General features: G+C 57.4%; 101 protein-coding genes and 2 pseudogenes (1 of these 103 running past the window's edge). 54 read left to right on the top strand and 49 right to left on the bottom strand.

The window, feature by feature from the left end; translation table 11 throughout:
* Nucleotides 1–744, top strand: the 3' portion of a protein-coding gene (locus tag PSJ8397_RS16505; RefSeq protein ID WP_085865748.1) for a mannitol dehydrogenase family protein. It extends 711 nt beyond the left edge of the window; 744 of the gene's 1,455 nt are visible here — the last part of the coding sequence; its start codon lies beyond the left edge, outside the window; its stop codon occupies nt 742–744.
* A gap of 5 nt (nt 745–749) precedes the next feature.
* Here the strand turns inward: PSJ8397_RS16505 and PSJ8397_RS16500 are convergent, their stop codons facing one another.
* Together PSJ8397_RS16500 and PSJ8397_RS16495 are read right to left on the bottom strand one after the other, a co-directional pair.
* Nucleotides 750–1,265 carry a redoxin domain-containing protein gene (locus PSJ8397_RS16500; RefSeq protein WP_085865747.1) on the bottom strand — a complete coding sequence of 172 codons (516 nt, stop codon included), beginning with the start codon at nt 1,263–1,265 and terminating at the stop codon, nt 750–752.
* 36 nt (nt 1,266–1,301) lie between these two features.
* Nucleotides 1,302–1,982 carry a GntR family transcriptional regulator gene (locus PSJ8397_RS16495; RefSeq protein WP_085865746.1) on the bottom strand — a complete coding sequence of 227 codons (681 nt, stop codon included), beginning with the start codon at nt 1,980–1,982 and terminating at the stop codon, nt 1,302–1,304.
* A 320-nt stretch (nt 1,983–2,302) separates the two neighbouring features.
* Here PSJ8397_RS16495 and PSJ8397_RS16490 point away from each other — a divergent pair, with 320 nt between their 5' ends.
* The 3 genes from PSJ8397_RS16490 (at nt 2,303) to PSJ8397_RS16480 (ending at nt 5,186) form a co-directional block, all read left to right on the top strand.
* Nucleotides 2,303–3,286: a TRAP transporter substrate-binding protein gene (locus PSJ8397_RS16490; RefSeq protein ID WP_085865745.1), complete on the top strand. Its 984-nt coding sequence runs from the start codon at nt 2,303–2,305 to the stop codon at nt 3,284–3,286.
* 71 nt (nt 3,287–3,357) lie between these two features.
* Nucleotides 3,358–3,885, top strand: coding sequence for a TRAP transporter small permease (locus PSJ8397_RS16485; protein WP_085865744.1), 528 nt, complete (start codon nt 3,358–3,360; stop codon nt 3,883–3,885).
* A gap of 11 nt (nt 3,886–3,896) precedes the next feature.
* Complete coding sequence (locus PSJ8397_RS16480) at nt 3,897–5,186, top strand: TRAP transporter large permease (protein ID WP_085865743.1); 1,290 nt, start codon at nt 3,897–3,899, stop codon at nt 5,184–5,186.
* 1 nt (nt 5,187) lies between these two features.
* Here the strand turns inward: PSJ8397_RS16480 and uxuA are convergent, their stop codons facing one another.
* The 10 genes from uxuA to PSJ8397_RS16430 all read right to left on the bottom strand — a co-directional run bounded on the left by uxuA (nt 5,188) and on the right by PSJ8397_RS16430 (nt 16,235).
* Nucleotides 5,188–6,324, bottom strand: a complete 1,137-nt coding sequence (gene uxuA / locus PSJ8397_RS16475) for a mannonate dehydratase (RefSeq protein WP_085865742.1) — start codon at nt 6,322–6,324, stop codon at nt 5,188–5,190.
* A 15-nt stretch (nt 6,325–6,339) separates the two neighbouring features.
* Nucleotides 6,340–7,239 (bottom strand): sugar kinase, encoded by a 900-nt coding sequence (locus tag PSJ8397_RS16470; RefSeq protein ID WP_085865741.1) that lies wholly within the window; start codon nt 7,237–7,239, stop codon nt 6,340–6,342.
* Between the two features lie 11 nt (nt 7,240–7,250).
* A complete protein-coding gene (locus tag PSJ8397_RS16465) occupies nt 7,251–7,997 on the bottom strand; it encodes an SDR family NAD(P)-dependent oxidoreductase (protein ID WP_085865740.1) in 747 nt (248 codons plus the stop codon).
* Between the two features lie 8 nt (nt 7,998–8,005).
* Complete coding sequence (locus PSJ8397_RS16460; protein ID WP_085865739.1) at nt 8,006–8,887, bottom strand: NAD(P)-dependent oxidoreductase; 882 nt, start codon at nt 8,885–8,887, stop codon at nt 8,006–8,008.
* A gap of 24 nt (nt 8,888–8,911) precedes the next feature.
* On the bottom strand, nt 8,912–9,244 hold the full coding sequence (locus PSJ8397_RS16455) for a cupin domain-containing protein (RefSeq protein ID WP_085865738.1): 333 nt from the start codon (nt 9,242–9,244) through the stop codon (nt 8,912–8,914).
* A 14-nt stretch (nt 9,245–9,258) separates the two neighbouring features.
* Nucleotides 9,259–11,580 (bottom strand): heparinase II/III domain-containing protein, encoded by a 2,322-nt coding sequence (locus PSJ8397_RS16450; protein WP_085865737.1) that lies wholly within the window; start codon nt 11,578–11,580, stop codon nt 9,259–9,261.
* Between the two features lie 79 nt (nt 11,581–11,659).
* A complete protein-coding gene (locus PSJ8397_RS16445; RefSeq protein WP_085865736.1) occupies nt 11,660–13,222 on the bottom strand; it encodes a type 2 periplasmic-binding domain-containing protein in 1,563 nt (520 codons plus the stop codon).
* Nucleotides 13,223–13,246: 24 nt separating this feature from the next.
* Nucleotides 13,247–14,128, bottom strand: coding sequence for a carbohydrate ABC transporter permease (locus PSJ8397_RS16440; RefSeq protein ID WP_085865735.1), 882 nt, complete (start codon nt 14,126–14,128; stop codon nt 13,247–13,249).
* A 12-nt stretch (nt 14,129–14,140) separates the two neighbouring features.
* Nucleotides 14,141–15,154, bottom strand: coding sequence for an ABC transporter permease (locus PSJ8397_RS16435; RefSeq protein ID WP_085865734.1), 1,014 nt, complete (start codon nt 15,152–15,154; stop codon nt 14,141–14,143).
* A 4-nt stretch (nt 15,155–15,158) separates the two neighbouring features.
* Nucleotides 15,159–16,235 carry an ABC transporter ATP-binding protein gene (locus PSJ8397_RS16430; protein WP_085865733.1) on the bottom strand — a complete coding sequence of 359 codons (1,077 nt, stop codon included), beginning with the start codon at nt 16,233–16,235 and terminating at the stop codon, nt 15,159–15,161.
* A gap of 154 nt (nt 16,236–16,389) precedes the next feature.
* On the opposite strand from PSJ8397_RS16430, the gene PSJ8397_RS16425 reads away from it, so the two are divergent.
* From PSJ8397_RS16425 to PSJ8397_RS16405, 5 genes and pseudogenes are all read left to right on the top strand, one after another.
* Nucleotides 16,390–17,082: a GntR family transcriptional regulator gene (locus PSJ8397_RS16425; RefSeq protein ID WP_085865732.1), complete on the top strand. Its 693-nt coding sequence runs from the start codon at nt 16,390–16,392 to the stop codon at nt 17,080–17,082.
* A 47-nt stretch (nt 17,083–17,129) separates the two neighbouring features.
* A complete protein-coding gene (locus PSJ8397_RS16420; RefSeq protein WP_085865731.1) occupies nt 17,130–18,503 on the top strand; it encodes an MATE family efflux transporter in 1,374 nt (457 codons plus the stop codon).
* A 39-nt stretch (nt 18,504–18,542) separates the two neighbouring features.
* Nucleotides 18,543–19,370, top strand: coding sequence for a 5-dehydro-4-deoxy-D-glucuronate isomerase (gene kduI / locus PSJ8397_RS16415; RefSeq protein ID WP_085865730.1), 828 nt, complete (start codon nt 18,543–18,545; stop codon nt 19,368–19,370).
* Entirely contained in the window at nt 19,367–20,122 is a 756-nt protein-coding gene (kduD, locus tag PSJ8397_RS16410) for a 2-dehydro-3-deoxy-D-gluconate 5-dehydrogenase KduD (protein ID WP_085865729.1), read from the top strand. The genes kduI and kduD overlap by 4 nt, the downstream gene beginning before the upstream one ends.
* Nucleotides 20,123–20,344: 222 nt before the next feature.
* Nucleotides 20,345–21,223: pseudogene (locus PSJ8397_RS16405) on the top strand (IS30 family transposase).
* 261 nt (nt 21,224–21,484) lie between these two features.
* Here the strand turns inward: PSJ8397_RS16405 and PSJ8397_RS16395 are convergent.
* Nucleotides 21,485–21,943, bottom strand: a complete 459-nt coding sequence (locus PSJ8397_RS16395) for a caspase family protein (RefSeq protein WP_159453167.1) — start codon at nt 21,941–21,943, stop codon at nt 21,485–21,487.
* Between the two features lie 377 nt (nt 21,944–22,320).
* Here PSJ8397_RS16395 and PSJ8397_RS16390 point away from each other — a divergent pair, with 377 nt between their 5' ends.
* From PSJ8397_RS16390 to PSJ8397_RS16380, 3 genes are read left to right on the top strand one after another with little or no spacing between them, the layout of a single operon-like run.
* A complete protein-coding gene (locus PSJ8397_RS16390) occupies nt 22,321–23,385 on the top strand; it encodes a type III polyketide synthase (protein ID WP_085865762.1) in 1,065 nt (354 codons plus the stop codon).
* Nucleotides 23,385–23,882 (top strand): isoprenylcysteine carboxyl methyltransferase family protein, encoded by a 498-nt coding sequence (locus PSJ8397_RS16385; RefSeq protein WP_085865726.1) that lies wholly within the window; start codon nt 23,385–23,387, stop codon nt 23,880–23,882. The genes PSJ8397_RS16390 and PSJ8397_RS16385 overlap by 1 nt, the downstream gene beginning before the upstream one ends.
* 2 nt (nt 23,883–23,884) lie before the next feature.
* Nucleotides 23,885–26,056 (top strand): efflux RND transporter permease subunit, encoded by a 2,172-nt coding sequence (locus tag PSJ8397_RS16380; protein ID WP_235000812.1) that lies wholly within the window; start codon nt 23,885–23,887, stop codon nt 26,054–26,056.
* A gap of 68 nt (nt 26,057–26,124) precedes the next feature.
* Here the strand turns inward: PSJ8397_RS16380 and PSJ8397_RS16375 are convergent, their stop codons facing one another.
* Both PSJ8397_RS16375 and PSJ8397_RS16370 read right to left on the bottom strand, forming a co-directional pair.
* Nucleotides 26,125–27,117: an aldose epimerase family protein gene (locus PSJ8397_RS16375; protein WP_085865725.1), complete on the bottom strand. Its 993-nt coding sequence runs from the start codon at nt 27,115–27,117 to the stop codon at nt 26,125–26,127.
* Nucleotides 27,117–27,845: a GntR family transcriptional regulator gene (locus PSJ8397_RS16370; RefSeq protein WP_085865724.1), complete on the bottom strand. Its 729-nt coding sequence runs from the start codon at nt 27,843–27,845 to the stop codon at nt 27,117–27,119. The genes PSJ8397_RS16375 and PSJ8397_RS16370 overlap by 1 nt, the downstream gene beginning before the upstream one ends.
* 134 nt (nt 27,846–27,979) lie before the next feature.
* Here PSJ8397_RS16370 and PSJ8397_RS16365 point away from each other — a divergent pair, with 134 nt between their 5' ends.
* From PSJ8397_RS16365 to PSJ8397_RS16330, 8 genes are all read left to right on the top strand, one after another.
* Nucleotides 27,980–28,762 carry an SDR family NAD(P)-dependent oxidoreductase gene (locus PSJ8397_RS16365; protein WP_235000810.1) on the top strand — a complete coding sequence of 261 codons (783 nt, stop codon included), beginning with the start codon at nt 27,980–27,982 and terminating at the stop codon, nt 28,760–28,762.
* Nucleotides 28,759–30,003, top strand: coding sequence for an enolase C-terminal domain-like protein (locus PSJ8397_RS16360; protein ID WP_085865722.1), 1,245 nt, complete (start codon nt 28,759–28,761; stop codon nt 30,001–30,003). The genes PSJ8397_RS16365 and PSJ8397_RS16360 overlap by 4 nt, the downstream gene beginning before the upstream one ends.
* A complete protein-coding gene (locus tag PSJ8397_RS16355) occupies nt 30,003–31,118 on the top strand; it encodes an ABC transporter ATP-binding protein (RefSeq protein WP_085865721.1) in 1,116 nt (371 codons plus the stop codon). The genes PSJ8397_RS16360 and PSJ8397_RS16355 overlap by 1 nt, the downstream gene beginning before the upstream one ends.
* Before the next feature lie 13 nt (nt 31,119–31,131).
* The gene (locus PSJ8397_RS16350; RefSeq protein ID WP_085865720.1) at nt 31,132–32,361 is read left to right on the top strand and encodes an ABC transporter substrate-binding protein; all 1,230 of its coding nucleotides are present in this window, start codon (nt 31,132–31,134) and stop codon (nt 32,359–32,361) included.
* A 70-nt stretch (nt 32,362–32,431) separates the two neighbouring features.
* A complete protein-coding gene (locus tag PSJ8397_RS16345) occupies nt 32,432–33,382 on the top strand; it encodes a carbohydrate ABC transporter permease (protein ID WP_085865719.1) in 951 nt (316 codons plus the stop codon).
* A gap of 8 nt (nt 33,383–33,390) precedes the next feature.
* Nucleotides 33,391–34,275, top strand: coding sequence for a carbohydrate ABC transporter permease (locus PSJ8397_RS16340; protein WP_085865718.1), 885 nt, complete (start codon nt 33,391–33,393; stop codon nt 34,273–34,275).
* Complete coding sequence (locus tag PSJ8397_RS16335) at nt 34,265–35,191, top strand: SMP-30/gluconolactonase/LRE family protein (protein WP_159453166.1); 927 nt, start codon at nt 34,265–34,267, stop codon at nt 35,189–35,191. The genes PSJ8397_RS16340 and PSJ8397_RS16335 overlap by 11 nt, the downstream gene beginning before the upstream one ends.
* A gap of 1 nt (nt 35,192) precedes the next feature.
* The gene (locus PSJ8397_RS16330; protein WP_085865716.1) at nt 35,193–36,179 is read left to right on the top strand and encodes a sterol desaturase family protein; all 987 of its coding nucleotides are present in this window, start codon (nt 35,193–35,195) and stop codon (nt 36,177–36,179) included.
* Nucleotides 36,180–36,360: 181 nt separating this feature from the next.
* Here the strand turns inward: PSJ8397_RS16330 and PSJ8397_RS16325 are convergent, their stop codons facing one another.
* Nucleotides 36,361–36,810: a MarR family winged helix-turn-helix transcriptional regulator gene (locus tag PSJ8397_RS16325; RefSeq protein ID WP_085865715.1), complete on the bottom strand. Its 450-nt coding sequence runs from the start codon at nt 36,808–36,810 to the stop codon at nt 36,361–36,363.
* A 72-nt stretch (nt 36,811–36,882) separates the two neighbouring features.
* On the opposite strand from PSJ8397_RS16325, the gene hmgA reads away from it, so the two are divergent.
* From hmgA to PSJ8397_RS16295, 6 genes are read left to right on the top strand one after another with little or no spacing between them, the layout of a single operon-like run.
* Nucleotides 36,883–38,244 (top strand): homogentisate 1,2-dioxygenase, encoded by a 1,362-nt coding sequence (gene hmgA, locus PSJ8397_RS16320; RefSeq protein WP_085865714.1) that lies wholly within the window; start codon nt 36,883–36,885, stop codon nt 38,242–38,244.
* On the top strand, nt 38,241–38,879 hold the full coding sequence (maiA, locus tag PSJ8397_RS16315; RefSeq protein ID WP_085865713.1) for a maleylacetoacetate isomerase: 639 nt from the start codon (nt 38,241–38,243) through the stop codon (nt 38,877–38,879). Before hmgA ends, maiA begins: the two co-directional genes overlap by 4 nt.
* On the top strand, nt 38,880–40,121 hold the full coding sequence (gene fahA / locus PSJ8397_RS16310; protein WP_085865712.1) for a fumarylacetoacetase: 1,242 nt from the start codon (nt 38,880–38,882) through the stop codon (nt 40,119–40,121). It begins immediately after the preceding gene.
* 4 nt (nt 40,122–40,125) lie between these two features.
* Nucleotides 40,126–41,076: an MBL fold metallo-hydrolase gene (locus PSJ8397_RS16305; protein WP_085865711.1), complete on the top strand. Its 951-nt coding sequence runs from the start codon at nt 40,126–40,128 to the stop codon at nt 41,074–41,076.
* Between the two features lie 3 nt (nt 41,077–41,079).
* A complete protein-coding gene (locus PSJ8397_RS16300) occupies nt 41,080–42,684 on the top strand; it encodes an FAD-dependent oxidoreductase (protein WP_085865710.1) in 1,605 nt (534 codons plus the stop codon).
* A gap of 11 nt (nt 42,685–42,695) precedes the next feature.
* Nucleotides 42,696–42,878, top strand: coding sequence for a DUF2783 domain-containing protein (locus tag PSJ8397_RS16295; protein WP_085865709.1), 183 nt, complete (start codon nt 42,696–42,698; stop codon nt 42,876–42,878).
* A 63-nt stretch (nt 42,879–42,941) separates the two neighbouring features.
* Here the strand turns inward: PSJ8397_RS16295 and PSJ8397_RS16290 are convergent, their stop codons facing one another.
* From PSJ8397_RS16290 to PSJ8397_RS16260, 7 genes are all read right to left on the bottom strand, one after another.
* Nucleotides 42,942–44,849 carry a hypothetical protein gene (locus PSJ8397_RS16290; RefSeq protein WP_085865708.1) on the bottom strand — a complete coding sequence of 636 codons (1,908 nt, stop codon included), beginning with the start codon at nt 44,847–44,849 and terminating at the stop codon, nt 42,942–42,944.
* 99 nt (nt 44,850–44,948) lie between these two features.
* On the bottom strand, nt 44,949–46,193 hold the full coding sequence (locus PSJ8397_RS16285; RefSeq protein WP_085865707.1) for a hypothetical protein: 1,245 nt from the start codon (nt 46,191–46,193) through the stop codon (nt 44,949–44,951).
* Nucleotides 46,194–46,880: 687 nt separating this feature from the next.
* Nucleotides 46,881–47,549: a tlde1 domain-containing protein gene (locus tag PSJ8397_RS16280; RefSeq protein WP_085865706.1), complete on the bottom strand. Its 669-nt coding sequence runs from the start codon at nt 47,547–47,549 to the stop codon at nt 46,881–46,883.
* The gene (locus PSJ8397_RS16275; RefSeq protein WP_085865705.1) at nt 47,542–50,256 is read right to left on the bottom strand and encodes a hypothetical protein; all 2,715 of its coding nucleotides are present in this window, start codon (nt 50,254–50,256) and stop codon (nt 47,542–47,544) included. The genes PSJ8397_RS16280 and PSJ8397_RS16275 overlap by 8 nt, the downstream gene beginning before the upstream one ends.
* Before the next feature lie 21 nt (nt 50,257–50,277).
* Nucleotides 50,278–50,727, bottom strand: coding sequence for a hypothetical protein (locus PSJ8397_RS16270; protein ID WP_085865704.1), 450 nt, complete (start codon nt 50,725–50,727; stop codon nt 50,278–50,280).
* Nucleotides 50,728–50,762: 35 nt separating this feature from the next.
* A complete protein-coding gene (locus tag PSJ8397_RS16265; protein WP_085865703.1) occupies nt 50,763–51,080 on the bottom strand; it encodes a hypothetical protein in 318 nt (105 codons plus the stop codon).
* 12 nt (nt 51,081–51,092) lie between these two features.
* Complete coding sequence (locus PSJ8397_RS16260; protein ID WP_143515519.1) at nt 51,093–51,905, bottom strand: hypothetical protein; 813 nt, start codon at nt 51,903–51,905, stop codon at nt 51,093–51,095.
* Nucleotides 51,906–52,117: 212 nt separating this feature from the next.
* Between PSJ8397_RS16260 and PSJ8397_RS16255 the strand changes: the two genes are divergently transcribed.
* Genes PSJ8397_RS16255 through PSJ8397_RS16245 form a run of 3 tightly spaced genes read left to right on the top strand, consistent with a single transcriptional unit; the run spans nt 52,118 to nt 55,157 of the window.
* Nucleotides 52,118–52,990, top strand: coding sequence for a YcaO-like family protein (locus PSJ8397_RS16255; RefSeq protein WP_085865701.1), 873 nt, complete (start codon nt 52,118–52,120; stop codon nt 52,988–52,990).
* A gap of 15 nt (nt 52,991–53,005) precedes the next feature.
* A complete protein-coding gene (locus PSJ8397_RS16250; protein WP_085865700.1) occupies nt 53,006–54,457 on the top strand; it encodes a peroxidase family protein in 1,452 nt (483 codons plus the stop codon).
* Complete coding sequence (locus PSJ8397_RS16245; RefSeq protein ID WP_085865699.1) at nt 54,450–55,157, top strand: hypothetical protein; 708 nt, start codon at nt 54,450–54,452, stop codon at nt 55,155–55,157. Before PSJ8397_RS16250 ends, PSJ8397_RS16245 begins: the two co-directional genes overlap by 8 nt.
* A 53-nt stretch (nt 55,158–55,210) precedes the next feature.
* Here PSJ8397_RS16245 and PSJ8397_RS16240 read toward each other — a convergent pair whose 3' ends face one another.
* A complete protein-coding gene (locus PSJ8397_RS16240; RefSeq protein ID WP_085865698.1) occupies nt 55,211–57,082 on the bottom strand; it encodes a BTAD domain-containing putative transcriptional regulator in 1,872 nt (623 codons plus the stop codon).
* 217 nt (nt 57,083–57,299) lie between these two features.
* Here PSJ8397_RS16240 and PSJ8397_RS16235 point away from each other — a divergent pair, with 217 nt between their 5' ends.
* Genes PSJ8397_RS16235 through kdsA form a run of 3 tightly spaced genes read left to right on the top strand, consistent with a single transcriptional unit; the run spans nt 57,300 to nt 60,130 of the window.
* Nucleotides 57,300–58,487: a GSCFA domain-containing protein gene (locus PSJ8397_RS16235; protein WP_159453165.1), complete on the top strand. Its 1,188-nt coding sequence runs from the start codon at nt 57,300–57,302 to the stop codon at nt 58,485–58,487.
* A gap of 21 nt (nt 58,488–58,508) precedes the next feature.
* Nucleotides 58,509–59,303 carry a 3-deoxy-manno-octulosonate cytidylyltransferase gene (locus PSJ8397_RS16230; protein ID WP_085865696.1) on the top strand — a complete coding sequence of 265 codons (795 nt, stop codon included), beginning with the start codon at nt 58,509–58,511 and terminating at the stop codon, nt 59,301–59,303.
* A complete protein-coding gene (kdsA, locus tag PSJ8397_RS16225; protein WP_085865695.1) occupies nt 59,300–60,130 on the top strand; it encodes a 3-deoxy-8-phosphooctulonate synthase in 831 nt (276 codons plus the stop codon). The genes PSJ8397_RS16230 and kdsA overlap by 4 nt, the downstream gene beginning before the upstream one ends.
* 10 nt (nt 60,131–60,140) lie before the next feature.
* Here the strand turns inward: kdsA and PSJ8397_RS16220 are convergent, their stop codons facing one another.
* The 6 genes from PSJ8397_RS16220 to PSJ8397_RS16195 all read right to left on the bottom strand — a co-directional run bounded on the left by PSJ8397_RS16220 (nt 60,141) and on the right by PSJ8397_RS16195 (nt 66,310).
* Nucleotides 60,141–60,830: a sulfotransferase family protein gene (locus PSJ8397_RS16220; protein WP_159453164.1), complete on the bottom strand. Its 690-nt coding sequence runs from the start codon at nt 60,828–60,830 to the stop codon at nt 60,141–60,143.
* A 106-nt stretch (nt 60,831–60,936) separates the two neighbouring features.
* The gene (locus PSJ8397_RS16215) at nt 60,937–61,686 is read right to left on the bottom strand and encodes a sulfotransferase family protein (protein ID WP_085865693.1); all 750 of its coding nucleotides are present in this window, start codon (nt 61,684–61,686) and stop codon (nt 60,937–60,939) included.
* A 138-nt stretch (nt 61,687–61,824) separates the two neighbouring features.
* Nucleotides 61,825–62,676: a hypothetical protein gene (locus PSJ8397_RS16210; RefSeq protein WP_085865692.1), complete on the bottom strand. Its 852-nt coding sequence runs from the start codon at nt 62,674–62,676 to the stop codon at nt 61,825–61,827.
* Between the two features lie 69 nt (nt 62,677–62,745).
* Entirely contained in the window at nt 62,746–63,522 is a 777-nt protein-coding gene (locus PSJ8397_RS16205; protein ID WP_085865691.1) for an FkbM family methyltransferase, read from the bottom strand.
* 24 nt (nt 63,523–63,546) lie between these two features.
* Entirely contained in the window at nt 63,547–65,124 is a 1,578-nt protein-coding gene (locus tag PSJ8397_RS16200) for a glycosyltransferase family protein (protein WP_143515517.1), read from the bottom strand.
* 40 nt (nt 65,125–65,164) lie between these two features.
* Complete coding sequence (locus PSJ8397_RS16195; protein ID WP_085865689.1) at nt 65,165–66,310, bottom strand: glycosyltransferase family 4 protein; 1,146 nt, start codon at nt 66,308–66,310, stop codon at nt 65,165–65,167.
* A 291-nt stretch (nt 66,311–66,601) separates the two neighbouring features.
* Between PSJ8397_RS16195 and gmd the strand changes: the two genes are divergently transcribed.
* The 5 genes from gmd (at nt 66,602) to PSJ8397_RS16170 (ending at nt 73,194) form a co-directional block, all read left to right on the top strand.
* Entirely contained in the window at nt 66,602–67,615 is a 1,014-nt protein-coding gene (gene gmd / locus PSJ8397_RS16190) for a GDP-mannose 4,6-dehydratase (RefSeq protein WP_085865688.1), read from the top strand.
* Nucleotides 67,602–68,429 carry a hypothetical protein gene (locus PSJ8397_RS16185; RefSeq protein WP_085865687.1) on the top strand — a complete coding sequence of 276 codons (828 nt, stop codon included), beginning with the start codon at nt 67,602–67,604 and terminating at the stop codon, nt 68,427–68,429. Before gmd ends, PSJ8397_RS16185 begins: the two co-directional genes overlap by 14 nt.
* Before the next feature lie 36 nt (nt 68,430–68,465).
* Nucleotides 68,466–70,151 carry a glycosyltransferase gene (locus PSJ8397_RS16180; protein ID WP_085865686.1) on the top strand — a complete coding sequence of 562 codons (1,686 nt, stop codon included), beginning with the start codon at nt 68,466–68,468 and terminating at the stop codon, nt 70,149–70,151.
* Complete coding sequence (locus PSJ8397_RS16175) at nt 70,152–71,672, top strand: hypothetical protein (protein ID WP_085865685.1); 1,521 nt, start codon at nt 70,152–70,154, stop codon at nt 71,670–71,672. It begins immediately after the preceding gene.
* 109 nt (nt 71,673–71,781) lie between these two features.
* Nucleotides 71,782–73,194: a mannose-1-phosphate guanylyltransferase/mannose-6-phosphate isomerase gene (locus PSJ8397_RS16170; RefSeq protein ID WP_085865684.1), complete on the top strand. Its 1,413-nt coding sequence runs from the start codon at nt 71,782–71,784 to the stop codon at nt 73,192–73,194.
* Here the strand turns inward: PSJ8397_RS16170 and PSJ8397_RS16165 are convergent, their stop codons facing one another.
* From PSJ8397_RS16165 to PSJ8397_RS16140, 6 genes are all read right to left on the bottom strand, one after another.
* Complete coding sequence (locus PSJ8397_RS16165; protein WP_085865683.1) at nt 73,195–73,506, bottom strand: hypothetical protein; 312 nt, start codon at nt 73,504–73,506, stop codon at nt 73,195–73,197.
* A gap of 9 nt (nt 73,507–73,515) precedes the next feature.
* Nucleotides 73,516–74,589, bottom strand: a complete 1,074-nt coding sequence (locus tag PSJ8397_RS16160; RefSeq protein WP_085865682.1) for a DUF2793 domain-containing protein — start codon at nt 74,587–74,589, stop codon at nt 73,516–73,518.
* A 103-nt stretch (nt 74,590–74,692) separates the two neighbouring features.
* Nucleotides 74,693–75,706, bottom strand: a complete 1,014-nt coding sequence (gene rfbB / locus PSJ8397_RS16155; RefSeq protein ID WP_085865681.1) for a dTDP-glucose 4,6-dehydratase — start codon at nt 75,704–75,706, stop codon at nt 74,693–74,695.
* Complete coding sequence (rfbC, locus tag PSJ8397_RS16150; RefSeq protein ID WP_085865680.1) at nt 75,703–76,269, bottom strand: dTDP-4-dehydrorhamnose 3,5-epimerase; 567 nt, start codon at nt 76,267–76,269, stop codon at nt 75,703–75,705. The genes rfbB and rfbC overlap by 4 nt, the downstream gene beginning before the upstream one ends.
* A 112-nt stretch (nt 76,270–76,381) precedes the next feature.
* Nucleotides 76,382–79,234 carry a DUF4214 domain-containing protein gene (locus PSJ8397_RS16145; protein WP_159453163.1) on the bottom strand — a complete coding sequence of 951 codons (2,853 nt, stop codon included), beginning with the start codon at nt 79,232–79,234 and terminating at the stop codon, nt 76,382–76,384.
* Between the two features lie 150 nt (nt 79,235–79,384).
* Nucleotides 79,385–82,000: a DUF4214 domain-containing protein gene (locus PSJ8397_RS16140; protein ID WP_085865678.1), complete on the bottom strand. Its 2,616-nt coding sequence runs from the start codon at nt 81,998–82,000 to the stop codon at nt 79,385–79,387.
* A 163-nt stretch (nt 82,001–82,163) separates the two neighbouring features.
* Between PSJ8397_RS16140 and PSJ8397_RS16135 the strand changes: the two genes are divergently transcribed.
* Complete coding sequence (locus PSJ8397_RS16135; protein ID WP_085865677.1) at nt 82,164–83,075, top strand: glycosyltransferase; 912 nt, start codon at nt 82,164–82,166, stop codon at nt 83,073–83,075.
* A gap of 5 nt (nt 83,076–83,080) precedes the next feature.
* On the opposite strand, the gene PSJ8397_RS16130 is transcribed toward PSJ8397_RS16135, so the two are convergent.
* Nucleotides 83,081–84,190 (bottom strand): polysaccharide biosynthesis/export family protein, encoded by a 1,110-nt coding sequence (locus PSJ8397_RS16130; protein ID WP_085865676.1) that lies wholly within the window; start codon nt 84,188–84,190, stop codon nt 83,081–83,083.
* Between the two features lie 205 nt (nt 84,191–84,395).
* Here PSJ8397_RS16130 and PSJ8397_RS16125 point away from each other — a divergent pair, with 205 nt between their 5' ends.
* Entirely contained in the window at nt 84,396–85,793 is a 1,398-nt protein-coding gene (locus tag PSJ8397_RS16125) for a phosphomannomutase (RefSeq protein WP_085865675.1), read from the top strand.
* A gap of 80 nt (nt 85,794–85,873) precedes the next feature.
* On the opposite strand, the gene PSJ8397_RS16120 is transcribed toward PSJ8397_RS16125, so the two are convergent.
* Nucleotides 85,874–86,992 carry a ParB/RepB/Spo0J family partition protein gene (locus PSJ8397_RS16120; RefSeq protein ID WP_085865674.1) on the bottom strand — a complete coding sequence of 373 codons (1,119 nt, stop codon included), beginning with the start codon at nt 86,990–86,992 and terminating at the stop codon, nt 85,874–85,876.
* Complete coding sequence (locus tag PSJ8397_RS16115) at nt 86,989–88,341, bottom strand: AAA family ATPase (protein WP_085865673.1); 1,353 nt, start codon at nt 88,339–88,341, stop codon at nt 86,989–86,991. Before PSJ8397_RS16115 ends, PSJ8397_RS16120 begins: the two co-directional genes overlap by 4 nt.
* A gap of 677 nt (nt 88,342–89,018) precedes the next feature.
* Here PSJ8397_RS16115 and PSJ8397_RS16110 point away from each other — a divergent pair.
* From PSJ8397_RS16110 to PSJ8397_RS16100, 3 genes are all read left to right on the top strand, one after another.
* Nucleotides 89,019–89,558: a DnaA N-terminal domain-containing protein gene (locus tag PSJ8397_RS16110; protein WP_159453162.1), complete on the top strand. Its 540-nt coding sequence runs from the start codon at nt 89,019–89,021 to the stop codon at nt 89,556–89,558.
* Between the two features lie 145 nt (nt 89,559–89,703).
* Nucleotides 89,704–91,806 carry a glycosyltransferase gene (locus PSJ8397_RS16105; RefSeq protein ID WP_143515515.1) on the top strand — a complete coding sequence of 701 codons (2,103 nt, stop codon included), beginning with the start codon at nt 89,704–89,706 and terminating at the stop codon, nt 91,804–91,806.
* On the top strand, nt 91,803–93,032 hold the full coding sequence (locus PSJ8397_RS16100) for a hypothetical protein (RefSeq protein ID WP_085865670.1): 1,230 nt from the start codon (nt 91,803–91,805) through the stop codon (nt 93,030–93,032). The genes PSJ8397_RS16105 and PSJ8397_RS16100 overlap by 4 nt, the downstream gene beginning before the upstream one ends.
* Here PSJ8397_RS16100 and PSJ8397_RS16095 read toward each other — a convergent pair.
* Nucleotides 92,979–93,707 carry an ABC transporter permease gene (locus PSJ8397_RS16095; RefSeq protein ID WP_235000807.1) on the bottom strand — a complete coding sequence of 243 codons (729 nt, stop codon included), beginning with the start codon at nt 93,705–93,707 and terminating at the stop codon, nt 92,979–92,981. The two genes, PSJ8397_RS16100 and PSJ8397_RS16095, sit on opposite strands and share 54 nt — an antisense overlap.
* A 464-nt stretch (nt 93,708–94,171) precedes the next feature.
* On the opposite strand from PSJ8397_RS16095, the gene PSJ8397_RS16090 reads away from it, so the two are divergent.
* Nucleotides 94,172–95,266, top strand: coding sequence for a hypothetical protein (locus PSJ8397_RS16090; protein ID WP_085865668.1), 1,095 nt, complete (start codon nt 94,172–94,174; stop codon nt 95,264–95,266).
* Nucleotides 95,267–95,280: 14 nt separating this feature from the next.
* Nucleotides 95,281–95,946: an ABC transporter ATP-binding protein gene (locus tag PSJ8397_RS16085; RefSeq protein WP_085865667.1), complete on the top strand. Its 666-nt coding sequence runs from the start codon at nt 95,281–95,283 to the stop codon at nt 95,944–95,946.
* Nucleotides 95,947–95,966: 20 nt separating this feature from the next.
* Here PSJ8397_RS16085 and rfbA read toward each other — a convergent pair whose 3' ends face one another.
* From rfbA to PSJ8397_RS16070, 3 genes are read right to left on the bottom strand one after another with little or no spacing between them, the layout of a single operon-like run.
* Nucleotides 95,967–96,857 (bottom strand): glucose-1-phosphate thymidylyltransferase RfbA, encoded by an 891-nt coding sequence (gene rfbA, locus PSJ8397_RS16080; protein ID WP_085865666.1) that lies wholly within the window; start codon nt 96,855–96,857, stop codon nt 95,967–95,969.
* The gene (gene rfbD / locus PSJ8397_RS16075) at nt 96,854–97,726 is read right to left on the bottom strand and encodes a dTDP-4-dehydrorhamnose reductase (protein WP_085865665.1); all 873 of its coding nucleotides are present in this window, start codon (nt 97,724–97,726) and stop codon (nt 96,854–96,856) included. The genes rfbA and rfbD overlap by 4 nt, the downstream gene beginning before the upstream one ends.
* On the bottom strand, nt 97,726–99,708 hold the full coding sequence (locus tag PSJ8397_RS16070) for a polysaccharide biosynthesis protein (protein ID WP_085865664.1): 1,983 nt from the start codon (nt 99,706–99,708) through the stop codon (nt 97,726–97,728). The genes rfbD and PSJ8397_RS16070 overlap by 1 nt, the downstream gene beginning before the upstream one ends.
* Nucleotides 99,709–99,929: 221 nt before the next feature.
* Between PSJ8397_RS16070 and PSJ8397_RS16060 the strand changes: the two genes are divergently transcribed.
* Nucleotides 99,930–100,760: a sulfite exporter TauE/SafE family protein gene (locus PSJ8397_RS16060; protein WP_085865662.1), complete on the top strand. Its 831-nt coding sequence runs from the start codon at nt 99,930–99,932 to the stop codon at nt 100,758–100,760.
* Between the two features lie 15 nt (nt 100,761–100,775).
* On the opposite strand, the gene PSJ8397_RS16055 is transcribed toward PSJ8397_RS16060, so the two are convergent.
* The 4 genes from PSJ8397_RS16055 to PSJ8397_RS16040 all read right to left on the bottom strand — a co-directional run bounded on the left by PSJ8397_RS16055 (nt 100,776) and on the right by PSJ8397_RS16040 (nt 105,802).
* Nucleotides 100,776–101,507 carry a sulfotransferase family protein gene (locus PSJ8397_RS16055; protein ID WP_085865661.1) on the bottom strand — a complete coding sequence of 244 codons (732 nt, stop codon included), beginning with the start codon at nt 101,505–101,507 and terminating at the stop codon, nt 100,776–100,778.
* A 169-nt stretch (nt 101,508–101,676) separates the two neighbouring features.
* A complete protein-coding gene (locus tag PSJ8397_RS16050) occupies nt 101,677–102,639 on the bottom strand; it encodes a C1 family peptidase (RefSeq protein ID WP_085865660.1) in 963 nt (320 codons plus the stop codon).
* 5 nt (nt 102,640–102,644) lie between these two features.
* Nucleotides 102,645–103,685, bottom strand: coding sequence for a phosphatase PAP2 family protein (locus PSJ8397_RS16045; protein ID WP_085865659.1), 1,041 nt, complete (start codon nt 103,683–103,685; stop codon nt 102,645–102,647).
* A 113-nt stretch (nt 103,686–103,798) separates the two neighbouring features.
* Entirely contained in the window at nt 103,799–105,802 is a 2,004-nt protein-coding gene (locus tag PSJ8397_RS16040) for a BTAD domain-containing putative transcriptional regulator (protein ID WP_085865658.1), read from the bottom strand.
* Between the two features lie 246 nt (nt 105,803–106,048).
* Here PSJ8397_RS16040 and PSJ8397_RS16035 point away from each other — a divergent pair, with 246 nt between their 5' ends.
* Together PSJ8397_RS16035 and PSJ8397_RS16030 are read left to right on the top strand one after the other, a co-directional pair.
* Nucleotides 106,049–106,573 (top strand): hypothetical protein, encoded by a 525-nt coding sequence (locus tag PSJ8397_RS16035; protein ID WP_085865657.1) that lies wholly within the window; start codon nt 106,049–106,051, stop codon nt 106,571–106,573.
* 69 nt (nt 106,574–106,642) lie between these two features.
* Nucleotides 106,643–107,719, top strand: a complete 1,077-nt coding sequence (locus PSJ8397_RS16030) for a trypsin-like serine peptidase (protein ID WP_085865656.1) — start codon at nt 106,643–106,645, stop codon at nt 107,717–107,719.
* A 259-nt stretch (nt 107,720–107,978) separates the two neighbouring features.
* Here PSJ8397_RS16030 and katG read toward each other — a convergent pair whose 3' ends face one another.
* Nucleotides 107,979–110,156: a catalase/peroxidase HPI gene (katG, locus tag PSJ8397_RS16025; protein ID WP_085865655.1), complete on the bottom strand. Its 2,178-nt coding sequence runs from the start codon at nt 110,154–110,156 to the stop codon at nt 107,979–107,981.
* A gap of 118 nt (nt 110,157–110,274) precedes the next feature.
* Between katG and PSJ8397_RS16020 the strand changes: the two genes are divergently transcribed.
* On the top strand, nt 110,275–111,213 hold the full coding sequence (locus PSJ8397_RS16020; protein ID WP_085865654.1) for a hydrogen peroxide-inducible genes activator: 939 nt from the start codon (nt 110,275–110,277) through the stop codon (nt 111,211–111,213).
* A gap of 123 nt (nt 111,214–111,336) precedes the next feature.
* Here PSJ8397_RS16020 and PSJ8397_RS16015 read toward each other — a convergent pair whose 3' ends face one another.
* A complete protein-coding gene (locus tag PSJ8397_RS16015; protein ID WP_085865653.1) occupies nt 111,337–111,978 on the bottom strand; it encodes a rhodanese-like domain-containing protein in 642 nt (213 codons plus the stop codon).
* 159 nt (nt 111,979–112,137) lie between these two features.
* Between PSJ8397_RS16015 and PSJ8397_RS16010 the strand changes: the two genes are divergently transcribed.
* From PSJ8397_RS16010 to PSJ8397_RS17295, 6 genes and pseudogenes are all read left to right on the top strand, one after another.
* Nucleotides 112,138–112,392, top strand: a complete 255-nt coding sequence (locus PSJ8397_RS16010) for a helix-turn-helix domain-containing protein (protein WP_085865652.1) — start codon at nt 112,138–112,140, stop codon at nt 112,390–112,392.
* Nucleotides 112,393–112,472: 80 nt separating this feature from the next.
* A complete protein-coding gene (locus tag PSJ8397_RS16005; RefSeq protein WP_085865651.1) occupies nt 112,473–112,931 on the top strand; it encodes a BLUF domain-containing protein in 459 nt (152 codons plus the stop codon).
* A 116-nt stretch (nt 112,932–113,047) separates the two neighbouring features.
* Nucleotides 113,048–113,602 carry a carboxymuconolactone decarboxylase family protein gene (locus tag PSJ8397_RS16000; RefSeq protein WP_085865650.1) on the top strand — a complete coding sequence of 185 codons (555 nt, stop codon included), beginning with the start codon at nt 113,048–113,050 and terminating at the stop codon, nt 113,600–113,602.
* A gap of 18 nt (nt 113,603–113,620) precedes the next feature.
* A complete protein-coding gene (locus PSJ8397_RS15995; RefSeq protein WP_085865649.1) occupies nt 113,621–114,097 on the top strand; it encodes a nuclear transport factor 2 family protein in 477 nt (158 codons plus the stop codon).
* 24 nt (nt 114,098–114,121) lie between these two features.
* A complete protein-coding gene (locus PSJ8397_RS15990) occupies nt 114,122–114,748 on the top strand; it encodes a glutathione S-transferase family protein (RefSeq protein WP_085865648.1) in 627 nt (208 codons plus the stop codon).
* Between the two features lie 328 nt (nt 114,749–115,076).
* Nucleotides 115,077–115,343, top strand: a pseudogene (locus PSJ8397_RS17295) (pyridoxamine 5'-phosphate oxidase family protein); the annotation flags it as partial.

Genomic DNA, 115,343 nt, shown 5'->3' with positions numbered 1-115,343 from the left:
CTCGATGCCCGCGATGAGGCCTGCGTTTTTCATGAGGCGTTCAGACAATGGGTGATCGAGGATGATTTTCCCACAGGCAGACCGGCGTGGGACATGGCGGGCGCGCAACTGGTGACTTCGGTTGCGGACCATGAGGAAATGAAGCTGCGCTGCCTCAATGGCACTCATTCCATGCTGGCCTATCTTGGGTATCTGGCGGGGTATGAAACCATCGCCGACACAGTGGCCGATCCGAATTTCGCCCAGCTGTGCCGCATGGCATGGGACGAAGAAATCATCCCGACACTGACCCAACCGGATGGTGAGGATTTACCCGCCTATCGTGATGCCCTGTTGCGTCGTTATCTGGATCGCGCGTTGAAACATCGCACTTGGCAGATTGCGATGGATGGCAGTCAAAAACTGCCGCAGCGGATTTTGGCGACGGTCGCGGACAGTTTGGGGCAGGGGCGTCAGCCCCGTGCCCTCGCCCTCGCCGTAGCGGGTTGGATGCGCTACGTGGGCGGCGTCGATGAGACAGGCGCTCCGATTGATGTGCGCGACCCGATGGCCGACCTTTTGCGCCGGACCTGTGACGGGGCATCGGATGACCAGGGCCGTGTGCGCGCGCTGTTGGCCCTGGACGAGATTTTCCCGCCTGATTTGGCGGCCAACCCCAACTTTGAACAGCTGGTGCAGGACGCCTATGCGTCCCTTGTCAGTCGCGGGGCGAAAGGGGCCGTTGCGGATTTGGTTAGCGGTTGACCCGCTTAGGCCGTGCCGCGCACGGGACGGTCATTGGTGATGTTAAAGATCATTCCGTCCAGCAGTTCTTCAAGGTCGGGGCGCGCGGCGGGCCCGTTTGAGATATCGACCAACATCAGTGTTCCATCAGGCTTAATCCCGAAGGCGCCAGGTTCCGCGAAATTGGCTGTTGTCTCGGCCTCTGACAGCGGGGCAGAGACATAAAGGCCCAGATCGCGCATTTGCGCCTCTTGCAGGCCGTAGCACAGATCAAACCGCCAACCGAATTCCGCCAGATCGGCTTCCGCTTTATCGCGCGTGTCGGCCGAGGCCACGATGACATTCATTTGCGCGGACCACTGGTGCAACACCGCATCCAGTTTGTTCAGAAACCGTTTGCAACGCGGACAGTGTTTGCCGCGATAAATAAAGACCATCGTCCAACGATCGGATGGCCCCCCAATGGTGCGGGTGCCGCCGCTGACACACTTCAGATCAAAAGGCGCAATTGCACCGCCAACGTTGGGTCGTTTGTGGGTCATCTCGTGCTCCTGCTTGGGGTTCGGACTGACGCGACCCTATTGGAAATAGTCGCTGTGTGCGTGATGAATTTCAGAAATCACCTTGTCGATGCGCGACACGTGGTGGCGCAAAAGGGCTCGGGCGCGCGGCACATCGTGGGCCGACAGCGCATCAAGAAGTTCCAGATGATCCGCCAAGACACGGTCCCGTTCTTCGTCATGGGACATGCTGAGAACACACAAACGGTCAACGCTGCGTTTACACGATTGGATCGTGTCGAAGGCCAAGGGTTTGCCGGACGCCTGACAAATCAGGAGATGAAATTCATAGTCTAAGTCATGGAAGGTGGCCGTGTCGTGTTGGGCAAGGGCTGCCTTTTGCGCGTCTATGTTTTCGCGCAACATATCCGTGCAGGTCTGATCCCAGATCGCGCAGGCGGCCTCGATCACCTCAAGCTCCACCGCGAGACGCAGGAAACGGGCGTTCTCAATCTCTTGCATGGAAAAGCGGCGGACAACCGTGGCTCGTTGGGGACGGATGTTGAGAAGATTAAGGTCCCCAAGCCTGCGAAAGGCGTCGCGGATCGGTTGCCGCGAGACGCCGAATCGACGGGCGACCTCGGCTTCGGATATCTTGGTGCCGGGCAAAAGGTGAAGCGAAGCGATCTCTTCATAGAGCTGGTCAAAGACGACATCAGCGGTCGATCGCGTGTCGCGTTCTGTGCTGCGGTCTGGCATCGTCGTTCCTTTTTCTACAGGGCGGGCAGGACCCTGATGATTTAATCGCGCTGATACTTAGCGGCCTTTTGTCGCAAGTGTAGTCAAAATTTGACAAAAGCAGAGAACAACTGTCTTGACAATTCTGGGATACTAGTCACCACTTAGCACAAGGTCGATGCTTTTGAAACACTGCATTGGCTGTCCTTGATGCGGTCCCCCGGTGGAGGAGTGGGCGATTGTGTCAGGCGAGCTTGGACGAAAAGGCACGGATTTTCGCGCACCGCGCGCATCCCCCCGACCGTCCGGCCCGCGCCACTTGAACAAACAGGGAGAGAAGAATGTACAAGACAATAACAAAAACACTGCCAGCCGTCGCAACCGCGCTTGCGCTGTGTGCCACGGCAGCATCCGCCGAGAACATGCGCGCGTGGAACATCCACGTGGATGGCCACCCCAACACAGCCGCAATGGATAAGTTCGCCGAACTGGTCGCCGAAAAAACTGGCGGTGACGTCACGATCGAGGTCTTCCACGGCGGCGTTCTGGGCAGCCAGCCCGATGCGCTCGAGCAGGTGCAGCTGGGTGCGATTGACATCGGCAACTTCAACCTTGGCCCCATCGGTCCGATCGTGAAAGAAGCCAACCTTGTGTCGCTTCCATTCATCTTCCGCGATGTGGACCACATGTTCCGCGTTCTGGACGGCCCTGCCGGTGACACAATGGCCGACGCCATGGCTGAAGCTGGCATTCAGCCCATCGCTTGGTTTGATGCGGGCGCTCGGTCTTTCTACAACAATTCCGGCCCCATCAATTCGCCAGCTGACGTTGAAGGCATGAAAATCCGCGTGATGAACAACGATCTGTTCACCGGCATGGTCAACGCCATGGGCGGCAACGGTACACCGATGGCCTTCTCCGAGGTGTATCAGTCGCTGAGCACAGGCGTCGTGGACGGGGCAGAAAACAACCTGCCATCCTTCCAGTCGGTCGGTCACTTTGAGGTCGCAGGCTTCTATTCCCTGTCCGAACATCTGATCATTCCTGAATGCATCTGTGTGAACACCGCCAAGTTCAACGGCCTGTCCGAAGACATGCAGAACGCACTGGTCGCAGCGGCCCAAGAAGCCGCCGAATTCCAACGTGTGCTGTGGAACGAACAGACGGCTGCCGCCCGTGAGGCCGTGGAAGCGGCTGGTGTCCAGATCAACATGATCGAAGACAAGACGCCGTTCCAGGATGCCATGGCCCCTGTCTATGCGGATTACCTCGCTGCAAACCCAGACATGACCGCGCTGGTCGAGCTGGCACAAGCGACCGAGTAATCGGCACCTTTAAATCTGAAGACGTCCGGCTCTAGGTGGCTGGGCGTCTTCTTTCACGGCAGGCAGGGCACATGAGCAATAATCCAGACCATCAAACCGGCCTCGGTCCGGTCGACGCGCTTTTTCGCGGGATCGTTTATCTGTGTCGCGTGATCACCGGTGTGGCACTTGTCTCCCTGACGGTGTTGTTGGGATATCAGGTGTTTGGTCGATATGTTCTGAACGATACGCCCACTTGGGTTGATCCTTTGTCCTTGCTGCTGATCATGCTGATTGCTTTTCTTGGTGCAGGCATTGGCGTCTACGAACACACGCACCTGTCCGTTGTGATGATGCGCCAAGCGGTCACCGCGCGGATCAGGACAGCGATGGTCCTGTTGACCGACCTTATGATGGCGGGATTTGGCGGATTGATGATGTGGTATGGCTGGCAGCTGACCGCATTCAAATGGAAAAACGATATCCCCCTGATTGGATTGCCCGAAGGGTTGCGATCGTTGCCGCTGACAATTTGTGGTGGGATGATTTTGGTGTTTGCCCTGGGCCATCTGGTTCGGGTTTTGCTAGGGCGTGATACCCGCGCCGATAGCGTCGAATAAGGACGGCCAAGATGGGTCTTGCACTTTTACTGGGCGTCTTTGCTCTCTGCGTCATCCTGGGCACACCTGTGGCCTTTGCCCTTGGGATCTCAGCCATCGCCGCCTTCTGGTTCGAAGGTCTGCCGCTGATGGTGGGATTCCAACGGATCATATCGGGCATCAACGTCTTTTCGCTGCTGGCCATCCCGTTCTTTATCTTCGCCGGAGAGCTGATGTTCCACGGGGGCATCGCCATCCGTCTGGTAAAATTCGCCCAAGCGGCCGTCGGGGCTGTGCGCGGTGGCCTTGGCATCGTCAACGTGTTGTCGTCGATGTTGTTCGGCGGGATTTCAGGGTCTGCCATTGCGGATATTTCGGCATTGGGGTCGATCCTTATTCCGGTGATGAAAGACAAGGGGTACGATGCAGATTACGCGGTGAACGTCACCGTCACGTCGTCCATCGCGGGCATCATCATACCGCCGAGCCACAACATGATTATCTATGCCATCGCCGTGGGCGCGGGCAGTGGCATGTCCATTTCCAGCCTGTTTTTGGCCGGCGTGGTTCCCGGTATCCTGATGTGTCTCTGTCTGGCCGCCGCGGCCTATCTGGTGGCCGTCAAACGCGGTTACAGCGCTGAACGGTTCCCGGGGTGGGAGGCGCTGATGTTTGCCTTCTTTGGTGCAATTCCGGGCTTGCTGACGGCTGTCATCATTGTGGGCGGGGTGCTGTCTGGTGTGTTCACGGTGACGGAATCCGGCGCCTTCGGGGTGATCTATGCCTTTTTGGTGACTTTGATTGTCTACCGGTCGCTCACCTGGACGAATTTCAAGATCGCAGTGAACCAGTCGGTCAAGACTACGGCAATGGTCATGATCCTGATCGCCTGTGCTGCGGCCTTTGCCTATATGCTGACGTTCTACCGCGTGCCGACGATGATGGTGGGCTTCATGATGGGGCTGACGGAAAACCCAATTCTGATCTTGCTGATGATCAATGCGGTGCTGTTGTTGCTGGGCATGATCATGGACATGGCCGCGCTGATCCTGATTTGCACACCGATCTTTTTGCCCGTGGCTATGGCCCTTGGCATGGATCCGATCCAATTCGGGATGGTGTTGTTGGTCAACCTTGGGCTTGGGCTGTGTACGCCCCCTGTGGGGTCGTGCCTGTTCGTGGGCTGTGCCGTTGGCAAGTTGCCGATGGAAAAGGCAGTGCGGACGATCTGGCCGTTCTATCTGGCGATTTTCGTGGCCTTGATGTTGATCACCTTCGTGCCAGCCATTTCCATGACCCTGCCGAATTTGCTGAACGGGTAGGTTAGCGGAGGGCGGCGATGATCCCGCGCAGTTCGGCCAGTCCGCGCAGGCGCCCGATCAGGGTATAGCCCGGCTGCACATCCCGCCCGATGTCATCCAGCAGGGCATGGCCGTGATCGGCACGGAAGGGTAGGGGCGCGCCGGCGTCCAACAGTGCACGGATCACGGCGACCATGTCTACATCACCGGCCAGATGGGCGCTTTCATAGAAGGATCCATCAGGCTGTTTGGCGACATTGCGCAAGTGGACGAAATGGGACCGTCCGCCGAAGGCCCGCGCAATCGCAGGTACGTCGTTGTCAGGGTGAGAGCCGAGAGATCCGGTGCACAGCGTCAGCCCATTTGCGGGTGCATCGACGGCGTTCAGGATCCAGTCGATATCGTCACGTGTGGACACGATCCGTGGCAGGCCCAGAATGTCGCGGGGGGGATCATCGGGATGGATGCACATGTTGATGCCCAGCTCCGTGGCGGTCGGAATGACCTCCTCAAGGAACCGTTTCAGGTTGGCGCGCAGATCAGTGTGGGTCAGGCCCTGATAGGTCTCCAACACGGCGCGAAGGCCTGCGATGTCGTAGGTATCGACGGCGCCAGGCAGACCCGCCATGATGGTGTGCAACAGCCCTGCCTGATCTTCGGCGGTGCTGTTTTGATACCATTGATCACCGGCCTGAAGGGCCTCAGATGCGTAATCATCACGGGCCGCGTCGCGGCCTAACATGTGCACTTCGAACGCGGCCATCTTGGTAGCGTCAAACGCAAGGCCCGTACCACCGCCGGGCATAGGCGCGGCGAGGTCTGTGCGCGTCCAATCGAGGATCGGCATGAAGTTGTAGCAGACGGTGGTAATGCCTTCGGCGGCCAAATTGGCAAGGCTCTGGCGGTACGTGGCAAACAGCGCGCCAATATCGCCGGTGCCGCGTTTGATGTCCTCATGCACCGGCAGGCTTTCGACCACGTCCCATGTCAGGCCTGCGGCCTCAATCTCAGCTTTGCGGGCGGCAATGGCATCGCGGGGCCAGACGTGGCCATAAGGAATGGCATGCAGGGCACTGACGATACCCACGGCACCGGTCTGCCGGACCTCGGCCAGTGTAATAGGGTCAAATTCACCGAACCAACGCCAAGTCTCACGCATCAAACTGTTCCTTCTCTATGTCGCGTCAACGGGCACCAAAGCGCCCTTGTGTCCGATCACCTGACGGGACAACGTGCAAGCGGTGTGGATGCCCTTGTCCAAGGGTTGCCCTGTGACGATGGCAGCGAAAACACCGGCGTTGAAACTGTCACCTGCCGCGGTGGTGTCGATGACAATATCAAGGGCCGCGACGGTGACAGTGCCCCATTGGCCCTGATCGACATAAAGCACATCTGCCGCGCCGTTTTTCACCACGACGCTGGGGCACCCCGCGCCGAGATAGCGGTTGGCGGTGGCCTGTGGATCGGCATCGCCAAACCAATCGGCCTCATCCTCAAAGGACGGCAGGGCGATGTCGCTGACCGCCGCACCACGCATGATTTGGGCCGTCATCTCCTCACCGTTTGCCCAGAGTTTGGGTCGTAGGTTCGGATCAAAGGCGATCGTTTTGCCGTTGGCGCGGGCGTTGGCGAGGGCCTCCAGCAGGGTGTCACGGCCTGCAGGGTCAAGGATGCCCAGCGTGATGCCTGAGAAATAGATCACATCGGCACGGTCCATCGCGTTTGCCAACGCTGCGGGATCGTCGGCCAGCGTGCGGGCGGCGGATTGGCCACGCCAGTAGGAAAAGCTGCGCTCGCCATCTTTCAAGGCGATCATGTACAGCCCGACGGTGCGTCCTGCGCGGGTCTGCACATCCGTATCATCGATATCGCCTGCGCGGATGAACGTCCGCATGTCGTTCGAAATGGCATCGTCGCCCACAGCCGAAAAATAAGCCACGTCCGCTTGCGGGGCCAAGCGCGCCAGATACCACGCGGTGTTGAACGTATCGCCCGCAAAGCCCAGCCGGAAATCGCCCGCCACATCAGAGGGGGCGAGTTCCGCCATACATTCGCCAATGCAAAGAACGCGCATGGCGGCCTCCTTTAGGAAAAGATCATACCACCGTTTATGTCGATGTTTGTGCCGGTCATAAAGGCGCTGTCAGCGCAGGCCAGAAACAGGATTAGGTTGGCGGTATCCTGGATGGTACCTTGGCGTTTCAGGGGGGCGTTCGCCTCAAACCCGCGACGGCCTGCGTCGGGGGTGTGAATGTTGTGGAAATCCGTGTCGATCATTCCGGGACACAGCGCGTTGACGCGGATGTCGGGGCCGACTTCTTTGGCCAGCCCGCGTGTCATAGTCATCACGGCGCCCTTGGAGGACGCATAGGCCACTGATCCCGGCCCGCCGCCGTCACGTGCCGCTTGGCTGGCGATGTTGACGATGGCGCTACCGGGTTTCATGTGCTCAAGGCAGGCTTTGGTCATCATGAAGGTGCTGGTGACGTTCAATGTCATGACCTGTTCCCAGAACGCCACATCCATCTCCGCAAAGGTTTTGCGCGCCACAAGGCCGCCTGCGTTGTTGACCAGAACATCAACGCCGCCGAAGGCATCGAGCGTGGCGCCCACAAGCGCGTCAACACCCGCTTGTGTGTTCAGATCCGCCTGCACCGCGATGGCCTTGCCGCCTGCTTTTTCGATATCAGCGACGACCGTATCCGCACCGGCAGAGCTTTCGAAATAGCTGATCGCAACATTGGCCCCTTCGGCCGCCAGAGTGCGGGCAGCGGCGGCCCCGATATCGCGACCGCCACCTGTGATCATCGCTGTTTTGCCGGCAAGTTTCATCTGCTGTCCTATCGTTCAAGGGTCAAGAAGTGATCGAAAATCTCAGGCACATTGCCGTCACCCATGCCCGCTGCAACACCGGCTTGCAAAGCCTCTGACGTGCCTTCGGCAATCGCGGAGGCCGTGCCCATATCTGCCACCATCTGCAGGAAATACGCGATGTCCTTGTTGGCATTGTTGATGCTGAAGCCAAGGTTGCTGACACCATCCACGGCGTAAGCCTTGCAAAAGCCCATAAAGGGTGAATTGGAGGGGCCCGCCGACATGATGTCATAAAGCTGGGCGCGGTCGATGCCCGCGCGGTCTGCAACGGCAAAGGCTTGGCTCATGGCCGCAACAGTGGTCATGCCCATGAAGTTGTTGATCAGCTTGGTGACATGGCCCGCGCCGAGCGCACCGAGGTAGAAGACATTCTCGCCTTGATCATCGAGGACCGGTTTGACCTGATCAAAGGTCGCGCGGTCGCCCGCAGCCATGATGTTGAGCAATCCGTCTTTGGCGTGGGCGGGCGTCCGGCCCAGCGGCGCGTCGATCATACCCGCACCTTTGCCAGCCAGATCAGCCCCGATCTTGCGGGTGCTGTCGGGAATTGAGGTTCCAAAGTCGATGACGACAGCGCCTTTCTTGATACCTGCTAAAATGCCATCGTCGCCGTAGATCAGACCCTCAACCACCTCAGATGTGGTCACGCACAGCATGATGATATCGCAGGCTTCGGCCATTTCTTTGGGCGTTGCCACTTGGGTCGCGTTGCCCCGCGCCAGAACCGCATCGGCGGCGGCCTGTTTACGGGCCATGACGAAGAGGTCATAGCCCCGCGTTTGCAGGTTTTCGACCATGTTGCTGCCCATCAGCCCAAGGCCGATGAAGCCGATCACGGGTTTGGTCATGTCGCGGCCTCCGTTATTTTGAGCTTACAGGAAATCTTCGCGGTGCGGGGTAAAGACATCCAGCAGAGTGCCGGATTCAAGGCAGGTCGCGCCGTGTTCGATGTTGGGTTCTTTGTAAAGAGAATCCCCCGCGCCGACGACGTATTTCTTGTCACCTACGGTAAATTCGAACTTGCCCGACATCACATAGGTGATCTGTTCGTGGCGGTGGTGGTGCATGGGGGCGGTCACGCCGGCCTCAAAATGGACCTCGACCACCATCAGGTTGTCGTTGAAGGCGCCAATTTTGCGTGCAAGCCCAGTGTCGACAGGTTCAAGCGTGCCTTCGGAAGCAGGGAAGTAGTTTTTGACGGTCATGTGGTGTGTGCCCTTTACGTGTTGGCAAGTTTCTTCATGACGACCTTGAACGTGTTCTCGTCCGGGTCGGTGAAATAGAGGTCGGCGTCATAGCCTTGGTCATCCATGAAATTAAAGATCCGCTTTGGTGCGTCCAGTCGATAGGGCACCAGCAGGGTCGCCACGCGGTGGCGGGTGGCGGCGGGGTAGGCGGCGGTCAGGCAGGTGCTGACGGGCAGGTCACCGTAATCGGCAGGATCCACGTCGGTGAAGTCTGCCTTTTGACTGATCACGGGTTTGCCCGCCTCGGACCAGACGACCTGACCATAGAACCCAGCCCTTTGGCCGATGTTGCGAAAGGATGTCTTGCCGAGTTCATAGGAATTATTCGCATGCAGCAACCATTCCATCGTCACGGGTTCAGACGCGTCCACCTTATCAACGATCACGAAGTAGCTGTTGCGGACGAAGTAAATCTCACGCTCGGCCAATGTGACCTCGGGTGAGAGGCTTTGATACGCCGCCGTTGCATCGCCGCGAATATAGATGTGGTCGTCGTGTTCTTCGGCCGCCAGAATGCGGCCGTTGGCGGCCAGCGCGCGGGCCTTGTCCTTTTCGGCGTATTGGCCTTTGCCGTTGATCAGGATTGCGTTCTTTGATCGTGTCTGCCTGCGCCATTGCCGGTGCATCGACGAATTGAAGGCCACGTAATAGCCCGACTGGATCGCCAGATCTTCGCCATAGGCGGCCAGACAAAAGGCGTTCTGGTCCCCGTGACTGTGGCTGATCGAGCCGTAGGGAGAGGATTTGAACACGAACTGAATGTGTTCATCCGGATTGGCCATCTGGTGTTGGACTGCAACCCAGCCCACCCCCTCGAAATGGCGCATGCCGCCGGGGGGGTCTGTCGCCTCAACCATGGGCCAGCCAGTGCGAAAGGCCATTTCGTCAAAACGCGTATCCCACCAGCCCCAGTTGTAAAAATCGCCCTCGGTGCCGGGGTTCAGCCGCTGGCTTTCGTCGCAGTACCACTGATAGGCGCCATTGCCCGTGACGCCGCCGAATTGACGCAGGTTCATGCCGATCTTGATGCAGGACAGATCGCCCTGCGTGGCATCATCGCCAAAGGTCGCGCGGCGGGTGTTGGGCGCCTTGGTGAACAGGGGGAAGTCGCCTGTGTTCTGGAAAAACGGGCGGTCATAGACGTTCAGGCCGGTGTAGACCTTCAGCCAATTGGCGGCATCCAGCAGGTAGGAAATGCCGGTCATCCAGTAATGTGGCCCCTCGGCCCAGCCGCCCTGCGCGTCGCCCCAAGGCGAATAGACGGTGTAAAGGAATTCGATGGAATAGTTCAGCCATTCTTCGGCCTGACCTGTCTCATCATCATGCAGCAGCGCAATGCAGGCGGGGATGATGCAGGAGGACACGGACCGCACGGCGTGGCTATCATAGGGGAACAGATGGATCTTGGCGTTATCAATCGCGTGTTCCGCCAGATCGCGGGTGCGTTCCAGAAGGGCCGCGCGGACGGTGGTGCGTTCGTCCTGAGACAGATCATCATACAGCCAGTCATAGCCCCAGGCCAAAGCGTTACACACGCGGTAGGCCCATTCGTCCGTATAGGCGCGAGAGGTGACGCCCATGGGGTCCCAGCTTGCGGCCTCAAGCAGCCAGTCCTTGGCGCGGGCGGTCATTGCCGCGTTGCCGGTGACCTTGCCGCCGATGGCCAGATTGCGGATGGCGTACCAGACCTCTTGCAAGTCGATATAGGTCTGCCGCCAGACGGGCGCTGTGCGTTGGTGGTTGGGGTAGCCCGCCGGTTCGCGGGTAATCTCGCGGTCCATCCACATCAGGACCGAGTGTTCATAAAAGCTCGACCAGGTGGCGTGGTCTGCGTCCTTGGCGATGGCGGCCTTGAAGTCCTCCAGCTTGTCGGACGTCAGCCACAGCCGCGGGTGGTCGGTGGCCACGCCAGCCAGCCGTGTGGCGCGGGCGGGCAGGGGGGTTTGGGCCAGATCGGGGGCAAGTGTGAAACTGCGCGTCGTGCTCCATTCGCAAGTGGGTGCACCGGTGTCTGCTTCGCAGGTGGCATACGACCAATGATAGGTGTCGGGATCCAGCGGCGCATCAGGCGTGAAAAAATTATAGGGCAGGCCCGTGAAGGTCTGCGTTTTGGCGGCAGAGAATTTTGGATCTGTCGAGATGCGCAAAACATAAGTTGCGCCTTCGTCAATCACAGGCAGCCAAGTGAAACGGGGCGGGTTTTCAACGATGTCTGTGCCCTCGGTCGGGCCATATTGAATGGTCAAGCGGCCTGCGTTGGGTTCATCAAGGGGCGGCAGGGTGTCTTTGGGCATCGGTCTAAAATCCGCGAGTCTATTTGGGGAAAATGGCCGGGGGCGACGGGATACGCCGCCCCCAAACCGAGAGGAAAATTTAGCCGCCGTACTGACGGTCATAGGCGGTTTGCATCACCACCAGCAGTTCCTGCATGCCCATTTCGTCCAGCTGGGCGATATAGGCATCCCAGTCTTCCATGACGTCGCCGTTGCCAAGGATCCAGCCTTGCTGACGTTCCAGCATATAGTCACGGATCGACCCCCATGTGCGGTCATAGATCGCCTGTTCTTCGGGCGTGAACGCCACGCCGAGGAAGTCGGGGATCAACAGATCAGGCATCGTGTCATAAAGCGCGATACCCTCAAGGGCGAATTCGTTGCTCCACTGGGCTTCATACGCGTAGTCTTGGAAATAACCACGACCCTGCAGTTGTGCGCCGACCTGATAGAGGGACCGGTTCACCGGACCTTGGTCAAGGAACTCCTGCTTGAAGATCGGCTCACCGTCGACCATGTCGTACTGCTGGCCTTCCACGCCGAAGTTGGCCAAACGACGACCTTCCTCGGAGAACCAGAAGTCGAAGTATTTGATCGTCTCGACGACATGCTCGTTCTCAAAGCCGATGGCCCAACCGTCCGGTTTCACCAGAATACGGCGGTGCTCTTCGATGCGGCGACCCGACGGGGACGCTGGCGGCAAGAACGCCTCAAACGCGAAGCCGTCAATCTCAGACGACAGGCGGTTGTAACCGGATGTGGAGGCGAACCAATCGTGGGTCGACCCGCCGAGGTTTTCCGACAACAGGAAGTCACGCGCGGATGAGCCACGGGTGAACACTTCGGCGTCGATCAGGCCTTCTTCGTACCAGCGCGCCAGATTGGCGATACCGTCACGATAGCCTTCACCGATGTAGCCGTGGTCGATTTTGCCGTCTTCGATCAGGAAGTCGTGATAGGTGTCGGACCCGTGGGCGCGACCGTCCCAAAGCGTCACGAGACGGATCAGTTCAGGCCACTGGCGGGCAAAGAACGGCACTTCGTCGGCCAGACCATTGCCGTTGGGGTCTTGGGTTTTGAAGGCGCGCAGGACGTTCTCATATTCCTCAACCGTCTGCGGCACTTCGAGGTCCAGCGCCTCAAGCCAGTCGGTGCGGATCCAGTAGCCACGGCCATATTTGCCGTCGGGCAGATAGGGGATGTAATACATCTGACCGTCAGACGCCTTGACAGCGGCTTCGATGTCGGGACGCGTTGCGTAGTAGGCCGCGATATTTGGCGCGTGCTCTTCGATCAGGTCGTTGAGAGGCACAAACGCGCCTTCGGGGCCGAACTGATTGACGAAATCGCGGATCCGGCTGGAGCCGACGATGTCAGGGATACTGCCCGAGGCCAGCATCAGGTTCAGGGCCTCGGTCCGGCCTGTGTTTTCGTCCGAACGCATGTTCGCACCCACAGTGTCGTTGATCAGGTGGATGCCGGTGAGTTCACGGGCGACCTGTTCGACGGGCCATTCCTCATCATAGATGGGATAGGCGCGATGGTTCATTTGGATGGTCAACTCAATCGGTTCCTCCGAGATCCGAAGATGACCATCGGCAAAGGCCGGTGTTGTGATGGCACTGCCTGCAAGCAGGGTTGCCGCTATGGTTAGTTTACGCATTTGATTTCCTCCCATTTGCGTTTTTTATTCCTTCACTCCTCCGAGAAGGATGCCTTTTTCAAAGTACTTTTGAATGAACGGATAGACGATCAGCACGGGGATGATCGAACAGACGATAATCGCAGCCGTCACCGTTTCGGCGCTAAAGGCCGCGTCGGTCTGGACGATGGCGAATTCATCATCGTCAGACAGTTGTGCGATAGTGTGGCGCAAGAAGACCTGCAGCGGGATTTTGTCTTCGGATTGCAACAGGACCATCGCCCAGAAAAACCCGTTCCAGCGCGACACGATACAGAACAATGTAATCGTGGCGATGGCCGGTTTGCTGAGTGGCACGAACACTTTCCAGAGAACCTGAAAATCATTTGCGCCATCCATCCGCGCGGCTTCCTCAAAGCTTTGCGGGATCGCCTCAAAGAAGTTGCGCAGCAGGATGATGTTGAAGGCATTGACCGCAAAGGCCAGGATGATGCCGAACATGCTGTCCAAAAGGTTCAGATCGCGCATGTTCAAAAAGAACGGGATCAGGCCTGCGTTGAACCACATGGTGAAGGCGATAAACAGGTTGAAGAAACGCCGCCCCTTGAGCTGAGGCCGCGACAAGGCATAGGCCGCCGGGATGATGAACAGCAGCGACATCAGCGTGCCACCGATCGTGTAGATGAACGTGTTGCGGTAACTCATCCAGAATTTCGGATCCTTGATGATATAGCCGTAAGCCTCAAGCGTGGCATCGATGGGCGTCAGCACCACTTTGCCCGCCTGCGCCGCAAAGCCCGAGCTGAACGAGACCGCCGCGATGTAGATAAACGGGTACAGCGTCGCGACGGTGAACATGCCGATCAGGACAGACACCACAATCGCGAAGACTTTGTCGCCGCCGGAGTAAAGGTTCCATCTTTGCATCTGACTATCCCCTTACCAAAGCGATGTGCGCGAAAAGCGGCGCGACAGTGTGTTGGCGGTCATCACCAAAGTGAAAGCGACGACAGCGTTGAACAGACCCGCAGCGGCGGCGAGGTCATATTGACCTGATTGCAGACCCTGACGGTACACCCACGTGTTCACGACGTCCGCCGTCTCATAGGTGGCGGGCTGATAGAGAAGGATCACCAACTCAAACGACACTTCCATGACGTTGCCAATGCGGATGATCAGCATGATCAAGATCGTGGGCAGGATGGATGGAATGGTGATTTTCCACATCATCTGCCAGCGGTTTGCCCCATCCACCACCGCACTTTCGTATAGCGACGGGTTCACCCCTGCGATGGCCGCAAGGAAAACGATGGAGCCAAACCCAGCCTCTTGCCAGATGCCGGTGCCCACAAAGATCGGGCGGAACCATTCTGGCTGAGTCAGGAAGTAAATCGGATCAAGGCCAAACCAGCCCATGATCGTATTGATGACGCCCACGGTGGGGGAAAACGCGGTGATCACGATACCGGCGATGATCACCGAAGAAATGAAGTGCGGCAGGTAAACGATGGTCTGTGCCGTGCGTTTGTAGGTCGCGTGCAGAACCTCGTTGAACATCAGCGCCAGAATGATGGGCGCGGGAAAGCCAAACAGCAGGTTATAAAAGCTGATGGTGATTGTGTTTTTGACCGCACGAATGAACTGGTCATTGTTGAACAACGTCTCAAAATGCTCAAATCCGATCCACGGGCTGCCAGCGGCGCCACGGAAGATCGAATAATCCTTGAACGCGATCTGCAGGCCGTACATCGGTTTATAGAGGAAGACGAGGAACCAGATGATCGTCGGAAGCAGCATCGCATAGATCTGCCATTCACGCCGGAAATGATCGAAGGTCCTGACCCAGGTGCTGTCAGGGGTCCGGGTCTGCTTGTCTTTGCGTACGGCCTCGCTGGCCTCAACCACGACCTCTTCGATGGGAATACCGCCAACATCGGAATTACGGTCTGACATCGGATCAGGCCCCCATGCTCAGGGCGCGGCCTGTCTCTGCATCGAACACTTTCACCAGATGTGATGGCACATGCACGGCATCTACGCCGGACAAATGGTTGATGTCACCATTCGTGTCTGCCTTGAACACCAGATTGTCGTCACCGTGACGGGCATGCAGCAGGGCCTCGGATCCCAGCGGCTCGACCAGATCAAGGTTGATCGGCAAGGTCGAGGTCGTCTCATCCGCGCCTAAAGTCACATGTTCGGGTCGAATGCCGACGATCACATCACGGCCCACGTGATCTGCGGTCTGGCCGTCAATTTTGATTTCCGCATCACCGATCCGTGCGCCGCCGTCTGTTATGACGCCCTTCATCTGGTTCATCGGTGGAGAGCCAAGAAAGCCTGCGACAAATGTATTTGCGGGGTTGTTGAACAGCTCCATCGGGGTGCCGACCTGTTCAATCCGGCCATCATTCATCACGACAATCCGGTCCGCCAATGTCATGGCTTCCACCTGGTCGTGGGTCACGTAAATCGAGGTCACGCCAAGACGATTGTGCAAACGTTTGATCTCGGCCCGCATCTGCGTGCGCAGTTTGGCATCAAGGTTGGACAGCGGTTCATCAAACAGAAAGACCTTGGGGTGACGCACAATCGCACGGCCCATGGCAACCCGCTGGCGCTGGCCCCCCGACAGATCTGCAGGGCGGCGGTCAAGGTAGGGGGTCAGGCCCAAAATCTCGGCCACATCATCAATCGTCGTCTTGATCTCTGCTTTCGGCATTTTGCGGATGCGCAATCCGAAAGCCATGTTGTCGGCGACATTCAGATGCGGATAAAGTGCGTAGTTCTGAAACACCATCGCCACGTCGCGATCCTTGGGGGCCACGCGGTTCATGCGGCGCCCGTCGATCGTTAAATCCCCGTCGGTGATTTCCTCCAACCCCGCAACCATGCGCAAAGTTGTCGATTTTCCGCAGCCGGATGGACCAACCAGAACCACAAATTCCTTTTCGGCAACATTCAGGTCGATCCCATGGACAACCTGAAGTGCACCGTAAGCCTTTACGATTCCATCAAGATTTACACCTGACATGCCGACTCCCTATTTGGCTATGCAGATTCGCCCCTCCCAGAGCGAATCAGTTCTCTCATCTGGTATACTAGTCAAAAAACTAGAATGCCAGTCTAGTATACTAGTTTGAAAGCTGATAGATCACTGACAAATTCTGCTCGGGAGGAGAGGATTCATGCCGAATTCAATGGTCATCACGGAACGCCGGACCAGCGTTGACGATGTGTTTGATTATCTGCACGAACAGATCGCAACGCTTGAGTTGAAGCCCGGCGACCGCATTTCTGAGGCGGAGATTGCGGCGCATTTTGGCGTGTCCCGTCAGCCTGTGCGCGACGCATTTAGCCGATTGGCCAACCTCGACCTGTTGTTGATCCGACCGCAACGCGCCACCGAAGTGCGCCGGTTTTCCATGCGCAACATCGAAAAAGCACGGTTTATTCGTGCGGCGATTGAGCGGGAGGTTCTACGCCGCGCCGCTGCATATTGCGATGAGGAGGCCGAGTCTCTGTTATGGGAGAGCCTGACAGCTCAGGACGTTGTCACGCACAGGGGTGACTATGACGCGTTCGGAACACTCGATTATGACTTTCACAAATTGCTGTGCCACATCGCGCGGGCAGATTACGCCTTTGACGTCATTGTTGAAAATAAAGCCAAGGTCGATCGGATGTGCATGCTGGGACATGACAAGGAGCAACGACTGCCAGATTTGGTGGCGGATCACCATGCCATTGCGAATGCCGTGATCGCCCATGACCCGCAAGCGGCGATTGAGGCCGGCATGATCCATCTGGGCCGACTTGATGAAACCATCAGTCGGATTGAGGCCACCAACGCCAGCTACTTTGAAAAGCCGGACACGTAGCCCCGTGCGCGCGCCGTTTCATCGCCTCGATTGTGATCGCAACTGATATGACACCTTACCTGCACACGAAGGCGGCAGCCCGCGCCCCTGGATCGCGGGATATCTTTGCTTTGGCATGGCCGATGACGTTGAAGGCTATTTTTCTGCACGGCACGGTGGTGATCGACGGTTTGCTGGTTTCACCATTGGGGGAGGAAGCCCTTGCAGCGATGGGGCTGGCTGCAGCCTTGGCCGGGCTGGTCATCGGCGTGTTGTTTGCTTTTTCGAATGCGACGCAGATCCGCACCGCGCAGGCGTTCGGCACGGGTGATCCAATCTTTCTGAAATCGGTTATCGCGTCCAGTTTGACGGTTACAGTTACGTTGGGGCTGGTTGGGGTGGTGCTGATCAGCTTGATCGCCCCAGGCGTCATCGATCAACTGGCCGTGAATGAGGCCGTGGCCGCCCAAGCACAGACGTATCTTACGATTTTCATGGTGGTGATCATTGCGGAATCCATCGGTCAGTCCATCGCCAGTTTCTTTAACGGATGTAGCCAGACGAAACTGCCGCTTTATGGGTACGTGCTGTCTGTGCCCGTTAATGTTGTGGTGTCGGTCGGCCTGATCCATGGGCTTTGGGGCTTGCCAGAGATGGGCGTAGCAGGGGCCGCGACAGGCAGCGCCATAGCGATCAGTTTGCAGTCCGCCTTCTGGGTGCTTTTGCTGGTGCGCAAACACGGGTCTTTGCGGCGTGTCGCAGGTTGGCACAAAGGCGCATTTTCCCCGACACTGCGCCGCCATATCACCTTTTCCCTACCAATTGCGGCCACCTTTATCAGTGCCACAATGGCCGCGCATTTGTGTTCCTTGATTTACGCCAAGATGGCGCTGAACGGGTTTGCGGCCATAACGCTTATTGCGCCTTGGAACATGTTGGTGGGCCAGATTGCCATGCAATGGGCACAGGCGACGGGAATTCTGGTGGCGCAACTTCTGGGCCAAGGCGCATCGGAGGATGTGTTGGACACGTTCTTGTCGCGCGCATGGCGCGGGGCGTTCATCGCGGCGGCCATTGTCGCTTGTGTATTTCTGGCGATGTGCCTGTCCATCGACTGGATTTACGCAGATCTGGAGCCTGAGACCCGCGCAATCCTGTTCGGTTTCCTGCCTATTTTGCTGCTGATCCAGTTCCCCCGCGCCACCAATGCCATCTGCGGCAACACCCTGCGCGCCGCAGGCGACACCGTGTATGTCATGCACATTTTCATCTGGTCGCAATGGGCGTTCCGCGTCCCTGCGACTGCTTTTTTCATCCTCTACCTCGACTTATCCGCCTTTTGGGTCCTGTCGCTGTTTTTCTGGGAAGAGGTCGTCAAATTCACTCCATTCCACCGCCGCTTGTGGCGCGGGGAGTGGAAACATTCACAGGTCGCGGCCTAAGCCCCGCGCGCCTTAGCAAAGATCAACAAGGAGACACCGATGATCAAAACACAACTGCGCCGCGCCATTGATCCGCGCCACGCCAAAACCTTTGACACCACGCAACTGCGTGAGGAATTTCTTGTCGACAACCTCTGGATCGAAGACGATGTCAGCCTGACATATACCCAATACGACCGCATGATTGTGGGCGGGGCATGGCCGAAATCCGGGCCGCTGACCATTGATGCCGTTGATCAAACCGGCACCGACGGATGGTTGGACCGGCGAGAGGCTGTGCTGGTGAACCTGGGCACTTCCGGCACGGTGGAGGCCAAGGGCGAGACGTATGAGCTGGGCAGGTGTGATATGCTCTATCTTGGGATGGGGTCCGGTGCCGTTACGGTGTCGGGGTCTGACGCCAAGTTCTACATCATCTCCGCGCCCGCACACCGTGAAATTCCCGCACAACTGGCCACCATCGATCAGGCCAACCAGGTCCCCCTTGGCAGCCGCGACAGCTGCAACGAAAGGGTGATTTACCAGTTCGTGCATCCTGCCGGGATCGAAAGCTGTCAGATCGTCATGGGTATGACCAAGTTTAGCGCAGGGTCGATCTGGAACACGATGCCCGCCCATATCCACGAGCGCCGGTCGGAGATCTACATCTACATCGACCTGCCGGATGATCAGAATATCATTCATCTGATGGGCGAACCCGACGAAACGCGCCACCTTGTGGTGCGCAACGAACAGGCCGTCTTGTCACCACCTTGGTCGATCCATTCAGGCGCGGGAACTGCGGCTTATTCGTTCATCTGGGCCATGGCCGGTGATAACATGGCATTCACCGATATGGATATGGTCCCCATGGAGGATTTGCGGTGAGCCGGTTTTCCCTAAACGGCACCCGTGCGCTGGTGACCGGTGCCAACACAGGCATCGGTCAGGCGATTGCTGTCGATCTGGCCGCTGCCGGTGCCCATGTCCTTGCCGTTGGCCGGTCATCTATGGACGACACGCTGGCGCAAATCGCGCAGGCGGGCGGCTCCGCAGATGCCATCAAGGCAGATCTGTCCACGGTCAAAGCGGCGCAAGACATGTTCGCCGAGGCCGAGGCGGCCCACGGCCCAATCGAAACCCTGGTCAACAACGCGGGCATCATCCGTCGTGCGGACAGCGTCGAGTTCTCGGAAGAGGACTGGGATGCGGTGATGGATATCAATCTCAAGGTTGTCTTCTTCCTGTCGCAGGCCTTTGCCAAGGCCCGTTTGGCGGCGGGCGGCGGGGGCAGTGTGATCAATATCGCGTCCTTGTTGTCGTTTCAGGGCGGCATCCGCGTGCCGTCCTATACGGCGTCCAAAAGCGGTGTAGCGGGCCTGACGCAGACCTTGTCCAACGAATGGTCCGCGCAAGGCATCACTGTGAATGCCGTGGCCCCCGGTTACGTGATCAGCAACAACACCACGGATTTGCGCAATGATCCTGATCGCAATCAGGCAATCCTTGATCGCATTCCGATGGGCCGATGGGCTGATCCTGCCGATATTGCGGGGGCGGTGACCTATCTCGCGTCTCCTGCTGCGCGTTATGTGACAGGCATCACGTTGCCTGTCGACGGTGGCTGGCTGGGCCGTTGATTTATGGGCTGGGCTGAGGGCACGGCTTTGACGTGCAACGGCCCAGCCGACCCAGACTTGAAACATCACGCGACTTCTGGGTCATCACACCATTTGGCATAACGCGTGAAATAAATTTAACATAACATTGATTACGCGATCATTTAAGTCCTGCGGGTGCACGCTACCTCCAACTGCGACTCTTGTTAGAAAACAATATGTTATCTGACGAGAGGAAACGCTATGGGATCCGGTTATACGCAATTGAGTATCACAGAACGCCGCAGAATAGAACGCTGGAGGCATGCAAAGGGCGCTGTTGATGAGATGGCGCGGGTCTTGAAGCCCTGTCGTTCGACAATTTTCCGAGAACCAAGACGTAATCAATTCCGCGATGAGAGTATGTCCAAATGTGATGGCTATTTTGGTGCTGCCGCCCAGATGATGGCGTCAGATCGGCATGCCCGGCAGCGTAAGCTGATTAAGTATCCGAACCTCGTTAAACGCGTGGTCGAACGCCTACCGAATGGTTGGACACCTGAACAGATCAGCAACCGCATGATCCATGAAAGAGCTGTACCCAGAGTTCGTTAGGAAACGATCTATCGCTACATTTATTCTGAAGAAGGCCAGCGCGATGACTTGTGGTTGTACTTGCCCACGCATCGTGTCGCCCGCAGGCCGCGTCGCACCAGGCGGCGCAGAGAGCCGAAGTTCCACCGTGATGTCAGCAGGTTTACGGTCATCTTGACGAACCCGAACAAGCGCACGAAGCCAGTCATGGGAAAGATCATTGATGCGATCCGTGACCTGCCCCTTACAGCGCGCAAATCAATTACCTTTGATCGTGGGACCGAGTTCGTCAGCTGGCCGCACCTGCAGGCCGAGATCGGCACCCAGTCGTGGTTCTGTGATCCGTCTTCGCCCTGGCTAAAAGGAACCGTCGAAAACACAAACCGACGGTTTCGGAGGTGGCTACCCCGCAAGCGGGACATCCGCCGATGCACAGATCACGATATGAAGGTGATCTGCGATCGCCTCAACAACACTCCGCGCAAATGCCTTGGATGGAAAACTCCAGCCGAAGTTTTCCGTGAAAAGTTGATGGAGGAATTGCACTAAGACCCCTACCCTGACCTCAACAAGAGTCGCAGTTCAAGTATCGCTCACAGGCTTTGATCTTCCCGCGTGGAAAGTTGGACTAACCATGAATCATTGCGCATTAGATCAGTGACGTCTCGGTAAGGGTTTGCCCGCAAGGCGTCGTGCCAGGCCTGTGCATAGGGGCCGTTGCCCCCTGCCATCGTTGGCGGCGTGCCCAGGCGCGCTGGCGAAGCCCAAAACAACGGTGTCTGGCACAGCAACAGCACCGTCTAGGCCTGTTTATATACCCCGCAACCCGCTATCGCGTTCAATCTGTTGGCTCCATGGATTGGTGCGACAGGCGTTAAACAGCACCATTCCGAAATACGATGCCTTTGCCAAGATCGACAGCAGGCGGGAGATGGGCACCGCGGTGTCTCGGACGTCCTGTTCTGATCCGACGGCCCCGACAACAGGGATTAGACAGTTCTGCCCATCAGCAGCCATGCCGTGGCCTGTATAATAAATCACCGCGATGTCCGCGCGGATTGCCGCCTCTTCGAGGGCCTGCAAAGGGTCTGATCCAGTGCGGGCTATCAGATCCTGGACAAAGTAGGTCTTGAACCCCAGATCCGCAAAAACGCTTTCCATCAGGGACGCATCGGATGCGGCATTGGGCAAGGCCGCCTCACCAGAGTAGTCTGAATTTCCGATCAGCAGGGCAATGCGGGCGGCCTCGGCCTTGGCGGAACGAGGCAATCCAGAAAAAACATGATCATCAAGATCAACGAAAATATGATCCGTCCAATGATGCCCATTTCCCCCCCTTTACCACAGGCATTGACCAGCCTCGTGCGGGTGGAAGTGCATACGAAATTGATGGTGAGAGAAGCCTTAAAATTCAGGTACAAGTCCGCGCGATGGCGTCGCCGGTAAGGACGCTTTGCCCTGCGATCGTCGTCGTCCTGACCGCTTGTTTCCTGAATGGACGGCGGTGCTGGGGGCAGACGGACATATGCCCTGCCAGTCACGAGATGTCATCCTTTTGTGAATTGAACTCGCGCCAGAAGGGTGCAGGTGATCAGCACGACAGAACATCAAAAATGAAATTTAAATTTTACAAAAAGGGGTCGGTCATGTCCGTCTATCTTCACGGTTTATCCACGGCTTTACCGCCACATTGTTTGTCTCAATCAGAGGTGCAGGACCGCGCTGCGCTGATTTTCGGCGATACCTATCCGCAGTTTGATCGCCTGTCCAAAACCTTTGAAACAGCGGGCATCGACAAACGGTACTCTGTCGTTCCGATCGATTGGTTTTCGCAAGATCACGGCTGGGCGGACCGCAGCGCGGCCTTCTTGACGGGCGCGAAGGCGATGTTTATCGATGCGGCAGAGCGTGCGCTTACCGATGCAGGCTGGACCGGTGCAGATGTCGACACGGTTGTTACCGTCACCTCAACCGGGATCGCGACACCGTCCCTCGAAGCGCAGGTCTTTTCCGAAATGGGCTTTCGGGATGATATCATGCGAGTGCCGGTGTTTGGGCTGGGCTGTGCCGGGGGTGTTTCAGGGCTGTCGACAGCGCAAGCCATTGCAGCGGGCAAGCCAGGATCGAAGGTGCTTTTGGTTGTGGTTGAAGCCTGTTCGGTCTCATTCCGGTCAGATCGACTGCAAAAGGCGGATATCATCGCGACGGTCCTGTTCGGAGACGGGGCCGCAGCCGCATGCCTGAGCACGGCCCCCAAAGCCACCGGCAATGTCATTACGCTCAGCACTGGTCACCAGCAGATGTGGCCCGATACCCTGGATATCATGGGCTGGGATGTGGACGAGACCGGCTTCGGCGTGGTTTTTGACCGGTCAATCCCGTCCTTTGTGTCCCAGGAATTCGCCGCTGCCACCCGGGGCGCTTTGACGGCAGCGAACCTCAATCACGCGGATATTGATCGCTATGTGTGCCACCCTGGTGGGGCAAAGGTCGTGGATGCGATTGAAGACGCGCTTCACCTGCAACAGGGCGCTTTGAATGCGGAGCGCGAGACGTTGCGCGCGGCGGGTAACATGTCGGCCCCCACGGTGATGTTCGTGATGAAATCCGTGCTTGAGGAGAAGAAAACCGGCCAGATGATGGCCTGTGCGCTCGGGCCCGGGTTTACCGCGTCCTTCCTGCCGTTTCACGTCAGTGCGGAGGCCGCATAATGGAAACTGCAACGCTTCTTTTTCTGAGCTTCATCGTTGTGCAACGGCTCAGTGAACTGGTGATCGCAAAACGCAACACCGCGCGGCTTTTGGCGCGGGGCGCATTCGAGGTTGGCGCAGAGCATTATCCCGTGATGGTTTTGATGCACAGTACCTGGATTGCTAGCCTCATTATCTTTGGCCTGAATGCATCCGTCCATTTTGGTTGGCTTGCCGTGTTTGCGGTTTTGCAACTGCTAAGGGTCTGGATCTTGGGCAGCCTTGGTCGCCGTTGGACAACGCGGATCATCATCCTGGAAGAGCCCGTTGTTGTGCGCGGCCCGTTCAAATATGTCTCTCATCCCAATTACATGCTGGTTGTGGCAGAGATTATTGTCGCGCCATTGGTGCTGGGCCTTGGATGGATCGCTGTCCTGTTCACAGTGTTGAACGCGGCGATGTTGTGGGTTCGTATCGGAGTAGAACATAGAGCCCTCGCCCCATTTCGGGTGGCCTAGGTTTGTCTTTGGGCATTGGCTTTGGGGGGGAACGCCTTGGGCTGGTCGCGATCAGGTTCCCGCGTTTGGCCGCGTTTTGTCTGTTTGCGGCACTGGTCTGCGTTGGGGCCAGTCTGCCGCGGCTGTCCTTCGACGATGATATCCATCGGGTGTTTCTTTCGGACAGTGGTGTCTCACAAGCGCAGCGGGCGTATGACAGCGCGCAAGACCCCCCGCTGAGCACTGCGTTGATCCATATCGTATCGCTGGATGCGTTTGATGCCATGCAGATGACCGCGTTGCGTGATCTGTCGTTGGATCTGGAGAGAGTTGAGGGGGTCACTGCTGTGGCCTCCCCTTTCGTTCTCAGATGGCCGCCTACGATCAATGCGCCGTCGGGCAGGCCTGTTTTTGGGCCGCAGATTGATCCGTCCTTTGTAGATGACCTGTCAGCGTTTGAAGACTTAGAAACTGGCTTGCCTTTGTTTGTGAACACGGCCCGCACCGCGATGTTGTTCAGCGTATCGATCAACACAGACGCCACAACGGTTGAGGCAGCCAGCCACGCCGTTCGGCAAATTCTAGACGGTGCGTTGCCTGCAGACCTGTCGGCCAGCTTAACCGGCGAAGACGTGATCAGCACCGAGATCGTCTCTGCCCTCAAAGGGGATTTGATTGGGTTGAATTTGATAGGTGCGGTGATCATTACACTGGCGGCGATTGCGCTGGTGCGTGATGTGCGCCTGACTGTGCTGGCGGTTGTCCCGGCCCTAGTCGGGGCGGTAGGGGTGCTGGGGCTGTCCGTTTGGCTGGGCTATCCGATTACAGTTCTAAACAATGTCATTCCGATCCTGCTTTTGGTTTTGGGGGTTGCCGACGGTGTTCATCTAGCCTTGAACCTGAAGGCCACCGGCAGTGTGAGGGCTGCGATCAAGAACGTGGGTCCAGCCTGCGCATTGACCGCGCTGACGACGGCTGCGGCCTTCGCCAGTATCCTGGTGACGCGCAATGCCCAATTGTTCGAGTTTGCGGTTTTAGGGTCACTCGGAGCTATTTTGTCGTTCTGTTTTGTGATTGTGACCTTCGCGCTGCTGGGGCAGAAGGTATTGCCGACAGACAAACCTATCCCAAAATTCAGCGCCATGTTCGCCCAGACCCTGTCCGCGAAAGGGGTCATGTGGCCGCGCCTGACGTTGGCCACCTGTGTGCTGGTCTTGGTGGGCGCAACTTGGGGGTTCAGTCAAACAAAAGCGTGGTTCCCCCTTTATCAAAATCTGCCCGCAGACAGCAAGACCCGTGCCACCAACGACACCATTTCAGAGGATTTCGGTGGCGCATTTCAGATGGTTGTCGAAACGGATGGTGGATGGGCGCAAACGCAGACTCTGGTCGCTGAACTTGAGGCAATCGTTGCGAAGGGGGCTGTTTTGTCAGAGGTAAATTTGGCGCGGTGGCTAGGTCAGCCAGACGTGCAGCCGACGCCTCAGGATTTGGCGGCGTTACCCGAAGTGCTGGCCGATCAGTTGCGTCCCCGGGGGGACCTGAGCCGTATTTTTTTGTCCGTGCCCGAACCCATGCGCAGCCAAGAGACGCTGGCGCAGTTTGACAAGATCTATGATGTCGCACGCGCCGCAGGGGCAGACACCATCATTGGTCTGCCAACCCTTATGCGGCTGGAATCCATAACACTGATCGAACAGCTGGTGTTTAGCCTGATCGTGGCCAGCTTGGGGGCGACCGCTTTGGTGGCGTTCGCGTTCCGCTCAATTCATATGGTGCCGATTTTGATCATCCCCAACACCTTGCCGCTTGTGATCACCGGGGCTTCTTTGCATGTGTGGGCGGATGGACAGCTTACCCCGACAGCCGTTTTGGCCCTGACCATCGCCTTTGGAATTGCCATTGATGATACGGTGCATTTCCTCAATCGATACGTTCAGGGGGTCGCGAAGGGGGAGAGTGCGGCCCAGGCCGTGACGACCGCGTCCTCGTCTGCGGGAATGGTCATGGTGGTCACGACGCTTTTGTTAAGCGCGGGATTGTCTGTGACGTTGTTCAGTGACTTCGTGCCGATCCGCGTGTTTGGTGGCATGATGATTGTCACATTGTGGGCAGCAGTCTTGATCGATCTGTTGCTGTTGCCAGCCGTGTTAACCCGCAAGAGGGACCCCCAGCCGACCACGAGCCGATCCTGAGTTTGATCTGCTCCAGTTTGGTCAAGTCAGAGTCTAACCCTTTGCCATTAAGGAGCAGAAACCGGACATCAAACCGAGGTCTGCACTGCGATCGAATAGTCGGTTCTCCAAACCTCACCGGCCTTCAGTTGAGCGGTCGTGCGCACTCCAGCTCGCGCGAGTGGCGTGTTTAGCGATCGGGATTGTTCAACCCCCAAATCAAATGCGGCCGCGACAGGTTCGATGCCCACGGCGCACACCCGACCGTCCCACGGCGCATAGTCTCGTCCGCGGTTTGACAGCCACAACAGGCAGCTGGGCAAATGGGTGTCATCCCATGTCACGTCGACCTGATACCCCAAATCCGGCCGAGACAGGCTGACACATCCGCCGGGGGCTGTCAGCAGGATCAGGTCCTCACTGTGGCCCGCAAATGGCAATGCGGCTGCATCTATGGACGTGCCGTCTGTGGACAAGAGGGATCTAAGTGAAACGCCCTGTTGGTTGGCTTGCAGACGACTGCGCCCCGGCTCAACATCGCGTGGAAAGGTCCACGCGGAATCCTCCCCTGCCACGCGGAGAAACGCAGCACCCGGTGCTGCATCGGCCAGCGACACGACGGGGTGCAGGCCGATGGGAAGGGCCGCGTCTTGCCGTGCGCTCACTTCAAGTTCCAGTTGAATTTCGCTCTCACTGGCCAGATGAACGCGACGTTTCAAACCGACAACCGGCCCATCCTCCGGATAGGTGATTTCCGCCAAAACCGTTTGCGCGCCGTCCTGCGTCAAGGTCCACGGACGATGGGCGCCAAAGCCGTGGGCATGTTTGTGCCACGGGGCGCGATCCAGATCATTTGGCCAGCCGAGGGGCAAATCACCGGGCGGGTCTGGCACACCGAACGGCACGCAGGGCCATTCACCGCCAAGATGCCGGGTCAGGACGTCCATTTCACGGGGATCATCGCGCCACGGGTTCTGAAACAAGGGTCGAACGGTTTGTCCGCCCACATGGAATCCGGCGTCCGCAATGATCGCCCCGACCGGATCAATCTCAACCCATGCCCGCCCCTTGACCAAACGCATCAGGCAAGGCCAGCAACCGTTTGCCCATGAAGCGTCGAAGAAACCGGACGGTCCTGTGCGTCTTCGTCAAAATATTCCGGCCGGTTTCTGCGCAAGGCATCGATATCAGGCAGAACCTGACGAAGATGCGCATTCAGGCTGTCGGTAATCTCGACCGGATCATTCGCTGCAATGGCCGAGACAATTCGGCGGTGCTGCGCGATCAGTTTGTCAAACGACTGCGCCTGCGACAGGCTCAGCCTGCGGACCCTGTCCATCTGTACCTTGGCTTCTTCGATGTATCCCCAGACCAAAGGCAGCCCTGCGATCTGGGCGATTTCAAGGTGCATTGCTTCGTCGGCTTGATAGAACAGCTCTGCGTTGCCTTCGGCATTTGCCAGCTCTTGCTCTTCGATGGCATGGGACAGCTTCAGTCGCGCCAACGCGTTCATGTTTTTGGCTGCGGTTAACGCCACCGAAACCTCCAGCGACTCGCGCACAAATTGCGCGGTACGCACCGCATCAACACGAATCGGGGCGACCATCGCACCGCGATTGCGCAGGATTTCGACCAGTCCTTCACTTGCAAGCCAGACAAGAACCTCGCGGACGGGCGTCCGGCTTACCCCGTATTCATGGGCAAGCTTTTGTTCCACCAGCAAGGCGCCCGGCTTCAGGGTCAGATCAATGATCTTTTGGCGCAAGCCATTGTAAACAATAGATGCCGTCGACTGCGAGAGTTGTCTCATCCGCGGAATGTTCCCTCATCCATGGTCTTCAATTCGGTCCAGTCATAGTCAGCTTACAGCAGCTTGACAACGGTATCTTCGTGTGTGTGTATACAAAAATGTAGATTGTATACAATTTACGGTGGGAGGATATCTTGGCGTCTAAGGCTTACCTTGTAACCGGTGCGGGCAAAGGCATTGGCGCTGCTGTGGCCGCCCATCTGGCCCGGGACGGCGCACGTGTGATGTGCATGGATATCGACGCCGATGCGCTGCGCGGCCTTGTACAAGACACCACCGTTGCGCCCGGCCAGATCGAAACAATCACTGGGTCCGTGGCCACCCCGCAAGACTGCGACGCAGCAGTCGCGGCCTGTTTGGACTGCTTTGGGCAGCTTGACGGCCTGTCCCATAACGCCGGCATCCAGCGCTATGGAACCGCGGCTGATACAACACTAGACGGCTGGGCGGAGGTGATGAACACAAACCTCAACAGCGCATTCTATCTCAGCCGCGCCGCCCTGCCCGCCCTATGCAAAACACGCGGCGCAATCGTCTTTATGGGGTCTGTGCAGGGGCTGGCCAGCCAAGCGGATGTTGCCGCCTATACAACTGCAAAACACGGGCTGATCGGGCTGACGCAATCCATCGCTGTGGATTTCGCCAAAGAGGGCGTGCGATGCAACTGCGTGGCACCGGGGTCGGTTGATACGCCGATGCTGCGCGATGCGGTGGGTCTTGCGGACAACCCTGACGCTGTTTGGGCGGCGATCCGCGCCATGCACCCGCTGGGCCGCCCCGGCACCCCTGCGGAAATTGCAAATCTGGTCGCGTTTCTTTTGTCTGACGCGGCCTCATTCATCACTGGCGAAACCATCCGCGCAGATGGCGGGCTGCTGTCACTGATCGGTGGCTCGCCCAGTCAGGAGCCGTCATGACTACAATCGCCGACATCAAAGCCACAACCGTCGCGGTTCCGCTGGAGGCCCCCCTGCGCCACGCCAACGGCACCCACTGGGGTCGCTTCGTGCGCACGATTATCGAGGTAATCGACAGCGAGGGCCGCTCTGGCTGGGGTGAGATGGGCGGTGGCGGTGAATCCGCCGAGGCTGCCGTGCTGGGGCTGAAGCCTTACTTGATCGGCCATGATCCGATCCAGTTGGAACAGCTGCGCTGGAAGCTGATGAACCCTACCGCATCGCTTTATAACAACCGGATGCAGCTGCACGCCGCCGTTGAAATGGCCTGCATGGATCTGGCGGGGCAGCAACACGGGCTGCGGGCCTGTGACCTGCTGGGGGGCGCCATCCGTGAGGCTGTCCCCTTCGCCAGTTATCTGTTCTACCGCTATGAAAATGACGCGGGCACCGCGGGCGGCGAAACCCGGGCGGACGACATTGTCGCCATGGCCCGCACACTGAAAGACACCCACGGCTTCACCACGCACAAACTCAAAGGCGGGCATTTCGCCCCCGACCATGACATCACCGTCATGGAGGCGCTGGCAGACGCCTTTCCGGGTGACTCCTTACGTCTTGACCCTAACGGGGTCTGGTCCGTCGAAGAGGCGATCCGCGTGGGTCGGGCCATTGAACATCTGCCCAACGATTATTTCGAAGACCCCACCTGGGGGCTGGACGGGATGCGCCGCGTACGCGACCGGACCAACATCCCCACCGCAACAAATCAAGTCGTTGTAAACTTTGAACAATTGGTTCAGTCGATCCGTCAGGATATCGTCGATGTGATCCTGCTTGACACCACATTCTGGGGCGGGCTGCGGCAGGCCTATAAGGCGGGCACTGTGTTGGAGACGTTCCAGTTTTCCGCCGCCGTCCATTCCTCGGGCGAATTGGGCATTCAACTGGCCTCGATGCTGCATCTGGGGGCTGCTTTGCCCAACCTGAACTTCGCCGCTGACGCGCATTATCACCACCTGACCGATGACATCATAGAAGGCGGGCTGATGACCTATGAAAACGGCGCCATCGCGGTGCCCAAGGGCCCGGGCCTTGGCGTTGAGGTGAACCGCGACAAGCTTGCGGAATACGCCGAGCATTTCAAATCCGTCGGCGGCTATGCCTACGACCGCGATCCAGGGCGGCCCGATTGGTATGCCGTTATGCCTGAACGAAACTACGCCGATCCGGCCGTCAAAAAAGTGAGCAAAGCACCCTGATGGCCAGTGAAATCAAGATACGCGATCTGGTCAAAGTTTATGGCCGACTGCCCGTGGTACGCGGCATTGATCTGGATATTCCGGCGGGCAGCTTCACCGTGTTTGTCGGGCCGTCTGGCTGTGGCAAGACGACGACGCTGCGCATGATTGCGGGGCTGGAAAGTATCTCTCACGGGGATCTGACGGTGGACGGCGTGCGCATGAACGAGACGCCTTCGCGGGATCGTGGTGTGGCCATGGTGTTCCAATCCTACGCGCTCTATCCACATAAAACCGTGCGCGAAAATCTTGAATTCTCGCTCAAGCTGGAAAAGCTTCCGACGGCAGAGATCAACCGCCGCATCGACACGGCCGTCGAGGTTCTGGAACTGGACCCCTACATGGACCGCAAGCCCGAAGCGCTGTCAGGCGGGCAACGCCAACGGGTCGCAATGGGCCGTGCGCTGGTGCGCGAACCCAAGGTCTTCTTGTTCGACGAACCTCTTTCTAATCTGGACGCCAAACTGCGCAACCAGATGCGGGTGGAAATCAAGCGATTGCAACGCCAACTGGGCGTCACCACCGTTTATGTGACCCACGATCAGGTCGAAGCCATGACCATGGCCGACATGATTGTCGTGATGCGGGACGGTCTTGTGGAACAGACCGGCAGTCCGATCGACATTTTCGAAAACCCCGCCAACCAGTTTGTCGCGGGGTTCATCGGCACACCGCAGATGAATTTCATCGACGTCACAATCGCCGGTGGGACGCTCAATGTGCCGGACTTCGGGGTTCACCTGACGATGCCAAAGGGCCGATTTGATCTGGCCGCCCACGATGGGCAAGCGGCCGTCATGGGCGCGCGGCCCGAACATCTGGTCCCGGTGGGCCATGGCGCATCCGTGGAGACCGACAGCCACTTTGAGGCCGAAATCGAATTTAGCGAGATGCTGGGAAATGAAACCCTGCTGTTTTGCCGGAAGGGCGCGGTCAAATTCGTCGCCCGGATGCAAAACCCCCGAATGATTGAACCGGGAGAAACGATGACCTTTGGCATCGATACCGACCGGCTCAACCTGTTCGACAAAACCACTGGCGAGACGTTGCGCCAGCCCAAAGCCAACGACATCTAAACGGGAGGAAGACATGAAACACTTTATCAGGACATTCACCTCAGCGGCGGCCCTGTCGGCGCTTGCAACGGTGGCCATGGCAGACGTTGAGCTGCTTCACGACAAGGGCTTCTGGTCCGAAGCCCTTGAGGCTGTCGGCGACGCCTCTGAGACCAGCACGGGCAACCGTCTGGTGCAGACACCCTATGCCACGCCCGAACAGTACAAAGCCTTTGTCCAGACATCCGCAGCCAGTGGCGAAATGCCCGATCTGTTCACCTGGTGGACGGGCGGCGTCTATGAAGAACTGATCGCCTCGGGTCAGGTCGCATCCATGGATCCGCTGTGGGAAAAAATGATCGCAAGCGGCAATTTCGACGCCTCTTTGCGGGATTTCTATTCGGTAGACGGCGTGGCCTACGGCATCCCCTTGCACCTGTCGCGGTGGATCGCGCTGTATAACACCGACCACTTTGAAACCGCCGGCATCACAGAACCCACCACCTGGGAAGAGTTGAACGCAGCCGCTGAGGCGCTGAAGGCCGCAGGCATCACGCCTTTCCATGCCACCACGCAAGACGGCTGGCGCGGGTTCATCTGGTTTCAGGAAATCATGATCCGTACCAACCCAGAGGCCTACGCAGGTCTGCATGACGGCTCCGTTGCTTATGACAGCGACGCGGTCCGCAATGCCTTCCAGATCTGGTCCGATTGGTACGCCAAGGGCTATTTCACGGATCCGCGTTCCAATGACGAAGTGGGTGACTTTGCCAAGGGCGAGGGTGCCATTTACCTGATCGGTGACTGGGCCGTCGGCATAGTCGAAGGCGCAGGCATGACCGCGGGCGAGGATTTCTCGGCCTTCATCATGCCCAACGCGGATCCCAGCCTGCCGTCGTCGTCCATCCTTGAGGGCAGCCCCATCGTGATGTCAGTCTCTGGCTCGGAAAACCCCGACGCCATGGCAGCGTTGGAGTTCTTCACCTCTGTCGAGGGGGCAAACGCCTGGGCTGCGGCCTCCGGCAACGCGATTGGCAACGCCAACGCCGCCGCCCCCAACGCCGTGGTCGAAAAGATCAACGCGGATGTGGCCGCCAATGGCACAATCGCGATTGGCCGCTGGTGGGAATCTGTTCCGGCTGAACTGCAGGGCGAGATCGTGGCCGAGTTCAACCGCTTCATGCTCGACCCGACCATGGAAACGGCCGAGGACGTGATGGCGACCGTTCAGGCGCTGAACGCCGACTACTGGGCCAACCTCTAAGGCTCTCCCTGAGGGGGGCGGTGCACCTTGCCGCCCCCTTTGACACGCTCGACCGGACAGGACAGCAGACATGCCAAAGCGCGAAACGGACGACGAAATTCTGGCCCGTATCGGGCTGGACACGCTGGCCGCCACGGAAAAACACCGTACCCGCCGCGCCTTTCGGACCGCGTTTTTCTTCATGGCACCGGCAGTGGCATTCGTGTCCATCGTGCTGCTGTTTCCCGTCCTCTACAACATCTACATCAGCCTGACGAAATGGCGCCGTTTCTCCGGCTTCGACGAATTCGCAGGCGCGCGGAATTACACCCGCATGATTGACAACCCCTTCTTTGCCGAGGCCTTGGCCAACACCGCGATCTGGGTCGTGGCGTCCATGACATTGCCCTTGGCGATTGGGCTGGGGCTGGCCATTCTCTTGCGCGGTGCCCCCGGCGAAGGGGCGTTCAAAAACATCATCTTTCTGCCACGCATTCTGGCCCCCACGGTGGTGGGCGTGCTGTGGTTCTATGTCTATGCGCCCGATGGCGTGCTGAACCGCGCGCTTGGTGTTGCAACGGGCCGTGAGGTCGATATCGGCTGGCTCTATCAGGACAACACTGTCACGGGTGCGATCATCGCCACCTTCGTGTGGCAATCGGTGGGGCTGGTCATGGTGCTGATCCTACTGGGTCTGGCCGCCATCCCCCGCGACCCGATTGAGGCCGCAACCGTGGATGGCGCCCGCCCGTGGCAGGTGTTCCGCCACATCACCCTGCCGCTGTTGCTGCCCACACTTCTGGTGGTCACAATCCTGTCGGTGCTGGCCGGTTTCACCGCCTTCGACCTGCTATGGGTCATGGGCGTCCCCTACCCCGGTCAACGCACCCTGTCGCTTGCGGTGTTCATGTACTTTGAGGCCTTCCAGAAAGGCGCATGGGCCTTCGGATCTGCCCTGGCAGTGGTCATTGGCATTGTCGTGCTGTCGGTGACGTGGGTTCAGGCCGCCATGCAGGCGCGAATTGACAGAATGACGAAATAGGACACCCCATGGCCGTAGATCTTGAAACGCTGGACTTCGATCAAATCGCCAAGGCGGAACGACGCCGCGGCAAAGGGTCTTGGCTGATCATGGGCGGCGCGTTGGTGATGAGCGCCGTGTGGATCGTGCCCTTTTACTACATGATCATCTCGATCTTTAAGACAACGCCGGAATACGCACAAAAGCACCCCCTGGCCTTGCCCGACGGCGTCGGCCCCTTGATCGACAACGCTGTGACCGCTTGGAACAACGCAAAGATGGGCGCGGGTTTGCTGAATTCCTTCATCTACGGCAGCATCGGGGGCGCACTGGCGATTTTCATCGCAGCACTGGCGGCCTACGGGCTGACGCGGTTCGATTTCAAAGGCCGCAACCTGTGGTTCATGCTGATCTTTTCCGGCACGGTGTTTCCGTTCCAGATGTATCTGATCCCGCTGTTTTTCACCTATCAGGAACTGGGCCTTCTCAACACCCATCTGGGCATGTTGATCTTCTATACCGCCATCTGCATCCCCTTCCCCGTGCTTGTGCTGCGCAACTACATGAATGGCCTCTCACGAGAGATGGATGAGGCTGCGCGTATGGACGGGGCCCGCGAATGGACCGTCTTTTCGCGCATCATTCTGCCCAATTGCCTTGGCCCGATGACGGCAACCTTCCTGTTGCAGTTCACATGGATCTGGAACGACCTGTTGTTTTCGACCGTGCTGGCCAACAAAACCGAAGTTCGTTCGATCATGGCGGCGCTGCAGGTGTTTCAGGGCAGCTATTCATCGTTTGGGCCGAATGTGATCATGACAGCGGCGATCATCGCCTCTTTGCCGTCGCTGATCCTGTTCATTTTCCTGCGCAAACATTTCATGAATGGGATGCGGATTTCCAATGTCGGTTAGGTCGCTTGGCACAGCTGAGCGCTTGCTGCACTGCGGCTGCATCGTCGGCGAAAGCCTGATCTGGGACGACCGAACGTCCCGTCTGGTCTGGATCGATATGCTGGGTCACAAAATCCATCTGTTTGATCCGATCACCCAATGTCACGATACCTGCGACACCCCTGGAATGGTCACCTCCATCGGGATGTGTGGCAGCGGAGGCTACGTGGTGGGTCTCGAAAAAACCGTGGCTGTATGGCGACCGGGCCAGGAGTTCGAGACTTTGGCAACGATCGAACCGGACCGTCCCGAAAACCGCCTGAATGAAGGCGTCGTGGGGCCCGATGGATGCTTTTGGGTTGGCACCATGCAAAACAACGTCGGCGCAGACGGCACCCCCCGCGATCAGACAGAGGCAACCGGCCAGGTCTGGCGCATACACCCAAATGGCGCGGCTGAGCAGATGCTGAAGGCCGGTTTCTGGCTGACCAACACGATTGCATGGCTGGGTGGGCGCGTTGTGATCGGGGACACGGGCCGCAACACCCTGTTCAGTTTTGCCCAGAACACCGCGACCGGCGCTCTGGACGACAAACGCGTCTTTCTGGCGGATTACGGCAGCGGTCTTCCTGACGGATCCTGCACAGATCAGGACAGCCATCTGTGGAATTGCCGCGTGGTCGGTGGATCGGAGGTCCTGCGTCTGGACAACGAGGGGACGCCCGTGGCTCGAGTTGCGACACCGTGTTCCTGGCCCACAAGCTGCGTCATCGGCGGGCCCCAGATGGATACGCTGTTTGTAACCTCAGCGCGGTTCACCATGACGGACAACCACCTGACCGACGCGCCATGGGAGGGCGATCTGTTTTCGTTCAAGCTGACCGGGATCAAGGGACATTTGCACCACAGGTTCGGCGAGGCACAGACGGGAGGATAGGATGGACGACAGCAAATTCGGCACCGAAGATGCGCGTGGTTACTGGAAGCCGCACAAACGTTTGACCTATCCGGATGTCTTCGTCTGGCCCATGCGCCTACGCGGCATCCTCAGCTGGTTGCCCGGCTATCTGTTTCCATGGACGGCGATTTACGCGAGCCTGACGCTGGTCGTATTCTTCTTGCTGACCCCCGATCTGGCCCGCATGCAAAACGCATCACTGGGCTGGATGGGTCTTATCCTGTTGCGTAACTACGGCCTGTTGATCGCTGTGGTGGGCGTGCAGCACTACTGGTTCTACATCCGCAAAGGTCAGGGCACGGCGTTCAAATACAACCGTCGTTGGCCGCAACCACGCAACGTTGCCTTCACCTTGGGCTGCCAGACCAGGGACAATGTCTTTTGGTCACTGGCCTTCGGCGTTCCGATCTGGACGGCGTGGGAATGCCTTGCGTGGTGGCTTTATGCAAATGGCGTCGTGGCACAACTCGACATCGCCACCCACCCCATCTGGTTTGCGCTGTTGTGGCTCATGGTGCCCCTGCTGCATGAATTTCATTTCTATTGCGTACACCGACTGATCCATGTGCCGTGGATCTACAAACGGGTGCACTATCTGCATCACCGCAACATCAACCCCGGCCCATGGTCAGGCCTGTCCATGCATCCCATTGAACATATTCTCTATTTTTCAGGCTTCCTGATCTATTTCATCTTGCCCGCCCATCCCCTGCATTTCCTGAACGTCAGCCTGCTGGCGGGTCTGTCGCCCGCACAAGGGCACAGCGGATTTGACCGTATCGCCCCCGGCGAAAACAAATCGTTGGATTTTTCATACTACGCCCATTACCTCCACCACCGCTATTTCGAGGTGAACTACGCAGACGGGACAATTCCCATCGACAAGTGGTTCGGCACCTTCCACGACGGCACAGCCGAAGGCGACGCAGCGTTAAAGCGCCGTCGCCAAAAAACCAGCAACGCCTAGTCTGTTATTCGGTGTCCCACGCGGCGCACCACGACCAACCCACCAGCCGCATACCGGAATTCAGACCGTCGAACTTGGCCGCGTATTCAGGCGTTAGGACAAACGCGCCGACGGCCAAACTCTCAACAATCGACGGAGGGCTTTGGGCGAACGGAATGATGATTTTCTTGTCAGGGCAAGGCTAATCGCGGCCCTGATCCAGTTCTGCAATCCGGATAAGGATCGTTCGCATCTTCGCGATTTCAGCATGATCAAAATCCTGCAACAGCGCGGCTTCATAGCTTTGCGCCTTTTGGTGCAGATCATCAAACACGTCCCGCCCTTGCTGCGTCAGAGACAACACTTCGTGCCGCCTATCATCTGACCGTGTGGCGCGGGTCAGGTAGTGTTTGTCAATCAAAGCATGCACCGCGCGGCTGACCTTTGCTTTGTGAAGACTTGCGCGGTCACAGATCTCCTTCGCTGTCAGGTCGCCATAGCGCCCCAAGTGAAAGAGAACGCGCCATTCGGTCTGCAGCATTCCGTATTTGGTCCGATAGGTCGACGAAAACGCCCGACTTGTCGCTTCGGCGGCCTGATTGAGCAGATACGGCATGAAGTCTTGCAGATCGAACGAGGCGCATTTTGTCATGTTGCAAAAATATATCTTGTTAGTTGCACTCGCAACCATTATTCCGAAAGAAGTTACAAAAGGGACTATCTCATGAACAAAGACGTCTCCCCGCATGACCTCATCAGCGCAACCTCTTCGATTGGAACCAGCCCCGGCTACATGCCTGGCTTTGGCAATGACTTCGAAACCGAGGCGCTGGACGGTGCCTTGCCACAAGGCATGAACTCTCCTCAAAAAGTGAACTATGGCCTGTATGGCGAACAGCTTTCGGGCACGGCCTTCACCGCGCCCAGCCATCAAAACGAGCGGACCTGGTGCTACCGCATCCGGCCTTCGGTCAAGCATACGCATCGGTTTGAACGGGTCGATCTGCCCTATTGGAAATCAGCCCCGCATGTGAACCCCGATGTGACATCGCTTGGTCAATATCGCTGGGATCCTGTCCCGCACGCGGATGAAGACCTGACGTGGCTGACCGGCATGCGCACGATGACAACAGCGGGCGACGTAAACACCCAAGTTGGCATGGCCAGTCACATCTATCTTGTGACGCAAAGCATGGTGGATGCCTATTTCTACTCCGCAGACAGTGAATTGCTGGTCGTCCCGCAGGAGGGCCGTCTGCGCTTTTGTACCGAGTTGGGCGTGCTGGATGTCGAGCCGCAGGAAATCGCCATTATCCCACGTGGTCTGGTGTACCGTGTTGAAGTGCTCGACGGGCCGTGCCGAGGCTTTGTCTGCGAAAACTACGGACAGAAATTCGACCTTCCCGGACGGGGTCCCATCGGTGCCAACTGTATGGCCAACCGCCGGGATTTCAAAACACCCGTGGCGGCCTTTGAAGACCGTGAGGTGCCAAGCACTGTGACCGTGAAATGGGCCGGACAGTTTCACGAAACCCACATCGGCCACAGCCCGCTGGACGTGGTCGCATGGCACGGCAACTACGCGCCCTGCAAATACGATCTGAAAACCTATTGCCCCGTCGGATCCATTCTGTTCGATCACCCTGATCCGTCCATCTTTACCGTGCTGACCGCCCCATCCGGAGTAGAGGGAACGGCCAACATCGATTTCGTCCTGTTCCGTGATCGTTGGATGGTGGCCGAAGACACATTCCGCCCGCCTTGGTACCACAAGAACGTCATGTCCGAACTGATGGGCAATATCTTTGGCATCTATGACGCAAAGCCAAAGGGTTTCATTCCAGGCGGGATGAGCCTGCACAACATGATGTTGCCCCATGGGCCGGACCAAACAGCGTTTGAGGGCGCGTCGAACGCTGACCTTCAGCCCGAATACCTCGCCAATACAATGTCGTTCATGTTCGAAACCCGTTTCCCACAACATCTGACAGCATTTGCGGCCCATGAGGCCCCGTTGCAGGATGATTACATCGACTGCTGGGTTGATATCGAAAAGAAGTTCGACGGGACGCCGGGCAAGAAATGAGGCTTTATTCCTATCATCGGTCCACCACGTCCTACCGCGTACGGTCAGCTCTGAACCTCAAAGGGTTGGCGTATGAATTGGAGGCCGTCGATTTAACGGAAGGGGCGCAACATACTGCAGATTACAAGGCGCTGAACCCTGGTGCCGGCGTTCCGACGCTGGTCCTCGATGATGGCACCGTCCTGACGCAATCCTTGGCCATTCTCGAATACCTTGATGCTGTGGCGCCCGAACCCTTGCTGTTGCCCCAAGACCCGATACAGCGGGCCAAGGTGCAAGCGGCAGCGCACACTGTCGCTTTGGACATTCACCCGATCAACAATCTGCGCGTTGTACAGCGCCTTAAGGGCACGCATGGATTTTCGGCCGAGGCCGCGCAGGCCTGGATGTGTCACTGGATGGCCGAAGGCTTTGCCGCGCTTGAGGCACAGCTGGGCGATGACGGCCCCTTCAGCTTTGGCCAGACGATCACCCTTGCCGATCTTTGCCTTGTTGCGCAGGCCTATAACGCCCATCGTTGGGGCCTTAGCCTTGACCCCTACCCCAAAGTTCAAAGGGTTGAGGCCGCCTGCCTCGCCCTGCCCGAAATCCAGGCGGCCCATCCGGACGCCCCACAGAACGCGAAAGACAGCTAAATGGCCCTTTTGAAATCATGGATCGACAGCGCAAACAGCGCCACGACGTCCTTTCCTTTGAACAACCTGCCCTATGGCGTCTTTTCAGTCGAGGGCGGCCCCCTACGGTGCGGCACAGCCATCGGGGACCAAATCCTTGATCTGACGGCACTCGAACACAACGGTGTTCTGAGGGCTGACGCAGACCGTGACGTATTGTCCGGATCCGATTGGAATGCCTTCATGGCGCTTGGCGCTGAGGTCTGGGGGCAGTACCGCGCCGCGCTGACCGATCTGCTGGTTGATGGATCCGAGGCCCAAGACACTCTGGCGGCATTTCTGGTTCCTGCGGATCACGCCACACTGCACATGCCGATCACAGTCGCCGAATACACAGATTTCTACGCCGGCAAACATCACGCGACCAATGTCGGCACCATGTTTCGTGGGGCAGAAAACGCCTTGCCCCCCAACTGGCTTCATATCCCGATTGGGTACAACGGGCGCGCGTCGTCTGTGGTGGTTTCTGGCACCGATATTCGGCGCCCTTGGGGCCAACTGAAAGGTCCAAACGACGAAACGCCCCGATTTGGGCCCTCTCAGCGGTTCGATATCGAACTTGAGATGGGGGCAATCGTGGGCCAGCCCTCGAACGGGCCGATCGGGGTCGATCAGGCGGATGCCAACATCTTTGGGTATGTTTTGCTGAACGACTGGTCCGCCCGTGACATCCAAGCCTGGGAATACCAACCGCTTGGGCCGTTTCAGGCGAAGGCAACGGCCACCAGTATCTCACCCTGGATTGTCACCAAAGCCGCACTTGAGCCCTTCCGCTGCGACACGCCCGAACGCGAAAAGGAGCTGCTGCCGCATCTGCGCGACACCGGCCCGATGCTTTATGATCTTCCGCTCAGCGTGACGCTCAATGGGGAAACCATCGCGCGGACGAACTACAAGGACATGTATTATTCCGCCGCCCAACAACTGGCGCATCACACCACATCCGGCTGTCCAATGCGGGTGGGTGATCTTTTGGGCTCTGGGACCATTTCTGGGCCCGAGAAAGAAAACCGCGGCTCGCTTCTGGAACTCAGCTGGGGCGGCAAGGAACCGCTGGACACCGCGTCCGGTCCGCGCAGCTTCATTGAAGACGGTGACACGCTTGCCCTGCATGGGGCGGCACAAGGCGACGGATACACAATCGGATTTGGTGACTGTATCGGCACAGTCCTGCCCGCCCACGACGACCCATTCAAAGGATAAGACTATGGCCAAAGCATTCGCGTCCCAAGGGGACATGACAGAGAAGAAAATCACCTTTGATGAGGTTGGCAAAGATCTTTGGGCCTTTACGGCCGAGGGCGACCCCAATTCAGGCATCATCATCGGTGACGACAGCGTGATGATCGTCGAAGCGCAGGCAACCCCGCGTCTGGCCGAAAAGGTGATCGAAAAAGTCCGCAGTGTTACGGACAAACCAATCAGCCATCTGGTCCTGACCCACTACCACGCGGTGCGTGTGCTGGGCGCGTCCGCCTACGGCGCTGACCAGATCATCATGTCCGACGCCGCACGTGGCATGGTCGAAGAACGCGGTCAGGAAGACTGGGACAGCGAATTCCAGCGGTTCCCCCGCCTGTTCGAGGGTCACGAAAGTATCCCGGGCCTGACATATCCCACGACAACATTCTCGGACGGCATGACGGTCTACCTTGGCAAACGCCGCGTTGATATCAAACACATCGGACGGGCGCACACGGCAGGCGATGCAGTGATCCACGTGCCCGACGCCAACGTCATGTTCACCGGTGACATCGTCGAAGACCACTCGGCGTGCTACTGTGGGGACGGGCACTTCGCCGACTGGGGCAATACGTTGGACCGGATCAAGGCCTATGACGTGGACGCCATCGCACCCGGTCGCGGCGACGCGCTGGTCGGCAAAGATGCTGTCGAACGCGCCATCGAAAGCACGCGCGACTTTGTTCAATCCACCTATGCCCCAGCCGCCAAGGTTGCCGCGCGTGGCGGATCCCTGAAAGAAGCATGGGACGCTGTGCGCGCCGAATGCGACCCGAAATTCAAGGACTACGCCATCTACGAACACTGCCTGCCCTTCAATGTCAGCCGCGCCTACGACGAGGCCCGCGGCATCGTTCACCCCCGCATCTGGACCGACAAGCGCGATCTTGAGATGTGGGATCAGCTGCAGGGGTAAAGCATGGTTGCCGAACGCTACAAAACTGCCTTCACCCTTTATCCATACGAAAAGGTTTCGGCCCAAGACGCAGCGCCCGTTCGGCATCCCGTCGTTATTGTCGGCGGTGGGCCGGTGGGGCTGGCCCTCGCGCTGGACCTTGGACAAAAGGGGACGCCCGCACTCGTGCTGGATGATCACGAAGGCGCGGGGCTGGGCAGCAAGGCCATCTGTTTTGCCAAACGCACGCTGGACATCGCACACCGACTTGGCGCGGGTGTGCCGATGGTCGACAAGGGCGTTGTCTGGAACGTGGGCCGTGTGTTCCACGGCGAACGGCAGCTCTTTGAATTTGACCTCTTGCCCGAAGATGGCCACCGCAACCCGGCCTTCATCAATCTGCAACAACCCTATTTTGAACAATATCTGGTGCAGGCCATCCGCGCCGCCCAAGCCGAAGGCGCACCGATCGAAATTCGCGGTCGCAACAGTGCTGTTGGGATCGACGTGCATGAAGATTATGCCACGCTTGATGTCGAAACACCCGATGGACCCTACCAGATCGAGGCGGATTACCTGATCGCCTGCGATGGGGCACGTTCACCCATTCGCACGATGATGGGTCTGGATTTCGATGGACGTGTGTTCGAAGACAATTTCCTGATCGCTGACGTCCGCATGAAGGCGGATTTCCCCACCGAACGCTGGTTCTGGTTTGAACCACCGTTCAAGGACAGTGGCCAATCGGCCCTTTTGCACAAACAACCCGACGACGTGTGGCGGATCGACTTTCAACTGGGTTGGGACATCGACCGTGACGCAGAAATGCAAGAAGATCGCATTCGCCGCCGTGTGGACGCCATGCTATCAAGCCAGACCGGCACGGTTCCCGAATATGAACTGGTCTGGACGTCGATCTATACGTTTCAGTGTCGCCGCATGAAAGAATTCCGGCACGGTCCCGTTTTCTTTGCAGGCGACAGTGCGCACCAAGTGTCCCCGTTCGGCGCGCGTGGCGCGAATTCTGGGGTGCAGGATGCGGACAATCTGGCCTGGAAACTGGATGCGGTGCTCAAGGGGCGCGCGCCAAAGTCCCTGCTGGATAGCTACCACACCGAACGTGCCTATGGGGCGGATGAAAACATCCTCAATTCCTCCCGCGCGACCGACTTTATGACGCCCAAGAACACAGTCAGCCGCCTGTTCCGGGATGCTGTTCTGGGTCTTGCAAAGCAACACAGTTTTGCCCGCCCATTGGTCAATTCGGGGCGTTTGTCGGTGCCGTGCGTTTATGACGGCTTCCCACACTTCGGGCCCGATGCTTTGGACGGTCCGTATGCCACCCGGCCAGGGGCCGCATGCCCTGATGCGCCGCTTGGATCAGAGTACATGCTGGATCGTTTGGGATCAGACTTTTCGATCTTGGCACTGGGCGGTGACGCCCCACATCATGACCGCATCAATGTTGTTCACATCCGCGACCCAGAACCCACGGTGCGCCGGCGGTTCTTGGGGGATCACACCCGCGCAATCTACCTCATCCGTCCCGACCAGCACATCGTGGCACGCTGGCCAGACTTCGACGCCTCAGCCGTTGAGGCCGCTCTCTTAAAGACGCTCGGGCAATAGGAACACCATTTATGCTCACGCTGGACCCCAACATCCCCGACCCCGACGGCTTCTACGATGATCTGTTGAAAGCCCATGAAGGTCTGAACGAAGCGGAAAGCATGGCTCTCAACGCCCGCTTGATCCTCGTGCTGGCCAATCAGATCGGGGATCGGGATATATTACGGGCGGCTTTGGCCGCCGCCCGTCAGTAGACCGCGCCTGAAAACATCCCATCAAAAGGGCTGCCGCGCCACCGCTGCCAGCAACGAAGGCGGTCAATCAACCGTGACTGGTTCTTCGATGTTGTCGTCGGTGAAGCCGTTTTTGCCGCGGCAATCGAAGACATACTTAAAGTATTGTGGCCTCGAATACCCTGAGCCAACCGTGACGTCCGCCTTGAACACCGATGTCCGAAGACGACACATCTCATCATCACCGATCGGCAAATGATCCGACCGTTCGATTTTTGGCACGCCATCGGATGCACTGTGTTGATAGATCTCCAGGACATTCTGTAGCAGGAACATGATGATCCTGTTTTCCGGCCATGCGCCCTTGAAATACCTCTTCAGGACCTCGCGCCTCAAATCGCCACCCCGCGTTGACATATCTGGCTGTGACCACCGCACGTCATCCTCGACCCGCATTAAATTCGGGACATCACCACTGTCCAATTGCGCCACACCTGCGGCCTTTTCGCCATCTGCGGCATGTTCGGACGAGGGTTCAATCAAGGACACGACGATCTGGGTTTTGTTACGCAGTTGTGTGCGGATTTCCGGCGCAACGGTAGCGTCCAGAAAGCTGTCACTCACGAACATATCCAAAATGTCATCGTCATTCAGACGCTGTTGCCAGTGGGCTGTTGTCGCAATGCCGGGCGCTGACCCGATTTTATCTTTCAGGTCCGCAAACCACTTTCGCACTGCGCCGTTCGCCTCCAAGGCGTTGCGCAGAAATGTCAGCGAACAGGCGTGGGGGTCCTTGAACAGGCTGGAATAGGTCATCCCAGCCGAGGAATCCCCGTCAGCCACCACCATAATCCGCATGTCTTTGGTCTCACCCAGATCCAGTTCTTTTTTGTGGGTGTTCCAGTACGACACCTGAGAATTGTGGATCGGCTGATTGCGGTCCGTTGACTGGGCGGCATCGTCGGTGGGCGCTGGTGGGATATCCGTCCCCGGCCCTGTGGCCAAAAGAACGTAGTCCGTTTCGACCTTCGCCATGTTGTCTTGCGGGTGAGTGGTTTCTGCGGACGTCCGAAAGACGACACGGTCCACCTCGTTCAGCTTGTATACTGTGTCACATTGTTTGAACATCGCGCGGCGCAGACCGGGGCCGCCTGACGGTTCAGGTTGAAACGAAATCTCAGGGAACTTCGACCGGCACCCAAACTTGAAATATCCTTTGCGAATGGCCTTTGCGACCGAGCGAACGCTGCACGCTTTCCAAATCAATTGCTTTGGGATCAAAAAGTCATCAGGAACAGCCCCAAAGAACGTCTTATTGGCCTTGTAGGAGCGAGGGTCCTCTAAATTGTGGGTGTCATTCCACGGCCCGATCAGGTCAGCCTTACGGACGCGGATAGCGGGCAAGTCCGCCGTTTCGTCCTTGTAGTCATGTTTGAACAAAGCCTCATACTCGAACCGTGGGACAATGCGGCGATCACGGGCCTGACTGAGCCACTGCATGGGAAGTGGGTGGGGATCCATGAACTGGATGTCCATCACCTCATCCAGATCCATCGCATTCTCGCCGTCTTTTTCGCCCCAAAGACGAAACAGACGGATCAGGACGGCATGAAACGTCAGGCCCACGACCGATGACCCTACAATGGTCAAATGAAACCGGTCGAAAGACCCATCCGATTTTTTCAGCTTTTCGAACAGCGGCCGGTTCGTGCGCATCGCATGAAACACATCATGCGCCCGCTTGGCAGCCCAACGTTGGGATGTGAAAATATCCCCGTTCTTGCTGTCGCCTTTGGTGAGATTAGGATCCGGGTTCTTGACAGGATCGATGGTATACGTCCGAAAAGGACGATAACTCAGCTCTGCGGAGTAGCCTTCTTGCGGTTCAATCCAAGACGAAAACAAAGCCTCGGCGATGGCATCCTTCGCACAAAGGCGCACTGCGGCCTCGTCCGTCCAGGAGCCGCGTGAAGGCCCATCTTGTGTTGTCATCCCCGCCCCATTCAACGTTTTAACCTTACAACCGATCTGTCCTCAGTCGAAGGTCGCCGGTGGTCTTCCCCAAGCCACCGATCTTTTATTCAAATCATCTTATGCAAATTCGCGAACATATGCAGCTTTCGAAACGGCGAGCAGCTGTCCCCTGATCCGCGTCCCGATGTTCTTGCGATGCGCCGCAGCGTCGGGGAAAAAGCCGACACTGTTCGTTGCCATCAATGGCACGGCCCAAACTGTCATTTTCACGCCACCCTGAGCTTTCAGAACCGCCTTCGCCAGCGTGGGCAAAGACGAGTTCGACATGTACCAGCCGTTGATCGACCGGTTCATTTCATAGGTGTCGCGGTTGCCTTCCATCCGGTTCCAGAAATCCAGAAACGCAAATGTATAAGGAAACTTCTTGCAGAATTTGTCGCGAAGATTGGCGGCCGGATCCATTTTGAACACTTGGTCGCCCGACTTCAATTCTGGACTACCGGCGATGTTGTACCCGTCCACGAGGGACAGATTTAATTGCGCAATAACATCCTCGATCTGGTTTATAAGCGGCTCAGCAATCTCACCGACGTTGTCCAGCATCTCATCGCTGAGCTTGTATTCGTTCACACGGTCCTGCAGCGCGTCTTCCAAATCACGCAGGAATTCCGTGTCACCCGCACCGACAACATCATCGACACGCTGCAACATGTCGTCGGAATAGTTCGAAACCATGACACGTTCGATCAGTGTTTCGCCCTGCGCTTCGTCCAGTTGTGCTATTGCGCCGGTGAGCTTGTTATACTCTTCCGCACTGAATGCAGCGTTGAAGACGGTGTGCACATCATCTGCGGTCTCAACAAGTTCAGCCCAATGGTCGGCGTAAGCCCCTTTAAAGGCGCCGTCAGTTTGCTCGTACGAATAAATGGAATGCACCGTATCCGCATCAGGGTGCCATTTATACGTCAGCCGCGTAATGTCGCGCGGGCGGTAAATCTTCCCGTCGGACACATCCAGACTGGTCGTCAGCAGATTGAGAACACGCAAAAAATCCAGATATTCTTTTTCCGCGGGATGGCCATCATACGCCTTGATGTCTTCCACTGGTGTCTGGCCACGGCGATAAAGCGCGGCAAAATCACAGACATCCACGGCCAGATCATAGCCTGAGATCTGGACGCTCAGATCATCAATGGTCGACGTGCTTTCCATCTCGAACTGACCATAGGCCGACGGCAAGAACAACAGATCGACATCCGCGTGACATTCCGCATCAAGGCCTACGACCTTCAGACGTTTGATAGACCGACGCGGCAGGTGTGCAGGGTTCACATTGCACAGTTCCTGCACGGCAGCCGGCATGGCTGTGACCAGAACAATACGAGGAGGTCTGCCTTTGGTAGGAATGGACTCAATCATGCTGCACCCTCTTGGCTTGGGGTTGCATCAATCCAGCCGCTGGCTGCCTGTGAGTCCGAGTCCAAGAGCCGAATAGAAAACGGTTCTCTTGAAAATCGTGGCAGCAATCTTTTACCCAATAAAAACTTAACGCGCGTTAAAAAGACACGGTCCAGACAGTTACGCAGCACAAGCCATCTGAAATGCCCATATTCCGCATGTAAAGGGGTCCGATCGAAATCGCAAGGCCCCGGCCAATCCACGGTCCCACCCGCGGAACAGTCTCTAATGCGGCGGTTCTTCACGCCTTCTTCTAAATCAAACATCGTCCCACACGTCTGTTAAAACGCCGTAAACAGCTTCTTTTTTTCTGACAAAGTGAGAAAAACAACTGTAAATCAAGCCTTTGCGCATTGCACCCCTCATCCGAAGCCATTTCGTTTGAAATCTGTGGCGGTTCAGCATCACGCCGAAACCGCAACACTCGGCCCCGAATCAGCACTCTATCCATTAAAGTGCTGCCTCAAGTGCTTCGTTCAACTCACTGATTTACAACGATTTGTGACGTTTGCTTCAACAACGGACAGCTTTCCTTTAATCGGCACCAACATGCCGGTTAACGCCAGAAAGCTGCGCGATGTTCCGCGGGTGCTATTGAAACCAGTTCAAAAGTCGGTCAACGACGTTGTCCACGGGGGCCTGATCCACAATGGCGTCACCAACGATCAATTTCCCATAGACCTCAATCGCGTGTTTTGTGCCTTTTTCGACAGGCTGGCCCTGGGCATTGATAAAGGTGGGCGGTTGTTTGGACAAAGCCTGGATAAACTTGAAATACTGGTCTTTGTCCTGAAATGTCAGACAGCCCAAACTGTACGATCCGAAATGCGCCCGAATACCGTTGCGGACCTGGCCTTGCACATAAGTCTCATCGTCAATGGGCTGTCCGATATCACTGTCATCACGGTACAAAGCCATCCAATAAGACTTGCGTTTGAATTCCCGCAACAGGGCCTCGCCGGTCAGCGCGCCTACGCGATCAGACGTGGCTTTGCGCCGGATCACCTTTGGCGCATTGGCCCATTTGGCGATAAACCACGTCCCTTTTGGGATCGCTCCGCCAGACAAATGCGCGCCTCGCACCTGCCCCGTCTGCCGGTCATTTGCGCCCGAAATTACTTTGAACCGTGTGCCGTTTCCTTTCGACTGGCGCACTTCCACGATCGGCCCGTCCTTGTTGGCCCGCAACGTGGTAAACACCGGAACCCCCCTGCTTTGCACAGCAGAGGGAAACGCCAAGGTCGCGCCGCGATCAGTCATGGCGCACCAGATGACCGGGCAACTGGTCAATCGGCAGATTATCGTGACGGTCCGGATCAAGGGCCAACGTAAAGGTACGCAGACCACCAGCAACCTCAAGCGATCCGATCAGATGACCGCCAATCGAATAGCGCCACGTGCCGTCCTTGATCGTGCCCCCGATCTGCACCCGAAGCTCAGTGTCAGACACCTTTTGATGTGCCACGTTGTAATGCGCGTCGCGGGTGCCTGACGCCAGCGCAGTCTTGGTGCTCATTTCTTTCAAAACAGCGCCAAATTGCTTTTCGACCTCTAGTTTGCGCATTTCAACCGCATAGCTCTCCAGCCCTTCGGTTTGTCCTGTATAGCTGTCGGCATACACGGCACCCGACGGGCTGAGGACAATATCGGGTTCGATGGCGCGCCCTGTCGCCACAAGTTTGGACAGCAACCGGCCCAGATCATTGTCCTGTGCAAGATTCATAGCCCGAGGGTCATCCCCGTCGCCTTGAATGGCAAAGGCCGATACCGGTTCCTTTTCCGCAACCAGTGCAGCGTCATCCGTTGGCCGGTCTTCAAGCGCGTAATCCTGGAACGCCGCCAGAAAATCCTGTTTCACCGCATCGACATAGGTCTTCGCATCCGCGAGGGCCCGTGCATGCCGTTCTGCCCGTCCGAGGCCCGCGTTTGAAAACCGCTGCCCCATCATTAACAGACGGGTCATATCCTCCAGCACGGTATCCAGAAATTCGGGCAGGTCTTCCTTGGCATAGCTGCGGACCTCGCGAATATCGGTTCCGTCGATCAGCTCAAACGGGGAGATATAGGTGAACCCGATGTCATCCATGTAGGTCGAGGCCGCAAAGACGTTGTTGATGGTAAAGAAGTTCACATTCAACGTCCGGCCCACATTCGGATTTGAGATATGACCGGATGACCGCGACGTCGCCTCGACCTCTTCGCGGCTCAACTCACGTGCGACGACCTCACTGCGGGCCTTTTTGCGCAGCTTGCTGATCGCCTGCGTCGTCAGTTTATTGAGGCTTTTGGCGAACTGCCGCGCCGTCTGTTTTGACGTGCCGGAGCTGCTGGCCCCAGCCGAAAACCCCCCATACGACCCAGAGGCTTTGACACTCCAACTTTTGGTTTTCTCCGATGTGTTTTCCCGTTGGAATTCATTTTCAATCGACGTGACGGTGTCCAATGATGTCGTCGCGTCGCTTTCATAGGTCTGCGTCGATTTGAAATCGGTTTCGCGCAGCGATGACCGTTTGGTCTGCAACGAAATATCGCGCACTTCGCCCGGCAACAGGTTGATACTGCTGACCAATTCCCCCAGCTCAAGCCCAAGCCACCGCAGTTTATAGCTGATCTGCTCTTCGAAAAAGAAATCGGGCAACGACACAATCCGCCGACCACGGTTGGGCCGTTCGATCACGTGGTAGCCTGCGATGATGTCCTCACCAAACAGGCTTTGGTTGTAGACAGGCATCAACAAGACGCAATTGCGCTGATAGGCCTCGTCCAGTTCGCATTGCGCCATGATGCTGGCCAGCGACCGGCCATCGGTGGCCTCAAGCCCGTCGTCCGCGTTTTGCAAAACGATCGCGTTGAGCCCTTTGAGGGTCTCGGCGATGTAGTCGGACAACATGGAATCGGTACTGTCCACGGCCTTGAAATCGATATCTTTCGATGACCGTTGGATGCGGTGGGTTTCCGTCCACCGTTTGCGTTTCCCGTACCAGGTTCGACGGGACCGATGGACGATCTTTTCCTCCACCCAACGAGAGATATACCTGCGTGTCTTGACCAGATCCCCCGCTTTGAAATCGGTGTAGGTATGGGCGGCGCCCTGCTTGGTGCCAACCAAAGGCTGATTGTCTTCGGTCACCAAAACAAAGCCCCGCGATGACGCGAACCCCACCAAGCCGGAAATAGCCCGTTCAATGGCGGCCAGATCATGGTTCAGATCCTGCACCTCTTTGAACAGCGCCTGCACAAGGCCGTAGTCCTGCTCATCGACGAGCCGTTTTTGCAATGTGTTGCGCACATCGGTAATCGCTTTGTGCTGGTTTTTCAGAAATGGGAATCTTTCGACGATGGCGCCGACGGACAAATCCAGAAACTCGTGCGTCGAATGCATCTCTGACTGTTCAGGAAAAACGCGGCGCGCAATGTCGATCCTTTCCTTCCATGCGTATTCATAGGTATCCAACTTTTCAGTCAGTTCCGCCGCGCGTAGGTCCGTGTCGCCCATTGTCTGCAACATGAAGTAATAGACACTGCCCGCGTCCGGGTCTTCGGCTTTCGCGACAACGGCATTTTGGGGCACTTGCTTGGTTGTCACCCCGCCCGGGCCAGCAACTGGAAGCATCAATTTAGGCACGGCTTCATCAGCGCCATCATTTTGAACATATTCATAGATGAACGGAATAGCCTTGGCCTGCACCGTACTGGGTAGGGCATCGTCATCCTCCGACACCCAAAGTTCTTCCAGAAAATCGCGAACCGCGAGAATGGCGTTCCGTTTGTGCCACAAATCCACATCTCGGTCGTCCATCGCGTCCAAAAGCGCATCGTTCGCGCGGGTTGGCACATCGCGGGATCTGCGGAACCGAAAGGCGGGGGCGGCGGACAGATAATCAGGGTCAATGCGTCCCCAAACCTTGGTCTGGGTGACGTCCGCGGGGCTGGATATGGTGACATGCTGCGTCAGGGACGTGGTCATTGTCAGTCTCCTTCTTGAATATTATTTCTTGCCGCTGAACAGGCCGTTGATCTGATTGGCCGCATAGGGTGCGAACAGGGCAGCACTGCCCCACAAATACACCTCAAGTTCTCGCAGGCGGGCCAAAGGAGACCCAGCCACGCCATGGCCGGTGGTGGGATCAACCGTGTCGTCTGCGCCTGTCGTCGTGTCTGCGACCGTCAGCATTGAACCGTCGTTGAGTGCAAAGAACACCCAAAGCCCCAGGCCCGACATAAAGGCCGCCAATCCGATAGAGCCGATCGCGCCGGAGACGCGGCTGAAACTGATCCCATTTTCGGGATCCTTCTTTTCCGTCAGCGCGCTGGCCAACATGGGCCGCGTGGTTTGCACGTTCGGCGCCAGCAAAATCGCTGACAGCAACCGCAACCCCCAAATCAGAATCCCCAGTGTCACCAACACCGGCACCCATGTCGCAAATTGACTGGTCATTTTGTTTCCTTTCGTTTTCCAATGAAGAGCGTGCTTTAGGCCAAAAGCGCGAGAATACGGGACACTGACCCAAGGATCTTGGCCGCAGACGCATAGGTCGTTGCCAACTCTTCCCGTTCGGCCTTGATCTTGGCCAAGCTGGCGGACGCGCCTGACAAATGACCGCCAATGGCGTCATAAGCCCCGTCCGGTGCGCGCCCGCCCAAGGCGATGTACTCCGCCTCCAATGCCGTGATGGAGGTTGCAATTGCGTCTTTCTGGGCGGTGGTCAGATCGTCGTTGTGGCGCTGAATGAAATACAGATCAGACAGGGCGTTCAGGATCTTACGTTTGACGGATTGATTGTCGGCCATGGCTCTGGTCCCTTAGTTTGCTTCGGATGTGATAGTGTTGATGTCGTCCAGAACGTCGGCCAGCTGGCCCAATCCGGTCGCGAATGACACCGTTTCATCTGCAATTTCGATGTGCGCCGTGCGCAGTCGTGCCACCAATGCAGGCGCTGCCGCGATCAATGCGGTCTGCGCCCTCAGCGAACGGATCGATGTGTCATATTGCGCGAACGCTTCGGCTGCGGCGTCATCGGTGCGCTGCACCCGCAAGACACAGCGGGCCGCATGTTCATAGCGGGCGATCTGCGCCTCGACATCCGCGAGAACGGCCGCCTGATCACCTCGTAGGATGACAGGCAGCGTGCTGATGGCATCGGCAACCCCGTCCATGATGGATCGGATTTCGCGTTGACGTTGGGCCTCTGCAATCCGCCCAAACAAACGCAGGCTGCCCCCCAAAACGGGCTCAATCGGCGCGGTGGTTGGTGTCAAACGCGAAGCGGCCGCCACGAAGTCATCGCGCGCCGTTTCCAGGTCATTCAAACTTTCGCCGCGGCTCGCCTCGATCAGGGCCTCAAGATACGCAGTCAACTTTCTGGCAAGCGCCAAACGGTCTTTGGCGGTCTGTCCGATGTCCAGCTCCGGCGCGAGCTGACCAAGCCCATAGTCCGACTGGCCCGCCAAATACCGGCACAAATTCTGCGTAGTATAGGCGTTGTCATGGGCCTGCTGTTGCAGCGTGGCCGACAACGACAATGACGCACCAATTTGCTGGGATGTGTTGGTCAGGCGGCTGGCCTGGTCCTCTGTCAAAGGTTGGGTGCAGGCCGTCATAGCCACAATGGCCACGGATGCTGCTCCGTTCCTGATACATATCGTTTTGTTCACGTTCCTCTCCCTCCACTGGTCGAAATCGACGGGGTGAGGATCACCAAAACGGAGAGCTGTGATTTAATTGTGATCTGCCCCCGCCACAGAATTCACAACAAAATCACAGGCATCTTGTTTGAAATGAGAAAACGGCGAACACTCCCACGACAGGGCAAAAGGATCCGCGCGATATGCAGATCATCACATCGGACATGAATCTTAAGACGGTCTGGCGGTCTCCGATTTGGCCGGACAGCATCTACGCCCCGTCCCTTGCCATTCTGCAAAGCCAGACGCTCAGCGGACGCACGGCCAGCGGTGCAGACGCAACGCGCGACATCGCATTTGAAAAGTGTCTGAGTGAAACCGCCGAAATTCTTGCACTGGAAGATGTCCTGCCGGAATTCGACCCGATCACCGACGGGCTGGCCGCCCATCCCGATGTGACCCTTGCGCAGCACAACGCCATGCTTGAGGCCCTGCAGCGCAAGGCCGTGTTGTCATGGTGGCGCGGCAATGGTCTGGCCAAAAAAATTCCCGCCAACTGGCTGGACGACCACCAGATCACCAGCTTCGTAAAAAAGGCCCGCACAGGCGCGACGGCATTTCGGGACACACAGTTCTGGCACCTGACGTCGCCCCTGCCCTGCCATTGCGTTGTGGCATGTTCGGCCAATCGCATGGGGCAGGACATGATTTTGGGTTTCGGCACCGCGACACAAGCACAGGCCGCCGCCCGGCTGGCCGCGACCGAAGTCATGTTGATGGAATTGAACCTTTACACGGTTATGGCCGCACGCGGTGGGCGCGACACCTCGGATCAGGACCGCATTGAGGCCAAAATACGCGAGTATGCCGCCCGCAGGGGCGCGTTGCTGCCCTCCATTCCGGCCGATCCTGCTGACCTGAATACCAGCCATGGTGCGCTGTCCAGCACCATGCCGCCCCACACATTGACGGATCTGACCGCCGATCCCGCCTCACGCCCTGTTTGGCTGTGCAAAATCGACGGGATGCCCTCCTCCAAAGTCGCCCCACCAGATCATCCCTTCATGGCCCAATAGACAAGGACGCCACGAATGACGACGACACCATCGCCCAAAATCAGCCTCAACTTTGCCTCCGCGCGGATGGGGCAGTGTTGCACGGTCGTAGATCCTCGCGGCCTACAACTGAAAGCTTTGATCACCGATGAGGCCCTCCCACGGGATCTGCCCAAGCTGGACTTCACAAACCCGGACTGGCGCCGCCGGTGCATGAATGAAAAGGGCCATATTCCCGCTGGCTATACTTATTTAGGGCAACTGATCGGGCATGATGCGGGCGACAGCCGTCGGGCCGATCACATTCCCCATGTGCAGCATAGCACCACCCCTCAACCCAACGATGCGGATGAGGACAACAAAGGCGTTCAGATCGGGCCAAACGGAGCCAACAACGGGCGCTATAACATCATTGAAAACCCTCTGGCGTTTGAAACGCTGTACGGGTCGGGCCCGGTGACGCTTCACCATCTGTTTGATCCGATTACGATGCTGTTTCGGGTGAACCCGCGCGATCCCTTTGCGGTCAATCTTAGCCACGGCAAAAACCGTCATATCTACGCGCTTTATGATGTCCGAAATCGCGACAACCTGATGGTGCACCAATTGGCCGTGACTTGGATGCACTATCACAACTTCGTCGCCCTAACGTTTGAACCCGATCTGAAACGAATGGCCAACTGGCGGGCGGGTCTGGCGATCCGGACCTTTGTAAAAGCCCGTAAATTTGTGCTGGCCACGTGGCACCGCGTGATCCGTGACGATTATCTGGCGACCCTTCTACATCCTGACGTCGCAGCCATGTCAGATGAGGCCATGTCCGGCATTCCCATCATTGATGAGGCAACCCTTCAACACGGCGTGTTCCGCACGTTCCATTGCATGCCAAGGGCAGATTATCAGATGAAAGAGGCGGGTACCCAATCCTTGCTCGATCTACTCGCGACAGATCTGCCAAAACGCTCCAAAGGGGAAGAAAGCGGCTGGAAACTCGATCTGGCCCGCATGTTCGATAAGTCGAACGAAACAGCGGATAAGACGGGCATCTCTGCCAGCCTTACACATGCCCTCAGACATCTTATCCAACGGGATTTTCAGACCGCCGTCGATGCAGGCCCGCAACGTCTGGGCTCACCGGAAATGATAGCCGTCATTCAGGCCCTACCCCAGCAGACATGGCGTGATCAGCTGACGCCAGACGCGTTGAGCCAGGCGTTCAATTCCGTGATTGCACCCCACATCGGGGGGGACCTTCCTGCCGCTGCATTCAACCGGATGCCTCTCTATGTCCTCTTGATGATCGAGGCGCACCTCTATGGCGGGCCGGGTCATCTGGGGCCCCTGAGCAGTGTCGTGTTCCGGCGCAAGATCTCTGACCTGATGGACCGGATCCAATACGGTCAGGACGACATGCCCGAAGGCGGCCCTGACGAACTCAGCTCCATGATTGAAATCACTCACACCCTAAGAAGGAATGACTATGTCTAACAATTATATCATCGTTGGCCGCGAGGTCGGCGAAGCAAAATATTTCCTACACCCCGACCAAAGCATCGACACCACACGCCGTGAAAACAGCATACCCCTAACGGTGGCGTACATTGGCCAACGTGTGGTGGAACTTTCGGAACACGGCGCGCTGGCCGAAGGCTCCGATGACTATGAACAGGTGGTGCGCGAATTCAAACACGCCCTACAGGTGATCGAACAGCCGCGCGGCACCCTGTCCGACGCCGAAAAAGAAGCGATTTGGCAGAACACGACCGTGCAATTGCAATGGGACAGCCGCGTGCCTGTGGGCGACACAGATGCCAACACGCGGATCATCGTGATCCCCGCCGACAACACACACACGGTCAACATCGAGACGTTGCGAGACGACCCTGCGGGCATCGGCTTCACGCCGCCGCTGACCTATCCGCTGGATGAAGCTTTGGTCCTTGCCAGCCAGATCAAAACCATTTTGCGCGCGATCTCATCATTCTCACCCGATGATGCGTCCCTCAAACTCAGCGAGGAACAGCAAAACGCCCTGCAAGATCATGTCCGACAGGAATTGTTGGGCCGCTACAAAGTGGCTGACGGGGAAACCCGCCCCGACGTGCTGAGCAAACAGGCGGTTCTTGAACAGAAGATCGTGTCGTACTACCGCGCGGTGGGCATTTATATTACCCTGATGTGTAAGTGATCCAGCAGCGCAGCGGGCAGCTGCCCTCCCGGTATTCCTCCGCGGCTGCCCGCTTAATCCAAAGCCGCAACAGACATCAACGTGGCGCGTAAATCCTCTCTCACGGTTTTGTCTCGTAACGGGAAACAAGAGACGAACCATGTGATGACGGCCTGCGGGTCTGCGGGTCCAGTCCCGCACCATTGATCCGCAATTTCTGCCACATAGCTGTGCAGCCGCGCGCGTGCATCATCGGGCCGGCCGATCCGCATCAAGGCCGCGGCGTGCCATCCCCCGACCGTTGACATCAACCCCACCCCTTGGGCGCATTGATCAACCGCGATCTGATCATTTCCGCACAGGTAGTTTGACGCTGCCAAATAGATCAGGTGGAACGGCTCCATCGTAAGGGGAAGGCCTTCGACATCGTCGATCAGCTCCTGTGCGCGGGCAGTATTGGCCGAAAACGCAAACCCCAATGCAGCGGATGCAAGCGACATGGGGTTTTGTGGATTCAAAAGCAGCGATTGTTCAAAGTGAAATTCTGCCATGTCGAATTTTCCGGCATGACAATAACACCACGCCAATACCCGGTGCGCGCGCGTGTCCATAGGGTCGCTGGCCACAGCATCCAACGCATGGTTCAAGGCCAGCACCTGCGCCTCTTCGGTATGGCGCGTGCCGGGCCGCAAGATGTGCCGGACGTTCAAAACTCCGGCAAGTTCCGCATGAGCGGGGCCAAAATCGGGGGCCGCGCCGGTGACCTCATGCAACAGCCGGATCGCCTGTTCTTCATCCTGCCGTTTCCACGTGCCAATCAGCGTCTGGGATTCAAGCCACTTGTCATAGATCACAGCATTGGTGTCATGATGCTTGCGATGGGACACCACCACACTCAGCGCATTCGCGATGTTCACAACAAGCCCACGCACCTTACGGGTCCAGTCCGTATTCGGGGCGTCGATCATCTCAGACCAAATGACCGTGCCCAGATCAGGGCGTTCGACATCAACCGACAAATACCGCGCATCACCGACGCTGTGGAGATAACACCTAATCGACAAAAACGCGGGGTCGCGCGCGGCATCCGGTTGAATTTCCCATTCCCGAAAACGCCCCAATCGCATGCGCAAATCAGACACCAACACAGCCTGCAGGCTCGCATCGTGGTCCGTGTTGGTGGGCTTGTCAGCGGCCACAACCTCAAGCGTGATGCGCGGTTTTTCAGGTCCACCGCGCATGTTGGACCGCTGACCTTCGGGATCCAGTGTAATCGCGGCCAAAAGATCGACCGTCTCCGCCTCCGGCTCCTGATCGAAAAACGTATCCAGATGGGCGTAAAGGTCATTGTAGATCGCAATCGCACGGGTTGCCGCCCCCGATTGCCACAAATCCCGCATAATGAACCGGACCGCCGTTTCGTTGTGCGGCTCCAGTTCAATCGTGCATTCCGCCGCCCGCCGCGCAACAGCCATGTCTGTCCCGGCCATTGCGGCATCAAGCACAGCCTGCGTTTTTGCAAGGGTCTGGGTGCGGGCATAGGTCAACCAACTGTCGAACGGCGTCGAGACCCCCAACAACACATCCAGCAAATGTAAATACGTCCGGATGTCCTGCATCGCAGGCCCTTGTGCCCCTTGCATCCGCAATTGTGCGGCCAAGACATCTTCAATAGGCCGTCGATCTGACGCCTCAAAACCGATCGTGCCATTGCGCGTCACAAGGGCCGACAGTTGGCCTGTTTCTGACGCAACCCTGATCTGCCGGACCGCTTGACGAAAGGAATTGCCCGCTTTGACCTCGTCCGATCCATCCCACAAAAGCTGGGTGATCATTTCGTTGCGGTAAAATCGTCCCGGCGTGGCCACCAGATACAGCAAAACGGCCTGCGATTTCCGCAGCCGAAGGCTGCGAACAAACGACAACCGAGATTGTACCGTTTCCATACCCTTCGCCGCCGAAACCACCTGCCCCACTGCCCCACTATGCACTGATGACGCGGTGTGTCGAATGCAATCCGGACCATAGGGGCCGCAAACCGTGTAAATCTGCCCGAACACGATGGCGATTTCGACAACCCCACAGGGTTCGCCGTGGTTGCATTCGCACCGGTCGGTTGCTACCCCATATATCAATCAAAAAGAGCAGAGAGTGGTTTTGAACGTGGCCAAAACGTCAGACAAAGACACCGTCATCAGTGTCCGTCAGCGCAAAAAATCCAGCATGGTCGACATGCAAAACCATTCTGACAAATCGCGCCATGTCAGTTGGTACCGCGGTGAGCACACCAATATTCTGCCCCAGCGTCATCAGCTTTATTCGGCAGATGAAGTGAAAACTGCCGTTCTTCACGGGTTGAAACCCGCCGCCCCCGTGATTGACAAATCCACCCGCATCACCGCATTCGGCAGTTGCTTTGCCGCCAACATTTCCAACCACCTCGCGGCACGTAATTTCAACATTGCGGGCCAGAAAGAGGCCGAAAGCAAAGCCTATGTGATCCGTTGCGGCGAAGGCATGGTAAACACCTTCGTTTTGCGCCAGCAATTTGAATGGGCCTGGGAAAACCGCCAGTTTGATCAAGACCTTTGGCATGGCTACGACAAAGAAGCCTACGGATATGACGAAAGCGTCCGCATCGCCACACGCGACATCTTTGATCAGACGGATGTGTTTATCCTGACCGTCGGCTTGTCCGAGATCTGGTATGATGAGCCTACGGGCAATGTCTTTTGGCGCACCATCCCCAAAGACAGCTATGATCCAGAACGCCACAAATTCCGGGTCTCGACCGTTGGCGAGAACAAGGAAAACCTTGAGGCGATCCGCCAGCTCATTCGTAAACACCGCCCCGATGCGAAGTTTATCGTCACATTGTCACCCGTCCCCCTTTACGCGACCTTCCGCGATCAGTCCTGCATGGCATCGAACGCCGTCTCCAAGGCGACGTTGCGCGTGGCATTGGACGAATTCATCCGAGAGGCAGGCGACGACGATCTCTATTATTGGCCGTCCTATGAAATGGTGCAGGATGTGTTTGCCGGCGCGATGAAGGCAGACATGCGCCACCCAAAGGACGACGTGTTGCAGTTCATCATGTATCTGTTTGAAAACGTCTGGTGTATTCCCGAAGACGGGGATGAGGTCGATCTGAACGAATACCTTGCCATCGCTTTGGCCGAATGCGGATTTGTTCTGCCTCAGGTCGCGCGTCTGATCAAACGCAAGAATTACACACGTCTGCGGTCCCTGACCGAAGAGAGGACATTGTCCAAGGACGACAAAATCCATCAGGCGATGGTTAAACTGATCCACCAGATTTGTGACGCAGCAGACGCAAAAGCGGCCTGATTGCTGCAGACAGGACCCATGATGAAAACCGTCATTCTGATCCCCGCCCGCTATGCCTCAACGCGCTATCTGGGCAAGCCGCTGGTTGCGCTGGACCAACCCGATGGCACCCGCAAAACCCTGATTGAGATGACATGGGACGTGGCCCGTCAGGTCAATGGCGTTGATGCCGTCTTTGTGGCCACGGACGATGACCGCATCGCGGACGCCGCGAGGGCCTTCGGGGCCGACGTGATCATGACCGCTGAGGCATGCGAGAACGGCACAGCCCGTTGTGCAGATGCACTGACCCGTGCGGGGATCGAGGCTGATCTGATAGTGAACCTGCAAGGCGACGCCCCGCTGACGCCCGCGTGGTTTCTTGAAGACCTGATTGCGGCCATGCAGGACGACCCGTCGGCTCAGGTGGCCACCCCTGTTTTGCAGTGCGACGCGCAAACCTACGCCATGTTTGTCGAAGACCGGCAGGCCGGGCGCGTCGGCGGCACCACGGCTGTATTCAACACCAAAGGGCATGCGCTTTATTTCTCGAAGGAAGTGATCCCCTACATCGACCCTGGCAAGGTGCCGGACACCGACATCCCCGTCTTTCACCACGTGGGCGTTTACGCCTACCGCCCTGCCGCACTGGCCCAATACACGACCTTCCCCGAAGGCACGCTTGAGACGCGCGAGGGGTTGGAGCAGCTGCGGTTTCTGGAAAACGGGATGACCGTGGCCTGCGTGATTGTGGACGCGAAAGGCCGTGTGTTCTGGGAACTCAACAACCCCGAAGACAAGCCCCGCATCGAAAAAGCCTTAAGGGACATGACATGACCGACCCCAAAATCGTTCACGTGGGTGACATCGCCATCGGTGCCAATAACCCCGTCGCATTCATCACCGGCCCCTGCCAGCTTGAGGGTCTGGACCACGCCCGCATGATGGCCGACAAGATCGCCGCGGCCTGCGCCCCCACCGGCACGCAATTCATCTTCAAGGCCAGCTACGACAAGGCCAACCGGTCCTCGATCACCACCCAGCGGGGCCTTGGCATGGACGAGGGCCTCACGATCCTGAGCAAGATTCGCGATGAATTCGGCTGCCCCATTCTGACGGATGTGCACGACACGGCCCAATGTGCCCCCGCGGGTGAGGTCGTGGATGTCATCCAGATCCCCGCGTTTCTGTGCCGTCAAACTGACCTGTTGTTGGCCGCAGGCGAAACGGGCCGCGCCATCAACATCAAGAAAGGTCAGTTTCTGGCCCCCTGGGATATGGGCAACGTGGCCGAGAAAGTGGCCAGCACCGGCAACGAGAACATCATGCTGTGCGACCGGGGCACATCTTTTGGCTACAACACCCTCGTCAGCGATTTCCGCGGCCTGCCCACCATGGCCGCCACGGGCTATCCGGTTGTGTTTGATGCCACGCATTCCGTACAACAACCCGGTGGTCAGGGCACCACTTCCGGCGGTCAACGTCAGTTTGCGCCTGTGCTGGCGCGCGCGGCCTGTGCCGTTGGCGTGTCCGCCTTGTTTATCGAAACCCATCAGGATCCGGACAACGCGCCGTCAGACGGGCCGAACATGATCCCCGTGGATCAAATGGGCGACCTCATCGGCCAGCTCCGTGCGTTTGACGCCCTGCATAAGGGCTTATGACACAGGGTCTCTAACCGCCCTGAGCGTTCAAAAGCGTGTCCGGGTAGAACCGTTGCAACAATGGCCTGTAGGTGTCGCACAGCCGGTCGATCACATCCTGTGGAAGATCCGTTCTCCAACTGTCAACTACACCAGAACGATAGTGGGACCGCACGTTCTCCGACCCTTTCGATCGCCCCCCTGACAAGGCTTCAAACGTAAAATCCGCAGCACGGGGCGCCACAAGTGGCGTTTCAAAACCCGCCTCCAAGCGGGGCATCAAATGGCCCACGACGTCGCTGACAAGGTCTTCCATGCACAAGACCTCAAAGGTGGGATCATCAAAATCCCAACGGGACAACGCATAAAGCGGCCCGACCGTGTTCCACCCGAAGGCCTCGGCTTCCAGAAAATCCATCGTAGCGCGCATTCCATCCGCTTGAGACACGCCCGCCAGACGATCCCGCTGGGCCGCAAGTTCGGGCCAATACTCCGTTGGATGGGAATACCGATGGGAAAAATAGGCGGAGGCCACGATGCTCAGCGGATTGCGAATAACGTGGACACAGCGACCGGGGTGCGCCTGCGACTGCACCTCATAGGTCGCGTTCGTCAGCAGCGAAAGATCATGTTCCACTGATGCGGTGGCCGTACTCAAATGCGAGTGCTGAACCGTAAGCCCGTTTCGCGTGGCAAGATCAACAAAGAACAACCTACACATCTGGGTTGCACATTTATGGTGTGTCAAAATGGTGAAGTTTGCCATTCGGGCTGACCCATCTTCTTGTTCAACTTATGACAAGCGCCGTCAGATCAACGCGCGCCCTTCAAAGCGACACGAAATGCGGCGAGGTCAACAGCTTCTGATAGCTTTCAAAATCGGCACTTTGCGCGATCTCATCCAAGGCCGCCTGTGAAAAGTTTCGCTGCACCGGCCGCTCAAGAATAGAAGAGGCCTTTTCATAGATGAGGTTCACATGCTCCTCATTATAGGCCTTTGGGTTCAACCCTAGATGCGCATAAAGCTTTTCTGCCTTGTCTGTCGCATCAAAGAGCTGTCGCGCAAGTATAATGCTGGCGTCTAACGAAGGGTCCAAAGAGCCCAAAATGCGGTTGGCTTGGTTCCAATCCTCAACACCTTGTCGATGGTCTTTGTCAGCGGGCCATGTCGGATCATTCCGCTCCGCGCGGTCCCTGTAGGACGCAGCCACATCAATCACATCGCGGACAATAAACAGGAAACGGGCCTCGGGAATTGCGCTGCGCACCTCGTCGATCTTTTCATAAACAGTCGGGATTTTGTCCCCAACATAAGACAGATCGGCAAACCGATCGATCTTTCCCGTTACGTCGACGTCAGGAAAAATCGACTCGTGAAAGGTATCCCCCGGATGCAATTCGTAGAACCGCGGCGGTTCAAAATCCGTACGGTCCAAAGTAAAATCTCTCAAGACCTTAAAATAAAACCGTTCCATCCCGATGAACATGTCGTGGTGTGTATTCAGCAGAACCGACAGCGCACTTGTCTGAGATCGCGGCGTCCCACCAACAAGAAGGATCTGAGGTTGCTGCGTCATGTCGGGTCTCTCTTTCGGGCAGACTTTTCTAGGTCGTACGGATCAAATCTCGCAAAACGCCGGGCGCCATGTGCGATAGAATATGATTGTTATGCGGTGACCTCACGACAGGCAAGTTGGTTTCGTAGACCCCAAACATCAATGCGACGCCGACGTTGGCAAACGATCATGAACCCTCTGGTATGTCGTACGATTGAGGTAAATTTCGGTGATAGATAACATACGCTGATGAAACAGCTTTTCCGCCGCGCGATAAAGAAGCATGTCCGCCCGAAGGCTCGGCAGATCCTCAATTCTGCTGTCGTGCGCGGATACACGAGCAAGGGAGGTTTCGTTGACACGGGCTTTGGGCAGACGGACATCGCGGGCGGGCAGATCAAGCAAAAGCGGTATCTGCAAAAGCGTCATAGGCAGTTGGGATTGCAAACCAAAAAACAAGGCCTCGGACTGCAACAGATCGAAGGCTTTGTCAGCGTATTCCTGATCAGTCGAATTGCCCTGGACCGCGCCAAGAATCCGAAAACACATCAAGTTATGCACCTGATCAACAATCTTTTGATTGTCGGACGCTGCGAATTCTTCAAGCGTTGCCGTCCGCGCAAGATCGTAGGCCGCACGGTCAACTTCTGACGCATCGCGATAAATCCACGACGCAGGATGTGCCACCTGCGCCCAGTAATTCATCAGCGATGCGACACGTTCCACGGGTTCACGTAGGACAGTGAACCATTTGAATTCTCCCAAGACCCGGCCGCAATATTGACGATCAATGTGCCCGACACTCAGTCCATAATCAGGGGCCACCTGTTCAAATGACGTATAATCCGTATGTGGCGACACCACGCCAGCCGGAAATGTAAGATCCAGAAAAGTCTTTAAACTTTTTCCCGCAGCTTTCTCAATATGCAGAAAAACAAGCCTGTCAAAGGCCTGGTCGTCAGGAACCACATGGTCAACAATACAACGCCCGATCTGATGAAAACCTGCCATTCACCAATCTCCTGCTTACGCCATTGCGACCGTCAGTCTTGCACCATCACACGCCCACAGGTGCAGGCGCTATCTGTTCGGCAAAGGCTCAAAGATATCCGATAGGGTATCGTCCACCTTCTCCGATGGCACCAAAACGTAGTCCCAGATCAGACCTTGCGGAATGCTGTGCCAACGATCCAGCTCTGACAGTCGGTTCCCGAACAAATCAAAAATATCATACTGATTGAGACGCGCCCATTCGTTCAGATCATCAAACTTTGAACCGTAGACTTCAAATGCAGTGTGGCCATATTCCACAAAAAGGATCGGGCGGGCTTTCAAGATCACCTGACGTGCGCCCTCAAGCAAAGGCATCTCAGCACCTTCTACATCAATCTTGATCAGATCGACGGCTGTTCCGTTCGTAACGATATTGTCCAAGCACTCGACCTGGACCTCGATTTTTTCCTTTTTGGTTGCATCCGCACGGTTTGATCGCAACCGCAGGCCGCTTTCCTCGGGAAAATCGGGCAGAACCCAAAATTCTGCATTGCCCACCTCATTGGACAAGGCCTCACGACGGAGTGTCAGGTTCTCAACGTCACCCATATCGGCCAGAATTTTATCATTCAAAAAGGGATTGGGTTCGAAAGACATGACGCGCCCTGTTGAACCGACAAGGTTCAAAAATACGCGTGTATGCACGCCGGAATGGGCGCCGATATCAACCACGGACCAACCGGGCTTTACCAATTTCCGGTACAACGCGATTTGCATGGCATTGAAGTTCAAATTGATCCCGAGGCAATTCCGAACGTACTCAAGAAACGCCATCGTGCCGTCGAAGTTATCCCGGGTTGTCATCTCAGACACTCCTTCTTTTTGTTATTATTGCTCGCTCGACCTCAAGCCTCGAACAAACGTGCCCAAATGTCTAGTGTCGGGTGACCCATGATCCGAAGGCGAGACAAGTCTGTCTATCTCGAAAACGATCGTCACATCCTGTTCGTTCAACGTCGGAATGACGACGTCGACAATGTTGGATTCAGACCCCACATGATCCTCAAATAGTGGCTCGTCCAAGTTGGGAGACGTGATTTTGATCATCCGCTTCTCATTGGTGGGATTGAAAAGACCAAATTCAAACCGAACGCGCAAATTCTCCGAACCGACGGACACCGGCATTTCGAACACAGAACGGACGTCCAGGCTCCATAGCAGCCCTGCGCCATCGACTGTTCCCCAGCCATCTGTCGCGACCTCGGTCAGATCAATGCCAGTGTCCTTTGTCAGACGACCTATGTGCTTTGCCGTCAAGAAACCAAGAAAGGTATCAAGACCATTCATCGTCGCAGACCAAAGCAGTTGGGCCCGGTCCAATTCCAATTTCGTGGGCTTCGGGGCCGATGTCAGCAGCTGTTCAAGGGTCGCGACATATTCCGCCGGATCATCGCAAATGTGGACATTGTCCCGATCCATGAAATTCTCGAAGCCGCGGAACGCTTTTGTCGTGCCCAAAATCGGCTTGCCGGAATAAAGAGCCTCGGCGGTTTTCAGATTGGTGCCCCCACCCGACACGATCGGCAGCAAGATCACCCGCGACAGCTCAACAAATGTGTTGATGGTCGGCCGGTCCACTTTCCCAAACAATGACAGCCGCGGGAAAATCGTGGTGCGCGCGCGGCCGTGGTTGCCGATGGTGTCCAACAGACGACAGACATCACCAAGCACATTGATGTGCATGTCGGGTTTCAAACCCTGCAAACCCGGTTCCAGCATTTCCAAAAGACCGGTGGCGTTGGGCAGGTGGTAGGACCCGATAAAGGTCGCGCATTGCGTCCCCTGAAGCTCCTTCGCCCAATAATCCAGACCGCCCATCTGCCGCATCGGCGACACCCCATTGGGGGCAACCAATGTATCCCCCTCAAAGCCCAACGCAACATAGCTGTCGGCGTCTTCTTGGGACACACAGATGACCGCATCGGCGGCGGTCAAAACCTCCATCTCAAGGGTCTTCATCCGCGCGTTGACCGCGTCCGAATGCGGGGTCGGATTCAACGCCTGCAACTCTCGGCACAGCTGCATTTCGTTGTTGTAGGACGAGTAGATGATAATCGGCTGCCGGTCGGTTTTCTTCAGATATTCTTTGGCAACAGCCCAAAGCCACGGATGTTCCAGCAGCAAAATCTCGGAATCTGCATGCTCCAAATCCGCGATGATCTGATCGCGCAGTGCTGCACTTCGCAACACTGCGTCACCCAAATCCAGATCGGGCTGCATTCCGTCTTGCATCAGATAGGCGCGGGTCTCTGCATCAATCAAGCGGTCGTTCACCTCAGGCAGGGTCGGCTCTGAGAAGTTCTGACCTTCAAACACGCTAATCACGCTGGTGGGCCAGCCCGCAGCACTGATCGTCTGCAAAATATGTTGCGCCCGAATTTGCCCACCAAAGAACGGATCGGACATGTACGGAAACGGGGATAAAATGGAAATCGAATGGGTCAATTTATTCTAGCCCCTCAACAAGTGTCCGTGCGGCGTCATCCCAAGAAAAGAACGAGAATTTGTCCTGCACGGTCTGTTCCACCGCAGACAACGCGGCGGGATTATCTATCCAGTTTTCAATCGCCGCTTTCCAAGACGCATGATCATAAGGATCCAGCATCGGACAAATCCCAGCGCCAGCCTCAGGCATGGAAGATCTGTCGGAGATCAAGGCCGCTTTGCCATAGGTCATGCTTTCCACGATGGGCAGGCCCCACCCTTCATACAGGGATGGATAAACCGTGAAATTGGCGTTGCGATAAACCGCCGCAAGCTGTGCGTCGGTCAAATTCTGCACCGTTTTGAAAAGCCCCTTGCGGTGCACATCGCTCAGCTGGACGGACACCATGAAATTCTCGACGTTCCATTGCTGTTTGCCCACGCACAAAAGGGTCGGAATGTCATCCCCGCGGGCATCGTGCAGTTCCCGCCACACATTGAACAACAAGGGGTGGTTTTTGCGTGGCTCAATGCTGGACACATAAACGATGTAGCCGTTGGGGTTCTCCGGCAGGAAATCGACCCCCTCCAGATCACCGTCGCCCCATGTGTCACTGCCGAGACGGAAGATGGACGTCTTGGGCGCGTCCATATCGAGATTGCCCAAGAAGGCTTTGAAATCCCGCGCGGTGTGTTCCGAAATGCAGAACACCTCATCTGCGGTATGGGCCAGATCCAGGACGAAACGGGTGAACTTCGAATTCATCTCAGGGACGCAATACTCAGGCATCACCACCGGTATGATATCGTACAGCACAATGCCGACCTTGAACTGGCGCCGCTGCTTTTTGGCATAAACAGTGCTCAGCTGGTTGTTGTCCCAAGGCAGCCCCGCAATGATTAGGAAATGTTTGCGCCGGAACCGGAACCGCGGAAGTTTCCAAACAGGCGGCAGTGATGCGCCAGCCTCTTTATCATCCTTCAGAACCTCTTCGACCATGTCGCGTGTCAGTTCTTTGTATTCGCGAGAGTTGTGGTCATAGACGACAAAGACCGCGTCTGTACTGGTCAGGGCGTATCGCGTGATTTCCCGTTCCACCCTAACAATACCGACAGCGGAGTGACCCACATACCTATGGGCCGTCGTGCAATCAATAACGAGGGTCATATCTACATCTTCTCCGTTTCACCCACATCGCCCCAAGCCGTCCCAAGACGACGGCCCGATGACGATGCCGCATCGTTCGTCCCCCTTAGGCAGATGGACGACCGCATGCAACTGAAAGGAGATCGTTTATATGTGGCAGTGTCGAAACACAGCCACACATCAATTTCCGCGCACATGTTCCGAAATTGGTTAAGCCGGTTGCAAGTCAATGAGACGCGCATTATGCGGACCATCAGACACGGACCCTGTCCGTTTTGTATATTGTAAGGTCTGAAGGAGCGCGAGAATACGATGAAAAAGGCATTCATCACCGGAATTACGGGGCAAGACGGCGCTTATCTTGCGCAACTTTTGCTGGACAAAGGGTATGAGGTCCACGGCGGGGTCCGCCGAATTTCACAGCCAGAAACCACCCGTTTGGATCTTTTGGGGATCGCAAAAGACGTGCACCTGCACGAATTCGACCTTTCCGAATCGAACTCCATTTTCCGCACACTGCGCAAAATTCAACCTGATGAGTTCTATAACCTCGCCGCGCAGTCCTTCGTTGGCGCGTCTTGGGAACTGCCCGTCTACACTGCGGACGTTGATGGCATGGCCGTTGTGCGCATCCTTGATACGCTGCGCACGATCAGCCCCCAGACGCGGTTCTATCAGGCCTCCACCTCTGAAATGTTTGGGCTCGTCCAAGAGGTTCCGCAGTCGGAAACGACCCGTCTGTACCCACGGTCCCCCTACGGTGTGGCCAAGGTCTACGGTCACTACATCACGATGAACTACCGTGAGAGCTTCGACATGCACGCAAGCTCCGGCATTTTGTTCAACCACGAAAGCCCGCTGCGCGGCAAAGAATTCGTGACCCGCAAAATCACCCTGGGTCTGGCCGCACTGGCCAAAGGCGGCACCGACGCGATTGAACTGGGCAACATGGACGCCAAGCGCGATTGGGGTTTTGCAGGCGATTACGTCGAAGGCATGTGGCGCATGCTGCAACAGGACGTGGCCGATGACTATGTGCTGGCCACCAATGAAACCACAACCATCCGTGATTTCTTTACCTATGCCGCCGAAGCCCTTGGCATGGATCTGGAGTGGACAGGTGAAGGCGAAGCCGAAACCGCCACAGACAAGAAATCCGGCAAGCTGGTGATGAAGGTGAACCCCAAGTTCTACCGTCCGGCCGAAGTTGATCTTCTGATCGGTGATCCATCAAAGGCCAAGGAAAAACTGGGGTGGGAACCAACTGTCCGCGTCAAAGAGCTGGCAGCGATGATGGCAAAGTCCGACTTTGATGCCTTGGGGTAAGACGGCGCTCCGCCACAAGCTGATCAATCTAAAGGCGCGCTCATCGGGGGTGCGCGGAAACGTAGATGGCGCACAGGGTGACGCACTGTTTGGGTGGGCACAGCTTACGGCTGAGCCGACAAGGCGTTTGCGTGTCGGCCTGTTCGCGCGCGGTGCAATGTTGGCTGAAACGGTCGCGAACATTCACCGCGACGATCTGGAGGCCGCAGGCATTGGTGACGGACGGCACGCCTTTGCCATTCACCTGAGCGCGGCCATCAAGGATCTTGTCCTCGCAAATGGGGGACAGGCGGACATCAAGGTGATCGACCCCAAGTCCGTAAAGATTGGGACATGGTCCCCCGTCGTGGATGTCCCCGCTCCAACGGACGCGGCGCCCTCCTCTGCCGCCACGCATAGCGCGCCAAAACCGCCGAAACCTGCACGCAGTGATCTTCAAAATGTGCTTTATTCGGATGCTGCACATCTAAAGGCGGCGCTGGCCCTGCCCGCGTCCAAGGTCCAGACCCGTGCGCCGCTGCCTGAAACCCATGCAAAGCTGTTCGCGCAAACCGACTACATTACGACAGACGCAACGCTGCCCGACAGGATGTACGGCTACACCGAATACATCCGCTACCGCGACCGGTTGGATGAAACATTCGATACCGCGGGCACCCCAGATGACATCGATCATTTCTACAAACGCTACCTGACGCTTTACAGCGCGATGCGGGGTGGCCTTCGGGTGCCACTGTCGGCAGAGGTCATAGCCCACCTAAATGAACCCATTCTCTTTGGTGGGTCGGTTGGCCCGTTCAGCCGGATCATGTAGACGATTGCCCTCGACACGCCCGCTTTTGCCCAGAACATGAACCTTCAGGACAAAGACTGGTATGACTGGGCGATCTTCTGGTGGGCGCATCTGCAGGTCAAATCGCTGCATTGCGAAGACTGTCTTGTGCCTGATTTCATGGTCGAACGTCTCAAGCGGGTTGAAGACGATGTGCCGTTTCCGATCAGCGATTATATGCGCCGTGTCACAATGGAAATCCCCACATTCGGCGTCTTCGATCTGTCCACCGTGGACGGCCGCCGTGACCTGACGTGTGCCTTTGCGATGCGCGCGGCCTCACGTCCGGAAACATGGCGGTATCTGCCCGACGGAACGCTGGACCGACTGTTTGACAAAAAGGACGCCTTCGCGACCTTTGCCGCCAAGATTGATGAAGACCTCGCGGGCATTACACGCGACACATATGCCCAAGCTATGCGGCACGCGAATTTTGATCTTGATACGATGGAGGGGCTGTTTTTCACCGCCGAAGGCCACCGCGTCGAATGCGCGGCCCTGCCACCCATCGCCCCGTCGGATGATCCTGTTGACGTGCAGGTCATCGGACCGTTCAAGAAAGCATCAGGGTTGGGCCAAGCGGTGCGCCTGTCCGCCGAAATGCTTGAGGCACAAGGCTTTGACGTCAACAAGGTTGATTTCGGCCTCGACAACCCAGCACCTGAGGGCTTTTCGCGGGCAGAAGCGGTCTCAAATTATCAAGAAGCCAAGGTCAACATCATCCACCTCAATGGCGAAGCCATTCCCTTGGCCTATGCCTATCAACCCGATGCCTTCACCGACAGCTACAACATCGGTTATTTCTTTTGGGAATTGGACAGCCCTGGCGCCTGTCATTATCTGGGCATGGATATGCTGGATGAAATCTGGGTCAGCACCGATTTTGGCGTCAGCATTTTCCAATCGCATGTCGACATCCCCGTCACCAATGTCGGGATGAGCTATGAAGACATGCCCGAGATTGAACGCGACGACGCGCGGGCGTTTCTGGAAAAGACCGCGAAACTGACCTCCGATCACTTCGTCATGATGGTGACGTTTGACAGTTTCTCATTCGTGCAACGCAAGAACCCGATTGGCGTTCTCAAGGCCTTCATGGCGGCCTTCCCGAAGGATGACCCTGCCTCTGCATCGGTCCGGCTGGTCATCAAGACCCAGAACCGGACCAAGGTGGCGGATGTGGCCCAGCTCAAGATCTGGGATGACATTGACAAACTGCTGGCAAAAGACAGCCGGATTGTACTGATCAACGAAACCCTGCCCTACAAAGACCTGTTGCGCCTCAAAAAAGGCTCTGACGCCTACATCTCTCTGCACCGGTCCGAAGGCTGGGGCTTTGGCCTGATCGAGGCGATGAACCTTGGTGTGCCCGTTCTCACTACGGCCTATTCGGGCAACATGGATTTTTGTGCGCCTGACACCTGCTGGCTGGTGGATTGCGACCTCGTGGAATTGAAACCCAACGACTACATCTTTGTACGCGAAGGGCAAAAGTGGGCCGACCCTGATCTGGATGACACCGTTCGCGCCATGCGAGAGATCGTCTCCGATCCCGCCGAACGGGCCAAACGTGTCAAAGCGGCCTATACCAAAATCAAAACTGAATTCTCCACCGACCCGATCGGGCAGAGGTATGCAAAACGCCTCAATGAAATTCATACCGCGTTGGCCAACACCAAAAAGGGCCTTAAGGGACCGAACTAAATGGCCAAATCACGGGAGTCTGGCATCGTCACGTTTCACCCCTGCATCGGGGTGGCTTGGCCCGATAGTGGTCAGGACCTGCTGGTTGCGCTGCTGAACCGTTACGCCAAACTCCTCTCTGGGCCGGACAGCGTCGTGTCGTTCGAGGCCACGAACGCCCTGACCCAAACAGCCCGCCGCACAAAAGACGCGCGATATATCGTGCAGTCCTGCGACTACGTCACATCCGTTTTGACCCTGTTCCAACACGCGGTGGCCTCCGGGACACCTGATATGCCTGAGGCATTCCGCGACACCGCGTCAGTGGCGTTTGACGGCTACCTCGCGTTCAAACGTGATTGGATGACCTCAGACTTTGCCCGCATGGATCATGTCTTGCACCTGTATCTGCATGACCTGAGGGATGCCCCTGCCCTGTCCCTGTCCCTTGCCGTCCGCCATTTGGCGCCCGACCACACCCCCGATCAAACGATGATCGAACAGACCGTGTCCGACATTATGGGGGATGACGTCAAAAATGCGTCCGGATTGCACGATCACGACAGGGACGCCCAACATCACGCATTTCGTCACTATGACAAAAATCTGTTCAATGCTATTTCCCGCATGACACTGCGCCGGTCCGATGTGCTGGAATGCTATGATACGGTTCTGGGGCATCCCCCCTTAGACAAAAACATCATCCACCTGCAGCAATTTGCCTCCCGCGAGATGTTGATGGATCACCTCAGACAAAGCGAAGAATACAAAAGCCGATTTGGCGACGGGACCACACCCGCGATCACATCTTCCCGTCAGGACAAACCGCGTGGGCCACATGTCCTGATCCATCTGCATATTCCGAAATCCGGGTCCACCCATCTGAACGCCAAACTTGTCCAAGGCCAGACTGCATCGCAAACCGTGACCGCCACGGGCGGTATCCCCAACAAAAAACTGCGCGATATGACAGCCGACGCGCGCGCAAACGTCCGTGTCATCGCGGGCCATAGCGTTTACGGCCTGCACGATATGGTGCCGCACCCCTGCATTTATATGTGCGTTCTGCGCAAACCCGAAGACCGCCTATTTGCGTTCCACCAGTTTCTTTTGACCCACCAACAGCATCCCGCCCATGGATGGGCCACGGCCCACGCCGAAACCTTTGGTGCGTTCGTGCAAAAGGTCCATGAAAATCCAAGTCTGTTGGCTGAGGTCGACAATGGCCAAACCCGGCGCATCGCCGGAATGATGAACACCAATACCCTGACCCAGCCGGTGTTCCGCCGCGCCGTCAAACATCTTCTGGCCGACGATATGGTGTTTGGTCTGACCGATCATTTCGGCGCCTTCGCGGCCCGGCTGTCGGATCTGGGTTTGATCTCGCCAACGCCGCAATTACGCGCAGACGACCCCATCGATCGCGCTGCGTTGGCCGAGGCCTTGGCGGCCTTCACCTCGGCAGAGACATCAGCCCTGAAGAAATATACAACCTGGGATCAACGGCTTTATACCATCGCACAATCATGGCTTGGACTGTGATCAATCCTTCAATCCCGTCGCAATATCGGCTTTATGTAAGTACGCCACCCTTTGACCCGTCCCCCAGCACGAGGAACAAAATGCTAAATCCCAATTTTGGAAGTCACACATGATATATCCTGTTCTTCTCTGCGGCGGATCCGGTACACGCCTTTGGCCCCTGTCCCGCAAAAGTTATCCGAAACAATTCACCGATGTCGTGGGCGAGGAAAGCCTGTTCCAGGCGTCCGCGCGACGCTTTGTCGGGGAGGGCTTTGCAGATCCGTTGGTGGTCACGGGCGACCCTTTCCGCTTTATCGTCAGCGAACAGCTGGACGATATCGGCATCACGCCGTCGGGTATTATGATTGAACCGGATGGGCGCAATACAGCCGCTGCGGCCGCAGCCGCGGCCTTGTTTGTGGCCAAACAAGACCCTGATGCACTGCTGTTGCTGGTCCCGTCCGATCACGCGGTGGCCCACCCCGACATCTTCCGCGATGCCGTAACCGATGGGCAAGCTGCAGCACGTGCTGGCGATATCGTCACCTTCGGGATTGTCCCCACCCGCGCGGAAACCGGCTACGGCTGGCTCGAAACAGGGGACGAAACGGCGGACCGTGTGTTCAAACTTCACCGTTTCCTGGAAAAGCCGGACAAGGCCCGCGCCGAAGAGCTTTTGCAAGACGGCCGCTATTTGTGGAACGCAGGCGTGTTTCTGGCCAAGGCCTCCGTTTTGTTGGACGCCTTCAAAGAGCACGCGGCAGACATCCTCAAGGACGTGCAAGCCTCATTTGAGAATGCCAAACAAGACCTCGACTTCATCCGCATTGACCCGGACCACTGGGCGCGTGTTCGCGAAGAATCCATCGACTACGCGGTGATGGAAGCGGCCACAAATCTCTCCGCCGTTCGCTTTGACAGCCATTGGACAGATTTGGGCGGCTGGGAAGCTGTCTGGCTGGAAACAGACAAGGACGACGCGGGCAACGCTCTGTCCACCAACACGACGGCCTTCGATTGCGAAAATTCGCTCTTGCGATCCGAAAGTGATGGGATCGAACTGGTCGGCATTGGCCTCAAGGACACCGTCGCAGTCGCCATGCACGACGCCGTCATGGTGGCGGATATGTCCGACTCCCAGAACGTCAAAAAGGCGGTCAAAGTCCTGCGTGAACGCGGCGCAAAGCAGGCCGATCAGCTGCCCGTGGATCATCGTCCTTGGGGGTGGTTTGAAACCCTCGTGCTGGCTGATCGCTTTCAGGTCAAACGCATCCACGTCAACCCGGGCGCAGCCCTGTCCTTGCAAAGCCATGTGCATCGTTCAGAACACTGGATTGTCGTTCAGGGCACGGCCCGCGTCACCGTAGATGAAGAGGTCAAGCTGGTGACTGAAAATCAGTCCGTTTACATCCCCCTCGGCGCGGTCCACCGCATGGAAAACCCCGGCAAGCTGCCGATGGTCCTGATTGAGGTCCAGACCGGCAGCTATCTGGGCGAAGACGACATCATTCGTTACGAAGACGTCTACGCCCGGTCGTGATCAAAGGCCCGCGGGATTGATGGTCAAGGCCTCCCCATCCGCCAGCGCCACACGGCGCGCGGATGGGGGTGTGGCCGTCCGGTCTGCGCCGTAGGGCAACAAGACCGTCATTTCATACCCGTCGTTGGTCGGCAGGATTGGGCCCACGATCATCTCATGGACATCTGGCGGCGGATCCATAGGGTCAAAGGCATCAATCTGTGAAAGATCAATCGCGCTGGAATTTACGATCAGGACATCGCCCTGCCGTTCAATGTTCAAATCGGTGTCCATACGAACGGGGGTCAAATTCAGGGTCACAGTGTGTGTCATTTTTTCCTCCTAGATCCAGCGGCCAAAGGCCATCAGCTTGACCGTCCGCGAACTGATTGACTGAAAAGACATGGCACTTGCGGTCCCGCTCGACATGGAAACGGTTCCGACAACTGTCCAATACACCGTCGCATGATTTTGCCCGCCTTGGGTCATGCTGGGCGCGGCGACGAAGCTCGCCGGATATGTCCAAGTCACAGGCGGAGATTGAAAAATCGCGCCGGCTGGCACAGTCACATTGACCGCGAAATTGGGGCTCCAGCAGATTTGCGTGCCATCCGCAAAGCGCACGAAATCACCGTTCGTATTCGTGCCACGCTCAATCAAGCCACCGGTCGGAAGGCCACCTGCCATCCCCACCGGACCAAGGGCATTGCCTGGCCCATAGGCGTAATCCGCACGTGCCAATTTACCAGTGCCGGTGTCATTTGGCGTTGCCTGAATGGCCGCGCCATCGGCCACGCCTGTGGCCGGATCAAACGACAGTGCTGTCGTCCAGGATGCACCGTCGTCTGAGACCTTGATCGCAAAGGCATCGTTACCTGCGGTGCCCATTTCAGCACGGCCCGAAAAGCCCGTCTGAAACAACAGGCTCGCCGTATCTGGTGTAGCCGCCTTATTCACTTTGACCTGATGGCCCGCGCCCTCGTGGTTCAGCAACGTCGCATCCGCTGCAACGCTCAGCCGATTGGTCGTGTCCGCAGTCGTATTGATCCCCAACGTCTGCTGCGTCGAAGATCCTCCGCCATCGGCCTGCCAATCGGTCCCATCGAACCGCAAGGCCGATTGCAGGGCTTGACTGTAGGCCTGCCAGCCCGCCTTGGGGGAAATGATGTTCCATCCGACCCCATCCCAAACGGCAATGTCACCTTGCGCACCACCCCAAGCCGCCTCTGCGCCCGCGGGTACAATATAGCGATCCCCCTCCGCAGGGGCAGCGGGCGGCGTCACTGCGTCATGGGCGACAACAGTCAGCTGAACAGCGGCCTCAAGCACGGCAAGGGCTTCGTTATGGGTGACATGCTTTTGTGCTTGGGCGGGCTGGATATAGGGCAAGCCCAGAATGGGCGATGTTTCGGACATGGGGCAACCTCCTGACAATGTCCGAAGGAAGGTAGAAAAGCCCACTTAACAAACCCGAAAACGGCAGTGCGCTCCCCAGGCAACACCACCCAATTCCGGCCCCTTAGCCGCGGCCCAACCGTCTGCCCACACCGTCACGGCTCAGCACCGCATCCCACCAATCCTGGTTCTCCAGATACCAAGCCACAGTCTGACGCAATCCCTCTGCAAGCGTCATGGTTGGACGCCATCCCAAAGTGTCGCGTATGTGGCTTGGATCAATGGCATATCGCTGATCATGGCCAGGCCGGTCTTCCACAAAGGTGATCAAATCCGCATAGGGAACAGACCCCGGCTTTGCTTCATCCAGAAGCCCGCACAGCATCCGTACGAGATCAATATTGGCCACCTCGGCCTCTCCACCAATCGCGTAGCTTTGCCCAATCTCGCCTGTGTCCAACACACACAGCAAAGCATCTGCGTGATCCTCAACAAACAGCCAGTCCCGGACATTCGCACCGGCCCCATACACAGGGATCGGCTGCCCCGCCAACGCATTCAGAATGACCGTTGGAATCAGCTTTTCAGGGAACTGATAGGGCCCGTAATTGTTCGAACAATTCGTGACAATAACCGGCAGATCATAGGTCGTGTGCCATGCGCGGGCCAAATGATCCGACGCCGCCTTGGACGCCGAATAGGGGCTGCGCGGATCATAGGCCGTGGTTTCGGTAAACGCCCCCGTCGGCCCCAAAGATCCGAACACCTCGTCTGTAGACACATGCACCACTCTGCAGCCCTGATGGCGCGCTGCCTGAAGCACATTGAATGTCCCCATGACGTTGGTGGTCAGAAACGTCTCCGGGCCGTCGATAGATCGATCCACATGGGATTCAGCCGCCAGATGCAAAACCGCGTCAGGATGATGATGATCAAACACGGCGCCCAAGGCCGCCGCATCCCGAATATCCACTTTTTCAAACACATAAGACGGGTGGCTTTGAACACTCGCCACGTTCTCGATGCAGCCCGCGTAGGTCAGACAATCCACGTTGACGATCTCATGACCTCGCGTGATCGCCTTTCGTACAACCGCAGACCCGATAAAGCCCGCGCCCCCTGTCACCAACAGCTTCATGACAGCGCCCCAAACGGGCTCGCCACATCCTCAAACGACGGCGCGGCGGCGTCCTTATCGGACAAAATGGGGGTGCGCCCACCCAAAGGCCAATCGATGTCTAAACTGTCCCATGCCACCGTCCCCTCCATGTCGGGAACGTAATAATCCGAGCATTTGTACAAAACCTCTGTCTGCGGCTCCAACGTCACGAACCCGTGCAAAAAGCCCGACGGAACATACATTTGCTTTCCATTGGCCGCTGACAGTTCAGCACCAAACCACTGACCAAACGTCTCACTGCCTAGACGAAAATCAACGACAACATCCCAAAGTGACCCGCGCCCGCATCGGACCAATTTGGATTGATCGCGCGGCGGGGCCTGAAAATGCAGCCCGCGCAGGGTGCCAGCGTGCGCTGACAACGACTGGTTGTCCTGAACAAAAACATCGTCAAACCCGGCCCCGTGAAATGTGGCCAGGTTAAAGACTTCACTGAAAAACCCGCGGCTGTCACCGAAGCGGTGGGGCTGGATCAAACGCACACCGTCCAGCTTTGTCGTCTCCACGCTGAGATTTGCCACATCTCATCCTTCGTCTTTAGACAGTCAGGGCGGCGTCTCTCAAACGCCAGACGATCATGTAAAACCACCAGAAACACGCGCCGTCCCAAGGGGCGGCGCCGATACATCACGCTCAGAGGTCGATAACGCCAGAGATGATCTGATCTTCACCAATGTCATCAAGATCAGTGTCCATCAAAATGAACTCGACCCCATTTGCCGAGAAGACAACATCGTCGCCTTGCTGGGACAGCGCGCTATCCAGATCATTTGTGATCTCAAGATCAACTACAATGGTATCCCACAATTCAAAGTCGAGGATCGTCGTCGTTCCCTGCGATTCTATATCGAAGATAAAGGTGTCGGCGTCGCGGCCACCCGCCACGATGTTATTCCCGGCCCCGGCAATGATGGCGTCGTCATCGCCCATAGCGGTGATGAACGCGATCAAGTCAGCCGTGGTTGTATTGATGAATTCCTGGCTCTCGATAAAGAACTCAACCACGGTCTCACGGGGCATGCCATTGGCAAGGTTGTTCAACCACCCCCGCTCACCGCCCTCATCGGGGTCACGTCCAAGAACGTTCTGATACAGCAGCTCAACGAAATCCGCATCGGTTGTATCGGAATACAGCAGTTGGAATTCAGGCGACGCCATGAACGCGCCGGCAACTTCCGCAAAGGTCATACCGTTCGCAAAATTGTTCATCCAGCCTTCGAACCCAGCCTCATCAGGCGCGCGTCCAAAGATACCTTCGTACAGGCGGAAAAGACGTCCGGTGTAGACCGACGCATCGGAATCGTTTTCGTAGGTCTCAAGGCCCGCAGCCGTGCTGTTGATATGTTCCTGAGATTCCGAAAACCGACGTACAACTTCAGACCGGCTCATGCCGTTGTTCAGGTTGTTGACCCAGCCATTGAAACCCCTTTCATCAGGATCCCGTCCCAACACGTTTTGGTACAGCAACAAGACAAAATCACTATTCGTTGTGGACCCATAGGTGTTGATGAATTCCTGGCTTTGGATGAACTCAGCAGCCACCTCATCAATCGACAACTCACCAGTCAGCAGGCGGTTCATCCAGACTTGGTGGCCCCCTGTGTCGGGTGTCCGATCAAAAATGGCGCTGTACATACGATACACTTGGCCGGACGCTTCCGTGCCGTAGCCCCCGTTTTCATCACCAAAAATGACGTCATTGCCCTGCTCACCAAGAAGGATATCGTTCCCGCCACCGCCGAACAGCAAATCGTTGCCACGCCCAGAGACAATCGCTTCGTCGGAATCGCGTCCGTTGATCCGATCATTACCATCCCCTGTCAGGACGTTGTGGATCGCATCCGTCTCCTGCCGCGCCCAGAATTCTCGGTCAACGCGAATGGCGCCATCAATGCCCAAGTCAACAATCACATCGCCAGTAACGGCAACCATATTGATCGTCTCTTCGGTGCTTTCCGAAGCCTCGCCGCCAATCAGGCGACGGCCAGCATCAACCTGCGCAAGTTCAAGGAAATCATCGGTAAAGTGCCAAACGTCGTTATCGCGTTCCTGGGCCCCGATAAACTCAAGCTCGACGTCGTTCACAACACCGGTATCGCCCAAGGCATCATCCATGATGCGCACCGTCCATGTGCCCTCGGACTCAATTCCGCGGAAGCCCGCGACGCTGAACGTCCAGGCATAATCGATTTCTGCACCGCCCCCATCACCAGACATCAGTTCAAATGCAGTCCCGTCAGGGGCAATCAGTTCGATCGTCAGATCCGAAATATAGGTGTGCTGAATATCGATCGTGACGTAGACGTGGTCGATCACAACACCATCCGTCACATCCAGAACAATATCCGTCGTCGACAGGTCGCTGATCACATAGTTGGTTGTGTCGCTTACCGTTTCACGCAACTGCGTCTCAAGGGTTCGGCCATCGCTGAACAACGACCAGACCTCAGCCATCCGGACAGCGGCGTGCACGTCAACAGCACCATAGCCGTAGCTTACGTTGTAGGTCAGTCCGCCGCCGTTCCATGTGCCGTCACCAATGGTACGCCATTCCCCTGCTTCAAACCCCGAAGCACTATCACCGTAATCAGATCCGGTCATGGATGCACTAATCGCAAGAATCATCTGGACTTCCGGCAAGGTCAGATCAGGATTGGCCTCCAACATCAGGGCAATGACCCCGGCTGTTACCGGCGTCGCCGCAGACGTACCGCCAAAGGTATTGGTATAATCTGACGCGTCATATCCAGCCCCGCCAGCCAGATCAGTTGTCACGGACCCAGCGCCCGCGCTGACCAACAGGTTTGCGCCGTAGTTGGAATAGCTCGCCACAGAACCGTCTGGGTTCAATGCCCCGACACCGATGACAAAATGCCAGTTGTTTGTGGCATCGCCTTGCGCATTGCCAAAGATCCCGACCGCCTGCGCGTTGGGGTTGTTGGAATCGTTCCCCACAGCCTTAACCATGATCGTGCCCAGCCCATCGCGCCCCGTCGAGGCCGCCTCATAGGACAGGTCATAATCGAAAGCACCAAACGTTCCGCTTTCTGCGAAACTCAGCGCGGGGTTGAAGTTGGGCGTGTAACCGTAGCTTTGGTTGATAATATCGAAATTCGCCATGCCATTGACGGCGCTTGAATAGGCCGAGTTTGACCCGGCATCGTTGAGGAAATCGACAGACACCAGCGTGACATCATAGGCAACGCCGACACCACCAATGTCATTGTTTGCCGCACCGATCAGCCCCCCGACGGCCGTGCCGTGACCATCGCCCGACCCATTGAAATCGCCATCCGGGAACGACAACTCAAGGCTTTCATCATAGTTGTCGACCAGATCCTCATGATCGGTGTCCATACCATCGTCATAGACGGCAACAACAACGCCTTCACCGGTGTAGTCGGCCCAGATGGTCTCAATGTCTCCGAGTAGATCGAGGTGCCATTGATTGCTCGCAAGCGGATTTGTGGTCATAGGATCAGACATAGATGGTTCCCTCGGCGGCAGGTGAAGTGGTCGTTCTGTCTTTTGGGGTGCCTCTGACGCTTCATATCGGTCAGAACATCCCAACAACTTGTGGTTTAAATACTGCATTCATGACAACGGACGCAAGCATTCGTTAATGTTTATGCATTGTTAAAACAGAAATGTGGCATCGTTAAGGTCATCAATGTCCACATCCATCAACGTGATTGATCCGCCGGAGTGGGTCAGCACGGCATCATCACCCTGTTGGGTCAAATCGGCGATCACGTCCTGTGCGGTCTCATAATCGGCATTTACGAATTGCAGCGTGTCCCAAAGCTCAAAATCAAGGACAATGTCGTCCCCGTGGCCGTCCATGTCGAACACAAAGACATCGCTCCCACGGCCCCCTTGCAAAAGGTCATCGCCCGCGCCCCCTTCAAGGACGTCGTCAACACCGACGTCCCTCATGTAGGTGATCAAATCCTGCGTCGTGTCGCGGATGAATTCCTCACTGTCGACAAAAAACGTCACCACTTCTTCGCGGCTCATGCCGCGACCGATGTTGTTTAACCAACCCGCCTGGCCCGCGTCGTCCGGGGCCCGCCCCAACACGTTTTGATACAAAAGGGTCACAAATTCTTCGTCGGTGGCCTCACCGTAGGTGATCGCGAACTCTTCGCTGTCCACAAAAAAACCAATCGCTTCCTGATAATCCATACCGCGCAACAGGTTGTTGATCCAACCGTTGAACCCAACCTCATCCGGCGCACGGTCAAAAATCGCCTGATAAATACGGAACACATTGTCGGTCCAACCGACGTCATAGGACGAATAGGTGTAGGCCAGAACGTCAATCTCCATGTCATTCTGGAATTCCTGACTCTCGGAGAAAAGCCAAACAACATCCGACCGCGCCATCCCGTTATCAAGGTTGCGTGTCCAGCCCGCAAACCCGTTTTCGTCCGGGGCACGGTCCAGCACGTTTTGATACAGCAACTCCACGAAATCTGCGTTGCTCAACCCGCCATAAACAAGCTCAAATTCCAGACTATCAACGAATCGTTCCGCGATCTCTTCGCCCTCCAGCACGCCGTCTGACAACCGCTGGGTCCAGTGATAATGGCCGATCGGATCGGCATCGCGGCCCAACACCGCCTGATACAGGCGTGCAATGGCCGCTGCGGCATCATCAAATGCCTCATTCTGGACCCCAGCCAACAAACTGTCGTCGCCAGCGCCCCCCACCAGAAAGTTCTGGCCTTCGCTGCCCACCACCTCTTGCGGGCGCACAGGCAGCGGCGCGGTCGACACATGGGTCACATCAAACAGCATCTGATACGTCAGATCGCTGGCGTGAATATCCTCGCCGGTGTCACTGAACACACGCACGGTTTCATCCCGAAAACTGATTTCTATGCCACCGTCGAGGCTGGAAAACTCCAACGCTGACAAGTCATAGGCGCGACCCAGAAAGGAAAGGTTGATCTGGTCGGTGCCGACTTCAAAATCGCGGATCGTGTCCGTCACCCCACCATCGCCGTAAAAAACGAAGGTGTCGGCACCCGTTCCCCCGAACAACACATCCGCACCTGCACCATCCACCAGAATGTCGTCCCCGGCACCGCCCTCTAACGTGCCGCCACCCGATCCGGCCTGCAGCAGATCGTCCTGCCCCCCAGATTGCGGACCTGTCAGCGTCTGGCCCACATCGGTTTCGACGCTGATCACGGAAAGCCCATCCCAGCCCTCGCCTGCGACAAGAATATCAAGCGTTCCGTCCCGTTCGACAAACTCAATCGCCGTAATGTCATCAAGGGGCGCGCCCAACTGATCCTCTAGCGTGGCCATAGTCATCAGCCGCCCCCCGGGCAGCAACGTGAAAACCGTCAGGCCAGAATCCGCGCCAGACACCGCAATAAACACACGTCCATCGACCTGCGTCGTTTCAAGAATGCCGACACCATCAAACCGCGTGTTCAGGTCATCCACCACCTGATCGCGTAAGGTCATGGTGCCATTGTCCAGCGCCAGCACCGAAACTGAACTCGACCCAGAGGCCGCAACAATCGCGTAATCCACCCCTGCAAAATGCACCACATCAATGGCGGTCGGCATGGAAATTGCCAAACCATCGCTGGCATCCAGACGATCCGACCGTGCGATCCCGGTCTCTGACACCTCAAGAAGCGTGACCGCATTGCCTGCAACATCCAAGGACACAACAAAGGTCTGGGCGTTCTGCTCCACAAATGCGAGGGCGGATGCCCCCGAAAACACGCCACCTTCACCCGTAATGAGTGTATCGACCGCCTGCATCTGGCCATCCGCCCCGACGGTCCAAACACTCAGCCCCCGCTCTCCATTGATTGAGGCAATGAACAACCCACCGCCGCCGTTCTGCGGAACCCAAAGCGCATCAGACAGGTTCGGCACATCCGACCCGATGGCGGTCAAATCCGGCAGGCCCCCACCGTCTATGTCATACAGGTCAACGCCATCGACAGCCCCGCCTGTCAGCGCCAGAAAGCTCTCCCCTCCGAGGGTCCACATCGCGATATCGGCTGATGAAAACTGCGCGCTTTCGCCCAGCAAATTGGCAACCTCGGCCTCCTCAAGGGCGGCGCCATCCCATGTCCACTGCGACAGCGCCCCAAAAGCGCCGCCAGTGGTATACACCACATCATGCCCCGGGCCGCCCCACATGATGTCAACAATCGTTCCGGGCAGACTATCAGCGGAAGGCGGCCAAATTCCTTCGTAAACCAGCTGCACGCACCACTCCATGGGTCAAATTCAATTGACCAGGCATGTGGTGGGCCGCCATGACGCCGCCTTGAACAGACCGTGACGCCAAAGGGGCAAATCTGTAAGCTTCGGCTAAAGTTTGAATAAAAGCCCCCGAAGACCGCCCCCCGCTGATCTGCAAACGCAAAGGTAAGACCACTCCGTGCTGCCCCACATTCATGTCCTAATGGCCACCTACAACGGGGCCAAACACCTGCCCGACCAGCTGGCGTCTTTTGTCACGCAGGATCACAAAGACTGGTCCCTTTGGGTCTCTGACGATGGGTCGACCGATGAAACCCGCGACATCATTCGCGCCTTTGCAAATGCCCATCCGGATCGAACCGTTCGGTTGCTAGAGGGCCCACAATCGGGGGCCGCCGCGAATTTCATGTCGCTGCTCTGCCATCCGGATTTGCCCAATGGACATGTCGCACTCAGCGATCAGGATGATGTCTGGTATCCGAACAAACTCAGCCATGCCCTCACCACCCTGCAGGGCAAACGGGGCGCGGCCATTTACAGCGCCCAAAGCCGCCATATCGATGGACAAGGGCACCCGATCGGGCGCAGCCGTCCGCACCGTGGCCAGCCGCATTTCGCAAACGCCCTCGTGCAGAACCGCATCGCAGGGCACTGCGCCGTACTGACCCCCGCCGCACTTGATCTGGTGCGAACCGTGGGACCGGTTGACGTGCCCTTTCACGATTGGTGGCTCTATCTGCTGATGACCGGCACCGGCGCGGAGGTTCTCGTGCGACCGGATGTGGTGCTGGATTACCGCCAACACGATGGCAACGTCCTTGGGGGCAACCAACGCCGGTTGGCCTCCGTCAAACGTGTTTTGGCTGTGTTAGGGTCTACTTTTGGCAAATGGCAGGCCCAAAACCTCGCCGCATTAGAGACAGCGGGCCCTGTCCTTTTGCCGGAAAACCAACAGCGGCTTGAACGGTGGCAGTCTGCACCGCAATGGGGGCTGGGCCGCATGATGGTCAGTCAGCAGATCGGCATGACCCGTGACACGCCCCTTGCCACGCAACTGATCCGCCTCGCCGCCGCCTTGGGCCGCATCTGACAGGGTCAGTTGATCCGCGCCGCCAATCCCAAAACAGACCCTAATGCGGCGAAAATGCTGCCTGCCGCCGTCAATGGGCTTTCGCTGACGTAAACCAGATCTCCTGGCTGAATTTCGAACTGATCCGCCGAAAACAGGCCGTCTGCCGTGGTCAGATCCAGCGTAAATACCGTCCGCGGATGATCCGGCCCATCCCGTCCTTGTGTCACTGTTTCAGCCGGATAGCGCCGCAAAATCAAAATGCCTTGGGCATCGGCGCGGGTTTCGGCAACTCCACCGATGATCGACAACGCCTCCAACGCCGTGACCCAGTCTTGCGGAAATGGATGGATCGCTTCCGTACCCGCAGCCCCCAGCGACAGGAACGACCGATCATCCGCTTCGACGAAAATTGTATCACCCCCCCGCAGGGTCGTGTTCAGCGACGGGCGGTTCAACAGACGATCCGCAGAGACACCATACAAATCCCCCCCACGTTGCAACCGAACCTGCGGGTTTGTCAGACTGGCATCAATGCCGCCCGCATCGGACAGCACCTGCAAAATGGTGACGTCATTGTCTGCCAGCGTGTAGCTGCCTGGAGAGTTCACACCGCTCACGACGCTGACCGCACGCGCGCGACCTTCGGACAGGTTCAACAACACCTGAACCGACGGCGACACATCAAGGTATTCCTCCTCGATGACCGCCCGCGCCCGTTCCGGGCTCATCCCGCTGACACGCTGCTCCCCGACATAGGGCAAAAACACCCGACCCGAGGACGACACCCGTTGCTCCGGCAAGGTCACGGATCTCTCCCCCGGGGCAATCAAAAGGCCATTGTCCTCCGTGCTCCAGATCGTAATCGCCAGTGTATCGCCGGGGGCAATGATGCGGTTGTTGGGCTGATCGACACGGCTGATCCACCCAAGATGTTGGGTGTTGATCGTCGGCCAGTCGGCGAACACCGCCAGATTGTCGCGGGTCACGACCTCAATCGCGAATTCCGGGCGGCCTTGGTCATCGGCCTCAGCGCGTGCAGACAAAACCTCTGATTGCAGGCCGGCCCCACGGGGCACCAACGAACACCCCGTCAGGATGGCGCAACACAAGACAGCAGCAATAAAACGACCCATGATCCCCCCGGACGGCCATCAGCAGCGGTGGCCTTCGTCAGTTCTTATCGCGGCCAACCTAACCCATCCCCCGCAAGGCAGGAAGATCAAAGATGTCCACAGTCACATATGGGGCACAACCAAAGCCCACAGGGTTTGACCCGCCCCAACAACCACGTTACCCCGCACACGTTCAGATTGACCCAAGACCAAAAAGGCGCACGACATGGCACCCAAATTCGGAACAAGCGGCCTGCGCGGCCTCGTGACAGAGCTGACGGACGATTTGGTGTCCGATCACATCCACGCCTTCATTGCCGCCTGCCCCACAGGCGGCGCTGTGCATATCGGTGAGGATTTGCGCCCGTCGTCGCCCAACATTGCCGATGCTGTCGAGGCGGCCGTTACAGCGGCGGGCCTGACAGCAATTCGCCATGGGGCCCTGCCCACCCCTGCCCTTGCGCTGGCGTCCATGACCGCCGGTCAGGCCGCTGTGATGATCACGGGCAGCCACATCCCCGCCGACCGCAACGGCCTCAAATTCTACGTGCCGAAGGGTGAAATCAGCAAAGAGGACGAGGCCGCGATCACCGCAGCCCTCGGCCAGCCTGCGCCCACCAAGGACGGCGCAACTGACCACCAAACGACCGCCCTGCCCGTCTATGTGGACCGCTACGTCAGCGCCTTTGGAACTGGCGCCCTCAGCGGTCTGAAGATCGGTGTCTATCAGCACAGCTCCGTGGCGCGGGACGTAATGGTAGAGGTGCTGACCGCCCTGGGCGCCGCCCCCGTAGCCCTCGCACATTCCGACGTGTTTATCCCCGTCGACACCGAAGCCGTCGACCCAGAGACCCAGACCATGCTGGCGGACTGGGCACACGCCCACGGGCTGGACGCGATCTTGTCCACCGATGGAGACGGCGACCGCCCCATGGTTGCAGGCCCCGACGGCGCGATCATCCCGGGCGATATTCTCGGGCCATTGACCGCGCAATTCCTCGGCGCCGATCAGCTGATCACGCCTGTCTCATCGAACAGCCTGATTGACGACATGGATTGCTTTGCCAGCTGTCAGCGGACGCGGATCGGCTCTCCCTTTGTAATTGCCGGAATGGAAACCGCCCTGTCGCACGACCCCAACGCCAAAGTCGCAGGGTATGAGGCGAACGGTGGCTTCCTGTTGGGCTACACCGCCACCGGACCGGCAGGCCCCCTGCCCCCCTTGATGACCCGCGACAGCCTGCTGCCGATGCTGGCCCCGCTGGTCGCTGCACAGGCGCAGGGCCTGACCCTGTCGGCCCTTGCCGCAACCTTGCCTGCCTGTTTCACCGCCGCAGGCCGCGTGCAAAACATCCCCACGGATAAGTCCTCCGCCCTGATCGAAGACCTCACCGCGGACAGCACCGCACGGGCGGCCTTTTTTGAGGGCGTGGGGGAGGAAAAGGCCGTGGATTTGACCGACGGCTTGCGCGTGTCCTTTGCGGGTGGAGCGGTTGTACACCTGCGCCCGTCGGGCAACGCGCCGGAATGTCGCTGCTACGTCGAACATTCCGACCCAAAGGTGGCCAAATCACTGGTAGAGGCGCATCTGGCCAAACTTGCAGACCAGCTGGCCGGGCAGTGATTAACGCAACATACTGATAAAAAACGATTTTTCTCAGCACCTTTGCGCTAAACGCAAAACCTTATCCGCGGATAAGGTCTCTACCCCAACCCGTCGACCAATCCGGCGATGGCCCGTTCCAGCTGTGCGCGGTCGATGGTCGAAAAGTCACGATCAACCTTGATCTCCAACCGGCCGACACCTGCGGTACACTTCACGCGGCCCGCGCTGGTGCGGATGTCAAACGTCGTCTTGGTCTTGCTGGGATCCGCCGCCGCCTTCTTCTTGGGCCCCACAACAGCCTGTGGGATGTCTGCCTCGCCGTCCGGCTCGATCGGGTCAAAGCCGATGTGTTTGCGCAGCACGTCCAGCTCATCCAGGATCCCACGCATGTTCCAATCGTGCAGGTCGTCGCGAATGCGCGCCTTGATCTCGGGCCGGTCCTTCAGCGCGCGGGCGACGCTGACGCCCAGGGCGCGCGGGATCTCTGTGGGGTACAAAAGGTACTCGCCGATTTGGTCCAACAGATAGGCAAAGGACCGGATGTAGCTGCGCTTGGAATACGGCGCCGACTGAAACAGCGCAGCCACGGCCCCCGACAGATCATGGGCGTCGGTCGAAGGATCGCCCGCATAAACCTGCGCCGCCCGCGCCATCTCCGCAAAGCTCAGGTCTTTGCGGATGACGTTTTCGTCGACCATGCGGCGATAGAGACTGGACACATCATTGGCCCCGGCCAGAACCAGCGCCGGGATACGCGCCCAAGTGTCGTCTCCCGTCTCCTCCAACAGCGCCTTATAGGCACTGAGCCGCCGGAACCCCTGCACCAGCTCCACACCCGTCCCATCGGGCCGGCGCATCACGCGGATGGGGTTGGACAGGCCCAACTCACGGATGGAGGTCACAAGGCTCTCCAGCTCAATATCCTCACCGGGCATCCGGTCACGCACCAGAAGATAGGTGTGCACGTCGTCCAGCGGAATGTCCTCAACCACGCCGCCTGCCTCACGCAGGGCGACGAATTCATGGGCCAGCGCGTCGTTCTCCTCGCGGATCGCATCGGCGGCAGACTTGCGCGCCTGCAGCGCCTCCGCGTTCTCGGAAATTGCGCTGGCCATCGGCCCACGGCGCGACGGGATCGCTGACTTCGTTTCCAGATCGGGCGGGGTCACATCCTCGTCCGGCAGGTTAATGTCGAATACGCGGCGCTTTCTGCTCATGCCTGCTCTCCTTCAGCGTGGACCTTATCCGCGGATAAGGTCGCGTCTTGCGGTGCGATCATCCCCTCCCAACAGGGCATCATCACACCGTGAAATTCATCATAGGCCTGATCGAAACTGGCCCGCGCACGGCGCCATGTCTCCCGCGTCATATCGCGGTAATCCATCTCATAGATGGACGACAGGAACCGCCCCGACTGTTCGACCGCGCGGGTCATCTCAACCGGATGCTTGGCCAGTTTGTCGCCAAAGACCTTACCAAAGGCTTCCTGCATCGCGCGGTGCAAATCGTTGCCCGGCTCATAGCGGGTCAACAGGAACCGGATGTCGTGAAAGACCTTGGGCAGCGTGACCTTATCCGCGGATAAGGTGCCCTCAAACCCGTAAGACAAATCCTCCAACGCTTCGGCCAACTGGCCAATAAAGGACGTCGTGCTGTCATACTCCCAGTAGCCAGGACCCGATGGAATATAAAGCATATCCGCCGCGAAGACCGCGTTCATCGACTGATACCCAATGGCAGGTGGGCAATCGAAAAAGATCAGGTCCCACTGGTCCTCGGGCAGTTGATCGAGGAACCGATTGACGGCAGCAAAGAAGGACCATTCAGGGTTCAGGTGACGGTACTGGGCGCTGGCAAATTCCACGAAGGCCGCGTTGGCGCAGGACGGGATGATGTCGATGGTGGGCCAGTTGGTGGGCTGGATGAAATCCGCGATACGCAGATCCTGCAATCCAAGATCGGTGATGCTGGAGGGGATGGACCGGCGGGGCAGGGCGGTGCCTGACGCCGCGCCGCGCGGCGCAGTGTTCTGCGCATCCGTCTCTCGGATGAGGTCGCGGGCCATGATGCCCCAGACGGTATTCTCTTCACTTACATTGGTCAGACCCATAGAATGGCTCAGCGTCGCCTGTGGATCGAAATCGACACACAAAACACGGTAACCATCGAGGGCGGCGGCATGGGCAAAGTGCAGCGCGACCGTCGACTTGCCCGCACCCCCCTTGAAGTTGGCGATGGCCGTGCGGAACGCGCGTCCTTTGGGGCGCGGCGGGATCAGCGATTTGCCACGCAGCCGCAGCTTGCGGCGCAGGGTGTTGACCTCCTCCAAGGTATACCACCGCTGCCGACCCTCCGGCTCGACCTTACCCGCGGGTAAGGTCAGATCAGCCGCCAGTTTCCCGCGCAGGGTCGATTGGTTCACGCCAAAGATGAGCTCCGCCACCTCCCAACTTGAAAATCGGCGGAGGGTTTTTTCGTTCTCCGGAGAGAATGTTTGCTGCCGGATCCAGCCCTGCATCTTCAGGGATCGCGACTGCATGTCTTGCAAATCTTTATGGGTGAGCATTTTGGCCTCTTATCGTTCGGACGTAATTTCACTGCTGTTTTGCATTTACGCCCAATTTGCGTATTTTGTCGAGAATGATATTCATTAGACGTGTTCGAACCTTATCCGCGGATAAGCCCTATTAAATCAGGCGGTCAGACACCATCGCACCTCCGAATCGGGTCTGGCTCTATTCTTGGGATTAGACACTTATATTGGGGTGACATTCGACATCCTCCACCACGTCTTGTGGGGACATCTTACGTCAATAAGGGGACACTCAGGAGGTCCCCCAATACCGTAGATACCAATTTTCATTTGATTTAAGATATGAAGCAAGAGGACGGATAAACCGAATCCTTGACAGCCCGCCCCTTTCCAACGCAAATAAATCAACAGTCGGGAAAAGCGTTCGAAACCCAACCTCTCAAAGAAGAGGAGGCGCCTTACCGATGAGGCAACTGGCAAAGACCAGGATAACAGGCGGGCAGGGCATGAACACTTATGGGTCCCACGCGAGATCTACCTTTGCAAAAGTCCAAGGGTATCGCGAAACCAAAATCACCGGACCGGGATCATCGGCGATCAAGTACGATGTTCTCACAGCACTTTTAGTGACTGTTGCACATGATTCAGGGTCTTTGGGCCGATTGGCGGGGCGACTGTCGCTTGTGATCACAGCGCGGTTCAATTGGCGAATGGGGACCTTTAATGTAGGTCTAAAGGAATTGGCCCGCATGTGGGGCGTGACCGAACGCACCGCCAAACGTGAGATGGCGCAGATGCGCAGTCTGGGCTGGATTAGTGTCGAAAGGCCAGCTGCACGCGGACGGGTGGCCCAACACCGGATTGAATTCACGGCTCTGTTGCGCAGCACCGCGCCCCATTGGGACGCCGTCGGTCCAGACTTTGCAGCACGCATGACGGGTGCGCCTGAACCCGCAGAGACACCCAATGTCGTGCCTTTGCATGGAGACAAAGTTTCTCTGCCACCGGAGGATGGGTCGAATTGGCCCCGGGTTGCTGAAATCCTATCGCAAAGCGACCCTGCCGCCTATCGGTCTTGGTTTGCCAATCTCGTCCCTGTCGAATGTGAGACAGAGGTTTGGGTTCTTCTGGCGCCCTCAAGATTTGCGGCAAGCTATATTCAAACCCATCTGAAAGACCGCGTCCTGATGGCGATTGCCACGATTGACAGATCCGTTAGACGTGTCGAAGTGATCGCAGACGGCACGTAACGCCGACTGTGCAAAGTTCGACCTAGTGAAAGAGGAGGGCGCGGATTTGATAAGTCCCTATTATCGCATAAAACGTCTTTTCTCTCTCTATGTGGCCTATCACGCAGAAGATGACCAGACGCGGCTTGGGACGCGTTTGCGGTTCATGCCAGGGTTTGCAATTGCCGGTGCAAAGGCTCTGCCACACGCCCTGCGGTGGGCGAGATACCGCGACCCCACAGCACGGGCGCGGGTGAAACAGATACTGGACATGTCAGGGCCTGCGCCGATTGCACTAAATATCAGCCTGCTGGAGTCTTCGCAGACGCCTACGGATGCACCTGTTGCGACAGGTGTGACGATCATTATGCCGGTCTATAACAATCGCACGATGACGATGGAGGCTCTGCGGCGTGTCGCGGCGCATACGGATGTGCCTTGGCGCCTGATCCTCATCGATGATGCCAGCCCGGATCCTGCTGTGCGTCCGGCCCTTGGGACTTTTGCGAAGACACATGACGACAAGGTCCATCTGGTCCTGCAAGACACGAACAAGGGGTTTGTAGGCACTGTGAACGAGGGACTGGCGCGCGCACGCGCGTGGGAGGACCCCGTTGTTATTCTCAATACGGATGCATTTGTGCCAGACCGCTGGGCCACCCGGCTTTTGCGCCCGATCTGGACTGATCGGACGGTGGCGTCGGTCACGCCCCTGTCAAACGATGCGGAGCTGGGGTGCGTCCCTGCCATCAGCCAACCCATGGAGATCAGCAAAGAGCTGGCGGATCGGTTGGACGATCATGCACGCCAGATCGAAGGCGGGCCTGACTGGATCACGGCCCCGGCGGGTGTTGGGTTTTGCATGGCCCTTGCGCCGCAATTCTTACGCGAGATCCCCCAGTTCGACGCAGTTTTTGCGCCTGGATATGGGGAGGAGGTGGATTGGTGTCAAAAAGGCGCCCGCAAAGGTGGGAAACATGTCTATCTGCCATCCCTGTTTGTGGCGCACATGGGGGGGCAAAGCTTTGGATCTGAGGCGAAACAGAGACTGATTGCGCGCAATTCCGACATCCTATCGCGCCGCTACCCGCGGTTCGATGCGGAGGTTTTCGGGTTCGTTCGGCGGGATCCACTGGTCACGGTGCGCGTGTTCTTGGGGCTGGCTTGGGCGGTAGACGCGGGGCAGGGCGCTGCCTTGCCGATCTATATCGGGCATTCGATGGGCGGCGGGGCCGAAATTGATTTGCGCCGGCGCATTCAGGGCGACTTTGAGACCCATCAGGCCGTCGTTGTCCTACGGTTTGGCGGCACGTTTAGGTTTACGTTGGAACTGTGGTGGCCGGGTTTAGAACAGCCCGTTGCCGCTGGAACAGACGACTGGTCAGATATCGTGGCGATGCTAACGCCTGTCAAAAACAGACATGTGATCTATTCCAATGCCGTCGGGGATGTGGACCCGATTGAGGTCGCGGGCTTCGTGCTGGATGTGTTGGGCGGGGCCGATGGGCGACTTGACGTTCTTATTCATGACTTCTTTGTCGTCAGCCCGTCTGTGACATTACTGGGGCAGGGGGACGTCTTTCGCTGGCCCCTTGATGCGGCGGATGGCCGTCACCAAAGCCGTCGGGCCAAGGGCGGGGTCGTCACATTGGCAGAATGGCAGGATCATTGGCGGTCGCTCCTGATCCGCGCAGACAAGATCCTTTGCTTTTCCCTCGCCAGCGTCGGCATCATCAAAGGCGCTTATCCGGATTTGACCTCGGTCGTGTGCGAGCCGCACACCTTGCCTGTCGCCGTACCACAGACCCCCAGCAGGGGAAGGCGGCCGACCATTGGCGTTCTGGGCAATATGTCGCCCCAAAAAGGAGCGCACTTTGTTGCGGAGCTGAGCAGAGCGGTGCAGATGGATGACACCGTAGACCTTGTCTTGTTGGGGAATATGGACCCTGGTTTTGAACTGGACAAAGAAACCCTCCAGCACGGGCCATATGAGGTGGTCAATCTGCCTGAATTGGTGGCCCAATACGGGATAACCTGTTGGCTCATTCCGTCCATCTGGCCTGAGACGTTTTCGTTCACGACCCATGAGGCCATTGCGACCGGCCTTCCAGTTTTGGTGTTTGATTTGGGCGCACAGGCGGATGCTGTCAGGCAGTCCGTGGCGCAGGGCGGATTGGGCCATGTTCTGGATCACAGGCATGAAATGACAAAGGCCATTGAGACCTGTATCAGGGCCGCACAGGACTTTGGCACAACAGGATCAATATGACCAAACGGCCCAGGATCATTCTTCATGTCGGTGCGCCGAAATGCGGATCGTCTGCCTTGCAATCCGCATTGTCGGCCGCGCCACGCCTGAAATCTAAGACCGGTGAGGTTTTGTCCTATTCAGCGTTGCGGCCGTCGGGCACGGATTGGGTGCCGATGACGGGCCGCCTTGTGAAAATTGGCCGATCTATGTCTGTGGGCGGCTATGTCAGCTGTCCGAACTTTCTGTCGAAATCGGTAGATGGGCAGAAAATTGCTGCTGGATTGGACAAGATTTACCAGACCGCCACGCCGGGGTTCACGCCTGTTGTGTCGCAAGAGGGGTGGTATTCAAGGGCTGGCGTGTTCCAAGAGCTTTTGCCCCATTGGTTTGAACCCAGCGCGACAGCACCCCAGATAGAGGTCATCGCTTACGTGCGCCCCCCGATTGATTGGCTGAATGCGGCCTATTTCCAGTGGGGCGTATGGAGCAAGCAATCCGTTGGGACATGGATGGACCGCACGAACCTTTCCGTCCGGATGGGGCAGGTTCTCAAAGAATGGGCGGACCTGCCGAATGTGACCCTGAAGCTGCGGTTTGGGGGCGATGTTGTTGCGAACTTTGAGGACGAATATGGCGTCGCATTGCCAAAGCTTGGCGCGTTAAATTCCACGCAGACCCCCGCAATGATCGGGTTTTTGTTGCGCAACTCACGGTTCAGATCGACGGGCCATGATGTTGAGACAGAATTCACTGTGCAAAGGTGGTGCCAGTTCACACATCACCAGAAACCATGGGCCCTGTCCCCACGCCATATCGCGAAATTCAAGGACATGTTGGAGGGCGACATCGAGACCTTGTTTGATCTTGCGCCGCAGGCGGCAGACATTGCCCTGCAAGACCCGCGCTGGACGTCCTATGAGCCCTATTATGATGTTCTGGCCAAGGGCCCGTCGGATCTGACGAACATGTCGGATCTGATGGAATTGTTCGACACAATACGAGATGGGCTTTTGCGGGCGCAGGATCAGATCAGGGGTGCGCGCGCTGAGATTCCACCGACCCCAACGGCGGGATCGGATACTGAGACATGGGACGCGGCAATCAGTGTTATGCTGGATCAACTGATCGAGGCGGACCGGAAGCAAAGATTTGGATCGCTGCGCAAACGGATCGAGAAATTCACCGCAGAGCTATCGTTCAAGGGTCGATTTGTGAAACCGGCGCAACATGAGCAGGCCGATTGAGAACGACATCAACGATACGATCAAGACGTAGGATTCACTGACGTAATGGGCGTCATAGGAGCCATAAAACCCGTCCCGCACCATACCGATAATGTGAACCAACGGATTGAACCACAGATAGTCCTGATAGGGCTGTGGGATCGTGTCGAACAAAAAGAAAATGCAAGACAACAAAAACAATGGGCGCATCAGGATGCCCCAGGCCCGTTGGTAAATATCAAACCGTTTCATCATGAAGCAGTTGAACGTCCCAATGCTGAGCGCGAGCAGGGCCATATAGAAATAGCTTTTCACAAGAATGGCGAGGTCGGGCGTGATCCGCGTTTCTGACGTCAGGATGATGCCCATGAAAATGATATAGCTGACCATGATCTGGGTGATCAGATTCAGCAAAAACCGCGCCAGGATGGCATCCAGAAACGTCACACGCGGATAGCTCAGAAGGTGTTTTGAAAAGTTCAGGGCCTGGCCCAACTTTCCGCTGATGTCGGTGAACATCACAAACGGCAGCATTCCGGTGGCATAGAACATTGCAAAGTTGATCCCCAGCGCGGGGCTGCGAAACCCGATCGAGAAGATAATGGACAACAAAGCAATCCCCGCGAGGGGTTCAAGGATCGCCCACAAATATCCGCCGGGGGACCGCCCATAGGTCGTCGACATTTCCCGTAACATCAACGCCAAGACGGTTCTGGCACTGGCAAAACGCGGCAAGTGTCTTGAAACCCGAGGTTTGAGGGGAGGGGGCAGATCAGCGTGAGTGGTCATGAAAATCTCTGAAGGCGGGGCGTTGCAGGTCAGTCGGCCTTAACCCACGCGTTCTTGTCTAGCACAAACGGTTGAATTTAGATAGTTATCTATAACAGGTTCCCTGCTGCAGAGTTGGATGTTCAGTGTCAAATCAACCCAAACTCGTCCCCCCGGGCCCACCGAAGGCCCAGCCCGCCGACGCGCAAAACCCCGCCGGACCCCAAGCGCCGGCGCAACAGGCGGCACCTGCGCCGTCCGTACAAGCACCCGCGCCACAAGGCAATGCGCCCGCAGTCGGGGCACCCGCGGCGGCGCAACCCGCCCCGAAGGCACCGCCTGCAAATCAACCGGCCGGTCATGCCGTGTCACGCCCTGCGTCACAGGCCCGCATGAAACGGCGTCATTGGGGCGTGATCAGCAGTTTTGTCGTTTTCGTCCTGCTGCCGATGATCATGATTGCCTATTACCTTTGGGTTTTTGCCAGCGATCAATACGCATCCACCGTGGCGTTTTCTGTGCGCACGGAAGAGACCAGTTCCGCGTTGGAGCTTTTGGGCGGGATCACAGACCTGTCGGGGTCAAGTTCAAGCGATACAGATATTCTGTACGAGTTCCTGCAAAGCCAAAAGCTGGTTGCAGACATTGACGACATGATTGACCTGCGTGCGATGTGGTCAAAGCCGGAAAATGATCCGATCTTTGCTTTTGACACGGACGGGACGATTGAGGACCTGGTTGAGCACTGGAACAGGTTTGTTCACATCTCATATGATGATGCGGCGGGGCTGATCGAGGTGCGGGCGAATGCGTTTGATCCGGCGGATGCGACGTTGATTGCGCAGACCCTTTATGACCAGTCGACCGACATGATCAACGGCCTGTCCGCAATCGCCCGCGAGGACGCAATTCGCTATGCCCGGGAAGAATTGGACGCCGCCGTTGAATTGCTACGTGAGGCGCGCCAGCAGGTGACGCAGTTCCGCAACGTGAACCAACTGGTCGACCCGTCAGTGGACGTGTCCACCCAAGCAGGACTGATGGGCAGTCTTGAGGCACAATTGGCCGAGGCCTTGATTGAACTGGATATGCTGCCCGGCAACGGGCCCAACGATCCGCGGGTGTCCCAAGCGGAGTTGCGGATCGAAGTGATCCAGCGACGGATCGAAGAAGAACGGGCCAAATTGGGCGGCGGAGGTGTGGACGCAGGCGAGGCCTATGCCAACCTTTTGGGAGAATATGAACGTCTGGTTGTAGACCGCGAATTTGCCGAACAACGGTTTGCCAGTTCTCAGATCACCTATGATGCGGCCTTGGCTGAGGCCCGTCGTCAAAGCCGGTATCTGGCGGCCTTTGTGCTGCCCACCACGGCTGAAAGTTCGCGGTATCCGCAGCGGTTGACGCTGTTGTTCATTTGGTCGCTGTTTCTGGCCTTACTGTGGTCGATCTGTGTGTTGGTGCTTTATGCCATCAAGGACCGCCGTTAGGATTTGGGGCGGCCATGATCGAGTTTCACAATGTGACAAAGCAATTTGTCACCAATGGAAAAATCAAGACGGTCATCTCGGACTTGAACCTGTCGCTTCCCGGGCGCAGATCGCTTGGGCTGTTGGGGCGCAATGGCGCGGGGAAGTCGACACTTTTGAACATGATTGCAGGCACGTCCGAACCCACATACGGGCAGATTGTGACCGAAGGTCTGGTGTCGTGGCCCGTTGGGTTTGCAGGATCGTTTCACCCGGATCTGACAGGGCTGCAGAACTGTCGGTTTATTTCGCGGATCTATGGGGTCGATACGGACGGGCTCGTTGAATTCGTGGAGGATTTTGCAGGCCTCAAAGAACACTTTCGAATGCCGTTGAGGAGCTATTCCTCAGGTATGAAATCGCGGTTGGCGTTTGCCGTCTCAATGGGGATCGAGTTTGATATCTATCTGGTTGATGAAATCACCGCGGTGGGGGATGCGGCGTTTCGGGAAAGTTCGGATCGTTTGTTCCAGGCCCGGACGCAGTCATCCAGCGCGGTGGTGTGCAGTCATTCGATGGATCAGGTAAAACGTCTGTGCGATTGCGCGCTGGTGTTGGGCGACGATGGCGCGCAATTTTTCGAAAGCGTCGACGAGGCGATTCAGGTGCATAAACACAATATGGCCCAGCTGGTCAGGTAGGTCATGCAGCTAACGCGGGGCTATTCCTGCGCCAGTTTGAACAGATAATCGCCATAGGTTGTTTTGGCGAAAATTTTGGATCGCGCCGCCAAGGCTGCGCGGTCTATCCAGCCATTGTCGAAGGCCACCTCGTCAGGGCTGCCGGTTTGCAAACCTTGTCGGTTGTTGAGGGTACGTACAAAGTTGCCCGCGTCCAGAAGGCTAGCGTGGGTGCCGGTGTCGAGCCAAGCAAACCCGCGGCCCATCTGTTGCACCTGTAAGTGACCGTCTTGCAGATAGCTGTCGAGCAACGTCGCGATTTCCAGTTCGCCCCGCGCCGAAGGGGTCACAGACCGCGCCCGCTGAGACGCCGTTCCATCTAGGAAATAAAGGCCCGTCACCGCATAATTGGAGGGTGGCGTTGTCGGCTTTTCGACAATGGCTTTCACCTGACCTTGCGCGTCAAAATCCAGAACGCCGTAGTGTTCGGGATCGACGACGTGATAGCCGAAGACGACCCCGCCTTGGGTCACCTGATCGGCCGATTGCAACAGGTCCCGCAGGCCGTGCCCGAAATAGATGTTGTCGCCCAAAATCATGGCGCTGGAGGCCCCATCAAGGAAGTCTTCGGCCAGAAGATAGGCCTGCGCCAAGCCATCGGGGCTGGCCTGTTCGATATAGGTGAGCGTAATGCCCCATTGGCTTCCGTCGCCCAAGGTCCGTTCGAACTGGGGGCGGTCCTGCGGGGTGGTGATCATCGCGATCTCACGGATGCCGGCCAGCATAAGGACGGTCAGTGGATAGTAGATCATCGGTTTGTCGTAGATCGGCAAAAGTTGCTTTGAGACACCCAAGGTGATCGGATACAGCCGGGACCCGGTGCCGCCTGCCAGAACGATGCCTTTGCGGGATTGGGGGGAGGGATGGGTCATGGTGCCGCTGTGTCCAGTTCTTTCAAAACGCCGCTGAGGGCCTTGCGCCAGTCAGGGCGTTCGATGCCGAATATGTCAGTGGTTGCCCGACAGTCCAAACGGGAATTGAGAGGCCGTGACGCTGCAGTGGGGTAGTCCGCCGTTGTGATCGGTTCCACGATGCAGGTTTGACCTGACAAATCGAACACCGCACGCGCGAAATCCGCCCAGCTGACATCTGGGTAGCCGCTGAAGTGGTAAATGCCGGATTTCATGGGGTCACGCGCCAGTTTTGAGGCAATGGTCAGACAGGCGCTGGCGATGTCGCTTGCGCAGGTGGGTCCGCCGATCTGATCATCGACCACCCGCAACGTTTCATGATCCTTGGCCAAACGCAGCATTGTTTTGACGAAGTTCGTGCCATGTTCGGAAAACACCCAAGAGGTGCGCAGGACGGCCCAACGCCCCCCAGCGTCGCGAACCGCGTTCTCGCCGTTGCATTTAGAGAGACCGTAGATGTTCAGGGGGGCAGGGGTGTCCTTTGGGGTCCACGGTGTGTTGCCCTGTCCGTCGAATACGTAATCGCTCGACAGGGTGACGAAGGGAATGTCGCAGCCCGCGCAGGCGCGCGTCATTGCGGCGGGGGCTTTGCTGTTGATCACCTCTGCCAACTTCGGGTTGGATTCGGCGGCATCGACGTTGGTGTAGGCGGCGGCATTGATGACGGCATCGGGCCGGATGCGCTGGATCGCCTCTGCGCAGGCGGTTGGATCAGTCAAGTCGGCTTTGGCACGGTTCAAAAAGGTCAGCATCAGGCCAGGCTTGTCGACCGCGCAGTCTTGCAGGGCCTGCGCAACCTGGCCGGTTTGTCCAAACACCAAGACGTGCATCAGGTGGATGGGGCCTCGGAGTCTTTGGCGCGGTCGGGCACGGATATACGCCGCGCCGCACGGTCCTTGAAGGACGGAAAGACCCAGCGGTCTATCACGTCAAGCGCCAGGTGTTCATCCCCCGCTTCAATGGCGCGGTTGAGATCGCGCAGGGCGGTTGCTGCCTCAATTTCAGAGAGGCGCTCTTCTTCGACGCGATTGATTTTGGGGTGCTGGGTTGGCCATTGCGCGTGATTTTGCATGACCAGTTCTTCATGCAATTTTTCCCCTGCGCGCAGTCCGGTGATGACAATTTCGATGTCGCCGTTGGGGTTGTCTGCATCGCAAACGGTATGCCCTGCGGCCTCGATCATCTGACGGGCAAGCCGTTGGATCGGGATGGGCGCGCCCATATCCAGCAAAAACACATCGCCATGCCCCGAGGCCAAACCGGTGTAATTGCCCGCCATCAGAACCAGACGCGCGGCTTCGGACAGGGTCATGAAATAACGCGTCACCTCTTGGTGGGTGAGGGTCACAGGTCCGCCGCGGGCGATTTGTTCGGAAAAGAGAGGCACGACCGATCCGCTTGAGCCCAGCACGTTGCCAAAGCGGACGATGCCGAAACGGGTCCTTTTGGCGCGCGTTGCCAGGTCCTGCACCAACAGTTCGGCAAGACGTTTGGAGGCTCCCATCACGCTGGTCGGCTTCACTGCTTTGTCGGTCGACACGAGGATGAAGTGGCTGATGCCCAGATCGCGCGCGGCCTCGGCCACGCATTTTGTGCCCATGACGTTGTTGTGCAAACCCGCAAGGCGGTTTTCTTCGACAAGGGGGACGTGTTTGTAGGCGGCGGCATGCAATATGATGCTTACGTTGTGATTGACGATCGTGCGGCGCACCACCGTGTCGTCGGTGACTGATCCAAGGACCGCGTGAATTTCAATGCCGGTCTCAGCGATGCGCAAGTCTTCAAGTTCGTGATTCAGTTGGTATAGCGCGTATTCGCTGTTCTCAAAAAGCACCACGCGGGCTGGCCGACAGGACAGAATTTGCCGCGTAAGTTCGGACCCGATGGACCCACCGGCGCCCGTGATCATGACCGTTTGGTCTTGGTAAATGCCAGACAAGCCCTGCAGATCGTGTTCTAGGTTGTCGCGGCCCAGATAATCCGAAGGGTTCATCGGTTGAATACGGTCAAGCAATTCGCCTTGCCCCACGAGAGAGGCAAAAGACGGCAGGGTTGAAACCTGAACAGAGAGATCTTCGAAACGGCGTGCGATGCGTGCTTGTTTTGGCGGGCTGATCGAGGGCATCGCCAGCACGACCCGATCAATCGCCAGCTCCTTGATCAGCGCCTCAATTCTGAGGGGGGAAAAGACGGGCAGGCCGCCCACGGTGATATTTTGCAGGGTTTTATTGTCGTCGACGTAGGCCACAGGCACGACGGCGTCATCTGTTTGCAGGGCCGACGCCAATTGCACGCCGGTCTGGCCTGCACCATAGATCAGCACCCTTTGGCGGACTTGTCCCCGATGATAAAGCCAGATCGTCAGATTGCGCAGCAAAAGGCGGGTGCTGACCGACAGGATCAACAGAACCATGGTGAACACGACCATGTCGCTGGCTTGGCTGACAGGGCCAAACAAGAACCGGCTTGTTGCAATCCCCACCAGTCCGACCAGTGTTGCATATCCCGCAGTGCGTTGAATGCCGCTCTGTTCAAACGCGTTCAGTTTGATCCGCGGCAAGCCTAAGGCAAAGGAAAAGACGCCCCCGCTGAATGACATGATCAAAACCAGCACCCACAGTTCGGAGGGTTGTGACAGAATCGAAGCTATCGGGGCAGCCTGCACGAACATCGACGCGGGCTGCACGAATGTGAGAGCAAGCCACAAGGACAAGGGCACCAAGGCGATGTCCACAAGCAAAAGGATAGCAATTTTCTGGAGGCGATTCAGCCCTGTCGCAAAACGCCCAACCCATTCAAACACTGCGTTCATTGTGATCCTTGGGCAATACAGCTTACGTCGGCGGCACAGGTCCTGTTTCAGAATGCAGGCGTGCCGCGCGACAACCATAAGGCGCAAGGGGCCGAAGGTCAAAGGTCTGGGCAGAGGCGGCTTGATCAATTGAGGATGCGGGGACACACATGTGCTTGCATTCAAGGCGCGCGCACGGTTTGTCTGGGCCCACACAGGTGAGCGCAGACCACAGGGCGACGATGACAGATTTCACGACACTGGCAATTTTGGTGCCGCTCTTGTTGGCGGTGGGCGCGGTGGCCGGCACTTTGGCCGGACTTCTCGGCGTGGGTGGCGGTATCGTGATTGTTCCGGTTCTGTATTGGCTAACCGAGGTTGGTCTGCTGGACGTAGATCCGAGCGTTGCCATACATTTCGCTGTGGCTACATCGCTTTTGACGATCATCCCGACATCCATTTCTTCCGCTCGCGCGCATCACCGCAAAGGATCCATCGACGTTGAATTGTTCCGGGCATGGGCGCCGTTTATTGTTGTGGGCGCCTTGGCTGGGGGCGTTTTGGCCGCGAATGCGAATGCTGCGGCCTTGTCGGCGGTGTTCGGGGGGATCGCGATCCTTGTTGTGCTGAACATGTTGAACCCGAACCCTATCGTGCTTGCCGCTGCACCGCCTGCGTCCCCCGTAGGCCGCGCTGCGATTGCGGGGCCGATTGGGGCGTTTTCTGCGATGATGGGTATTGGCGGGGGCACCTTGTCGGTGCCTGCATTGACGTTGATGTCCTTTCCTGTGCACCGCGCCGTGGGGACGGCCGCCTTGTTTGGTTTGGTGATCGCCGTGCCAGGTATCTTGGGCTACGCTTTCGCAGGTCAGGACATTGGTGGGCTGCTGCCATTTTCGGTCGGGTTCATTAATGTGCCTGCGGCGATCGTGATCTCAATCGCTACGTTCATCTTTGCGCCCATTGGTGCGAATATTGCACATCGGTTGAATGCGCGCGCCCTGCGGCTGGCCTTTGCCGGTTTTCTGGCACTGAGCGGGCTAAAGATGTTGTTTGAGGCCTTTGGTGCCTAAACCCGTAAGGCGAGGCTAAGCAAACAAGCGACGGGCGGCATCATACACTCGGGAATCAAGCCGCGTGTAATACGACAAGAGAGCATCAATTTCCGGTGTCACGTCTTCGATTTCGACCTTGTCGCTATTGGGTTCGCTGACGCCAAAAGTTTCGCGCGCGCGCGTTTTGGGAATGGACTTTGGCGCAGGTTTGGACAGGCGGGCAAAAACCTCATCCACTGCTTTGGGCAGATCTTCGAGAAATCCGACTGTATCGATGCGCATTAGGTTTCGCATGGACAGTCGGATCGCCTCGTCCTCAGCGATTGGCAGCCTGTTTCGTCCACCAAGAGCGACGCGCCCCATCAGGTTTCGAACGTAGGAATTGTCGATATTCTGGATCATGTTGTCCGGCATATCGCGCAAAAATTCCAACAATGTGCGGTCTTTTGCAAACCGTGGGCCGACCAAATTGAGCTTTTCGATCTGGTCGCGGGTTTGCGATTTCCAGAAGTAATACAGCGACAGGATGCGCGCCTTCGGCTCTCTGAGCAGGGTGATCGTGTAGGCCGGCTGGGAAACCCGTGACAGACCGTGAAAATCCATATGGGCCGAGAAGAAGTCATACTTTTGAAGGTCTTCTCGGGTGAACCTGTCAAACGCATTGAAACGTTCGGGGCAGGTTTTCTCAGGTTCGAAATGCTCTGCCAACAAACGGTGGAGGGTCGTTCCTCCCGTCTTGGGAAGATGCATCAAAGCTACGCGCATGGGACAGGCCGGTCTTGAGGGAATCTGTGCCGCATCTATCCGAGTTTGACGTTTGAATGCAAATCATTCCCGCGTGGGATTGGTTTGCGCGGCGGTGTGTATGGACCAAAAAACCCCGCGACAGGGTCGCGGGGGGAAGTATCGTGGCGCGGGAGATGTCACCACGATGTTATGTGCAACTGTGCGTGGCCGGCACCAGGTATTCCCAGCAGTAGGTGTTGACATGGGTGGCCGACAACATGCCGTAACCACGAAGCCCTGCGCCGCGATCGGGCCCATGACTGTCCGTGGGCCGTTTTGCGTGGTCGGCAAATTCCAGACCCCAGCTGTTGCGGAAGATGAACCAGCCGCCCAAGGGTTCAGTGGCGTCCGGTTCAAACCCCGTCAGGCAGACGACATGGCCATCGTCTCGCGGGCCTGTCAGCTCGGGCGCCTTGTCATCTTCGGGGCAGGGGACCACGCCGGTTGCAATGACGTTGGGCAATGTCCAGTTCGACAGGCCGCTGGCATGTTGGAACAAGGGCAGGCCAATCACGACCGGAAGGCCTTCTTGCAGATAAGACAGCAATTTGTGGGCCAGATCTGTTTTGGGCACGATTGTGTCGACTTGTGCGGGCGGCAAGCCTTTGGCCGGTCCAATGGTGCCATAGGCCTGCGTGGCGACTGTATTGGATTGGCCCAAATAGATCGCTTCATCCGGTGGGGGCGGGTTCAGGGTTCCGTCGGGGCCGACGCTGAACGGTTTGTAGGGCATCATCGCAGACGGGATGACGCCATGGCTGCCAAGCGCCTGAAGGGCCTGTTGCAAAAGCACGCCGCCCTCGGGGATCGTCGGCTGCACATCATCGGGCAGAGGATGCGCTGTCAGCATCCTCTCATGCAGGTATTGTTCCGACAGCCGTTCGGGCGGCATGTCATCGCGGCGCGCGCTGAGAAGTTCGATCGCGGCGATGGTGGCAAAGGACACACAGGTGCCGCGCCCGAATTGGTCGCGTACAGGCCAAGGGTGCGCCGTGTCATGCAGCCGGATCGGCGTGCTTTGTTCGCATGCAATCGGGTTGCTGGCTGCGGTTTTGGTTCTGAGGGCGCGTGCGGCCTCTGGGGAGGGGGCGCAGGTTCCGAAATGTACCATCAGTCTTACTCCGCTGGTTCAAGCGCGGGATCCACGGCGGCGCCGGAGGCGGTGCCGCTGTAGGTCACGGGGCTGAGATAGGGCAGGTTATGGACTTCTTGGTGACCGTCCACCTGCCATTCCTCTTGCGCCTGTGCCACAAGGGTTTGCACGGTGCCCAGATTGCCCAAGTAGGTGTCATTCAGCCAATGGGCCACAGCGCGGCCCGCGTCGCTGTCTTGGGTGAAATGCAGACCCGCGATTTCGCGGTTTTCCCCGATCCGGTAGCCGAGGCTGCGAATGGCGTCGCCGTAGGCGTCTTTCAGGCAATCGGGCAAACACCGCAGCGCCAGAAGCCCCACGAGTTCGTTTTGCAGGGCATGATTGGATGGAAACGTCGGATGGTTCGGCGTGGGCAGCACCGTCATCAACGCCGGAAACAGGTGGGCAGGACGGGCGCGGGCGAAGAAATCCTTAAAGTACATTCCGACCATTTGACCAATGGCAAAGCCGCTGGACATCAGCGCCATGGTGGCGGGTTTGTTGGCGGGGGTCAGGGACAAAAGGTTGGTCCAGTAATCCATCGAATGATCCGCCTGATGGGCAATTTCACCCATGCGGGGCCCATTGCGGTCAAACGAGCGACGCTCCAGCAGATTGGCCAGTTCAGCCTCAACATTGTCGAGGTGATCAAGGGATGGAGGGGCGATGGTAAAGCCATCGACGTGGGTCCAAACCTCACCTGGGTCCGTCTTTGTCTCATCGTGGCTGCGCCAGTTGGTGCTGCCGAATTCCCCCAAGATCAGTTGGGCACGCAGGTCAGGTGACCAGCTGGATTTGGGGAACGTCATGCCATGGGGCACCTTGGCCGTGTCGATATTTGTCAGGGGAAGGACCCCGTCAAAGGGCAACGTGCCGGCCCCTGATCCGGTGGCGCCAGAGGATGGGCCAGCAGCCATACCGCCGTTCATTCCCCCATTCATACCGCCGTTCATACCGCCGTTCATGCCGCCATTCATACCGCCGTTCATGCCGCCATTCATGCCGCCGTTAAAAAATCCAAACATCAAATTCTCCCATCAAGTTGTTATAATACGGGGAATCTTAGCGGGGCGGGCGTCAAGCCATCGTCAAGCTGCCGTTTGACGCGTCATCGTCCACATTCGCAGGGGGAGGGAGGCTAACTCGGCAGGCCAGCAGCAAACAAAAGCTGGCCGTATTGCGCCCGTTTGGCAGGATCGTAAAACGGGCTTTCGGCAACAAGGGGCGCGATTTTGAAGTCAGGCTCAAGGCTGAGGACCCGAGCGGCCATTTCATGCGCCACATCGTTCTTCTGGATCGCGGCCGCGGCGGCCGCCGTCAGTCGCAGGTTTGAGGTATAGCGCCCATTGCGTTGGGCGGAGGCAAGCCCCAGCGCCATGGCGTCTTCCATCCGGTCGGCGGCGAAATAGGCGATGGCGCGGAAGTGGTCGTAGCGAAAGCCCAAAGGGTTGTCGAAATTCAGGCTGTGCGCGTGTTCCAATCGTTCAATCGCAGCATCGGCCTGCCCTGAAAACGCAAGGCTGGGGCCGGTCCACAGCAAGGTTTCCGCATCTCCGGGTGCGGCGCTTAGGGCTTCATCAAACAGGGCCTTGGCCTCAGCCGGACGGCGGGCATAGACCGCCTTGTTGTGGCCCAGCATGGCCAAGGCGCGGCCATTGCGACGGTCGGATTTCAACGCGGCCTCAAGCTGGGTTTCAAGCTGCGCAAGGTCATTCGCTGCCCCGTCGGACCAACCTTGCCCGACCCGCAGGCTGTGCCAATCGCCCAGACTGACGCGGGCGGGGGTGAAATCTGGCCAGTCTGCAATGGTCTGGATCAGTTGGCGCCCGGCCTCTTCGAATTTGGGTTGGGAGAGGGTGTAGATGAGTTCCTGGGCACGCAGCAGTTTTTGATAGGCACTGAGGTGGGCCACGTCGATCAGGCGCGCATCGCTGAGTTCGGCCCCCTGCAGGTTGGGCAGGATCCGGTTTACGACCTCATCGGCAATGCGGCTTTGCGCGTCTTCCAGATCGGGCAGGGTGGTTTGATAGCGGTCAACCCAAAGGACCACGCCTTCGTCGGTTTTGGAAAGTTCGACATTCAGGTGATAGACATCGCCCTGCCGACGAATGTGCCCGCTGATGATATACCGCACGCCCAGTTCGTGCAGCAGCACTTGCGCGATGTCGGGCCGTTCGCTGAGATGCCGGATCGACACCCGCGAGATGACAGAAATGTCGCGTGTACGGGTGATGCGCAGCACCAGATTGTCGACCAGCAGTTCGGGCAGATAATCGTCGATGGGCTCCGATCCGGTTGCCTGCATCGGCAGCACCGCAAGGGTCGGGCGGCCATGGTTGCGATGGGGCGGGACCGTGGGTGCGGTGGGCGATGAGGTCGGAGTGGTGGCCTGGGCCTCTGATGCCTCAATCCCGTTGAGTTTGATGCTGACGGCGAGGTCTTGGGTTTCGAGGGACGGCTCCATATCCAGTTCGGCCTCCATGCGCGCATAAAAGGTCGAGTAGATTTGCAGCGCCTTGCCGGTGTCGCCCAACCCAAGGGCCAATTGCATGGCGGCGCGGCAGTTCCGTTCGCTCAAGGGGTCGAGCATCAATGCGGCCTCGGCCAGATCAATGCGCAGGGCAGCGGGCAGATCGACGCGGTTTGCGGTGGTGGTCAGTGCCTGCAATATACGATCGCTGCAAGCTTTGCGGATGTCACGGACCCAGTCGGCGTACCTCTCGCCGATGGTTTCAAACCCGTACAGAATGTCGTTGACGGTCTCACCCCCCGCGCGCAATTGCGGGGGCATTTGGCCGGATGTAACCTGATCCACAATCGCATCGGTTTCTATATCGATGTGCCCCGGCACCAGCGACACGGTCGTGCGGTCAATCACGAGGGCCTGTTGCAAAACCGGATGGGCGGCCCGCAATTCCGACAGCGCCTGACGCAGGGACGCGCGGGCCTTGGCATCGGGGACGTCGCCCCAGATCAGGCCTGCCAGCAAATCACGCGGTGCGCTTTGTCGATCCAGTGCCAGATAGGCCAGAAGGGCGACCTTCTTGCGGGCCGTGATGCGCAGGTTGCCCTCTGCGTCCGCGGTCGCGCCTTCAACCCATGCGCCGCTGAGACATCTGAGCATGATGCGATTGTCACCCACGGTGTCCCCTTCCCCTTGCTGACGCGCCGATTTTACCCTGCGTCAGCGTAGCGGAAGGCCAGCGTCATGTCAGCCGCTCAAAACCTTTACGAAAGATTAACGCCAAAAAGACGACGGGCTGGCGTTGCGTTGACGGGGTGAGTGTTTGGATGACTGCAAGGTTCATTCCGGACCTTCGCCGCATTTCGGCGCAACATAAATGGCCCGCAGATATTAAAGGGCCTTCCGTTTTGAAGGAAACATGACATGGACAATGAATTGGTTAGCAACTCTGGGTCTTCTGCAACTGCGTCTCAGGTGCTGAGCGCTGCCCCAATGGATGATGAAGCGGCAGAAGTGGCTTCAATCGAGGCGGACTTCGTCCAATTCGACGAAGACTTTGGCACAACCTTTATGGCGCCTGAGGCTGAGACCGCGCAGACGAGCCTTCTTGATCAGGCCGCTGAGGGCACGCCCTTTGCCGCCCCCGCAGCAGAAACAGGCGGCACGCTATCGCTTTTGGAAATGGCCGATGGCAACTACGGCGACAATGGCGAAGAGGGCCTGGGCAGCTGGGTTCGCGACCGTGTGAAGCCGATTGTGAATGCCATCAAGAACCGCGCCAAGAAGATCATCAAGAAGATGGTCGAACTGGCCCGCCGTCTGGGCAAGTACGCCAAGTGCGTGGGCAAGATTGTCGCCGCGATTACGGCGTTTAAGGCCAAAAAGTACGGCACCGCGATCAAGGCCGCCTATGAGGCGTTCAAGTGCATCCGCGCGCAACGCGCCTGATCCCAACCTGATGTGTCGGGCCCCTTCCTTTGGGGTCCGGCCATCTCTGCCACTGAAAAGGAGAGGATCATGGCGGCGAAAAGCACAAAGACAACAAAGTCCACAAAGGGCCAGAGCAAGGCCAAATCTAAGACAAAGGCCAAAGAGGACGATTGCGGTTGCGGATGTTCTGGTGGTGTCGAAAGCGCGCCCACCGTGGCGGCGTCCGACATCGAGATGATGGAGGATTTCATCAACAGCGGACCGCAGGATGAGTTTGCCGAAAGCGACACCTGGGCCAGCGACGAAATGGTCGAGAACGGGTTGGATGTTGAAACCCACGGCGGCGGATCACTGGAATATGCTGAAGGGTTCGAATTGTTCGACCCGATGGTCCGGGGCCTGGGCGAAACAATGCCCGTGGGCTTGCCCGAAGGCTATGATCATATTCCTATGGCCTGTTCCGCCCATTTCGATGACGCCCCGATGGAAAGTGTCTGTGGCCATGACGGCCGCGTGCAGGTGGGTGAGAATGGCACACCACCTTGGCGCATGATCTGTCAGTTGATCATCACCATGGCCAATGGCACACGGTCGCGCGGTACGGGGTGGTTTATCTCTCCGCGGACTGTGATGACGGCAGGCCATTGCGTGCATTCCAAACGCAACGGCGGTTGGGCGACCAAGATCGAGGTCATCCCCGGCATGAGCGGGACACGTCGCCCGTTCGGGTCCGCGATCAGCACGCAGTTTCACAGCGTCAGCGGTTGGGTGAACGATCACCGCCCTGCGGATGATTATGCCTGCATCGTGCTGCCGGAGACTGCCCCCCTTGGGCGTCAGACAGGGTGGTTTGGCTTCGCGGCGCTGTCGGATGCATCGTTGAAGGATCTGTTGGCCAATAATTCTGGCTATCCTGGCGACAAAACCTTTGGCACGCAGTGGTACAACGCGGGCCGCATTGTCGGCACGGAACCGCAGCGGCTGGCCTATATGTTTGATACCGCACCGGGCCAAAGCGGCAGCCCCACGTGGCGGTATGACAAGACCCGCAAACGCCGTCATGTGATCGGCATTCACAACTATGGTGGCTGCGCCAACCGGTCGACGCGGATCAACCGTGCGGTGTTCAACACCATGAAGACGTGGAAACAGCTGGGGCAGTGATGTGCCCTCGGCGTTTGACGCAGCCTTTGACCGTCCTGCCCATTATGTTGGGGCGGGGCGGTTTTCTAGCGATTGGCTTTTGTGCCCTTGTTACGGGGTCGTCACGAGCAGGCTGGCCTAAAGCGACCACGTGTCATTGAGGCTCCCGCGTGCGTCGGGAAAACGATCCCCCTCGCCCCTCAAGTCAGTTCCATGGGCGCTGACGTCAGACACCAAGGCGGATGTCCGGGCGACATTGGCTGTCGCCCGGACAATTGCTTTAGGCGACCAGATCGAAGCGGTCGGCGTCCATTACTTTGGTCCAGGCGGCGACAAAGTCGCGCGCGAACTTTTCTTTGTTGTCGTCTTGCGCATAGACCTCAGCATAAGACCGCAGGATCGAGTTCGAGCCGAAGACCAGGTCAGCACTGGTTGCGGTCCATTTCACGTCACCTGTGGCGCGATCACGGATCTCGTAGGTGCCGTCGTCCATCGGATGCCAAGTGTTTGCCATATCCGTTAGATTTACAAAGAAATCCGAAGTCAGCTGGCCAACGCGATCCGTAAAGACCCCGTGGGTGTTGCCGCCATGGTTTGTGCCCATAACGCGCATGCCACCCAGCAGGACAGTCATTTCTGCCGCCGTCAGGCCCAGAAGTTGCGCGCGGTCCAGCATCATTTCCTCGGCGGAGACGGCATAGTCTTCTTTCTGCCAATTGCGGAAACCGTCGGCAAATGGCTCCAGAACGCTGAAGCTGTCGGCATCGGTTTGCTCGGCGGTGGCGTCGCCACGACCTGGCGAGAAGGGAACGTCGATGGAGAAACCAGCAGCTTTAATCGCCATCTCCAGCCCCACATTGCCGCCCAAAACAATAGTATCCGCGATGGATGCACCAGTTTCGGAGGCAATTGGTTCAAGGATGCCAAGGACTTTCGCCAGACGATCCGGTTCGTTGGCCACCCAGTCTTTTTGAGGCGCCAGACGGATGCGCGCGCCATTTGCACCACCGCGTTTGTCAGAGCCGCGGAAGGTCCGCGCGCTGTCCCAAGCGGTTGCGATCAGCTCAGCAGATGTTAGGCCGCTTTCGGCGATCTTGGCTTTTACGGCAGCCACGTCGTAATCGGTGGCACCCGCGGGGATTGGATCCTGCCAGATCAGGTCTTCGGCGGGCACGTCGGGGCCGATGTAATTGACCCGAGGACCCATGTCACGGTGGGTCAGCTTGAACCAGGCACGGGCAAACGTGTCCTTGAAGTAGGCCGGATCGGCGCGGAAGCGCTGGCAAATCTCATTGTAGATTGGGTCCACCTTCATCGCCATGTCTGCGTCGGTCATCATTGCGCGGCCATGTCCGTCTTCGCCGCCCGCAAGGGTTGGCTTTTCGCTGTCCGGCATATCGACGGGTTCCCACTGCCAGGCACCGGCCGGCGATTTCTGCAACTCCCATTCGTAGTCGAACAGATAGTCGAAGTAGCCCATGTCGAACTGGATCGGGTTCTTGGTCCATGCACCTTCGATGCCTGATGTGAAGGACGACGACGCAGAGGTGGTCTGGTCCGGGTTGGCCCAGCCAAAGCCCTGGGCATGCACGGGGCAACCCTCGGGCTCGGCGCCGATGTTGTCGCCGGCCACCGCACCGTGGGCTTTACCGACGGTGTGTCCGCCACAGGTCAGCGCAGCGGTTTCTTCGTCGTTCATCGCCATACGGGCGAAGGTCTCGCGGACGTGGGCGGCGGTGCGGGCCGGATCAGGCTGGCCGTTCACACCCTCGGGGTTCACATAGATCAGACCCATGTGCACAGCCGCCAGCGGGTTGTGCATGGTCGAGGCATCATCGAGATCGTCATAGCGGTTCTCGGACGGAGCGAGCCATTCGTTCTCGGAGCCCCAGTAGACGTCCGTCTCAGGCCCCCAGATGTCCTCGCGGCCAAAGCCGAAGCCGAATGTTTCAAAGCCCATTGATTCGTATGCCATATTGCCCGACAGGATGATCAGATCCGCCCAGGACAAGGCGTTGCCGTACTTCTTTTTGACCGGCCAGAGCAGGCGGCGGGCCTTATCCAGGGACGCATTGTCTGGCCAAGAATTGAGAGGCGCAAAGCGGATGTTGCCGCTGCCAGCCCCACCGCGGCCGTCCTGCATGCGGTAAGATCCGGCAGAATGCCACGCCAAGCGGATCATCAAGCCGCCATAATGACCCCAATCTGCGGGCCACCAATCCTGGTTTTCGGTCATCAACGCTTTGACGTCGGCCTTCACAGCTTCAAAATCGAGGCCTTTCACGGCATCGCGGTGGTTGTAATCCGCATCCATCGGATTGGTCCGCGCGCCGCGCTGATGCAAAATATCGAGGTTCAGCGCACTGGGCCACCATTTGGTGACTGACGCATCCATCGAGGTGTTCCCACCGTGATTTACAGGGCATCCACCAAGTCCTGGCATTCTGTTTCCGTCCATGACGCTTTCCTTTCAGAGGGCTGTTGTGAGGCTGTGACAATCGAACTTGGTGTTCAATTATTTGGCGCCAGTCATAATTCCAAATTGTATTTTCTTAAATCCACGATAGGTAAATCTTATGTTACCGTTTACGCTGAAACAGCTTCGCTATTTTGACGCCCTTGCGACAACCGAGCATTTTGGACGTGCAGCAGAGGCCTGTTCTATTTCTCAGCCCGCGTTGTCAGTTCAAATCAAGGAGTTGGAGGCCCTTCTGGGTGCGCCATTGGTCGAACGCACCGCGCGCCGGATTCGTCTGACGACGTTAGGAGAGGAATTTGTGCAGCGGACACGGACTGTCCTGAGGCATGTCGACGATATGTCGGGCCTTGCGCGGACAGCGGATGGGCCCTTGAAGGGAACATTACGGATGGGGATGATTCCAACGGTTGCTCCCTACCTTCTGCCCGAGATCGTGAAGCGCCTATCTCATCTTGTTCCGGAACTTGAACTCAAGCCCAAGGAATCCGTGACACAGACCCTTTTGCAGGATCTTCAGCAAACGCGCCTGGATTTTGTGATCGCCGCCTTACCGATGTCTGAGCCGTCCTTGCGGGAATTTGCCCTTTTTGACGAAGAGTTTGTTTTGATCCGATCGGATCAGGATGCAAAACAGCCCGTTCCAGATCCGACGGAACTGCAGGCCATGAAGCTGCTGTTGCTTGAGGAAGGCCACTGTTTTCGCGATCAGGCCCTGTCCTTTTGTGACGTAAGTGCGACCGACCCTAGTATCGTCATGGAAGGATCATCCCTCTCGACGCTTGTTCAGATGGTCAATGCAGGCTTGGGCCTAACAGTCCTCCCTGAGATGGCTGTTCCGTTGGAAACAAGAGGCACAAACGTATCTGTGTCACGGTTCAAGCAGAACAAACCGCGACGGACCATTGGCATGATATGGCGAAAGTCGAACCCACTTTCCAAACAGCTTATGAGTCTGGGGGCGACAATCCGACAAGTTGGCCAGTCCCAGATTGAGAAGGCGGATGTGACCATTTCAGGCCTTCAGAACGACGAATAGGGTTCACGGATCATCTTGTCATCGCCCGGCGGGTTGGGCCGTGACACCCCTGTTTTGAGCGTTCAGTTTAGGCCAATTCTTTACTCGCCCCGCCGAAAATACCAACTTACGGAAAAGAAGGGCCTAATTGGATAAAGGCTGCATTGGGGCTGTGCTTTCGAGGGGCAGATATGTCCAATCCAATCCGGCCAGCTGCCATGCGTTCTGAGCGTTCAGGCCGAGTTTTTCATCGCCATCATATCCATCCGGAATGTGCCAGACATTTGTATATCCGGCGTCAACAAGGATCCGCGCCGCAACGGCAGATCGATAGCCTGATCCACAGGTCAGAAGGATCATGGTTCCGCGGTCCTGTCCTCGATTGGCCAGAAGAGTGGCCATCTGGTCCAGGAAATCAGGGTTATCGACTAGAACATATTCGTTCAGGGTTTCGTTGAACGTGTCTGATTGGATGCGGACAGGGACGATTGCGTTCACTGGCAATGGTCGACCGAAGTTCGCGATCTCTGCCTCATCCCTGACGTCAACAAACAAGATGTCAGGATCAGCTGCGACAAGTTCGGCGGCTTCGATTGAAGAGATATAGTTGTGGAGGGGGAATTGCGCATGCTTGGGAACGTCATCCACCGCCAATCTTTGGGGTACAGCCGTTCCGGCGAGAAGCTCTCCGCTGGCTGCCAGCAATCCAAAGAATATAAAGGAGCCGACGACGGCGTTCACGACGCTTGAGACGATTGCGTCCATGCATGCACGAAAGTTGGTCATTTGTTTTCCTTTCCGGGAAACGCAAGTTCGGGCGAGTCGCCCTATAGTTCGTACAATGTACAAATAAGAGTGATGATGTCAACGCTTAATAGTACATTGTACGAATATAGATAACGTGCTATCTCTGCTTCAGCGGTCTTGATCAAAGAAGGAAATCGTATGGATGATGTGCAAACACAGACCAGCAGGGTCACTGCCGGTCACATCAGAATGGCACGCGCCGGATTGAATTTGACGGTGCGGGATCTTGCTGAGAAAGCAGGGGTCAACAAGGCCACAATCGTTCGAATGGAGGCAGGACATGCCCCCCGGGCGTCTTCCTTGAATGCTGTGTGTCAGGTTCTTGAAGAGCATGGTGCTGCATTTGATATTGAAGCTGAGACCGATCGCATCATTGTCAAATTGTCAACTTGATGTGACATTGTGTGTGTCAAGGTGAATTGACGGTTCTAGTCTCTGCAGATTTATAGGTGGTCATCAGAAAGGATGGCCCCATGCACCTTATTTCATATGTTTCTACGTCTCTCGTTCCGCCCAGGTTTGCAGAAGCTGAGCTGACAAATATCACCAAGACAGCGGTGAGACGGAATGCGCGGACCGACATCACCGGCGTTCTTTTCTTTCAAGGGGAACACTTCTTTCAAGTGATCGAAGGTGAAAAAGCCAATCTCGATCGGCTCTATGCAGAGCTTGAAGACGATCCGCGACACCGAAATCTTGTAAAGCTGATTGATCAGCCAATCCCAGCGCGGCAGCTGTCTGATTGGTCGATGGATTCATTTTTTGTCGACAATCCTGAGATCGTAAACCCCAAAACACTCGCGCTTATTCAGGCGCTTTATACGCATAACTTCGGAATCGATGCGCCGGACCTCATCGAATTCACAAAGCGTATGATCGATGAGATGGACACGTATCGGATCGAACGCGAACCGATGATGCGTCTGAATTAAGGGGGGCCTGTGCGCCCATCTGGGCCTGCTCATCATCTTGTAGACGCTCTGCTTTTGCGCCGTGCTGATCCATCCGCCCAGACTATTCGCCAACGCCCCATTGAAAGGAAAACGACATGACCCGAATTCACACACCGCAGACGATTGCTGCCACGCCAGTGGAATCGCAACCCTTTCTGAATGCGGTGGAAAAGTCGTTGGGGTCTGTCCCAAACCTATTTCGTCTTCTGGCGACAAGTCCGGAAGCGCTTGAGGGGTATCTCGGTCTGGATGGCGCGTTGTCCAAAGGGAAGCTGGGTGTTGCAACCCGCGAACGCATTGCGATTGCCATCGCAAATACAAACGGATGTGACTACTGCAATGCGGCGCATACGTTTCTGGCGAAAACACTGGCCAAGTTGGACGAGGCGGAGGTCGCGGCGAACCGTGCCGGCGCTTCGAAAGACGCGAAGGCGCATGCCGCCGTGTCCTTCGCCGTGAAAGTAGCAACTGCCAAAGGCCGGGTCAGCGAGCAAGACATCTCAAACGTCCGTGCGGCCGGCTTTTCAAATGCAGAGATCATCGAAATCATAGGCCTCGTCGCCCTGAATGTATTGTCGAACTACGTCAATGAAGTGTTTCAGACCGAGGTCGACTTCCCTCCAATCACCACTGCCGCCGCGCACGTATAAGCCAAGGAGGACCCCAACATGACCACCCAAAACCTTCGTCATCCCTTACCGCCCTTCACCAGCGAAAGTGCGCGCGAGAAAGTACGCCTTGCGGAAGATGGCTGGAACGGGCGGGACCCCGCCAAAGTGGCGCTGGCCTATACCCCCGACAGCGTCTGGCGCAACCGGGCCGAGTTTCCCAACGGTCGCCAGGAGATTGAGGATTTTCTGACCCGCAAGTGGAACAAGGAGTTGGACTATCGCCTGATCAAGGAACTTTGGGCCCATAGCGGCAACCGTATCGCCGTGCGCTACGCCTACGAATATCGCGATGACAGCGGCAATTGGTTCCGCGCCTATGGCAATGAGAATTGGGAATTTGACGACAACGGCTACATGGCCAGTCGCCATGCTTCTATCAACGAACAACCTATCGCGGAGGCAGACCGGAAATTCCGCTGGCCCCTGGGCCGCCGCCCCGACGACCACCCCGGTCTGAGCGATTTTGGGTTCTAATTGGACTGTATGTGAGATCTCAGGATGTCTAAGCCGATCAAACTTTATAGGACCCCGAAATCGGGCCATTGCCACCGCGCAGAACTGATGCTTGCGCTATTGGGTCTGCCTTATGAAGCGATTGATATGGATATGGCAAACGGGGTCCATAAATCGAAAGATTTTCTGAAGATCAGCCCCTTTGGTCTGGTCCCTGCTATCGATGATAACGGCCATATGCTCGCGGACAGCAACGCGATCCTGGTCTATCTGGTGCAAACCTATGCCAAAGGGTCCAGCTGGATCCCCGCTGACCCCAAAGATGCGGCCGAGGTGCAGCGATGGCTGACGATTGCAGCGGACAACATTTATTCAGGGCCCTGTGCTGCGCGACTGGTCAAGGTCTTTGGCACGTCCCACGATCACGCCGCGGCAGTGGCCAAAGCACATGAGTTGTTTGCCGTCATGGACGCCCATTTAACGGGACGCCTCTGGCTTGCCACGGACACCATCACCATCGCGGATGTGTCAGGCTACAGCTACATCGCCCACGCGCCGGAAGGCGGCGTTGATCTGGCACCTTATCCAAACATTCGGGCTTGGCTTGCGCGCATCGAAGCGCAAGCCGGCTTCGTCAGAATGCTCCCCTCTCCGTTCCCAGAGATGGCCTGACGAAAGCCCGGCGTGTCGAAGTCCTCCCCCTGCTTCGACACGCCAACTTTTTTAGAAGGAAAGACGCATGTTGCAGTGTGATCAGATCAGTCCCTTCCACGAAGGGGAACGACGCGCCCAAACCTGCGCGGACGCGGGAGAGGTTGCGCAATGGGCAAGCGGGTTCATCCGAGATTATTTGCCCGAGCAACATCGCGACTTTCATACGGGCCTGCCGTTTCTTGTGGTGTCCGGTGCGGATACACGCGGGCGCGTTTGGATCACGATGCTGGATGGCCCTGACGGCTTTTTGACGTCACCCCATCCGCACCGTATTGACCTTGCCGGCATGTTGGATGTTACAGATCCGCTTGTGCACAGTTTTGAAAATGGCGCGGATGTTGGCGTGCTTGGGATTGACTTGGCCAGCCGTCGCAGGAATCGCTTTAGCGGAGTCCTTCGGCGAACCAAACGCGGTTATGCCATCACTGTTCGCCAAACCTTCGGAAACTGTCCGAAATACATTCATGAACGTGCCTGGAGGCGTGTGCCCAATCCGGTGGATGTTGATGCCCGGATCAGTGACGCGCTGTCTGACGCACAAATTTTACGAATT

Source organism: Pseudooctadecabacter jejudonensis, from assembly GCF_900172275.1.
Classification (GTDB): Bacteria; Pseudomonadota; Alphaproteobacteria; order Rhodobacterales; family Rhodobacteraceae; genus Octadecabacter; species Octadecabacter jejudonensis.
This window is presented reverse-complemented; position numbering and strand designations above follow the sequence as displayed.

Coding starts and splice junctions, on each gene's coding strand:
- PSJ8397_RS16215 (WP_085865693.1), bottom strand. CDS start 61,686: ATGACGCAGCAACCTCAGATCCTTCTTGTTGGTGGGACGCCGCGATCT.
- PSJ8397_RS16175 (WP_085865685.1), top strand. CDS start 70,152: ATGGCCAAATCACGGGAGTCTGGCATCGTCACGTTTCACCCCTGCATC.
- PSJ8397_RS16060 (WP_085865662.1), top strand. CDS start 99,930: ATGACAGATTTCACGACACTGGCAATTTTGGTGCCGCTCTTGTTGGCG.
- PSJ8397_RS16055 (WP_085865661.1), bottom strand. CDS start 101,507: ATGCGCGTAGCTTTGATGCATCTTCCCAAGACGGGAGGAACGACCCTC.
- fahA (WP_085865712.1), top strand. CDS start 38,880: ATGGCCCTTTTGAAATCATGGATCGACAGCGCAAACAGCGCCACGACG.
- PSJ8397_RS16185 (WP_085865687.1), top strand. CDS start 67,602: ATGCCTTGGGGTAAGACGGCGCTCCGCCACAAGCTGATCAATCTAAAG.
- PSJ8397_RS16480 (WP_085865743.1), top strand. CDS start 3,897: ATGGGTCTTGCACTTTTACTGGGCGTCTTTGCTCTCTGCGTCATCCTG.
- PSJ8397_RS16490 (WP_085865745.1), top strand. CDS start 2,303: ATGTACAAGACAATAACAAAAACACTGCCAGCCGTCGCAACCGCGCTT.
- kdsA (WP_085865695.1), top strand. CDS start 59,300: ATGACCGACCCCAAAATCGTTCACGTGGGTGACATCGCCATCGGTGCC.
- PSJ8397_RS16270 (WP_085865704.1), bottom strand. CDS start 50,727: ATGACCAGTCAATTTGCGACATGGGTGCCGGTGTTGGTGACACTGGGG.
- PSJ8397_RS16125 (WP_085865675.1), top strand. CDS start 84,396: ATGGCACCCAAATTCGGAACAAGCGGCCTGCGCGGCCTCGTGACAGAG.
- katG (WP_085865655.1), bottom strand. CDS start 110,156: ATGGACGGAAACAGAATGCCAGGACTTGGTGGATGCCCTGTAAATCAC.
- PSJ8397_RS16200 (WP_143515517.1), bottom strand. CDS start 65,124: ATGTCCGATCCGTTCTTTGGTGGGCAAATTCGGGCGCAACATATTTTG.
- PSJ8397_RS16105 (WP_143515515.1), top strand. CDS start 89,704: ATGCCAGGGTTTGCAATTGCCGGTGCAAAGGCTCTGCCACACGCCCTG.
- PSJ8397_RS16430 (WP_085865733.1), bottom strand. CDS start 16,235: ATGTCAGGTGTAAATCTTGATGGAATCGTAAAGGCTTACGGTGCACTT.
- PSJ8397_RS16390 (WP_085865762.1), top strand. CDS start 22,321: ATGTCCGTCTATCTTCACGGTTTATCCACGGCTTTACCGCCACATTGT.
- PSJ8397_RS16085 (WP_085865667.1), top strand. CDS start 95,281: ATGATCGAGTTTCACAATGTGACAAAGCAATTTGTCACCAATGGAAAA.
- PSJ8397_RS16170 (WP_085865684.1), top strand. CDS start 71,782: ATGATATATCCTGTTCTTCTCTGCGGCGGATCCGGTACACGCCTTTGG.
- PSJ8397_RS16385 (WP_085865726.1), top strand. CDS start 23,385: ATGGAAACTGCAACGCTTCTTTTTCTGAGCTTCATCGTTGTGCAACGG.
- PSJ8397_RS16470 (WP_085865741.1), bottom strand. CDS start 7,239: ATGCGCGTTCTTTGCATTGGCGAATGTATGGCGGAACTCGCCCCCTCT.
- PSJ8397_RS16425 (WP_085865732.1), top strand. CDS start 16,390: ATGCCGAATTCAATGGTCATCACGGAACGCCGGACCAGCGTTGACGAT.
- PSJ8397_RS16440 (WP_085865735.1), bottom strand. CDS start 14,128: ATGCAAAGATGGAACCTTTACTCCGGCGGCGACAAAGTCTTCGCGATT.
- PSJ8397_RS16305 (WP_085865711.1), top strand. CDS start 40,126: ATGGCCAAAGCATTCGCGTCCCAAGGGGACATGACAGAGAAGAAAATC.
- PSJ8397_RS16355 (WP_085865721.1), top strand. CDS start 30,003: ATGGCCAGTGAAATCAAGATACGCGATCTGGTCAAAGTTTATGGCCGA.
- PSJ8397_RS16095 (WP_235000807.1), bottom strand. CDS start 93,707: ATGTTACGGGAAATGTCGACGACCTATGGGCGGTCCCCCGGCGGATAT.
- PSJ8397_RS16345 (WP_085865719.1), top strand. CDS start 32,432: ATGCCAAAGCGCGAAACGGACGACGAAATTCTGGCCCGTATCGGGCTG.
- PSJ8397_RS16375 (WP_085865725.1), bottom strand. CDS start 27,117: ATGCGTTTGGTCAAGGGGCGGGCATGGGTTGAGATTGATCCGGTCGGG.
- PSJ8397_RS16070 (WP_085865664.1), bottom strand. CDS start 99,708: ATGAACGCAGTGTTTGAATGGGTTGGGCGTTTTGCGACAGGGCTGAAT.
- PSJ8397_RS16495 (WP_085865746.1), bottom strand. CDS start 1,982: ATGCCAGACCGCAGCACAGAACGCGACACGCGATCGACCGCTGATGTC.
- PSJ8397_RS16145 (WP_159453163.1), bottom strand. CDS start 79,234: ATGTCTGATCCTATGACCACAAATCCGCTTGCGAGCAATCAATGGCAC.
- PSJ8397_RS16050 (WP_085865660.1), bottom strand. CDS start 102,639: ATGGTACATTTCGGAACCTGCGCCCCCTCCCCAGAGGCCGCACGCGCC.
- PSJ8397_RS16245 (WP_085865699.1), top strand. CDS start 54,450: ATGTCTAACAATTATATCATCGTTGGCCGCGAGGTCGGCGAAGCAAAA.
- PSJ8397_RS15995 (WP_085865649.1), top strand. CDS start 113,621: ATGACCACCCAAAACCTTCGTCATCCCTTACCGCCCTTCACCAGCGAA.
- PSJ8397_RS16165 (WP_085865683.1), bottom strand. CDS start 73,506: ATGACACACACTGTGACCCTGAATTTGACCCCCGTTCGTATGGACACC.
- PSJ8397_RS16265 (WP_085865703.1), bottom strand. CDS start 51,080: ATGGCCGACAATCAATCCGTCAAACGTAAGATCCTGAACGCCCTGTCT.
- PSJ8397_RS16100 (WP_085865670.1), top strand. CDS start 91,803: ATGACCAAACGGCCCAGGATCATTCTTCATGTCGGTGCGCCGAAATGC.
- PSJ8397_RS16435 (WP_085865734.1), bottom strand. CDS start 15,154: ATGTCAGACCGTAATTCCGATGTTGGCGGTATTCCCATCGAAGAGGTC.
- PSJ8397_RS16010 (WP_085865652.1), top strand. CDS start 112,138: ATGGATGATGTGCAAACACAGACCAGCAGGGTCACTGCCGGTCACATC.
- PSJ8397_RS16120 (WP_085865674.1), bottom strand. CDS start 86,992: ATGAGCAGAAAGCGCCGCGTATTCGACATTAACCTGCCGGACGAGGAT.
- PSJ8397_RS16285 (WP_085865707.1), bottom strand. CDS start 46,193: ATGCCGGCTGCCGTGCAGGAACTGTGCAATGTGAACCCTGCACACCTG.
- PSJ8397_RS16090 (WP_085865668.1), top strand. CDS start 94,172: ATGAAACGGCGTCATTGGGGCGTGATCAGCAGTTTTGTCGTTTTCGTC.
- PSJ8397_RS16210 (WP_085865692.1), bottom strand. CDS start 62,676: ATGGCAGGTTTTCATCAGATCGGGCGTTGTATTGTTGACCATGTGGTT.
- PSJ8397_RS16030 (WP_085865656.1), top strand. CDS start 106,643: ATGGCGGCGAAAAGCACAAAGACAACAAAGTCCACAAAGGGCCAGAGC.
- PSJ8397_RS16330 (WP_085865716.1), top strand. CDS start 35,193: ATGGACGACAGCAAATTCGGCACCGAAGATGCGCGTGGTTACTGGAAG.
- PSJ8397_RS16465 (WP_085865740.1), bottom strand. CDS start 7,997: ATGAAACTTGCCGGCAAAACAGCGATGATCACAGGTGGCGGTCGCGAT.
- gmd (WP_085865688.1), top strand. CDS start 66,602: ATGAAAAAGGCATTCATCACCGGAATTACGGGGCAAGACGGCGCTTAT.
- PSJ8397_RS16180 (WP_085865686.1), top strand. CDS start 68,466: ATGAACCTTCAGGACAAAGACTGGTATGACTGGGCGATCTTCTGGTGG.
- PSJ8397_RS16325 (WP_085865715.1), bottom strand. CDS start 36,810: ATGACAAAATGCGCCTCGTTCGATCTGCAAGACTTCATGCCGTATCTG.
- maiA (WP_085865713.1), top strand. CDS start 38,241: ATGAGGCTTTATTCCTATCATCGGTCCACCACGTCCTACCGCGTACGG.
- PSJ8397_RS16450 (WP_085865737.1), bottom strand. CDS start 11,580: ATGCCCAAAGACACCCTGCCGCCCCTTGATGAACCCAACGCAGGCCGC.
- PSJ8397_RS15990 (WP_085865648.1), top strand. CDS start 114,122: ATGTCTAAGCCGATCAAACTTTATAGGACCCCGAAATCGGGCCATTGC.
- PSJ8397_RS16360 (WP_085865722.1), top strand. CDS start 28,759: ATGACTACAATCGCCGACATCAAAGCCACAACCGTCGCGGTTCCGCTG.
- PSJ8397_RS16000 (WP_085865650.1), top strand. CDS start 113,048: ATGACCCGAATTCACACACCGCAGACGATTGCTGCCACGCCAGTGGAA.
- rfbB (WP_085865681.1), bottom strand. CDS start 75,706: ATGAAGCTGTTGGTGACAGGGGGCGCGGGCTTTATCGGGTCTGCGGTT.
- PSJ8397_RS16195 (WP_085865689.1), bottom strand. CDS start 66,310: ATGACCCTCGTTATTGATTGCACGACGGCCCATAGGTATGTGGGTCAC.
- PSJ8397_RS16370 (WP_085865724.1), bottom strand. CDS start 27,845: ATGAGACAACTCTCGCAGTCGACGGCATCTATTGTTTACAATGGCTTG.
- PSJ8397_RS16160 (WP_085865682.1), bottom strand. CDS start 74,589: ATGTCCGAAACATCGCCCATTCTGGGCTTGCCCTATATCCAGCCCGCC.
- PSJ8397_RS16015 (WP_085865653.1), bottom strand. CDS start 111,978: ATGACCAACTTTCGTGCATGCATGGACGCAATCGTCTCAAGCGTCGTG.
- PSJ8397_RS16045 (WP_085865659.1), bottom strand. CDS start 103,685: ATGTTTGGATTTTTTAACGGCGGCATGAATGGCGGCATGAACGGCGGT.
- PSJ8397_RS16300 (WP_085865710.1), top strand. CDS start 41,080: ATGGTTGCCGAACGCTACAAAACTGCCTTCACCCTTTATCCATACGAA.
- PSJ8397_RS16455 (WP_085865738.1), bottom strand. CDS start 9,244: ATGACCGTCAAAAACTACTTCCCTGCTTCCGAAGGCACGCTTGAACCT.
- PSJ8397_RS16220 (WP_159453164.1), bottom strand. CDS start 60,830: ATGTGTAGGTTGTTCTTTGTTGATCTTGCCACGCGAAACGGGCTTACG.
- PSJ8397_RS16005 (WP_085865651.1), top strand. CDS start 112,473: ATGCACCTTATTTCATATGTTTCTACGTCTCTCGTTCCGCCCAGGTTT.
- PSJ8397_RS16130 (WP_085865676.1), bottom strand. CDS start 84,190: ATGGGTCGTTTTATTGCTGCTGTCTTGTGTTGCGCCATCCTGACGGGG.
- hmgA (WP_085865714.1), top strand. CDS start 36,883: ATGAACAAAGACGTCTCCCCGCATGACCTCATCAGCGCAACCTCTTCG.
- uxuA (WP_085865742.1), bottom strand. CDS start 6,324: ATGCGTGAGACTTGGCGTTGGTTCGGTGAATTTGACCCTATTACACTG.
- PSJ8397_RS16350 (WP_085865720.1), top strand. CDS start 31,132: ATGAAACACTTTATCAGGACATTCACCTCAGCGGCGGCCCTGTCGGCG.
- PSJ8397_RS16290 (WP_085865708.1), bottom strand. CDS start 44,849: ATGACAACACAAGATGGGCCTTCACGCGGCTCCTGGACGGACGAGGCC.
- PSJ8397_RS16420 (WP_085865731.1), top strand. CDS start 17,130: ATGACACCTTACCTGCACACGAAGGCGGCAGCCCGCGCCCCTGGATCG.
- PSJ8397_RS16020 (WP_085865654.1), top strand. CDS start 110,275: ATGTTACCGTTTACGCTGAAACAGCTTCGCTATTTTGACGCCCTTGCG.
- kduI (WP_085865730.1), top strand. CDS start 18,543: ATGATCAAAACACAACTGCGCCGCGCCATTGATCCGCGCCACGCCAAA.
- PSJ8397_RS16230 (WP_085865696.1), top strand. CDS start 58,509: ATGAAAACCGTCATTCTGATCCCCGCCCGCTATGCCTCAACGCGCTAT.
- PSJ8397_RS16140 (WP_085865678.1), bottom strand. CDS start 82,000: ATGGAGTGGTGCGTGCAGCTGGTTTACGAAGGAATTTGGCCGCCTTCC.
- PSJ8397_RS16240 (WP_085865698.1), bottom strand. CDS start 57,082: ATGGAAACGGTACAATCTCGGTTGTCGTTTGTTCGCAGCCTTCGGCTG.
- PSJ8397_RS16275 (WP_085865705.1), bottom strand. CDS start 50,256: ATGACCACGTCCCTGACGCAGCATGTCACCATATCCAGCCCCGCGGAC.
- rfbA (WP_085865666.1), bottom strand. CDS start 96,857: ATGACCCATCCCTCCCCCCAATCCCGCAAAGGCATCGTTCTGGCAGGC.
- PSJ8397_RS16340 (WP_085865718.1), top strand. CDS start 33,391: ATGGCCGTAGATCTTGAAACGCTGGACTTCGATCAAATCGCCAAGGCG.
- PSJ8397_RS16115 (WP_085865673.1), bottom strand. CDS start 88,341: ATGCTCACCCATAAAGATTTGCAAGACATGCAGTCGCGATCCCTGAAG.
- rfbD (WP_085865665.1), bottom strand. CDS start 97,726: ATGCACGTCTTGGTGTTTGGACAAACCGGCCAGGTTGCGCAGGCCCTG.
- PSJ8397_RS16460 (WP_085865739.1), bottom strand. CDS start 8,887: ATGACCAAACCCGTGATCGGCTTCATCGGCCTTGGGCTGATGGGCAGC.
- PSJ8397_RS16280 (WP_085865706.1), bottom strand. CDS start 47,549: ATGACTGATCGCGGCGCGACCTTGGCGTTTCCCTCTGCTGTGCAAAGC.
- PSJ8397_RS16255 (WP_085865701.1), top strand. CDS start 52,118: ATGCAGATCATCACATCGGACATGAATCTTAAGACGGTCTGGCGGTCT.
- PSJ8397_RS16295 (WP_085865709.1), top strand. CDS start 42,696: ATGCTCACGCTGGACCCCAACATCCCCGACCCCGACGGCTTCTACGAT.
- PSJ8397_RS16205 (WP_085865691.1), bottom strand. CDS start 63,522: ATGACAACCCGGGATAACTTCGACGGCACGATGGCGTTTCTTGAGTAC.
- PSJ8397_RS16035 (WP_085865657.1), top strand. CDS start 106,049: ATGGACAATGAATTGGTTAGCAACTCTGGGTCTTCTGCAACTGCGTCT.
- PSJ8397_RS16485 (WP_085865744.1), top strand. CDS start 3,358: ATGAGCAATAATCCAGACCATCAAACCGGCCTCGGTCCGGTCGACGCG.
- PSJ8397_RS16110 (WP_159453162.1), top strand. CDS start 89,019: ATGGGGACCTTTAATGTAGGTCTAAAGGAATTGGCCCGCATGTGGGGC.
- PSJ8397_RS16335 (WP_159453166.1), top strand. CDS start 34,265: ATGTCGGTTAGGTCGCTTGGCACAGCTGAGCGCTTGCTGCACTGCGGC.
- PSJ8397_RS16250 (WP_085865700.1), top strand. CDS start 53,006: ATGACGACGACACCATCGCCCAAAATCAGCCTCAACTTTGCCTCCGCG.
- PSJ8397_RS16500 (WP_085865747.1), bottom strand. CDS start 1,265: ATGACCCACAAACGACCCAACGTTGGCGGTGCAATTGCGCCTTTTGAT.
- PSJ8397_RS16445 (WP_085865736.1), bottom strand. CDS start 13,222: ATGCGTAAACTAACCATAGCGGCAACCCTGCTTGCAGGCAGTGCCATC.